This is a genomic window from Kitasatospora sp. NPDC032757 (assembly GCF_055579305.1).
In genome coordinates this window covers 57,672-142,709 of sequence record NZ_JBVINN010000020.1, presented here as the reverse complement: position 1 = coordinate 142,709, position 85,038 = coordinate 57,672, and the positions used below count along the sequence as shown (strand labels likewise).

Below are 85,038 nucleotides of genomic sequence, written 5' to 3'. Positions count from 1 at the left end.
GCGATGCCGCCCTGGCCGCCAGCGCCAGCACCGTGCACGTCGCCGCCGTCGAAGACTGGCTGGCCGCCGGCACCGACCCCTGGCGCTCGGCACCCCCCTCGCCTGACGGCGACCTGCCGGCTCCCGCACATCCGGTCCCATCTCCCTCGGTACGCACGACCCCACCACTCAGAACGGTCTGACACATGAAGAGCCGCACCACCCGGACCACCTGCGCCGGCTGCATCGCCGTGTTGCTCGCCGGCTGCCTCACCGCCTGCGGGGGCACGGATGACCCCGGCGAGTCCCGCCCGCAGATCGCCATCGACATCCCCCGCGCCGACTCCGACTTCTGGAAGGCGTACGCGAAGTACCTCCAGCAGGAGATCAACGACCAGCAGCTGAGTGTCCTGCCCCCGACCCATTCGGACGGCGACGAGGCGACGTTCGCCGCCAACGTCCACTCACTGGCCGGCCGGCATCCCAAGTCCATCGTCATGGCGCCGCAGAACACCATGACCACCGATACGACACTCTCCGAGCTGTTCCGTGCCAACATCCACGCGATCAGCGTGGACACCGAACCGGAGCACGGCACCGTCTACATGGTGGTCCGCACCGACAACCGCTCGTACGGCGCCAAGGCCTGCGAGTTCCTCGGAAAGCAGCTCGGCGGCAAGGGCAAGGTGGCCGAACTCCAGGGCGCGCTGACCTCCATCAACGGATACGAACGCTCCGAGGGGTTCGCCGCCTGCATGAAGCGCAACTTCCCCGGCATCCAGGTGATCGCGCTGGCCACCGACTGGAAGGGCGACGTCGCCTCCGAGAAGCTCCAGGCCACCCTCGCCGCCAACCGGGACCTCAACGGCATCTACATGCAGGCCGGCGGCGTCTTCCTGCAGCCCACCCTCGCCCTGCTCCAGCAGAAGGGCCTGCTGAAGCCCGCCGGCCAGCCCGGCCACATCGCCATCGTCTCCAACGACGGCATCCCCGCCGAGCTGAACGCGATCCGCAAGGGCGACATCGACGCGACCGTCTCCCAGCCCGCCGACCTCTACGCCAAATACGCCCTCTACTACGCCAAGGCCGCCGCCGAAGGCAAGTCCTTCCAGCCCGGGCCCACCGACCACCGGTCGACCATCATCCAGCTGCCCAACGGGCTGGAGGACCAGCTCCCCTCGGCCCTGGTCACCAAGGAGAACGTGGACGACCCGTCGCTCTGGGCCAACCACGCCACGGGCTGACCGGGGCGGGCCCCGTGACCGGGTCTCCCGGACGGTCGTCGGCCCGCAGGAGGCCGCGGGCGCCGCGTCGGTGCCGGCCGGCTCCCGCGGCCTCGTCGGCGCCGACCGACCGCTCGGCGGCAGCCGCCGCGGCCACCCCGGGAAGTGCCGGCGGGGTTGCCCGGAACGAGGCGGCTGCCGAGTCCCGTCCGCACGGCTCCGCCCCGAGCCGCGCCTCGAGCAGCGATCTAGCATGAAGTGCAAGGTGCATCTCCGGGCCCGCGCCGCAGCGGCAGGGAGGCCGACATGGCGTTCCACACGACCGGTTTCGAGCAGGCGGACGGCTGCCGCTACCTGCCGATCTCCGAACACGGCCTGATCGGCGATCTTCGTACGACCGCCCTGGTCGGCACGAACGGCACCATCGACTGGTACTGCTGCCCGCGCTTCGATGCGCCCAGCGTCTTCGGGTCCATCCTCGACGCCGACCGGGGCGGGTCGTTCGAGTTGGCCGCCGAGGTCCCGACCCGCACCCGGCAGTTCTACTTCCCTGACACGAACGTGCTGATCACCCGGTTCTTCGCCGCCGACGGGGTGGCGGAGATCCAGGACTTCATGCCGGTGGTCGACGACTCGCGCGAGGCGGCCCGGCACCGGCTGATCCGGCGGGTGCTCTGCGTCCGCGGAGCCCTCCCGTTCAGGGCGCGCATCGCCCCGCGCTTCGGCTACGGCGCCGAAGCGCACACCACGCACCTCGAAGGTCACGCGGCGGTGTTCCGCTCCCCGTCACTGACGCTCGCGCTCACCGCCACCGCACCGCTGGAGAGCGACGGCCCGGACGTCCGGTCGGACTTCAAGCTCGTCGAGGGCGAGTCCCACGTGTTCGCCCTCGACCAGATCGGCGACGGCGTCCCGGCCCGGTCGTGTCCGCGGGCCGAGGCGCAGGAGCAGGCCGAGGCGACCGTCCGGTACTGGCGCCGCTGGCTGGCCGGGTCGCGCTACCACGGGCGCTGGCGGGAGATGGTGAACCGCTCCGCGCTGGTGCTGAAGCTGCTCACCTACGCGCCGACCGGTGCGATCGTCGCCGCACCGACCACCAGCCTGCCCGAGCAGATCGGCGGCGAGCGCAACTGGGACTACCGGTACGTCTGGGTCCGGGACGCCGCCTTCTGCGTCTACGCCATGCTGCGCCTGGGGTTCACCTCGGAGGCCGAGGCGTTCATGGGATTCCTCGACAAGCGCGGCATCCTGCGCGGCACCGGTGCGACCGGCCCGTTGCAGATCATGTACGGCATCGACGGGCGCAGTGAGCTGCCCGAGTACGAGCTGTCGCACCTGGAGGGCTACCTCGGCTCCGCACCGGTCCGGGTCGGCAACGCCGCCACCGGCCAGCTCCAGCTGGACATCTACGGAGCCCTGATCGACTCCGTCTACCTGTACGACAAGTGGGGGCAGCCGATCAGCAGCGACCGCTGGGACGAGGTCGGCGCGGTGGCGGACTGGCTCTGCGAGCACTGGGACCAGCCCGACGAGGGCATCTGGGAGACCCGCGCGGGCCGCAGGGACTTCGTGTACTCGCGGCTGATGTGCTGGGTGGCGCTGGAGCGGGCGATGCGGATGGCGAACCGCCGCGGCCTGCCGGCCGACCTGCCCCGCTGGCGGCAGGCCCGGGACGCGATCTACCGGCAGATCATGCAACGCGGCTGGTCGACCCGGCGGAGCGCGTTCGTCCAGGCGCTGGACGACGGTGAGCTGGACGCCTCGCTGCTGATGATGCCGATGGCCAAGTTCGTCTCGCCCACCGACCCCAAGTGGCTCTCCACCCTGGACGCCCTCACCACGGACCTGGTCTCCGATTCGCTGGTCTACCGCTACAACCCGGCCACCAGCCCGGACGGCCTGCACGGCCCCGAGGGCACCTTCTCGATCTGCTCCTTCTGGTACGTGGAGTCGCTGGCCCGCGCCGGCCGGCTGGAGGAGGCCCGGCTCGCCTTCGAGAAGATGCTCACCTACGCCAACCACCTCGGTCTGTTCGCGGAGGAGATCGGCCCGACCGGCGAACAGCTCGGCAACTTCCCCCAGGCCTTCACCCACCTCTCACTGATCAGCGCCGCCTTCAACCTCGACCGCGCGCTGGGCTGACGCGGCGCCGCTGTGATGCTGCGGTCGCCGCCCGGACGGCGGTGCCCGGCGCGCTACGGCTCGGTCGACGGCCGGGGACGGCGGCCGGGGGCGGCGGTATCGCCGGACCCGCCCGGCCGGCGAGCTGGGACGGCCCCGGCCCCGCCAAGCCCCTCGGGCGGACTGCCGAATATGGCCTGATCAGGGGGAATACCGATCGGTATCATGCCGATGGGGGCGTGTCGTCGGGTGAAGGGGGAGTCGGTTGGCTGGCGAGGGCGGGACATCGGGCGGACTGAGGTTCGCGGTGCTGGGGCCGGTACGCGGGTGGCGGGGCGAGGTGGAGCTGTCGCTCGGTTCGCCGCAGCAGCAGAGCCTGCTGCTCGCCCTGCTGTTCCGGTCGGGCCGGCACGTCTCGGCGGCCCAGCTGATCGACGACCTGTGGGGCGACGAGCCGCCCGCCAGGGCCACCGGAGTCATCCGGACGTACGTGCACCGGTTGCGGCGGGTGATCGGGGCGGAGGCGCTGACCTCCGTCGGCGGCGGGTACCTGCTCGCGGTCGGCGACGGCCTCGACACCGGGCGGTGCGAGGCGCTGCTGGCCGAGGCCCGGACCCTGCGCGCGGACGGACGCCACTCCGAGGCCGCCGCCACGCTGCGGGCGGCACTGGCGCTGTGGCGCGGCGAGCCGATGTCCGGGCTGCCCGGCCCCTACGCTCAGCGCCAGCGCCGGGAGTGGGACGAACGGTGGCTCGCCGTCACGGAGTCGTGCCTGGAGGCGGAGGTCGACGGCGGCCGGTGGGCGGAGTCGGTCGCCGAGCTGAGCGCGGCCGTCGAGGAACACCCGCTGCGCGAGCGGCTCTCGGAGCTGCTGATGCTCGCGCTCTTCCGCTCCGGCCGGCAGGCCGAGGCGCTCGCGGTGTACCGGGCGGCGGACCGCCGGCTCCGCACCGAGCTGGGCGTCGGCGCCGGGCCTGGCCTGCGCGACCTGCACGGCCGCATCCTCGCGGCGGACGAGACCCTGGCGGCGCCTGCCGCCCGGACGCTCCTTCCGCCGCCCCAGGAGCCCGCCGAACCGCCGGCCGGGCCGGACCCGGCGTCCACTCTCATCCCGGCCCAGCTCCCCGCCAACACCGCCGACTTCACCGGAAGGCAGGCGGAGGCCGAGATGCTGCGCGCCGCCCTGCTGGAGCCGGGCAGTGTGCCCGTGGCGGCCGTCGCGGGCATGGGCGGGGTCGGCAAGACCGCGCTCGCCGTCCACGTCGCGCACGGCCTCGCCGCCGAGTTCCCGGACGGCCAGCTCTACCTCGATCTGCACGGCGCGGACGGCCGCCCGACCCGGCCCGAGGAGGCACTGGCGGCCTTCCTGCGCTCCTTCGGCGTCGTCGGGGAGGCGATCCCGGCGGGCCTCGCCGAACGGTCGGCCCGCTACCGCTCGCTGCTCTCCGGCCGCCGTGTCCTCGTCCTGCTCGACAACGCGCGCGACGCCGAGCAGATCCGGCCACTGCTGCCGGGCAGCGCGGGCTGCTCCGTCCTGGTCACCAGCCGGACCCGGCTCGGCGCGCTGCCCAACGCCCGCTTCGCCGAACTCCCGGTCCTCCCGGCCGAGGAGGCGGTCACCCTGCTCACCCGGGTGGTCGGGGCCGAGCGGGTGGCGGCCGAGGAGGAGGCCGCCCGCGAACTCGTCCGGCTCTGCGGCCAGCTGCCGCTGGCGGTGCGGATCCTCGCCGCCCGGCTGGCCTGCCGCCCGGGCTGGACCATCGCCCGGCTGCTGGCGAAGCTCACCGGCGACCGGTACCGGCTGGACGCGCTGCGCAGCGGGGACCTCGCCGTCGAGTCCTCCTTCCGGTTCGGCTACGACCAGCTGGACTCCGAACAGGCCCGCGCGTTCCGGCTGCTGGCCGTCCCGGAGGTGCCCGACCTGTCGCCGGCGGCGGTCGCCGCCGTGCTCGACCTGCCCGAACCGGCTGCCGTGGAACTCGCCGAGTGCCTGGTGGACTGCTCGATGCTGGAGATCTCGGCGCACCCCGACCACTACCGCTACCACGACCTGCTGCGGGCCTTCGCCCAGCGGGTCGGCCCGCACGGCGGCCGGGAGGGCGGCCGGGACGGCGGCCCGCCGGCGGGCGCCGACGAGGCAGCCGGCGCCGACGAGGCGGCGGGCGCCCTGACCCGGCTGGCGGACCACTACCACGCGCGGGTGTCGGCCGCGCTCGGGGCCTCGGCGGCGCGGTCCGGACTCGCCGTCGGGGAGTACCTGGGCGTCGGTGCGCTGGTGAGCCAGTGCGCCAAGCTCCCCGGCCGCGCCGGCCGCCCCGCCGGCACCGCCGGGGCCCTCGACCGGCTCGCCGAACTGCTGCTGGGCTGCTGCCTGCTGGCCGACTCCGGTCACGCCACCCGCCCGCTCGGCCACGCCGCCAACGCCCTGCTGCGCGCCGCCCTGGACCAGGGCGACCGGACGGCGGAGGCCCGGGCCCGCCTGGTGCTCGGCCGGCTGCTGACCGAGGTCGGCTCCGCGCCCTCGGCGCTCGCCGAGCTGCTCCGGGCCCGAGACCTGTGCACCACGCACGGGCTGCCGCAGCCGCTGCTCGCGCTCGCACACGGCTCACTGGCCGACTGCTTCGTCCAGATCGGCCGCCCCGACGAGGCGGTGACCGGGTTCTCCGCCGCCGTCTCGGTCTGGGAGCGGATCGGCGACCGGCGCGCGCTGGCCGCCGAACTCCTCGACCTGGCGGGGGCGTTCGCCCGGCAGGGCCGCTTCGACGCGGCGAACCGGGTGGTCGACCAGTCGTTGCTGGTCAGCCATGAACTGGCCGACCGCGAGCTGGAGGCACGCGCCCGGGACGCGCTCGGGACGATCGCCCACGACCGCGGCGACCACGACCAGGCGGTCGCCCACCAGTGGGCCGCGCTCGCGCTGACCGACCCGTACGACCACCGCCGGACCGGCCGCATCCTGCTGCGGCTCGGCGAGTCGCTGCGCGCCGCCGGGCGCGGTACGGAGGCGGTCGACGCGGCGGGCCGCGCGGTCGACGCGCTGACCCTGGACGGCGACCACCGGGGGCGCGGCCTGGCCCTGGCCACGCTCGGCGACGCGCTCGCGGACCGCCGCTTCGGCGGCCCGGGCCCGGCCGGCGACCTCGCCCGGGCCCGCTCCTGCTGGGCGGAGGCCCACGGCATCCTGGCGCCGATCGGCTCGCCCGAGGCCGAACGCCTGCTGCCCCTCCTCGGCGGCGACCACCCCGCCGGCCCGCCCCGGCAGCGCTGGCCCTCCTGGCTCCCGGCCTGAGCAGACGGCCGACCCCCGGTCACGGGACCGGGGGTCGGCGATCAGGGGTCGGCGATCAGGCGGCGGTGACCGTCCAGGTCTGCCCGGGCGAGCCGTCGCAGGGGCGGACCACGGCGGGTGTGGAGGGGCCCGCGGCGGACAGGCAGCGCAGCGAGTCCTTGGTGATGACGATCATGTAGCCCCCGGCCACCGGGACGAACGACCAGATCTGGTTCGAGCTGTAGGGCGGCGAGCGCCGCAGCTGCGCCCGGGAATACGTCTCCTCCAGGTCCAGCACCCTCGTGTACTGGGTGGCGCCGTTGGCCAGGAAGTACCCGCCGCCCTGGTACGGGTTCAGCGTCCAGACGGCGGCGGGGCCGCCGTCGTCGCGGGTCGTGACGACGGGGTTGCCGTCCTGGTCGAGGGACTCCTGGTCGTACAGGACGGACCCGCCGGTGCTCAGCCTGGCGCGCGGAGGCAGCGGGCCGACGGGCCCCGTCGGCGGCTTGATGGGCGGAGTGGAGTAGTTCGGCGGAGCGGTGTAGACCGGCGGGGGAGCCGCCGTGTAGGCCGGGGCCGGCGACAGCGAGGGCGGCGGTGTCGTGCGGTAGGCGGGCGGGGGCGGGGGAGCCGCCGTGTAGGCCGGTGCGGGGGCCGCGGCGCCGGGCGCAGGCGAGGCCGCCCCGGGGGGTGGCGACGGCGCGCCGGTCGACGGTCGCGCGGGAGCGTTCGGTGTGCTGCCCTGGGCGTCTGGGGTGCCGGGCGCCCCGCCCCCGGTGACGACCCCTGGTCCGCCTCCGGCCACCGGGCCCGGGCCCGGTGCCACCGGGGCGCCCGGCGTGGTCGGCGCGGGCGACCCGGCGGCCGTGGAGGCGCCGGGCGAGGACGGCGCGCCCGACTCGGGGGCCTGTCCGTCGGGAGCGGAGAGCGGGATGGCCAGACCGGGCGAGGACATCGGCGCCCCGCCGGCGGCCGGCCCGCCGTCGGCGGCCGGCCCGCCGTCGGCGGCGGTGCGGTCGCCGTGGAGGCGCAGCGCGGTGACCGCGCCGGCGGCGATCGTGCAGCAGAGCAGGACCGCCCCCGCCGCGATCAGGGGCCGCCGGCGGCGGCCGCCGAGGGCCGCCCGCCACCGGGCCAGGGGGCGGCGCGCGGCCGCGGCCGCCCCGGTCACGACCACCGGGCACGGCGCGGCCACGACCACCGCACGCCCCGCGGTACCCGACGCCAGGCCCTCGACCGGTTCGCCGTCGACGGCGGCCCGGGCGGCCGCCGCCATGGTGGCGGCGTCCGGCCAGCGCTCGGCCGGGTCCTTCGCCATCGCCCGTTCGACCAGGGCCCGGACCGGGGCCGGGACGTCCGCCGGCAGTGGTGGCGCGGGCTCGGTCAGGTGCTTGAGGATCACCTCCAGCGCGGTCTCCCCGTGGAACGGCAGCCGCCCGGACAGGCACTCGTAGAGGACGACGCCGAGCGCGTAGAGGTCGGCCGGGGCGCCGACGGTGCCGGTGGAGGCCTGCTCCGGCGCCTGGTACGCGGCGGTGCCGAGCACCATCCCGGGAACGGTGAGCCGGGTGTCGCAGCCGGGGCGGGCGATGCCGAAGTCGGCGATGACCACCCGCTCCTCGCGGACCATCAGGTTGGCCGGCTTGATGTCCCGGTGGACGACGCCGGCCTCGTGCGCCGCCTGGAGCGCCGCCAGGACCTGGAGGGCCATCCCGAGCGTCTCCGGGGTGGTGAGCCGACCTCGCCGTGTCAGGATCTCGCTCAGCGGCTCGCCGTCGATCAGCTCCATGACCAGGTAGGCGATCGGGCGGCCGGTGCTCCCCCAGGCCGTGGTCCAGGACTGGCCGCCGTCCGTGCGGCCGGAGCCGAAGTCGTGCACGCCGACGATGCCCGGGTGCCGCAGCCGGGCCATCACCCGGGCCTCCTCGTGGAACCGCTCCGCGAAGCCGGGTTCGTCCAGCAGCGCGGGTTTCAGGACCTTGACGGCCACCCGGCGGCCGAGCACCTCGTCCTCGGCGAGCCAGACGTCGCCCATCGAGCCACCGCCGAGCCACTCGTCCAGCCGATAGCGGTCCCCGAGCGTGGTGCCACGCATGATCCTCCCCGACCCGTTCTCCGTCGCGCCCGCCGCCATGGCCCGGGCCGGGCCCTCGGTCGCGCCCATGACCCTCCCACCTGCGAATAAACGCTGACTTGCCGAACGCCCCGCCGAACGCCCCGCCGAACGCCGCCCGGCCGCCCAGCCGCCCCGCCGCCTGCCGAACGCAGCCCGACCACTGCCCCGGGGGCCGAGCCGCAGCGGTCACGGTGCGGTGGTCCGGCCCGGCGGAGCCGATGGTCCGTCAACGGATCCGTTGACGGACCGTCGACACCGTGTACACCGCCGCCCGGTGACATGGGCCGCGGGCCGGTTCCAGGGGGGAGCCGCCCGGGAGGAGAAACCAGAGATGATCACCCGTCGTACGGCCGCCGCCGTCGCCCTGTCCGCCGCGACCGTCGTGTCCGGGATGGCCTTCGGCGCCGGGACCGCGAGTGCGGCCGAACCGCTGCCGTCCAGCGGCTCCGACTACCGGATCTCCAGCTACGCGGGCGGCGCCCTCCAGTGGGACAGCCGGAATGCCGGCTCCAACGTGGTGGTCCGCGACTGGAACGAGTCCACCGCCCAGCAGGTCTGGTCGGTCAAGGACGAGGGCAACGGCACCTGGTCGGTCAAGGTGCCCGGCACCAACAACGCGGTCGACCGCGACCGGGGCAGGAACACCGTCGGCGCCTGGAACTACGTCGGCGCGGACAACCAGAGGTGGTGGCTGGAGAACACCGCGATGGGCAACGGCCGGGCCTGGCTGCTGCACAGCGTCTCGGACAACAACCTCTGCCTCACCCGCGGTGCGGACCTGAACGCCAAGGTCGCCTCCTGCAACGCCGGGGACCCGGCGCAGTCCTGGAACCTCGACCGCACCACCGGCACCACCCCGCCGACCACCGACCGCCCGGCCATCGACCTGGACTACTCGCAGGCCCCGGACCTCGGCCAGTGGCTGGAGCAGCAGAAGCAGACCGTCGCGGACTACTACCCGACGATCTCCGCGCTGATCACCAAGGGGGCCTTCGGCGCCCCCACCCACTTCAGGATCATCTTCGATCCGACCCTGAAGGACTACCCCGCCTACACCACGGTCCGCAACGGGGTGAAGGAGGTCCACGTCAACATCGACTACACCCGGGGCAACAGGAACGACACCGGCTTCCTGGTGCACGAGGCCGTGCACGTCGCGGTCTGGGACAACCCGACCTCCCGCCCGTCCTGGCTGGGCGAGGGCCTGGCGGACTGGGTGCGCGACTACAACTTCCAGCCGGGCACCGGCGCCCAGCACTTCGGCCCGAACACCAACTACGACAGCGGGTACCAGGCGACCGCCCGGTTCATCGACCACGTCTCGAGGACCTACGGCAAGCCCGGCCTGGCACACCTGCTGAACACCACGAACTACAACGACCAGATCTGGGTCCAGCTCACCGGCAAGAGCGCCCAGCAGCTGTGGAACGAGATGCCCAAGTAGGTCCACCCTCCCGACGGCCCGGCACCCACGTGGTGCCGGGCCGTCGGCGTTGACGGGCCGGCGGCGGTGACGGGCCGGCGGCGGTGCCCGGACTCCGCGGCCGTCAACGTCATGCTGATCGATCGTCAACACCCGGTTGGTGTCCTGTCGTTGCCCGCCGCCGCAGACGCGCCGCGGTCCACCGACAGCAGGAGAGCCCCGTGTCCCACCCCTCCACCCACAACCTCCGCCCCCGCCCGCGCACCCAGCGGGCGGGGCTGGCGCTCGCCGTCTCCGCGATATCGGTGAGCAGCCTCACGCTGCTCGCCACACCGGCGAACGCCGCGCCGGCGGACGTGGTCGAGCAGATGATCACGATCCAGGACCACCAGAACCACCACGCGCTGGCCAGCTCCGACGGAGAGGCCTCCCGGATCATCGCCCGCAACTACCGGGACGCCTCCACCTCGTTCTGGATCTCCAACAAGCCGGGCGGCCGGGTGGACTTCGCCCGCAACGTCAACGGCACCGAGCGCGTCCTGGAGATGGACCTCAACGACGGCCGGTCCACCCAGTTCATCCACTGGTGGGCGGGCGACAACCAGCAGTGGACCCTGGAGTCCGCCGCCGAGGGCGGCACCTACATCCACAACGCCCGCGACAACCGCTGCCTGACCTACCACGGCCTCGACCGGGAGGTCACCGTCGAGAACTGTGACGGCAGCATGTCCCAGCGGTTCGACCTGAGCGGGCCGGGAACGGGCACGGGCACCTCCGTGGAGCAGCGCTTCCTCGATCGGCTCAACGCCGTGCGCGCCCAGTACGGCAAGCCGGCGGTACGTCTCAACCAGACGCTCGCCCAGGCCGCCAAGTGCAACGCCGACCAGATGGACCAGCGCCACGTCTCGGGCCACTTCTGCGACTCGGGGAACATCGCGCGGGGCCTCGGTTACGGCTGGAGGGCGTTCGGTGAGATCGCCTTCTACGGCCCCACCGGCATCGACGCCGCCGTCGACGGCTGGATCAGGTCGCCGGGCCACCTGGAGATCATGCTCGACAACTACGCCGAGGTCGGTCTGGCCCGGACGGGCGCGGCCTCCTGGAACGCCGACTTCGGCTCCCGCTGACCGTCGTGACCGCCCCGCCGGCCCGGCGGGGCGGTCCGCTCCGCCCGAACCGCTCGCCACCGTCCACCGTCAGCGTCCGGGGCCTCTCGGCCTCGGGCACGGTGATGTCCGTTCGGACTCAGGCGGACGCCGTTCCGGCCGGCTGTGCGGCGCTGCCCGCCTCCGCCGGGGCGGCGGAGGCGTCCGGTCCCTCGTGGCGCGCGGTCGGCTCGAAGCGCACGGTCGGCTCGAAGTTGGCGCGGCGGGCCGCGCGGCGGAAGACGGTGAGGACGGCCGGGCCGACGACGAGGACGGCGACGCCGGTGGTGACCGCCCGGCCGGTGTCCCAGCCGAGCGAGGTGGCCAGGTCGAACAGCAGGTAGCGGTGCCACTGCTCGGTGAACGGCAGGCCGGGCAGGTAGGCGATCGAGCTGTTCGGGTCGGTCGAGAACGGCCAGAAGGACAGGTTGAGCAGGAAGCCGAAGAGGTACCCGGAGCCCGCCCCGTACAGGGCCAGCGTCGGCACCTCCCACCGGCGCGGGAGCCTGGGCAGCAGCCCGGCGAGCATGCCGACGAAGGCGCAGCCGAACATCTGGTAGGGCATCCAGGGGCCGACGCCGCCGGTGAGGAGGGCGGAGGCGAACAGGGAGGTGCAGCCGAGGGTGAAGCCGAAGCCCGGGCCGAAGACCCGGCCGGCGAGGACCAGGATGAAGAAGACCGTCTCCACGCCGGCCGTGCCGGCGCCGAGGGGGCGCAGGCCGGCGTTGACGGCCGAGAGCACGCCGAGCATGGCGAGGGCCTTGGCGTCGATGCCGCCGGCCGAGATCTCGGCGATCACCACGGCGAGGACCAGGATCAGCAGGGCACCGAAGATCAGCGGCGGGGCGTAGGAGGAGCCGAACCTGCCCGGAGCGACGACGAACGGCCAGGTGAAGGCGACCAGCCCGATGAACGCGGCCAGCGCCACGACGATGCGGGCCCGGCCGGGGATGCGGACGGCGGTCATCGGGCGGCCTCCACGGGTTCGAGGGCCGTGGCGACCTGCCGGGTGGTCAGGTAGGGCAGCGGTGCGAGGATCTTGGCGGTCTGGGGCGCGAACGTGGGCGAGGAGACGATGACCTCGGCGGTGGGGCCGTCGGCGACGATCTCGCCCTCGGCCATCACCACCACCCGGTCGGCGGCGGAGGCGACGAACTCGACGTCGTGGGTGGAGACCACGACGGTGCGGCCCTCGGCGGCGAGGGCGTCCACGATGCCGGTCAGCGACTCCTTCGCGTGGTAGTCGAGCCCCCGGGTGGGCTCGTCCAGCAGGACCACCCGGGGTGCGGCGGCCAGCTGGATCGCCAGGACCAGCGCCAGCTTCTGGCCTTCGGAGAGGTCGCGGGGGTGGGCCTCGTCGGGGATGCCGGGGGCCAGCCGGTCCAGGATCTGCCGTGCGGTCGGCCCGGTGGCGTGGTCGGCCGCCTCCAGGTCGCTCTGGGCGAGTTCCTGGGCGACGGACTCCAGGTAGAGGAGGTCCGTCGGGGTCTGCGGGACGAGCCCGACCAGCTGCCGGGCCTGCGACGCGGAGAGGCGCTTGGGGTCCTTCGCCGGCCCGCCGTCGGCCCGGGCGACCTTCACGCTGCCGCCCTGGCGGGGGCCGGAGCCCTGGAGGGCCCAGAGCAGCGAGGACTTGCCGGAGCCGTTGCGGCCCATCAGGGCGGTGACCTGCCCGGCGCGCAGCTCCAGGCCGACCTCCCGGACGGCGGGTACCTCGCCGTAGCGCACCACGATCCGTTCGGCGGTCAGCACGGCCTCTCCCGCGGCCGGTTCGCGGCGCGGCGCCGGCGCGGGGCGTCCGGCCAGCCGCTCCCGGAGCGGGCCCGCGGCGCGGCGGGCGTCGCGGACGGACAGCGGCAGCGGCGTCCAGCCGGCGAGCCGGCCGAGGTCGACGACGGGCGGCGCGATCGCGGTGTCCCGGAAGACCTCGGCGGGCGGCCCGTGCTCGACGGTGCCGTCGCCGGGCAGGTGGACGACGCGGTCGGCGTACTGGACGACCCGCTCCAGGCGGTGTTCGGCGAGCAGGACGGTCACCCCGAGGTCGTGCACCAGGCGGGTGACGGCGGCGAGCACCTCCTCGGCGGCGGTCGGGTCGAGCGCGGAGGTCGGCTCGTCCAGGACCAGGACGCGGGGGTGGGCGGTCAGGACGGAGCCGATGGCGACGCGTTGCTGCTGGCCGCCGGAGAGTTCGTGCAGCGCGCGGTGGCGCAGGTCGGCCAGCCCGAGCAGGTCGAGGGTCTCCTCGACGCGCTTGCGCATCACGTCCGGCGGGACGGCCAACTGCTCCATCGCGTAAGCGAGTTCCTCCTCCACCGTGTCGGTGACGAAGCCGGCCAGCGGATCCTGTCCCACCACGCCGACCACGTCGGCCAGTTCGCGCGGCGGGTGGTGAGCGGTGTCCCGGCCGTCGACGGTCACCCGGCCGCGCAGGGTGCCGCCGGTGAAGTGCGGGACGAGGCCGTTGACGGCGCCGAGCAGGGTCGACTTGCCGACGCCGGTCCGGCCGACCACCAGGCAGAGCTCACCCTCGGGGATGTGCAGGTCGACGTCGCGCAGCACGGGGTTGGTCTCGCCGTCGTACACCACGGCGACCTGGTCGAATCGGATCACTTGGTCACCTCGGTCTGCGGGCGGTTGTTCCTGGTCGCGCCGGCGCCACCCGCCACCCGGGTGGTGCCGACCGGCCCGGACGAGCGGCCGGGCGGGGGCGCAATGGCCCCGGCGGCGCCGGCCAGCAGCAGCGCGAGCACCGGGACGACCGGCAGCGCCGGCCAACTCAACGGATAGAGAGAGGGGTTGAGGTCCGTCGCGTCGTAGCCGACCGTGCCGAACAACAGGACGGCGGCGGCCACCCCGCAGCCGGCGACGCCCCACTCGGCGGCCCGCCAGCGGTCCGGCCGGTAGGTGGTGCGGCGCACGCGCCGGCCGCCGAGCGCCAGCCCGGCGGTGCACAGCAGGGCACCCGCGAGCAGCGCGGGCAGTCCCAGGGCCGCGGGGGCGGTGCCGTCCAGGAGCCCGTACACCCCGGCACAGAGGCCGCACATGCCGAGCAGCATCAGGGCTCCGGTGATCCGGCGGGAGCGGCGGGTGGCGGTCCCCGACCGTCCGTAGCCGCGCGAGTCCATCGCGGCGGCCAGGTGCAGCGAACGCTCCAGCGCGTCCTCCAGGACCGGGACGACGATGCTGCGCAGGGCCCGGATTCCCTTGCTCTGCCCGGCGCGCAACCGCCTTGCCCGGGCGACGCGTTGGACGCTCTGCACCAGCTGCGGGGCGACGCTGAGCGACACCGTCACGGCGACGCCCAGCTCGTACAGGGCCCCGGGCAGGACGCGCAGGGCGCGCTTGGGGTTGGCCAGGGTGTTGGCCGCGCCGATGCAGCAGATCAGGCAGGCCAGGCGCAGTCCGTCGAAGGCCGCGGAGAGGGTGGCCTCCAGGGAGACCGGGCCGCCGATCTGGATGCCCGCGTACCAGGCGGGCGTGGGGATGTGCGGGAGCGAGAAGAGCAGGTGGTCGTGCGGGGTGATGCCGGTGGCGAAGACGCACCGGAAGACCACCCGGATCGCCACCACGGTCAGTGCCACCCACAGGTAGTAGGTGAATCCGCGCGCCCACGGGGCCTCGGTGCGCCGGGCGGTGACCACGTACCCGAGCACGGCGAGAACGAGCAGGAGCAGCAGCGGGTTGGTGGTGCGGCTGGCCGCGGTCGCCAGGGCGAGTGCCCAGGTCCACCAGGCCAGCGGGTGGAGGTTGCGGGGGCTGCGCCGGCTCCCCGCGGCCCGCCCGGGAGCGGACTGCGGGGAGCCGGTGCCCGGCTTGTCGAGCACGGTCACCGGATCACTCGGCCTGTCGACGGCGCCGTCGTGCGGCGATCACGGTGGCCACGCCCAGCGCCACCACGAGGGCGGCGCCGACCGCGGCGGGGACCATCGACCCGGCGTCGTGCGGCGCGTCGGCGGCCGGGGCCGCGTCCACCACCACCGGGCCGCCGGCGTTCACGGGGGTGGACGGGCTCTCGATGACGGTGGGCGCCGCACTGGCGGGGTCGGTGGCCGCCGGGGTGTCGGACGGCTGCTCGGAGGGCGTCTCTGCCGAGGTGGTGGGTGTCCCGGCGGCCTCGGGCTCGGGGGTGTCCGGTGCCGGATCCCCGGGCGACGGGCTCACCGGTGTGGTGCGGCCGCCTGTGGTGCCGGACGATCCGCCCGTGGTGCCGGACGCGGGCGGGCGCTTGGTCCCCCCGGCCGTGCCGGCGGAGCTGCCGCCGCCGGTGCCGCCGCCCGTCGAGCCGGTGCCACCGCTCTTCGAGCCGGAGCCGGAGCCGGAACCGGACCCCGAACCGGAACCACCCGTGGAGCCGGAGCCACCCGCGGAGCCGCTGCCGCCGCTCGTGCCGCCGGTGCCGCCGGCGGAAGCACCGCCGCTCGTACCGCCCGAACCGCCGCTCGCGGACACCGACCCGCTGCCGCCCGCCGTACCGCCGTCGGCCGGCGGCGGGGTGACGGCGGTACCGCCGCCCGGCGCGGTGTTGTGAGCGCGGACGGTGTCGGGCGAGAAGGTGGGTCGTCCTTCCGTCCCTTCGATGTTGGTCCCGCCGAAGATCCACAGGTCGACGCTGCCGGGCTTCGGCTGGTAACTCATCGCACCGAGCTGGCTGTACGACCAGATGTTCTCCCCCGGATCGGCGTGCCAGTACGACCAGTAGGCCGTGGCGGGCGGGGTGAGGACGCACTTGTCCTGGTCCGGCGTGGGGTACTGCTTGCCGCCCTGGAAGCCGCTGTAGCCGATCCGGCAGATGAACGCCGGACCGTCGTGCCCCGTCCCGGTGGTCTTCCAACCGCCCTGGTTGAGCAGGGTGTAACCGCTGGTCGGGGTGGTGCCGCAGGAACGCAGCAGCGGGCCGCCCCACTTGCCGAAGTCCACCGCGAGCACCACGCCGGAGGTGGTGGTGCACTGTTCGATCGGCAGCGGCGCCGCCACCGCCGGGGCCGCACCGACGCCGACCCCGCCGAGGGCCAGGGCGAGGGTCAGGCCGGTGGCTCCCAGCAGCCGGCCGAGTCGCCGGATCACCGGTGACGCCCCGGGGCGGAGGCCGTGCGGCGGCGGGCGGCCAGGACGGCTGCGGCGCCGGCGGCGGTGAGCATCCCGGCGGCGGCCGTCAGCGCCAGCGCCTCGGTCCCCGTGCCGGCCAGGCCTCCGCCACCGGTCTGTACGGGGGCGGCCTCGACCGGCCTGCCGCCGACGGGGGCGGCGTCGACGGGGGCGGCGTCGACGGGGGCGGCGTCGACGGGGGCACCGCCGCGCACCGGGTCGACGGTGTCACCGGGGGCGGGAGCGCCGGCGGGCGGCGTGGTCGCACCGCCGGTGGGCTGGGGAACGACCGTGGAGGTGCCGGTGGGCGCGGGCGAGCCGGTGGCCGTCGGCGTACCCGTCACGGTGGCCGTGGCGGTGGCAGTCGCCGTGGCGGTGGCGGTAGGCGTCAGCGTACCGGTCGGGGTGACCGTGGCGGTGCCGGTCGGCGTCGGCGTGCCGGTCGGGGTGGGCGTGCCGGTGCCGGTCGGGGTGGGCGTCGGCGTGCTGCCGAGGTCACGGTGGAGCGCGCCGAAGGAGATCCCGGTGGCACCGCCGAGCACCTGGGTGGAGGCCCGGACGTCCGAGCCCTGCTGACCGGCGGAGGCGACGTTGAAGCCGCCGTCACCGTTCTGCTGGCCCGCGAGGAAGTCGAGCGCCCTGGCGATCTGCGCCTGGTAGGCGGACTGACGGAGCGTCATCCCCTGGACGGCCAGGGCCGCCGAGTTGGTGGAGTCACCGGCCGCGCCGGGGAAGCCCCCGTCGGCCAGCTGGCGCCCGGCCAGCCAGGTCAGCCCCTTGTCGACCGCCTGGGCGGCCTCGTCCCCGGGGACGAGCGCGAGCGCCATGACGGCCATCGCGGTGCTGTCCACGTCGGAGTCGCCGGTGGCGGGGATCAGGCTCGGCCAGGAGCCGTCGGCGTGCTGGAGGCCCCTGAGGTAGGCGATCGGCGCGGCGGCGTTCGCGGTGTCGCCGGCGCGCAGCTGGGCCATGATGCCGAGCGACTGGGAGAACACCGAGGTGGCCCAGGTGTAGTTGCCGGCAGCCGCGCAGCCGGTGTCCGGGGCCGCCTGGGCGCAGACCGCCTGGGCCAGGGCCGCGATCAGGTCGTGGCCGCCGAAGGCCCGGGGGTTGCGGCCGACGACCTCGGCGAGCAGCGCCTCCTTGCCGATGGAGCCGCCGCCGGCGTACTCGGTGCCGATGCCGGTCCAGTCGTTGACGGTGCGCTCGCCCGCGTCCTTGCCCTGCTGGTCGAGGAAGTCGACGATCCTGCGCAGCGCGGCGTCGTCGGTGCCGGTGGCGGCGAGGGCGTAGGCCCCGTCGATGGTGAGGCCGAAGTCGGCGAAGCTCGGGAAGGCCTCGTAGTAGTGACCGTCGATCAGGTGCGCCGGGGCGGTCAGGTAGGCGCTGCCCCTGGCCAGGTCGGGGGTCTTCCCCGCGGGCGGGGTCGGCGTCGTGGTGGCGCCGTCGGGGTTGTGCCGGACGCTGGTCAGGTCGGTGCCGGTCAGGGCCAGGACGGCCTGCTCGGTCGCGGCCGGGTCCGCGTCGGCGGTCGACTCGTCGGGCGCGAAGCCGCCGTCCTTGCCCTGGCGGGCGGCCAGCCACGCCTTGGCGGCGGCCTCCTTCACCGCCTGGCCGGTGGCCCGGAGCGCCTGGGCCGCGCCGGCGGTGCTGCCGGTGTCGCCGGTGGCACCGACGTAGGGGGCGTAGGAGCCGTCGGCCTGCTGGCTCGCGGCGAGCTGGTCCGCGGCCTTCCTGGCCATCGGCTCGAAGTCGGCGGCCCGGCGCAGGGCCAGGACGGCGAGGCCGGTGACGCCCGGGTCGGACTCGCAGTAGCCGCCCGCCACGATCATGGAGCCGGAGATCCCGCCGTCGGCGCACTGGAGCACCGCGAAGCGGGCCAGCGTCGGGGCGGGCGGGGTGACGCCGGCGCGCTGCAGCGCGATGACGCCCAGCGACTGGACCCAGGGCGAGGCCGCGGCGTGGAAGTCCCCGGCGGCGGTGCAGTTCCCGTTCTCGCCGGCCGCGGCACACACGTGGTCGGTGAGCGCCGCGATGAGGTCCCGGCCGCCGAAGGACCGGGGGTTGCCGTCGGTGCTCTCGGCGACCAGGGCCAGCAGTGCGGCGGCCCTGGAGTCGGGCTTCCCGGTGGGCCCGTCCGGGTGGAGGAACGCGTCGGTGTGGGCGGAGAGGTAGGCGACGACCTTGCGCAGCGCCGGGTCCTGTGTCCCGGCGGCGGCGAGTGCGATCGCGGTGAGGGACGTCCGGGGGAAGTCCGGGCCCTCGAAGGCCGAGTTTCCCATGTACTCGCCGTTGACGAGCCGGCCGGCCAGCCAGGCCGCCGCCGCAGCGGGATCGCCGGCGGCCGGCGGCGGCCCGGTCGGGCTCGGGGACGACGAGGACGAGGGGGACGAGGGGGACGACGATGCGGAGGGCGACGGGCCGGTGTTCTTGGCGCGGACGGAGTCCGGGGTGAAGGTCGGTGCCCCGTTGGTGCCGCCGATGTCGGTGCCGCCGTAGACCCAGGCCTCGACCTCGCCGGGCTTGGGCTTCTGCGTGGCGGCACCGAACTGGCTGTAGGACCAGGCCTGTTGGCCGGGTTCGGCGATCCAGTACGACCAGTACGCGGTGGCCTGCGGGGTGTTGACGCAGGGCTCCTCGGCGGCGGTCGGGTACTGGGTGCCGTTGCCGAAGGTGCCGTTGCCCAGTCGGCAGATGAAGGCCGGGCCGTCGTGCTCGGTGCCGGTGGTGGTGAAGCCCGCGTTGTGCAGCAGATTCATCCCGGTGGTGGGGCGGGCGTCACAGCCGCGGACGACACCGCCGCCCCAGTGGCCGAAGTCGACGGCGACGATCGCGCCGGTCGTGGCGGTGCACTCCTCGATCGGATCGGCGGCCGCCGCGCCGGGATGCCCGAGCACGACGGTGCCGCCCGCGGCGACCGCGACGGTCCCGGTGACCAGCAGGGATGCCAGGCTCCGGCCTCTGTGACGCGTACGACTGCTGTTGACCCTCACCGGCGACTCCCTGGTCGGTCGACGCGGGGTACGACGGCGTAGCCGACGGCTCCCCGGGCAGGGGACCGTCCTGACCACGTCGTAGTCCGCGACGACGCAAGTGCTCTCCGAACAGACCCTCGGCGCAGGCATTCCGGCTCACCCACCCGTCGAGGGTGGATCTACGGTTGCGGGTCAGCGCCGGAGTTGGACCGGCTTCCCCTGACTGCCGAGGATGAAAAACCGGTTCATCAGACCATGTGCACGGAATCGGCGTCAACGAAGCGTCATGTCGCCTTCGCCACCTCGTGAGTCCGCCGCGGCCGACCGGCGCCGGGGCGCTTCAGGGCCCCGGCGGCTCGGCGTGGACGGGGTAGGGGGCGAAGGTGCTGGTGTGCTCGTCCACCTCCAGGGGGAGGCCGACGGCGGGCGCCGCGCGCTGCGGGCAGGCGGGGCGTTCGCAGACCTTGCAGCCGAGGCCGATCGGGGTGGCGGCGGCCTCGTCGGCGAGGTCGAGGCCGGTGGAGTACACCAGCCGTGGGGCGTGGCGCAGTTCGCAGCCGAGGCCGATGGCGAAGGTCTTGCCGGGGCGCCCCCAGCCGCCGGGCGAGCGGGTGACGGCCCGGGCGGTCCACAGGTAGCGCCGGCCGTCGGGCATCGCCGCGACCTGGACGTGGACGCGGCCGGGGGCGGCGAAGGCCTCGTAGACGTTCCAGAGCGGGCAGGTGCCGCCGGTGCGGGAGAAGTGGAAGTCCGTCGCGGACTGCCGCTTGGAGACGTTGCCGGCCCGGTCGACCCGGACGAAGGAGAACGGCACCCCGCGCAGGCGCGGCCGCTGGAGGGTGCTGAGGCGGTGGCAGACGGTCTCGTAGCCCAGGCCGAAGTGGTCGGCCAGGTGCTCGATGTCGTAACGCGCCGTCTCCGCCTCGGCGTGGAAGACGCCGTAGGGCAGGACGAGTGCGGCGGCGAAGTAGTTGGCCAGGCCGATCCGGGTCAGGGACCAGGCGGTCGACCCCGGCGGACTGTCCTGGGCGGCCAGTTCACCGAGCAGGCCGTCGTGTTCCAGGTAGGCCAGCTGGGTCGCCATCCGGAACGCCTGCTGGCCCGGGCGCAGCCGGTCCGACAGGCGCAGCACGCGGGTGTCCGGGTCGTACGCGTGGAGGCGCTCTCCCCCGGTGGCCAGCTGGACCTGGTGCCCGGCCGTGAGCCGCTCGGCGAGCACCGCCCTGACCCCGCCCCGCCTCAGGCCGATGGAGAGTGCCAACTCCTCTGCGGCGACGTCGAGTTCATGGACGTAGTTCTGGCGGCGGTAGAAGAACTCGCGGACCTCCTCGTGCGGGGTGCGGGCCGTGCCGACGGCCGGGCCGCGGTCCCCGGCGAGGATGGCGAGCTGCTCGGCGACGGCGCGACGGCTGCGGCCGAGGTCCATCAGCACCCGGGCCACGGCGGGGAGCCGGGTGGCGAGGTCGTCGAGGTCACCCGGGGTGAGGCGCCCGGCGGCGAGCTCCTCGCCGAGCGAGTCGCGCAGTTCGGCGGTGAGCCGGGCGGTGTCCGGCGGGGCGAAGTACCCGGCGTCGACGCCGAAGGCCTCGGTCAGGCGCAGCAGCACCGGGACGGTCAACGGCCGGGCGTCGTGCTCCAGTTGGTTGAGGTAGCTGGGAGAGAGTTCGAGCAGCCGGGCGAGCGCGGCCTGGCTGAGCCCCCGGTCCTCGCGCAGGCGGCGCAGCCTCGCACCGGCGAACGTCCTCCCCATCCGGCCGTCTCCCGTCGTCCTCGACCCTGTCCGGTGCCCGCAGCATAGCCAGAGGCACGGCACGGACGTCTTCGCAGGCTTCGCAGATTCGCAGGATCCGCTTCGCAGAAGTTGGCCGCCGTCCAGCGGTGACGGCAGTGGCCGGGGGTGCCAGAGTCGGTGCTGCGGCCGGAAGGCGCACCACGAACAGCCTCTCCCCGCCAGGCACTCAGGGCTTGGCGGCGGGGGCTCGGGGGCACCCGACGTCTCGGCGGTCCAGACCGCCTGCCCGGCGCCCCGGCCGCACCTCCACCTCGCGACGTGAGCATCCTCACATCCTTCGCAACGAGTACCTCCCGGGAGCGGATTCATGACCCAGTCGGTTCGGCAGCAGCAGGAGCAGCAGGCGGCGGAGCTGGCCGCCCGGTGGGCGTCCGACCCCCGGTGGGCCGGCATCGAGCGGACGTACACGGCGGCGGACGTGGTCCGCCTCGCCGGCACCGTGCGGGAGGAGCACACGCTGGCCCGGCGCGGGGCCGAGCGGCTCTGGCGCCGGTTGCACGAGCAGGACTACGTCCACGCGCTGGGCGCACTGACGGGCGGCCAGGCCGTGCAGATGGTGAAGGCCGGGCTGCAGGCGATCTACCTCTCCGGCTGGCAGGTCGCCGCCGACGCCAACCAGGCCGGCCAGACCTACCCCGACCAGAGCCTCTACCCGGCCAACTCCGTGCCCCAGGTGGTGCGGCGGATCAACAACGCGCTGCTGCGGGCGGACGAGATCGACGCGGCGGAGGGCAACGACGGACCGGACTGGCTGGTCCCGATCGTGGCCGACGCCGAGGCCGGGTTCGGCGGCCCGCTGAACGCCTTCGAGCTCACCAAGGGCATGATCGCGGCCGGCGCGGCCGGCATCCACTACGAGGACCAGCTCGCCTCCGAGAAGAAGTGCGGCCACCTCGGCGGCAAGGTGCTCGTCCCCACCGCCCAGCACATCCGCACGCTCAACTCCGCCCGTCTCGCGGCCGACATCGCCGACGTGCCGACGGTCATCGTGGCCCGCACCGACGCGCTCGCCGCCAACCTGCTGACCACCGACGTCGACGAGCGCGACGCCCGTTTCTGCACCGGCGAGCGCACCGCCGAGGGCTTCTACCGGGTCGAGCCCGGCATGGCCCCGGTCATCTCCCGCGGCCTGGCCTTCGCCCCGTACGCGGACCTCATCTGGGTCGAGACCGGCACCCCGGACCTCGCCCAGGCCCGCGAGTTCGCCGAGGCGATCAAGGCCGAGCACCCGGACAAGATGCTCGCCTACAACTGCTCGCCGTCCTTCAACTGGAAGGCCGCGCTCGACGACGACCAGATCGCCAAGTTCCAGCGCGAGCTGGGCGCGATGGGCTACCGCTTCCAGTTCATCACCCTGGCCGGCTTCCACGCCCTCAACCACTCGATGTTCCAGCTGGCCCGCGGCTACGCCGAGCACGGCATGACCGCCTACGTCGACCTCCAGGAGGCCGAGTTCGCCGCCGTGCCGGACGGCTACACCGCGGTGAAGCACCAGCGCGAGGTCGGCACCGGCTACTTCGACCTGGTCTCCACCGCGCTCAACCCCAACGCCGAGACGCTCGCCCTGACCGGCTCCACCGAGGCCGAGCAGTTCCACTGAGCCACCCCCGGCGGCCGTCCCTCCGTTCCCGGAGGCTCCTCCTCGGCCGCCGCCCACCCCGGCCCGCGGGTCCCGTTGAGGGACGCGACCCGCCCGGGCCGCCCCGCGCCCGGGGCCGCGTCACGAGGCGCGGCCCCGGGCCCCACCAGCCTGGAGAGCCGGATGACCCTGACCAGCCGTATCGAGATCCTCGGCGAGCACGAAGAGCGGTTCGAGGAGATCCTCACCCCCGAGGCCCTGAGCTTCCTGGTCCGTCTGCACGACGCCTTCGACGAACGCCGTGCCGGCCTGCTCGCCGAGCGCGGCCGCCGGGCCGCCGCCCTGGCCGCGGGCGGCACCCTGGACTTCCTCCCGGAGACCCGCGCCGTCCGCGAGGACCCCGGCTGGCGGGTGGCCGGGGCCGGGCCCGGCCTGCACGACCGCCGGGTGGAGATCACCGGCCCGCCCGAGCGCCGGATGACCGTCAACGCCCTCAACTCCGGGGCGAGGGTGTGGCTGGCGGACTTCGAGGACGCCACCTCCCCCACCTGGCACAACCTCGTCTCCGGCCAGCTCAACCTGCTCGATGCCGTCCTGCTCCGGATCGACGACACCGCGCCGGGGGGCCGCCGCTACCGCATCGGCCCCACCCCGGCCACGATCGTGGTCCGCCCGCGCGGCTGGCACCTGGACGAGCAGCACCTGCGGATCGGCGGCCGCCCGATGGCCGCCGCCCTGGTCGACTTCGGCCTCTACCTGTTCCACTGCGGCCGCCGGCAGATCGCGAACGGCAGCGGCCCGTACTTCTACCTCCCGAAGCTGGAGAACCACCTCGAAGCCCGGCTCTGGAACGACGTCTTCACCTTCGCCCAGGCCGAACTGGGCATCCCGCACGGCACGATCCGGGCCACCGTCCTGATCGAGACCATCACGGCCGCGTTCGAGATGGAGGAGATCCTCCACGAGCTGCGCGAGCACGCCGCCGGCCTCAACGCCGGCCGCTGGGACTACCTGTTCAGCCTGATCAAGAACTTCGCCCACCACGGGCCGCGGTTCGTCCTGCCCGACCGCGCGACCATCACGATGACCCAGCCGTTCATGCGCGCCTACACCGACCTGCTGGTCCGCACCTGCCACCGGCGCGGCGCCCACGCCATCGGCGGCATGGCCGCCGCCATCCCGCAGCGGGACCCGGACGCCAACGAGGCGGCCCTCACCCGCGTCCGGCTCGACAAGGAGCGGGAGGCCGGCGACGGCTTCGACGGCTCCTGGGTCGCCCACCCCGCCCTGGTCGGCACCTGCCGCACCGCCTTCGGCGCCGTCCTCGGCGACCGGCCGAACCAGCTGGAGCGCACCCGCGAGGACGTCGAGGTCACCGCCGCCGACCTGCTGGCCGTCCAGCGGCTCTCCGCGGGCCTGCCGACCGAGCAGGGCCTGCGCTCCAACGTCGCCGTCGCGCTGCGCTACCTCACCGCCTGGCTCGGCGGCGCGGGCGCGGTCGCCGTCTTCGGCCTGATGGAGGACGTCGCCACCGCCGAGATCGCCCGCTGCCAGATCTGGCAGTGGCAGCACCACTGCACCCGGCTCACCGGCGGCACGCTCGCCACCGCCGGCACGGTGCGCCGGCTGATCGACCGGGAGCGGGCCACCCTGCTCGCCGAGGGCGGTGACCCGGCGCTGGTCGACGACGCGGTGCGGATCCTGGAGGAGACCGCCCTGGGCCCGGACCTGCCCGCCTTCCTCACCACCGAGGCCTACGCCCGTCACCTGGTCCGCGTCCGCACCGCGGCCTGAGCCGCCCAGCAAGGAGACACGCCATGACCGAGATCCGCCGCGTCGCCGTGGTAGGCGCCGGGCAGATGGGCTCCGGCATCGCCGAGGTCTTCGCCCGCGCCGGACTGGACACCGTGGTCTGCGAGCACGGACGGGAGGCGCTGCGCGCAGCCCGGGCCCGGATCGACCGCTCCCTGCACCGCGCGGTCGACCGTGGCCGGCTCACCCGTGAACAGCACGAGGACGCCTGGGCGCACCTGCTCTTCGCCGACGACCCGGAGGCGCTGGCCGACCGTCAGCTCGTCGTCGAGGCCGTCGTGGAGGACGAGCGCGTCAAGACGGACGTGCTCACCACCCTGGACAAGGTCCTCGCCGACGAGCAGGCCGTCCTCGCCACCAACACCTCCGCCATCCCCGTGACCCGGCTCGGCATCGCCACCACCCGCGCCTCCCACGTCCTTGGCCTGCACTTCTTCAACCCCGCGCCGGTCATGCCGCTGGTCGAGCTGGTGTCGTCCCTGCACACCGACCCCACCGTCCTCGACCGGGTGGAGACCTTCGCCGTCGACGTCCTCGGCAAGCACGTCATCCGCTCGCGCGACCGGGCCGGCTTCGTCGTCAACGCCCTGCTGGTGCCCTACCTGCTGTCCGCGATCCGGATGGCCGAGGCCGGGCACGCCACCGTCCAGGACATCGACGCCGGCATGGTCCACGGCTGCGCCCACCCCATGGGCCCGCTGCAACTCGCCGACCTGATCGGCCTGGACACCGTCCAGGCCATCGCCCAGTCGCTGTACGACGAGTACAAGGAGCCGCTGTACGCGCCGCCGCCGCTGCTCTCCCGGATGGTCGAGGCCGGGCTGCTCGGCCGCAAGACCGGCCGCGGCTTCCATCCCCACCGGGCCGCCTGAGCCCACCCGAGCACACCGGTGCCCCGGTCTCCGTCGCGGAGGACCGGGGCACCGGTGTACGGACGGCTGTCAGGGGGCGGTGATGCCCGGCTGCGAGCCCGCGCCGAAGGCCCAGCCCTCGACATCGCCCGGGGCCGGGTTGTAGCTGCCCGCGCCCAGGTTGCTGTACGACCAGGCGCCGCCGTGCTGCGCGTGCCAGTACGACCAGTAGGCGCTGCCGGTCGGGTTGGTGCAGGTCGTCGGCAGGGCGTTGATGGTGCAGACGAAGCCGGGGAAGCGCGGGTGGAAGGCGTAGGAGAAGCCGGCGCCGGTCAGCGCGGCCAGGCCGCTGGCCGGGTCGCCGAGGGCGCAGCCGGTCTGGATGCCGCCGCCGACCGCGGTGAAGTCGACCACCACGGTGACGCCGGTGGTGCCGGTGCAGGCGGCGGCCTGTGCCTGCGGGGCCTGGACGGCGGAGGCACCGAGCAGGCCGGCGGTCAGGGCCGCGGCGGCGGCGATCGAGCCGAGGGTGCGGCGGGCCGGGCGGGCCGGGGTGAGGGTGTCGGTCATCGGAGTGCTCCTCGTGTGGTCAGGGGTCGGGCGTTCAGCGGGCGGCCGGTGCCGGGCAGGCCAGGGCGGGCGCGTCGGGCCGCGCACCCGTGGCGGAGAGGGCGGCCAGCGGAGCGCCGCCGAGCCCCAGGACGGCCTGGGCGGTGGCCCGGGCACCGTTGCCGGCGTTGAAGCCGCTCGCGTCGTAGGCGACGGCGCCACGCACGGCCGCCTCGGCCGAGCAGCCCTGCTGGAGCTTGACCAGGCTGCTCCAGCCCTTGAGGCCGGCGCCGAAGCGGCCGCCGGAGAGCAGCGCCTGCGTGGCGAGGCCGGTGGTGTTGGCGTTGGAGACGGTCGCCCCGGCGGCCGCGAAGCCGCCGTCGGTGTTCTGGTGGGCCGTCAGCCAGCCGAGCCCCGCGTTCGCCTTGGCGGTGCGGCCGGTCGCGGCCAGGGCCTGGACGGCCAGCGCGGTGGCGTCGGCGTCGCTGGTGCAGGTGGCCTGGCCGAAGGCGACCGGGAAGCCGCCGTCCGCGCACTGGCTGCCGGCGAGGAAGTCGACGGCGCCGGCCGGGGCGCCGCCGGGCGTGCGCTTGAGGGCGATCACGGCGAGCGACTGGCCGAAGGCGTTGCTGTAGTCCCCCCACTGCGAGCGGTCGGAGAAGCGGCCGCTCGGGCTCTGGAGCGAGCGGAGCCGGGCCGGCAGGTCGACGCCGCCGAAGGCGGTCGGGTTCTCGCCGCGGACCTCGGCGGCCAGCAGCAGCTTGGCGGTCGCGCCCGCGTAGGCCTCGGTGGTGCCGTCGCCGAGGTAGCCGGCCAGGATCTCGGGCTTCGCCAGCCAGGCGGTGGCCTTCGCGGCCGCCTCGTCGGAGCTGCGGGAGGCGGCGAAGGCGAGCACGGCGTCGATCGTCAGCCCCTGGTCGGGGTAGGCCGTCCCGTTGAACGCCGACTCGAAGTGGTCCCCGTCGACGAGCTGGCGGGCCAGCCAGCCGGCCGCGGCGGCGTCCGGCCGGATCGTCGGGGACGACGCCGGGGCGGCGGGTGCGGCGTGCGCGGCGGTGGCCGCCGGGAGCGCGGTGGCGAGGGCGAGCGCGGGTATCGCGAGCAGACCGAGGGTGCGGCGGAGCGCGGGCATGGGGGCCTTTCCGGGCCTGGACGCAGGGGCCCGGAGAGCGTCGGCACAGCGCCGGGCAGCCCTCGGAGCTCCGGCCCGCAGACCACGACGGGAGGAGTGGACACACCTCCGCCGACGGGTACTCGGGCTCGCCGCCGACAGCCGTCGGCGGCCTACCGTTGCGGGTCAGCGCCGGAATTCGACCGGACTTCCCCCAGCGGCGGAGTCAGAACATGACGGCCCATCATGGCGAGGCGCGGAAGACCGGGTCAAGGGATCGCGGGTCACATCACGGCATCCCCCGGCCCGGGCCGGGTCACCGGTGCGACCGACATCACGCAGCCGGTCACCCGGCCTCCCCCTGTCCCCTGACTGCCTTTCACGACCACGGACTTCTCCGCGGTCACGACGGAGATCCACCAGAATCTCGGACTGCCCGAATCAGGCTGAGGCCGTCCGGTCGGCGGCCCCGTGCGGACCGGCCGCCGGCCGACCGCCTGGTGGGACAGGGCGCCCGGCCCTGTCCCACCCCCGGCCCCGCGCGGAGCGTCAGCCGGCCAGCTCGCCCCGCAGGCGGCGGGCGGCGCCCACCAGGCTCTCCAGCGAGGCGCGGGTCTCGGCCCAGCCGCGGGTCTTCAGGCCGCAGTCGGGGTTGACCCAGAGCCGCTCGGCCGGGATCGCAGCGAGCCCGGCCCACAGCAGGGAGACGGCCTCGTCCGTGCTCGGCACCCGCGGCGAGTGGATGTCCCACACACCCGGGCCGACCTCGCGCGGGTAGCCGGCGCCCGCCAGCTCACCGGCGACCTGCATGTGCGAGCGGGCCGCCTCCAGCGAGATCACGTCGGCGTCCAACTCGTCGATGGCGCGCAGGATGTCACCGAACTCGGCGTAGCACATGTGGGTGTGGATCTGGGTGTCGGCGCGCACCCCGGAGGTGGCGAGCCGGAAGGCGACGGTGGCCCAGTCCAGGTAGGCCGGGCGGTCGGCGGCCCGCAGCGGCAGGGTCTCGCGCAGGGCCGGCTCGTCGACCTGGACGACGGCCGCGCCGGCGGCCTCCAGGTCGGTGACCTCGTCGCGCAGGGCGAGGGCGACCTGGAAGGCGGTCTCGGCGAGCGGCTGGTCGTCGCGGACGAAGGACCAGGCGAGCATGGTGACCGGGCCGGTCAGCATGCCCTTGACCGGACGGTCCGTCAGGTCCTGGGCGTAGCGGAACCAGTCGACGGTCATCGGGTGCGGGCGCGAGATGTCCCCGGCGAGGACCGGCGGGCGCACGTACCGGGTGCCGTAGGACTGCACCCAGCCGTGCCGGGTGGCCAGGTAGCCGGTGAGCTGCTCGGCGAAGTACTGGACCATGTCGTTGCGTTCGGGCTCGCCGTGGACGAGGACGTCCAGCCCGGCCTTCTCCTGGAACGCGATCACCTCGCGCACCTCGGCCTCGATGCGCTCCCGGTACGCGGCCGCGTCGATCCGTCCCGCCGTCAGGTCGGCCCGGGCGAGGCGCAGTTCGGCCGTCTGCGGGAAGGAGCCGATGGTGGTGGTCGGCAGCAGCGGCAGGCCGAGCCGGGCGCGCTGGGCCTCGGCGCGCTCGGGGTAGGCCTGGGCCCGGCGGCCGTCGGCCTCGGTGACGGCGGCGGTGCGGGCGCGGACGGCCGGGTCGCGGGTGATCGGCGAGCCGGCACGGGAGGCGAGGTCGGCGCGGTTGGCGGCGAGGTCGGCGGTGATCGCGTCGGTGCCCTCGCGCAGGCCGCGGGCGAGCAGCGCGGTCTCGCCGGCCTTCTGGCGGGCGAAGGCGAGCCAGCGGGCGATCTGCGGGTCCAGGTCGTGTTCGGCGGCGGCGTCCAGCGGGACGTGCAGCAGGGAGCAGGACGGCGCGACGTCGACGGTGCCGGCCAGGCCGAGCAGGGTCGCCAGGGTGGTCAGCGACTTCTGCAGGTCATTGATCCAGACGTTGCGCCCGTCGACCACACCGGCGACCAGGCGCTTGCCGGGCAGTCCGCCGACGGCGGCGAGGTCGTCGAGGTTGGCCGCGGCCGGACCGGTGAAGTCCAGTGCGAGGCCGTCGACCGGCGCCTTGGCGATCACGGGCAGGGCCTCGCCGAGGCGGTCGAAGTAGCTCGCGACGAGCAGCTTGGGCCGGTCGGTGAGGGCGCCGAGGTCGCGGTAGGCGCGGGCGGCGGCGTTCAGCTCGGCCGGGGTCCGGTCCTGGACGAGCGCGGGTTCGTCCAGCTGCACCCACGCGGCGCCGGCGGCGCGCAGGTCGGCGAGGAGCGCGGCGTAGACGGGCAGCAGCCGGTCGAGCAGGGTGAGCGGCCGGAAGTCCTCCGCCACCCCGGGCGCCGGCTTGGCGAGCAGCAGGTAGGTGACCGGGCCGACCAGCACCGGGCGGGCGTCGTGGCCGAGCGCGACGGCCTCGCGCAGCTCGGCCACCTGCTTGGCCGGGTTCGCGGTGAAGACGGTGTCGGGGCCGAGTTCGGGCACCAGGTAGTGGTAGTTGGTGTCGAACCACTTGGTCATCTCCAGCGGCGCGACGTCCTGGGTGCCGCGCGCCATGGCGAAGTAGCCGTCCAGCGCGTCGGCGTCGACCGCCGCGCGGTGGCGGGCGGGGATCGCTCCGACGGCGACGGTGGCGTCCAGCACGTGGTCGTAGAGCGAGAAGTCGCCGGTGGGGACTTCCCGGATGCCGGCCTCGGCGAGCTGCTGCCAGTTCTCCCGGCGCAGGTCGGCGGCGGTGGTCAGGAGGGCGTCGGCCGTGACCGCACCCTTCCAGTACCCCTCGATCGCCTTCTTGAGCTCCCGGTTCCGGCCCTGCCGGGGGTAGCCGTGGACGGTGGCCCGGGTTGCCGCGGCTGCGGACTTCGCTGTCAAGGGACTCTCCTTCGCGAGCCTGTCTCCTGTGGTCCCCGGTGACGGGACGAAGGCGCGAAGGGGTGACGAACCGGGCGGGGCCACGAGCGCACGAACGGCGCCGAACCCGCCTGGTATGTACGCCGACCCGCCCACGAGGTCACCGGGATGGCCGCGCGCGATCGGTCGCGTGCGGGCAACGGGCAGGTCTTCGGACTCGCGGGCACGGCCGCCCGTGAAGGGCGGACACCTACTGGCCGTCGCTTCCCAGACCCGGCCGGGCCCAGTGCGTATGACGGCGTTCGTTCCCACTCACCGCTGCGGGGCAGTCCCGGATTCCCACCGGGTTCCCTCTTGCGACGCGCCTGCCTGGCGGGCAGGGCGAACCAGCTGCCCGGCCAGCCTATAGGGAATCCGGCGGGCGGCGGACACGGATTCACTCGACTCATCCACATTCCGGGACGCCGCCGGCCGGCGCCGGCCGGATCACGGGCCTGCTGCCGTCGGCACCGAGGGCGGCCGGACCCGCTCGGCGCCGGGCCCGGGACCGCCGTCCGCGAGCGGGAACCCCGGCCGCCCCACCGGCGGCCGTCTCACCAGGCGGAACGGCGCGAGGTGCGCCGGGGCAGGGGCCGACCGGCCGGCAGCTCACAAGATGATGACGATTGAACAAGCGGTGCCACCCAGGTGAATAAGGGCGCCCTTATTTAGGCTAGCCTCACCTCATGCATCACGTCCTGTCGGCCGCGACCACGGCCGGATACACCATGCCCCAGCTCTGGCGGATCCTCACCAAGGCCGGCTACTTCATCGGCCTCAGCGGAGCCATCGGCGCCACCGTCACGTACGCGACCACCGTGCGCCCCGCGCTGCGCGCCCCGGAAACCGGCGGCCAGGACGCCGAGGTCCTGCGAAGAAGATCGGCGACCTACCTCGCCTGGGCAGGGGTGGTGCTGCTGGCCGCCGGCTACTTCCAGCTCGCCGCCCGTCTCGCCCGCGCCGGCAAGGGCATGCCGTTCGGCGACGCGCTCGCCCCGGACCGGATCTGGGACTACCTCCACGCCCCGGCCGCCAAGGGCGCCTGGATCGCCCAGGGCACCGTCTACCTCGTCCAGAACGCCGTCCTGGCCGTGACGGCCGCCACCCTCATCGCCCTGTTCGTCCCGGCCGTCCGCCGCCACACGGACACCATCGCCCTCACCGCGCTGCCGCTCTCCCTGGCCGTCACCCTGATCGCCGCCGTGCCCGCCACCAAGCCCGCCGACCTGGACAGGTGGCTCGACCTCGCCTTCGACCAGACCCACATCGTCTCCGGCGTCGTCTGGCTCGGCGGCCTCGCCCTCCTGGTCGCGCTCGCCGGCACCCGGGGCCGCCTCGGCGACGGCGCCGGCCTTCTCTGGGCCGACATGTGGCGCCGGTTCAGCCTCGTGGCCATGGTCTGCGTCGGCGCCGTGACCATCTCGGGCCTCTGGCTCAGCTGGAAGCACGTCGGTGCGATCTCCCAGCTGTGGACCACCGGTTACGGCATCGCCCTGCTCGTCAAGATCCTCCTGGTCGCCGGCCTCGTCGCCGCGGGCGCCTTCAACCAGTTCTGGCTGATGCCCCGCATCACCCGGGCCCGCCTCGCCGACGACTCCTCCTCCCTCCTCCACCTGACCCTGCGGCACTTCCCGAAGGTCGTCTGGGGCGAGGTCGCCCTCGGCGTCGCCGTCCTCGTGGTCATGCCGTTCATCGCCGGCTCGGCCCGTACCGAGTCCGGCAGTGCCAAGGCCGTCTCCTCCGGCAGCGTCTTCGCCGCCGGCGCCGTCCTCGTCCTCGCGCTGGCCGTCTCGCTCTACGCCACGGCCAAGGCCTCCGACGCCCTGTCCCGCCGCCCGGCCGTGGCCTCCGCCTGACCCCGCTGCGCACCGCGCGGGCGGCGTTGCCGGCCCGGGCGATCCGCCGGCCGTGTCCACCGGGACCCGGCCGGCGGATCGCCGGTCGCGCCCCCCAGGGACACGCCGCTCGCAGGGACACCGCAGGGAGCGGAAATGCCCCATCGGACTGAACTACCAGGCATATAGTCTGATCACTAATTTTGTGAACACGTTCAGCATTGGGGGGCCGGTGCACCGTCACCGCATCATGATCTCCGCCGCCGTCGTCGCGGCAGCCGTCGGCTTCGTACCCGCCACGGCGCAGGCCGCGGGTCCGTCCGTCAACCCCGGCGGGGCAGCGACCGCCACCACCCCGGTCCCTTGGGCCGGCTCCGCCCAGGACGCCGAGACGCAGGAGGCGGCCGGGCGGAAGGCGGCCGAGAGCGCCGCCGCGAAGGACGCCACGGCGCGGGGCGCCAGGGCCAATACCGCCGATGCCCCGAGCGCGCCGGACGGACCGGGCTTGTCGGCACGCGCACAGAGCTCGCACTTCGACGTCGGCGTGGGCACCTACAACACCTACGCGCACAGCCTCATCCTGGCGACCACCGTCAACACCGACCTGGAGCCGGCCGGTCGAAGCGTCCAGTACGACGTCGACTGGGGTGACGGCACCACCGACCAGGACCTCGGCCCCGCCAGCGACTTCGCGCACTTCAAGCACAGGTACGCCAAGGCCGGCGCCCACAAGATCACGGTCACGGCGACCGACCTGCTCACCAAGACGACCTCCGTCACCACCAAGGACATCACGGTGGACGGCTCCGAGTTCACCCCGCACGCGCCCACCCGGCTGCTGGACACCCGCGACGGCACCGGCACCTCGGCCGGCGGCCCCGTCGCCCCGCTCACCACGACCCGGGTGAAGATCGCCGGCAACGCCGGCATCCCGGCCGGGGTGACCGCCGTGGCCCTGAACATCACCGCCACCAACACCTCCGCGGCCGGGCACGTCATCGCGTACGCCTCCGGCAAGGCGCAGCCGGCCACCTCGAACGTCAACTTCGCGGCGGGACAGACGGTGCCGAACCTGGCGATCGTGCCGGTCGGCGAGGACGGGTACGTCGAGCTGGCCAACCGCAGCGCGGGCCCGGTGGACCTGATCGCCGACGTGACGGGCTACTTCACCCGCTCCGCCGCCGACGGCTACACCTCCGTCAAGCCGTCCCGGCTGGTCGACACCCGGGAGGGGCTGGGCTCGGCCAAGGGCCAGGCCGCCGCCCAGACCACCTTCGGCGTCCAGATCGCCGGCCAGGGCGGGCTGCCGGCCCAGGGCGTCACGGCCGTGGCCCTCAACGTCACGGTGACCGACCCGCAGGGCGCCGGGAACCTGACGGTCTTCCCGAGCGGTCAGCAGGCGCCGTCCACGTCGAGCGTGAACTTCACCGCCGGACAGACGGTCGCCAACGCGGTGATCGTGCCGGTCGGACCGGACGGCAGGATCAACGTCCGCAACAACGCCGGGGACCCGGCCGACGTGATCGTGGACGTCACCGGCTACTACAGCGCCGACGGCAAGGCCGCCTACCTGCCGGTCGAGCCCCAGCGTCTCAGCGACTCGCGGACGCCGTACCCCTGGCCGCTCGCCGGCCAGGACTACCGCAACATGCTCATCGGGGCGTCCGGCATGGCGCTCGAAGCAGTCGTCCTGAACACGACCGTCACCAACCCGCAGGGCAGCGGACACCTCTCGGTCGCCCCGGACCCGAACACGATCAACGACTACATGCACGGTACGGCGGTCCGGCCGACCCCGCCGGACTCCTCCGTCCTGAACTGGACGAAGGACGCCACCGTCGCGAACCTCGTCCAGGCGAGCACCGGCACCACCTCGATGGTCGACGTGTGGAACCGGGGCTGGCAGCCGACCGACCTGATCGTCGACCTGTTCGGCATGTACGACAAGAACTGACGCCCCACCCGCACCGTACGGCGCCGCGTTCCGGCCGCCCGCCCCTCCGGAGTCGGGCGGCCGGTGCGGTCCGGCTCCCGGCCGGCGCCGCTCAGTGGCCCGGGCCGCCCGGGTCGCCCGGGTCGCCCGGGTCGGGAGGGGCGAGGGGGAGACGCACGGAGAACACCGACCCCGCGCCCGGAGTGCTGACCACGCCGGCGGTGCCGCCGTGGAGCTCGGCGAGCTTGCGGACGATGGCGAGGCCGAGGCCGCTGCCGCCGGTCTGCCGGTTGCGGGACTTCTCGGCTCGCCAGAAGCGCTCGAAGACCAGGGGCAGATCCGCCGCGGCGATGCCGCTGCCGGTGTCGGCGACCTCGATGAGCAGGGCGTCCGCCTCGGTGCGGGTCCGCAGGGTGACGGCGCCGCCCGCCGGGGTGTGCCGGACGGCGTTGGCGACCAGGTTGCCGACGGCCTGGCGCAGGCGCACCGGGTCGGCGAAGACCTCGGGGGCGGCGCCCGCCCCGGCCGCCTCGACGGTCAGGGCCACGCCGGCCGCCTGTGCCCGGGCGCCGTGCGCGGTGGCGACCTGGGCCAGCAGGTCGTCGGCGTCCACGGGTTCGCGGTGCAGGGCCAGTTCGCCGGCGTCGGCGGCGGCGAGGTCCCGCAGGTCGTCGATGAGGTGCTGGAGCAGCAGGGCCTCTTCGAGCAGTGACCCCGTCAGGGCCCGGTCGGCGGTGGCGACGCCGTCCTCGACGGCCTCCAGCCAGCCGCGGATGTTGCTGAGCGGGGCGCGCAACTCGTGCGCGATGTCACCCACCATCGCCTTGCGCAGCTCCTCCAGTTGGCCGCGCCGCTCGGCCATCGCGTTGAAGGCGGCGGCGAGTCCGGCGATCTCGTTCCGGCCCGTCACGTCCACCCGCGCCGTGAGGTCCCCGTCGGCCATCCGCCGGGCGGCGTGGGTGAGCGCGTGCAGTGGCCGGGAGAGGCGCCGGCCGACCGCCGCGGTGATCGCCACGGTGACGACCAGCACCAGGGCGGCGACCTCGGTGACGCGGCCGCGGTGGGTGGCGGGCAGGGCGGGGGCCGCGTCCCCCGCGCCGGGTGCCCCGACGAACAGCAGCATGGGCGGCGCCACGTACTGGACGAGTTGCTGGCGGCGGGAGTTGGTGAGGCAGGCGGCGACCACCTGGTCCTGCTGCGGGTCGCGGGACGGGGTCCAGTCCAGCCCCCGGGAGAGGGTGACGGGTCGGACCTGCCGGCGTTCCAGGCAGGCGTTGACCAGCGCGGTGAGGTCGGCGAGTGCGGCGGTCTCGGTGCGGGTCGGGGCGTCCAGCACCACGGGGGACGAGCAGCGCACGCCGAGGGCGCGGTCGTCGGCGACCCGCAGGTGCGGTCGTCCGGCGAGGTCGTCGGTGACGGTGGCCTCGATGCCGAGCACCGACCGCAGACAGTCGGCCTGCTTCAGCAGGGCGTCCTCGAGTGTCGTGCGCTCGGCGGGGGTCAGCCGGAACGGGCCCACGGCGCGGGCGTCGATGCGGTCGCTGGGGGCTCCGGGCAGCATGGCGAGGTCGACGGAGAGCGGGTCGACGATGCTGGTGGGCGTCCGGGACAGGGCCGTCCGGTCGGCGGTGGCGGCGGCGGTGGCTGCGCCGGCTGTGGCTTCAGCGGCTGCCTTGGCAGAAGTGGCGGGAGTGGTCGGAGTGGTCGGAGTGGCTTGTGCCGGCGACGGGCCCGGGGCGGCTCCGGAGTCGATGACCGGCTCGAACTGCGGCGTGGCCAGCACGATCCGCTGTCCGGTGGCGGCCGCGAGCCGCCGTACGGTCTCCTCCGCGCCGCTCCAGTCCGGGTGGGTCGCTGCGTAGCCGAGCAGCTCGTGGTAGATCCGGGTGTGGTCCGCGATGGCCTGGGTCTGCTCCTGCTTGATCGCGCCCGTGGTGGTGCGGGCGGCCAGCCAGGCCGTCGCGGCGATGGAGCAGAGGGAGACCAGGGCGGAGAGGGCGAGCAGCCGGACCAGGAGGCTGCGGCGGAGCGGGGCATCACGACGCACCGCGTGGCCCCTCCGCGAGCTTGTAGCCGATGCCGTACACCGTCAGGAGGCTGGCGGGGCGGCTGGGTTGCGGTTCGATCTTGCGACGCAGGTTCATCACATGGGTGTCGACGGTGCGGGTGGTGATGTAGCGGTCGATGCCGTGCAGGTGCTCCAGCAGCTGGGCGCGGGTGAAGACACGGCCCGGCTGGGCGGCCAGCACCTCCAGCAGCCGGAACTCGGCCGGCGTGCAGCTGACGGGCCGTCCGTCCGCGGTGACCTCGTGGCGCAGCGGATCGACCGTGAGCGGCCCGACGGTCAACGCGGCCGGGGGCGCGGGGGGTTGTTCCTGCGGCAGGGGCGGGGAGCCGCGGCGCAGCAGGGCGCGGACCCGGGCGACGAGTTCGCGGGGGCTGTAGGGCTTGGTGAGGTAGTCGTCGGCGCCGAGGTCGAGCCCGAGCAGGAGGTCCTCCTCGGTGGAGCGGGCGGTCAGCATGAGCACCGGCAGGGCGGACTCGGTGCGGAGGGCCCGGCAGACGTCGAGCCCGTCCATGACGGGCATCATCACGTCGAGGACCAGCAGGTCCGCCGGGCCGCGGCGGGCCTGTTCCAGCGCGGCGCGGCCGTCGTGGACGACGACGACCCGGTGCCCCTCGCGTTCCAGGTACAGGCGGATGAGGTCGGCCTGCTTGGGATCGTCCTCGGCGACCACGACATGTGCGCACATGAGGATGATCGTAAGTCGCACCGGGGAGCCGCTCAGCCCGGCGGCCGGGCCCGGGCGCTCGCGGACGGGATCCGGATCGGACCCCCACCACTTCACGACGGCCTCCCGACAACTTCCTGACATCGACGGGCCAGTGTGACGGAGTCCGCCGGGGCCGGTGCCCCGGGTCCTCAGCGGAAGGTCCCCGTGTGATGCCGTCCCCTCGCCTGCTGTCCCTCACCACCCGTGTCCTCGGGGTGGCCCTGCTGCTCTCCGCGCTGCCCGCCGCCGCCACGACGGCGGCGGCCGTCCAGAGCCCGCAGACGCCCGTCACCGTGCAGGCCCCCGTCGGCGCGCAGACCTCCGTCGACGGGCAGAGCGCCGTCGACGTACGGTCCCCCGTCACGCCGACCGTCACGGAGAAGGACGTGATGCCGCATCTGCAGGCCCTGCAGCGGATCGCCGACCGCAACGGCGGCAACCGCGCGCACGGCACCCGGGGGTACACGGAGTCGGTGGCCTACATGCGGCACGCGCTGAACCGGGCCGGCTTCCACACGGAGCTCCGCAGCTTCTCGCACGGCGGTGCGACCGGCTACAACCTGATCGCCGACTGGCCGGGCGGCGACCCGAACCACGTGCTGCTCTCCGGCGCCCACCTGGACAGCGTCGCCGCGGGCCCGGGGATCAACGACAACGGCTCCGGCGCGGCAGCGGTCCTGACCGCCGCCCTGCAGGTGGCCGAGGCCCGTCTGAAGCCCGCGCGGCACCTGCGTTTCGCCTGGTGGGGGGCGGAGGAGGTGGGGCTGGTCGGTTCGGCGGACTACGTCCGGAGCCTCTCCCCCGGTGACCGGAAGGCGATCGACGTGTATCTCAACCTCGACCAGGCGGGCAGCAAGAACACCCGGCAGTGGCTCGTGGTGCACGACGACAAGCACGGTGAGACCGCGGCCCGGCAGGCGTTCGAGGCCTGGTTCGCCGCCCGGGGCCTCGCCACCTTCGACATCGGGGTGGGCGGTTCGGACCACGAGTCGTTCGGGAACGCCGGAATACCGTCCTCGGGCTTCAGCACCGGCATCTCGGACTGCATCCACAACGCGTGCGACACCCTCGCCAATGTCGATCCCGCGACGGAGACCACCAGCACCAACGCCCTGATCGGCGTGGTCTGGCAGCTCGCCGCCACCGCCCCCGCGGCCGCCGCTCCCGCCGCTGCCCGGCCCTGACCACCCGCACCCAGGAGGCAGAGATGCGCACACCACCGAGCCCCCGCCGCCGGACCACCGCCGTGCTGGCAACCACCGCCGCCCTCGGCGTCGTCCTGACCGCCGTCCCCGCCGCGGGCGCGACCGGCATCGGCGACCCGTACTTCCCCGACGACGGCAACTCCGGCTACGACGTGGCACATTACGACGTCCGGATCGCCTACGACCCGGCACGCACCGGCCACCTGGACGGCGACACCACCGTCACCGCCCGGGCCGTCCGGGCACTGGACCGCTTCGAGCTGGACCTCAAGGGCTTCCAGGTCGCCTCGGTCACCGTGAACGGCGCCCCGGCACGGTCGTTCTCGCGCTCCGGCGCACACAAGCTGGTCGTCGAACCGGCCCGCCGGGTCGCCCGGGGCAGCACGTTCGCCGTCCGGGTGCAGTACGCCGGCGCACCCGACGCCGAGGGCTGGCACCCCCTGGCGGGCGGCGGCGCGCACGCGGCCGGCGAACCGCACTCCGCGACGTCCTGGTACCCGTCCAACGACCACCCGTCCGACAAGGCCACCTTCTCGCTCACCGCGACCGTCCCCGACGGCTGGACCGCCGTCGGCAACGGACTGCCCGGGCCGACCACCGCCGAGAACGGCAGGACGACCTTCCGCTGGAACGAGGACCGGCCGATGGCAACGTACGTCAGCACGGTCGCCATCGACAGGTTCACCGTCCACCGGGCGGCGCTGCCCGACGGCACACCGGTCATCACGGCGTACAGCCCCGGCGTCCCGGTCGACGCGGCGGCGGAGGCCGAGCAACAGGACATCCTGGCCTTCCTCGCCTCGAAGTTCGGCCCGTACCCGTTCTCCTCGGCGGGCGCCGTCGTCGTCGGCTGGCCCGCCCCGCCCGCCAACCGCGCGCTGGCCCTGGAGACGCAGAGCCGGCCCACGTACGCCGGCGGCCTCTACGACGCCGACGTGGTCCACGAGAACGCCCACCAGTGGTTCGGCGACAGCGTCTCGTTCACCGACTGGCGCGACGGCTGCATCGCCGAGTGCTTCGCCCAGTACGCCAACCAGCTGTGGGAGGAGCACAAGGGCGCCGACCTCGACGCCGGCTTCTACGCCCGCGTGGTCGCCGCCAACAAGGACAACCCGGCCTACTGGTCGACGAGGCTCTACGACCCGGGACAGGGGAAGGAACTCGACGCCGGCCTGTACTTCAAGGGCTCCCTGATGCTCCACGCCCTGCGGCGTACCGTCGGGGACGACGCGTTCTTCAGCACCCTCCGGCGCTGGACCCGGGACCACGCGTACGGCAACGCCTCGTTCCCGCAGTTCGAGGCGCTGGCGGCGAAGGTGTCGGGCAAGGACCTCAAGGGCTTCTTCGACGCGTGGGTCCACGGGACGACCGTCCCGCCGCAGGAGTACCTCTACCCGGGCAGTCTGGCCGCACGGGCCGGCCGGTAGCCCTCCGGCGGGAGCGGCGCCGGGGCGGGGCGGCCGGCGCCGCTGCGCTCAGCGGTCGAGCGAGGCCGGGGCGGGAGCGGAGGCGGGAGCCGGGGCGGGAGCAGCCGGAGCGGGGGACCCCGGTGCCGCCGCGGCCCCGGCGCCCGTCACCGGGGCCGCCGGCCGGCCCGCGCGGCCTCGGGAGGACCGCGACAGCAGCACGTAGAGAGCCGCCGCGAGCGCGCCCGAGAGGACGAAGCTGAGGTCGATGCCGCCGGTCAGCGGCAGCAGCGGGCCCCGGTGGACGGGCGTGTCGACGGCGCAGAGTCCGACCGCGCTCGCGGCGGCCCAGGCGACGGCGGCCGGGCCGCTCCAGCCCGCGCGGTACCACCGCTCCCGTTGGCGAGGTTGGCGCGCGTCGCCAAGCTCAGCGAGGACCAGGTCGAGCGGCTGACCCTCCGTCCCCTCCTCGAGCGCTAGCTGTCGCTCGCGGGCGCTCCAGTCCCAGATCCAGCGCTGGCACGGCGGCGCCTGGAGTCTTCTCTGGCATCTGCCGGTCGTCTTCGCCTGTCCGCGGCACCAGGTCTTCCTGCGCGAGACCTGTCCGGGCTGCCGGCAGCCGATCCACGGCGGCTTCCCCGACGGCCCCCGCCAGCTGGTCCCCGCCGCGGCCAGCAGCGGGCTGCATCCCGCCCAGTGCCGCAACAACCCGGGCCGCCACCGGCGCGAGCTCTGCGGTCTCCGCCTGGACCACCACGGCCACTGCCCGGCGCAACCCGCGCTCACCGCCGAGACCGCGGACCTGCAAGACGATGCCACTGGCCCGGAAGGCAAGGCGATGGCACAGCATGGGCACCACGCCAGGGGCTTCGTACCCTCAGTGTGCCCTCTCGCAATTGCAAGTGCCCACTGTCCTGTTGCCGGACGGCTGCCTGACCCCCTGCCAGCGGGATGACAGCGGTCTGCCACCGAGGTGCGGAACCGTCTGACATGTCGGGCGGTACACCGCGACCGAGGAGCGCGGATGACCGCCCGGCCCGTTGACGAAAGGGCTCTCGCGTGACTCGTACCTCCCCTCCCACTGGCCCGGTCGCAGGACGGCGCCGGCCCAGGGCCTTCCGCACCACAAACCGACGGGAGGCAGGCTCCTGGCGGCTCGTCGCCAGTGCCGCCGCGACCGCGCTGCTGGCCGCGGTGTGCCCGGCAACTGCGGTGGCTGCGCCGGACACCGTCCCGGTGCCGCGACTCGCCTGGGCGGCGTGCGCGGACGGCTTCGAGTGCGCGACGGCCCGCGTCCCGCTGGATCACCACGACCCGCACGGCGCCGGGATAGACCTCGCCGTCATCCGGCACCCGGCGCAGGACCGGGCCCACCGGATCGGCTCACTGTTCTACAACCCCGGCGGCCCGGCCGCGGCCGGCACCACGGCCCTGCCCATGATGCTCGGGCAGTTCCCCGAAGAGGTGCGCCGGCGCTTCGACATCGTCAGCTTCGACCCGCGCGGCACCGGTGGCAGCGCTCCCGTCCGGTGCTTCGACGACCCGGCGGACGAGCAGGCCCTGCTGACGGGCACGGCCGCCGGCTACCCCGAGGGCGCGGACCAGCAGCACGCCTGGGCCGACGCCTACCAGCGCCTGGCCCGGCAGTGCGCGGCCCGCAACCCCGATCTGCTGGCGCACATCTCCACCGCGAACGTGGCCCGGGACATGGACCTGCTCCACCGGGCGGTCGGCGACCGGCAGCTCAGCTACCTGGCCACCTCGTACGGCAGCTACCTCGGCGCCACCTACGCCAACCTGTTTCCCGGCCGGGTCCGCGCGATGGTCCTCGACAGTGCCCCGGACCCGGTCGCCTGGTCGACCGGCCGCGGAGACCAGGCCGCCACCACGGGCGCCCTGCTGCGCAACGGCAGCGACGTGGCCACCGCCCGCGTCCTGGACGCCTTCCTCGACCAGTGCGGCCAGGCCGGCCCCCAGACCTGCGCCTTCTCCGCCGGAACGGCCGCCGCGACCCGGGCCAGGTACGGCGAGCTGCTGCAGCGGCTGCGCACCCGGCCGGTCGCGTTCAATGGGGGGACCTTCACCGCCGGCTCGGCCGTGGAGGCGACGATCATCGCGCTGTACGCCACCAATCCCGTCGCGAAGCTGCCCATCGGCTGGACCGGGCTCGGCGCCACGCTCCAGGGGCTCTGGACCGCCACCGATGCGTCCGCCACGCAGACCGCACCGCTGCCGCCCGTCCTGCGCCAGTCTCCGGACCAGGCGCTCGCGGTGGTCTGCTCGGACAGCGCCAACCCGCCCGCCGCCGCCGACTGGCCCGCCTTGGCCGAGCACGCCCGAACCCGCTCCGGCGAGACCGGCCCGTACTTCGCCTGGGCCGACGAGCGCTGCGCCGACTGGCCCGCCCGCGACCGCGACCGCTACGACGGCCCGTGGGACCGCCGCACCTCCGCGCCGATCCTCGTCGTCGCCAACACCGGCGACCCGGCCATGCCGTATGAAGGCTCCCGCGCGATGGCCCGCTCGCTCGCCCGCGCGCGGCTGCTGACCGTCGACGGCTACGGCCACACCGTGCTGGCCAACCCCAGCGACTGCGCCGCCGAGCACGAGACCCGCTACCTGACCGACGGCGTCCTGCCCGCCCCCGGTACGGTCTGCGCCCCCACCAAGCCGCCGTTCAGCGGCTGATCGCACGATCAGCCCGGCCGCGCCACCCACCCCGGGGCGCGGCCGATGTGCTCCTGGGGGTCGGTCAGCCCGCCTCCAGGGCCAGCGACTCCGGTCGCGACAGCGCCCGGCCGCGCTCCCAGGCGGCCCGGAAGCCGGCCTCCCCGAGGCCCTGCGCGCAGCCGTCGAGGACGGCCCGCAGCTCCGGATCGCCCGCGTCGTGGGCCCCGCGCAGGCCGTACGCGGCGCCCAGTGCCGCCGCACCGCGTGCCGCCTCCCCGAGGTCGAGGCAGTACTCGGCGAACCCCTCCAGCACGTCCGCCCGCACCGGCTGGTCGCCGCTCCCGGCGGCCAGTTCCAGGGCCCGGCGGTGCAGCGGCCCGGCCGCGTCCGGGGCGCCGCGCCGCTGCTGGGTGCGGGCCAGGCTGGTGTGCAGCAGGGCGAGCAGGTGCAGTCGCGCGGGGGCGCCGGGGCCGGTCGCCGGCAGCTGCTCCAGGCGCCGCAACACTTCATGCTGGCCGTGCATCGCCGCCTCCAAGTCCCTCTCGCGCCGGGCGAGTTCGCCGAGCGCGTAGCGGGCGGCGGCCTGCAGGTGCAGGTCCCGGGCACGTTCGGCTCCGGCCAGCGCGCGCTCCAGGTCGGCCCGGGCCGCGGCCGGTTCGCCGCAGCGCGCCCGCAGCCGGCCCGACAGCAACAGTGCCAACGGTGCCTCCCCGGGACCGCCCATCTCGGCGTCCCGTTCACCGGCCTCCGTCAGCGCCGCGAGGGCCTCGTCGGCCGCGCCGGTGACGGACAGCAGCGCGGCGAGCGTGACCAGCGCCATGGCCAGCCCCCAGCGGTCGCCCAGGGCGCGGAAGCCGTCCACCGCGGTCCGCAGGCAGTGCTCGGCGTGCCCGATCCGGCCCGCTCCCAACTCGATCCGGCCGAGCACCAAGCGGGCTGCGGCCCGCATCCACCGATCGGGGTGCTCGGCGTACCGCTGAGCCGTCGCGCCCACTGCTTCCGCCGGCCCCGCCATGGCGAGCAGCAGCGCGGCGGCCAGGGCGACCGGGTGGTCGGCCTGCTGTGCCGTGACCAGCGCCGTGCCCATCGCCTCCGGCGGGATCGGGGCCTCGCCGCTCTCCAGGAGCGGGGCGGTGAGATGGGCCAGGATCACGCACAGGGCGTGTGCCTGCTCCAGACCGGGCGGCGGGGTGCAGCCGTGGGCAGCGAGAACGGCCACCGTCCGCTCACCGGCCTCACGGCCCTGACCGCGCATCAACCAGGGCCAGGCCCGGGCGGCCGCCAGCCGCAGCGCGTGCTCCGGCGGACCGACGGCGACCGGGCGGCCCAGTGCCGCGTTCAGGTTGCCCTGCTCCGCGTCCAGCCGGGCCAGCCAGCCGATCTGGCCGTCCGTCCGCAGCCGGGGCTCGGCGTTCTCAGCGAGCTCGACGAAACAGCGCAGGTGGGTGGCGCCGGTTCGACCGTCCTCGCCGGCCTCGACAAGCCGTTCGGCAGCGTAGGCGCGAACCGTGTCCAGCAGCTGGTAGCGCACCGTGCCGGTCTCCCGGCCGGCGGCCACCACCAGGGACTTGTCGACCAGTGAGGCCAGCAGGTCCTCCATGGCCGTCGGGTCGGGCGCCGGCCCGCTCGGCCAGTTGTCGGCGCAGACCAGGTGGGTGTCGGGGAGGGTCGCTCCGCCGGCGAACACGGAGAGCCGTCGCAGCAGGATGCGCTCGTCCTCGTCGAGCAGCTCCCAGCTCCAGTTGATGACGGCGCGCAGCGTGCGGTGCCGGTCGGGAGCGGTGCGTGAGCCGCGGTCCAGCAGCCGGAGCCGGTCGTGCAGTCGCGCCGCGACCTGTCCGGGGCTCAGGGCCCGCAGCCGGGCCGCCGCCAGTTCGAGGGCCAGCGGCAGGCCGTCCAGCTCGCGGCAGATCCGGACGACCGGCTCGACGGTGTCGTGGTCCAGCGTGAAGCCAGGGCAGGCTGCGACAGCCCGTTCCGTGAAGAGGGCGACGGCCGGGTGCGCGAGCGCTTCCTGGGCGGTGGAGCCGGGTTCCGGCACAGCGAGCGGTGTCACGGGCCAGAGCGCCTCGCCGGTGATTCCGAGCGGTTCACGGCTGGTTGCCAGCACGGTGAGCCGGGGCGCGGCGGCCAGCAGGCCCTGGGTCAACCGGGCCGCATCCTCGATCAGATGCTCGCAGTTGTCCAGGACGAGCAGGACCTCACGGCCCTCCAGGGCCCGGACTATCCGGTCGACGGGATCCCCGGCCTGATCGCCGGCAGGCAGGCCGCCGGCCAGCACGCCGGCCTCCCCCGGACGGCACACGGCGCTCAGCACGGCCCGGGTCACCGCGTCCGGCCCGTCGACGCCCGCGAGTTCGGCCAGCCGTACGTCCGTCGCAGGCGGGGCGGCCCTCGCGGCCGCAATCGCCAGCCGGGTCTTTCCGACACCGCCCGGCCCGGTCAGCGTCACCAGACGGGAACGGTGCAGGCGCTCTTGAACCGCTACCAGCGCCTCAGCGCGGCCGACCAGAGCGGTGAGCCAGAGGGGCAGTGCCGCCCGCCCGGCCGGATTGCCGGCGGGAGCGGGGGCCGGCCTGGGCACCGGCGACTTCGCGCCCGACAGGACTCGCAGGTGGGCGTCCCGCAGTTCGGCCGACGGGTCCGCACCCAGTTCCTCGGCCAGCGCCCGCCGGGTACGTTCGAACACCTCCAGCGCCGCCGCCTGCTGCCCGTTAGCGTGGAGCGCGCGCATCAGCCTGACGGCGGCTCGTTCGCGCAGTGGGTGGGTGACACAGAGTCCGGTGAGCTCGGCGACCAGCCGGGGCAGCGCTTCGGTGCCGCCGAGGGCGAGCAGGGCGTCCGCCCGGTCCTCGACCGCCGCCAGCCGCAGTTCCGTCAGCCGGGCCGCCGGCCCGGAGGTGAACCCGGCGCTCGCGGCGTCCGTGAACGGTGCCCCGCGCCAGAGTTCCAGTGCCCCGTCCAGCAGCGCTACCGCCTCGGTGGACCGGCCCGCCGTCAGCGCCGCCCGCCCCGCGGCCACCCGCTGTTCGAAGTCCCAGGCGTCCACGCTCGCCCGGGGCAGATCCAGCAGATACCCGGCGGGGTGCGAACCGACCGCCGTCCGGTCGCCCCCCAGCGCCCGGCGGAGCCGGGAAACCAGGGACTGCAGGGCACCGGCTGGCTCCTCCGGCGGCGTGTCCGCCCACAGGTCGTCCACCAGACGTTCACGGGTGACCACGCGCCCAGGGTCGAGAGCCAACCGGACCAGCAGCAGCCGAAGCCGAGCCCCGCCGACCTCGAAGGCCGCCCCATCCCCACCCCGCACGACCTGAAGCGGCCCCAGAACGTTGATCCGCACCCCGCCCCCTTGCCCCGCATCAGCCAGCATCCAAGATCATTATCCCGATGCCCTACAAGGCCCGAGCGGCAGGGTGCGATCCGACGCGAGATTTCACGGCCGCACTGCGCAGTGGTACGGCGGCGCTGAGCACGGGGCACTCGAACAACCAGTCAAGGCTATTTGGCAAACGATCAAGTTCTAGCGTCACAGCGCGCACGGTGGTTTGCGAGCGGCCAGGAAGGCCCGTCTGACCTGTGCCTTTCCCGCCCCTGGGCCGTTCGGTTATGGCACTCGCAAGGTGCCGCGCTCCGCCATCGCAAACTGCGGTGCACCATCACGGCCATGGCCAGCGAGTTCTAAACGATCACTCGCAAACTACGGCGCTCCGTCACACCGGGGCGGGTCACGCAGGCGTGACGGTGACCGTGCAGAGCCGCTTGGTGGGCCGGGTCAGGGCGACGTAGAGATCCCGTTCGCCGCCCGGGCGGGCCGCGGTGATCTCCACGGGATCGACGACCAGGACGGTGTCGAACTCCAGGCCGCGCGCCTGGGAGGCCGGGACCAGACGCGCCCGGTCGGCGATCCCCGCGGCGGCCAGCTCCGGGATCCTGGCGTCCGCACAGATCACGCCGGCCAGTTCGCCGGGGTGCGCCAGCGCCTGGGCGTCCAGCTCCGCGGCGAGCGCGGCGGTGAGGGCGTCCGGAGCGGTGGTGAGGGTGCGGGGCGCCTCGCCGTGGCGGATCGAGCGGCTCGGGGTCTGGCCGGGGGCGATCCCGGCGAGCAGCTCCCGGGTGGCGGCCAGGATCTCCTCGGTGGTGCGGTAGCTGACGGTCAGGGTGTGCAGGGCGAACCGCGTGCCGAACTGCGGGGCCAGCGCCTCCTCCCAGCCGCGCGCGGTCGTCGCCGGGCCGGCCTGGGCGAAGTCGCCGACCAGCGTCATCGACCTGGCCGGGCACCGGCGGCCGACCATCCGCCACTGCATGGCGGTGTACTCCTGCGCCTCGTCGACGACCACGTGCCCGTACACCCGCTCCGGCGCGCCGTGGACCAGGGCGGCCGCCTCATCCAGGAGCGGCACGTCGGCGTCGGTCCACGGGGCGTCCGGGGCGCGCAGCAGACCGGCCCGCTCCTCGTCGGTCAGCTGCGGCAGGTACCGGGCGAGCAGGTCGGCACTGCCCAGCAGGTCGCGGACGACGTCCTCGGGCAGCAGGTGCGGCCAGAGCTCCTCCACCGCCCGCTCGACACCGAGATCGTCCAGCAGGCCGGCCCGGACGGCGTCCGCGTCGAACTCGTCCTGGGGGTCCGGGGCGGGCGCGCCCTCCAGGCCGAGGCGGCGCAGGTCCGAGGCGGCGACGCGGTCGAGGTCGATGCCGGTGAGCTGGGCCACCTGGGCGTCGATGAGTTCCAGCGCCTCCAGGGCGCCGCGCTCCATCGCGTCCGTGACGGCGTCGGCCAGGAGCTCCTTGAACACCTGGCGGGCGCGGTTGTGGCCCAGGTCGAGGCGGGCGGCCGCGTCCCTGGCCCTGGCCACCTCGTCGTCGTCCAGCTGCACCCACTCCTGGCCCGCCCGCACGGCGAACCCGCCCTCCGGTGCCTGCCGCGCGCGCACCAGGCCCGCCAGGGCCTCGGCCAGCACCGCGCCGCCCTTCAGGCGCGCCGCACCGGCCGGCTCCACGGCGCCGGGCTCGACGCCGGCCAGTTCCGCGCAGGTCGCCAGCACCACGTCGTTCTCGCCGAGCGAGGGCAGCACCTGGGAGATGTAGTCGAGGAACCGCGCGTTCGGCCCGAGCACCAGCACGCCGCGCTCGGCGGCCTTCGGGAACGCGTACAGCACGTAGGCGGCCCGGTGCAGCGCGACCACCGTCTTTCCGGTGCCGGGCCCGCCCTGAACCACCGTCACCCCCCGGTGCCGGGACCGCACGATGGCGTCCTGCTCGGCCTGAAGGGTGGCGACCGCCGCGCCCATCCGGCCGGTGCGCCGCGCCTGGAGGGCCTCGGCCAACGGGCTGTCGCCGACGACGTCCTCGTCGGTGGGGGCGGAGCCGTCCAACAGCTCGTCGCTCACGCCGACGACCGAGCCCTGCGCCATCCGCAGGTGACGCCGGCGCCGCAGGCCCATCGGGTGGACGGCGGTCGCCTCGTAGAACGGGCGGGCGGCGTCCGCGCGCCAGTCCACCAGCAGCGGCAGGTCGGTCTCGTCCACGTGCAGGCCGATCCGGCCGATCCGCAGGGAGAAGCCGTCCCCGGCGTCGATCCGGCCGAAGACCAGCCCCTCCCGCGCCCCCTCCAGCCGGCGCACCTCGCTCGTCAGCCGCCCGGCGGCGAGCTCCCGCTCGTACGACTCGCTCGCACCTTCGGCCGGCGCCGCCAGCACCTGGACCAGCTCCGCCCGCGCACCGGCGAGCCGCTCCTCGAGCAGCCCGTACACGGCGGACACCTCGGCCCGCTCCGCTTCCACGACACCCGCGGCACCATCGTTGACCTGCGACAAAACAGGGCCCCTCTCAAGTTCGAGCCACCACTATGCGGCCAAACCTCTTCGAAAGTAAGGCTTGACTTACGTCTCGCACCCTGGCCTCGAGAGCTACTGCCGCCGCAGGTCGGCAAAGTGAAGGTCGGTCAGACCGGTCGGCCGGGGTCTGCACACCTCGCCGGTCAGCCGCCCACCGGCGGTCCGTCCGCCCCGCCGCGGCACCGGACAGCCACGGCCCGCCGACCACGACCGGAGGAGTGCAGACCTCGGGAAAAGAATTGACGCATGATCACTTGACTTTTCCAGAAAACCGGTTGAGTGAATTCCTGCGCCTCTGTCACCCATTCGGGGCTGTTGTATCCACGCCTCGGCTCCGCGGCGCGGGGTGTTCACGAGTGGGAGTGACCTGTGGTGTCGGGAGAGGGCTGAAGATCGCTTCGCATCCGCAGTGTGATCGTTTCCCGCAGCGCGAAGAGGCCGCTGGTCAGGAATCCTCTCCGTCAGCCCTGGTGTGGCCGTTCCTCCATCGGGAACAAGATCGGGCTCAGCAGATGAAGGCTGCGATCCGGCGCGGGTTTGTTTTCCACCCTGGACATGATGGCGCTGCGCATCTCGTCGACGAGTTCGGCGAGTTCGTCCTTGCTGAGCCAGAGCGGGACCTGGATGTAGCCCACCGAGTCGGCTGTCGGGTCGGCATGATCCCGGTTGAGGTAGGCGTTGAATTCGGCGTGCAGCGCGGCCAGGGCCGCAGTGAATCCGTGACGGTGGTCTTCCAGTGACATCGACGCCGCGGCATCGGCATCGATCGTTGCCCGCTCGCGGCGCAGGCGGTAGTGGCGTTCGACGGCGCCATGGACCCGCTGCTCGCTGACGACTTCGAGCACTCCGGCCTCGGCCAGCAGGCCGACGTGCCGGTACAGGGTGGTCTTGGGGACATCGGGAAGGCTCGCGCACAGGTCGGCGGTGGTGCGCGTACGCCCGCCGGACATGGCGTGCACGATGCGCACCCTGACCGGGTGCAAGAGAAGCTCCAAAGTGTCCACGGGTCGACGATCCCACATCTGGTACCGTTCCCAAAACTGGGAACACACGTCGATGGCAGGGGAAGCAACGATGGCAGACCATCCTTCCGGAGCCCGATCCGTCGAGACAGCCGAGATGGCGCCTCCGCTCGGGCAGTACCACGAGGTAGAAGGCCGCAGGCTTTACCTGCACCGTTCTGGCAGTGGGGGCCCGTCGGTGGTGTTCCTCGCCGGCGGCGGCGCGGTCGGCCTCGACTACTGGAACGTCCATGAGCGAGCTGCCCAGCTCACCACGAGCGTGGTCTACGACCGGGCCGGAACGGGCTGGAGCAGCAGAGTCGAACTGCCCCGCAGCTCCGCCGAGGTGACTGACGAGCTGCGCCAACTGCTTCGGGCCGCCGCTATTCCGGCGCCCTATCTGCTGGTCGGCCACTCCCTCGGTGGTCTGTACGCCCGCCACTACGCGACACGCTTTCCGGGCCAGGTGGCCGCCCTGGTCCTGCTCGATCCCGCGCACGAGGACTACAACGCCTACATGCCGCGGCAACTGGTTGATCAGTGGGAGGCTTGGGATCCCGACCAGGCAATGCCCGACGAGTTGCCCGACGAAGTCATTCAGCTCTACCGCGGTCTGTTCGCCCAGGAGCTGGCCGACTGGCCGCAGCAGCTTCGCGACCTCCTCATTGACCGGCACGTCAGCCCGGGCTGGCTGCGGGTCGGCTTCCAGGAGGCCAAGAATGTGAAGGAGCTCTATGCCGAGATGCGGGATGCCGGGCCCCTGCCCGATGTTCCGTTGATCGTTCTGTCCTCCATGGCGGTCGATTCTTTCAAAGCGGCCGTCTCCCAGGACACCCCCGAATCGCTGATGCGTGAGGAGATCGACGGCAAGCGGAAGCTCTACACGGCGATGGCCGCGTCCGTTCCACGCGGCGAGATCCGCCTCGTGGACGGCGCTGGGCACGCCACGTTCCACTTCCGCCGTCCAGATGCCGTGCTTCAGGCGATCGAGGATCTCCTCGGCAAGTGACGGGCTGTTCAGTGCGCCCCGGGCCTGGAGGCCATCTCCAGATTGCGTTGGAGCACGGTGACGGCAGTGGAGACCGGGGCGGTGACCACCCAGGGGTCGGTTCGCTGTTCCCCTTCGGCGCGAGAGGCGCCGTCGGGGTGGCGGACGCCTTTCCAGTGTTTGCCGCGCAGCAGGATCAGGCCGGTGACCGGGTCGTGTTCGATGCAGCCGCGTTCGAGATTGAGCCTTACTGGCGGGAGGGGGTTATTCCGACTGTGCACTATTCCCACCTCTCCCACATGATCCTCGCCAGAGCTCGTCCGGCTCAGCCCGGTTCCAGCGAGTCGGCCCGCCGCTTCAGGTCTGCTGCGATGTCGTCCCAGTCCGGTCCATGCAGCCAGAGGTTTTCGGCGGCCTCTCGCAGCAGCGTCGGCTCGTCCGGCCGCTGCAGGAGCACCAGACGGTAGGCGAGGTTGCGGACCCAGACCGGCAGATGGCCGTCGACGACGTGCGGGCTCAGCTCACGCAGCATGGCGAGGATCGAATCTGCGTCAGCGAAGGTCAGCTCTTCGACGAAGTAGTACTCCTGGTGGTCGCCGTCGCACTTCGGCGCAGGTCGATACTCGTCCCCGTAGAGACATCGGGCGTGCTCCGTCAGGGTGCTGTGCATGCCCTGGAGCCTATGCCGCCTTGATCCGCCGGACAGAGCCTGCCCGGACCGGTCCGCGACGATGATCCGTTGGGCGGTGACCGCAACGGTGCCCCGAAGCACCCGTCTGCGAAAGTCGCACAATGCTGCGAACTATTGAGATCACCGCCGAACTGACAGTGCCTCTCCGAGGTGAGGTCCTCCACAACCTCCACTGGCAGAAGAAGCTGGACCTGAGCTTGGACTGCTTCATCTGTAAGCGCACCGGGCGCACTACTCACCTCCGATTTGGCGAGGAATGCGCGGTATGTTCAGGTAGTCAGAGAGCGGAGCATCCGGCTGCGGGTCGCGTTGCCGCCTTCGACGTCACCGACGAGCGGGAGCGGACGGCACTCCGGGCCGTCGTCGACTACTGGTGGGCGCCGTTCCATGACACCAAGCGGGACGAGCCAGCAACCGCGCTGACGCGCGCGCCATGGGTCCGGCTGTACCTGGGATACCGCTGTCCAGAATCGCAGCAGACCGAAGCGTTCAGTATCCAGAGCAATATGGTTCGCCCCGTGAGCCAAACCTGTACCCACTGTGCTCACCCCCTCGCCACCAGCGCGCAGTCCCCCAACATCCGCCTGATGTCTTGATCCTCACCGCCATACACACCGGTCGGTGTGTTGCTGGCGAGCGCGTGAGTGTCGTTCCCGGCCGCTATGGTGCGGCGCATGCAATCGCTGATCACCGCCATCCTCGAGCACGCAGACGCTGCCCGCTTCCTCGCCTAACCTGGCGACTTTGACCTCGACCGGGGAGACCACGGCGAGGACGTCCACCTCGCGTCGGGCGCGGCTCTGGAGGGCTTCGCGGGTGATGGAGCAGGGGGCACGTACTTCTTCTGCGGCGACGGCGGGGAGGAACGTCCGGTCCTGTACGCGGATTCCGAAGGTGGCGCGGCTCTGGTCGCGATCGGCCTGCCGGAACTCCTGCGGCTCCTCCTGGTCGTGCCCTGGTGGCGCGACTGCCGAGCGTTCACCGCGGAGGAGAGCGGTGAGCTGGCCGCCGAGTACGTGGAGGACATGCCCGACCTGGCAGTTCGGCGGGCCCGAGCGGCCGCTACTCTCGGCCTTGACCTTCCCGCTGAGGCCGACGTCAGCGCACTCCTCCAGGCGGGCGGGGTCCTTGTGGTAGCAGGCCGAGCAGATTCCGCCTTCGGGGCGGCGGGCGGTGATCCGCATGCCCTCGCGGTGGCAGCGTGCGCAGGTAGCGCGGCGGCTCTTGGCGTCGCAGGTCGCGCAGAGTCGTCCCTCGGGCCGTAGCTGGCGAAGGTCGGTCCGGACCGTGCCGCAGTGCGCGCAGCCGGGGCGGACCACCGGATGGCCGCCCTCGTGCAGCACCTGGGTCAGCCGCAGCAGGACCGGCGGACAGAGCGAACTTTCGGAGATCAGGGCCTGGGGATGGTCGGCCAGGTGCTCGGCGAGCTCTTCCAGGTAGCGGGCCGCCCCGCGCACGGGGATCGGCACCGCGACCACCAGTGCGGCCGCAGCCTCCTCGGAGTCGAGGCCAGGCAGAGCCGCGGTGAGCCTGGTGGTGACAGCGGAGGTTGCGGCATCCAGCCGCGCGGCCTGGGCTGCCAGGCGGGCGACGACCGACGGCGCGGTCGGTGAGGGCTCGGTCACAGGCCCTCCGGGCGCCGGATGGAGGTCCGGCGCACGGCCGGAAGCGGTCCGGGTGTCTCTCCGCCGGCGGTCTTGCGGACTTCCTCGTTGACGACCTGAACCTCGATCAGATCGTTCGGCTGGCAGGCGAGGATGTCGCACAGGGCCGCCAGGACGTCCATCGACAGCCGCTGCGGGGGCTGGGTGACCAGCCGGAAGACCTGCTCGCGGGAGAGGGTGATGCCCCGCTCGGCCAGTAGCGGCACCACAGCTGCAGGACCTGCTTGGACAGGCCCTTTTGCCGCCACCCCTCCCAGCCCGACGCGGGCTACCCGCTCGTTGGCGGTGTCGAAGGTGTGCTGCCAGCCGCGCGGGGCCCGGGGCAGCCCGTCCTCGTTCAGCCACACCCCGCCGGAGCCAGCCCCGCCGGGGTGTCCAGGAAGATCCGCCTGCAGACCTGCGGCGTCAGCGCGTCCAGCGGCACCTGCATCAGCGTTCCCGTGGCGTCGACCAGCTGCAGGCGCCGCCGGCCCAGCACCCGGTGCAGCATCAGGACCTCGGCCAGCCGCTCGTAGCGGCCGGCCCGCTGGGCGCGGCGTACCGCTGCGGCTCGCTCGCCCTCGCAATAGCCGAGCGCGTCGGCCAGCACCGTGCGGCATCCAAAAACGCCGCCCCCGGCCGCCCTTCGCGCAGGCCGACGCCAGCCGGCACGTGGAGTAGTTGCGGCTGACACTCTCGCCGGGCACTTCGAGCATCAAGGTGCTGGCCCACTCCGTCAGCCGCAACCCGGAGCCGTACAGGCCGTCCGCGAACGCGCAGTCCCGCTGGCTGTTACGGCCCCGCCACCCCGATACCTCCCGTCCCTCACGGTCCAGGCCCCGCAGCCCCACGTCCCGCCACAAGGCGTAGCCGCCCGGATCGAGCCACTTCACATCCCGGTCACGCACCACCTGCGGTGCGGCCTCAAAACCGGCAGCACCCGTATAGGACGAACTCCGCTGGCGCACCAGCCGGATCACCGGATTGCACACTCCGAAACGGGGAGCGGCCCAGTCGTAGAAGGCGTTGACCGCGTCCAGGTTGTCCGACACGGTCCCACCAGCCACCCGCTCCGGACTCGACTCGTCCGTCATCCGCCAGAACTTGAAGCCCTCAACGTCCTCCGCGCTGGCGGAGTCCCAGCGGCCCCCCACCGCATCGAGGAAGCCCAGCCACGTGCACAACACGTACCCGTACTTCTCCCGGGTCCCCGCCGACCGGTTCCGCATCCGCAACGACCCGAAGAACGAATTGACCTCGGAAATGACGCGCCCGTCGGAATTGATCAGGAATTCCTGGCCCGTGCGAGTCCCGTGGCCGTCCGCGAATTCCCGCAAGCTCGGCAGACCGGCCAGCACCGGGTCAAAGGCGTACAACGGCACCACCCGGTCGGGCTCACAGCGGCGCAGATACCAGACTCCGAAGCGGGACGTGCGCCCCCGCAGTTGATCGCTCATGGCCCGGAACAGAACCACGCCGTACCGCCGCAGACCGATGCAACACGCTGAACTCGGCACAGAGCCAGACCCTACCCGGGAACCGCCCCACGGACGGGAGGGCCTCGCGACTATGGCGCACGTCACGGCGAAGGGCGGTCACGCTTCACCGGTGCGGGTCGTCTCCCTGCCGCGCCCGGAAGAGGACCCGGCGCCCCGCCCGCCCGGCCGAGGAGGACAGCCACCATGGAAACCATGACCGTCGAACGCGTCATCCACGCCCCCGTCGACGACGTGTTCACCTGGCTCACCACGACCACCAACTACACGGCCTCACCGCTGGTGCTGCGCTGCCGCCTGGCACGGCGCGGCCAGGACGCGCCCTACGGCGTCGGCGCCGTCCGCAGCCACCTCTGGCTCATCGGCTGGTTCAGCGAGCGCATCACCCACTACGACCCGCCGTACGCCACCGAGTACGTCGTCGAACGGAGCCTGCCGCCGTCCCGCCACGAACTCGGCCGCATGACCTTCACCGAGGTCGCCGGCGGCACCCACGTCCGGTGGACCACCCGCGCCGAGATCCCCCTCCCCCTGCTCGGCGCCCCGCTGACCCGCCTGCTCGCCCGGCCGCTCATCACCCGCGCCTTCCGCACCATCCTCGACGCCGCGGACGCCGCGCTCTCCCCCGGCCACCTCCGGGCCTGAGCACTCAGCCGGACTGCCGCCACCGCACCCGCAGTTGCTTGAGACCGTTCTGGAAGTTCGACACCATCCGGTCGGGCGCCGCGCCCGGGACCAACGCCAGCCCCGGCAGTCCGGTGACGACGTGCCGCAGCATCGCCGTCATCTGCAGGCGCGCCAGCTGCGCGCCGACGCAGAAGTGCGGGCCGTGGCCGAAGCTGACGTGGTCGTTCGGGGTGCGGGTGAGGTCGAAGCGGTCCGGGTCGGCGAAGACGCTCTCGTCCCGGTTCGCGGAGGCGTGGTAGATCACCACCTTCTCCCCGCGCCGGATCCGCCGGCCTCCCAGCTCTACGTCCAGGGTGGCGGTGCGCCGGAAGTCCAGCACGGGCGGCCAGTAGCGCAGCATCTCCTCGACGGCCGGGGCGGTCAGCTCCGGTCGCTTCAGCAGCAGCCAGTACTGCTCAGGGTGGGTCAGCAGCGAATGCAGGCCCCCCGGCAGGGCGTTGCGGACCGTCTCATTACCTGCGACCGCGAACAGGAAGAACATCGTCTCGAACTCCGCGGCGCTCAGCCCGCTCTCCCGCATCCGGGCCAACAGGCTGCCGGGGCGGGGCCGTTCGGCGAGGGCGTGGGCGTAGGCGAACATGTCGGCGAGGGCGGCGCGGGAGCGGGGGTTGACGGGGCGGCCGTCCGGGGTGGTCCAGGTGGTGGGGCGGTGGGCGAGCGCGGCCCGGCCGAGGTCGGTGAGGCGGGCCGGGTCGGTGGTGCTGGAGTCGGCGTAGTCGGCGTCCTGGTAGCCGATCACCCGGTTCGCCCAGTCCTGCAGCAGCTGCCGGTCCTGCTCCGGCACCCCCATGATCCAGGCGAGCGTCCGCACGGGCAGGTCGGCGACGAGCCGGACGGCGTCCGTCTCACCCTGCGCACGCACCTGCCGGACGGCGTCCGCCGCGTGCTGCTCGATGCCGGCGGCCAACTCGCGCAGGGCGCGCGGAGTGAACGCCCCCGCGACGATGCGGCGCAGCCGGGAGTGGTCGGGCGGGTCCTGGTTGAGCATCATCGTCCGGGCGAAGTCGAGGTCCGTGGCGGAGTCCGGGTCCCGGATCTGGGTCGCGCCCAGGTGCGAGGAGAACAGTTCGGGGCTGCGCAGCACGTGCTTCACGTCCGCGTGCCGCAGCACCGCCCAGTAGCCGGGCCCGGCGGGCCAGTTGCCCACCACCGGCTCCTCGACCCACCACACCGGGGCGGCCGTTCGCAGCTCCCGGAAGAGCCCGTACGGCACCCCGTCGGCATAGGTCCCGGGGAGGAAGATCCGGTTCACGTTCGCTTGGTCGAGCGTCACGCCGACCGACCGTACGGCGGCACGACACCGCGCACCAGATGGCGCACCGAGAAGGCGGCGGCGCGACAGTTGCGCCCAGTGACTCCCCTGTCAACGGCCACGGCCGCCACGACAGCCCAGGGCTCCCAGAAAACGCCCTGACCTCCTGCAGCAGGCCTCAGGCCTCATCGAGCAGCCAGGACGTCAGCCGCTCCGACAGGTCGAGGTCCCCATCGACCACATCGCGCGGCCGGCCGGTCAGGGTGTTCCGGATCTCCATGCTTTCGGCAAGCGCTGAAAGAGCCTCTTCCCGACAGCCCGAGCGGCCCAGGTTCACAGCCAGGTTGCCGAGGCTCGTGGCAAAGTGCGACAACATGGCCTCGGGATCCCTCAGGACCGCTTCCCGATACAAAACGACGGCCTCCCTGATGGCGCCGAGGGCTTCCTCACCCCGGCCCAGTTCACCCAGGCGGTTCGAGAGATTGTTCAGACTCCTGGCGAGGGCGGGAACGAAATGCTCGCGATCCTCCCGGACCAGCATGCGGTAAAGGTTCACGGCCTCTGAGATCGCGGCAAGAGCATCGGCCTCACGGCCCAGCTCACCCAGGCGGTTCGAGAGATTGTTCAAGGTCAGCGCGAGGCCGGCCCGATAGTCGTCAGGGTGAAGTCGGTGCAGCGTCCGGTAAAGGGCCACGGCTTCGCTGATCGCGGCGAGTGCCTCGTCCGGCCGGTTCACCTCTCCGAGATAGACGGCGAGATTGTTCAAACCCTGTGCCAGCGTACTGTGATACGTGTGAAGCGGCTGGCTTGCCAACTGCCGGTACAGCTCAACGGCCTCTTCGGCAGCGGCGAGCGCTTCGTCCCATTGGCCCACGGTGCTCAGATGGTTGGCGATGACAGTCAGGTTCCTGGCCAGCTCGGACCGATGGGCGTCCGGTTGCCGTGCCGCCGACTCTCGCAGCCGACGGACGGCCTCCTGCGCGGTGGCGAGGTCTTCCGCCGTACGCTCGGGTCCGGCCGGATCATCGGGATCCCAGGCGAAGGCGTCGGCCAGGTCGTCAGCGGTCGGCCGACTGGCCGGGTCCTGATCCAGGCACCTCCACAGCAGCTCGGCGATCAGCGTGTCAGCCACCGACCCGGCCAACGCCTCACGCAGCTCGACGTCGGCCTGGAGATCCCTCCACCGGCCCGTCGCGAAGGCGATGAGCACGGCGCCCATGGCGTACACGTCGCTCTCCTTCGTCGGATCGTTAAGGTCGTCCGCTGATTCACGAAAGACCTGGCTCCGCGTGAACTCGAACCGATAGGGGCTGTGAACACCGTCCCGCGACGAGGTCATCCACCCGATCAGCTGGACGTCTTGTCCGGTCACCAGGATGGTCTTGGGTGCGATGGATCCGTGTACCAGGCCCAGTCCGTGCGCACGGCCGACCGCACGGGCCACGTTCAGCCCGATGCGATGGAAGAGATAGGGATCGACGAGTCCTCCGTTCTCCTCGAAGACATCCCGCAGGTTCGGCGCCGGCTCCGTGTGCGGACCCTCACGGCGACGGGTGAAGGAGGAGGCCAGCCATGGCGGGCCTTCCTGGTCGCCCACGTTCGAGCCGAGCAGCCGTGGGGCGTAGGTACCCTGCATGCGCTCGAGGCAGTCCGCCTCCGTGCGCATGAGGTCCCAGGCCATGGCCTGGTCCTGGTCGAACAACGGGGCGGACGTTCGTACCAGGACCACATCCCCGTACTCGTCCTGCGCCAGGTACAGCCGGACTGCGTTCCAGCCCTGGTTGTTGCGTGCGTGGAGACGGTACCGTCCGAAGTGACGAGGGTCGTCGGGCCGGACCGGTGACCAGCCCTCCGGAACGGCCGGCGCCGACGCGCCCTGTGGAGCGGCTGCCGTGGTGCTGGGCCGGACCGTCGGATCCGTGTCATCCGAGGCCGCGGTCCGTCCCGGGTCGATGCTGATCGGTCCCGTACCTCCCGGTAGTACACCGAGTCGGCTCAGCAGCCGGTCCGTCAGCCAGCCGAAGGGCCGGCCAGTGTTCCCGATCATGACCGTGCCGTCCGGGTGGCCGACCCAGGCGGGGAAGCCCCGGGAACGACCGATGGAAGCCTCCAGCCGCTCCGCGACGACGCGCGTGGTCCGGAGCAGTTCCTTCGACGGGAGCGCGCCCAGGAGGATCCGGCGGGTCTCCGGCGAGAAGTCGAACGGCTGCTGGTGGGGCAGCGGCTCCGGCCCGTCGGTGCGGACCCGCCGCATCAGGCCGCCGAGGAACACCTCCACGATGTGCCCACTGTCGGTCGGTGGCCCGAGGGCGCTCTGGACCAGGCGCATCACCGGCGGGGTGACCGGAGCCACGGCCGCCAGGTGCGCCGCGAGCAGGTAGGCCTCGGGGGACGCCGCAGCTCGGAAGCGCAGGACGGCCTCCGCATCGTCGGGCTGCCGGGTGTCGGCGGCGCGACGGGCGGTAGCAGACCGGTCCGCGCTCCACAGCGGGAGCAGAGCAGAGGCTCCGGGCGACGCGATCAGTCGCGCCCAATCCGCGATGGCCGCGGGCGAGGGTTCGAGGACCGGCACGGGAACCGGCTCGAACTCGACCAGATCCGGCGGCAGCACCGGGTCCGTGACACGCCAAGTTGCGGCCGGACCGCCACGGCGGTGCGACGTGACGTGCCAGCCTCGCGCGGAGATGCCCGAGCTCGGCCAGAGGCGGGCCGGCAATGCATGGACGATCGCGGTCGGGCCGCACCTCGCCCACAGGTCGATCGCCCGGCGCATCCGGCCGTCCCGCCACGCCCTCCCGACGCCGTCGCTGATCACCAGGACGAGGGTGCCGCCGGTGGGGTCGGTCACGCTCTCCGGTGACAGGCGGTGCCCCCCGCTCCGGTAGGGGCGAGCGCTGAGCAGCGGGGCACGGGTGCTGCGGCTGTCGAGACCGTAGACGCGCACGTCGCGGAAGGCGCCCGCACGTTCCATCAGCCGACGCACCTCGGAGGCGAGACGCTGCCAGAGGATCATGGAGACACCGTCGTCGACGACGAGGGCCAGGGACAGCCAACGCGTCCGGACCGGCCGGGTGGCGGTCTCGGGCAGCCCGGTGTCAGCCATCGCCGCGACGGTCCGCGCGATGTCGAGCTCGTGCCGCCGGTCGTCGGGGAAGCGCTGCCGAAGCGGGCGGAGTGCCTTGCCCAGCCGGAGCTCCCCGGCATCGAGGAGCCGGCTGTCCGGAACCCGGACGCTGTGCGCCCGAGACGGCGTCGAAACCGGCGCAGGTTGTCGGTCTCCTTGCGCCGTCGCCTGCAGCGGACGTTCACGCGTCGCGTCCTGCGGTGGCTCCTGATCGGGCCGTTCGGCAGCCGCGGCAGGGATCGGTGGCTCGGCGCAGGCCTGCTCGGGACGGGGGTCGCAGTGGTCCCGGGGCGTGGCGCACACCGCTGCCCGGGCCAGCGGCCCGGCGTCCGGGGGAACCCTTCCGGCGAGCCAGAGCACGTCGAGGAGTTCCTCGTCGGAGAGCTCCACTCCGCTCCTGGCCAGTACGTCCCTCATCCGCCCGAGCATGCCGTCACACCGCTCCGCCGAGTTGGTGCAGGACGGCTTCGAGGAGACGGCCGGCGTCGAGGCGCACGCCGCCCTTGCGCAGGAACACGGCGTTCAGGAGTTGGTCGGTGGCGAGTTCGCCGGGGGCGCGACGGTGGAGGAACTCCTCCAGCAGGTCGTCAATGCCGTCCAGGGCGTCGCGGCCCAGGTGGGCGGAGACGATGTTCCGTAGCTGCTGCGCGTCGGGTTCGGGCAGGTCGAGCCGGACGCAGCGCCGCAGGAACGCCGGAGGGAAGTCGCGCTCACCGTTGCTGGTGATCACCACGATGGGGAACTCGCGGCAGCGGATCCGGCCGCGCGTGACGGGTGCGGGCTGGTCCAGGTCGTCCGTCTGGACGAGGACCGGGGACCGGCTCTCGCTCAGGCGGGCGAGCTCCGGGATCGCGAACTCGCCCTCCTCGAAGACCGTGAGCAGGTCATTGGGCAGGTCGACGTCGCCCTTGTCCAACTCATCGATGAGCAGCACCCTGGGCCGGTCCTGCGGAACGAGGGCGTTGCCCAGGGGCCCCAGGCGCACGTACTGGCCGATGTCGGGTTCCTGGCCACCCGCGTCGCGGCGCAGGCCGACCTCGCGCAGCCGGCCGACGGCGTCGTACCGGTACAGGGCGTCCTGCAGAGTGGAGCGGCTGTTCACGGGCCAGTGGAGGGCACGGCCGAGGACCAACTCATGGGCGAGGGCGTGGGCGAGGGAGGACTTTCCGGTGCCGGGGTGCCCGGTCACCAGGAGGGGCCTGCGCAGGTGCAGGGCGGCATTGACGACGTCGGCCTCGTCAGGGCCGATGAGGTAGGGCCGAGGGCCGGCCGCGCCCTGTTCCTGCGACTCCTTCTCGGGGGAGAACCGGCGCCACGGCGGGGCCGGAGGGAAGGCCACCTCGCGGGGCTCGCCGTCGCCGTGGAACAGCCTCCAGCCACTATCCGGCCCAGGGGTCCCACTGCCGGCGCGGGGCTCTGTGGTTGTCATAAGAGGGGGTCTCCTATTCGGGGTCCATCAGGTGCAACGACTCGGGCACCGGGTGCGGGTGCTCGTCCTCCCACACCAGGGAAGGGCGGGCCGGGCCTGTCTCGGGACTCACGAAGGCCCTGCTCCGGTAGGACCGGACCCGCTCGGGGAGACCGGGCAGGAGGCCACCCGGATCGACGCCTTGCAGCCTTTGGGCGTCCTCGACGCCGTCGGCCTCGCGGTCCCACAGGATCACGGGGACCCCGAGGGCCAGACAGGTCAAGAGCATCTCCGACCGCTTGTCCCGGGCGGCGTGCAGGACGACCTGGGCAGCGTTGCGATGGCTGGTCGTCAGCAGGTGCTGGAGCTTCGCCCGGGTGGCACTGCTGCCGTCCGTAGTCAGTGACATCGTGGACCCGCTCCTCCAACGGCGTCGCTGATCACTGCGCCGAGCCGATCGGAGCCTACTGATCTCCGGACAGGTCAGGGTCAAGCGGAACTCGGCCCCGATCGGTTCCTCGGCCAGGATGGTGTCGGACTCACCCGGACTCCACTCGTCGACGGCCAGGTGCAGTCCCTGCCGGTCGACCAGCACGGTCACCCAGGGCACCTGGTCGTCCTGACCGGGCTCACCAACGACGGACTCGACGGCCTCCCGCAGCGACATGGCGACCTCCTCCGGTGTCCTCGACACCGTCCGTGACTCGTGAAGCACGGTGACCGTGCCGTCCTGGCGGGCGAGGAGGATCCGGCAGGTGTACCGCTCATCGGTGGCCCCGGGATCGCTGGTCAGCTCCAGCACCACTCGCGACACCGGCGACAACTGCCCTTCCGCCCACTGGGCAGCGTCCGCCCGGCGCTCGTTGAGGGCGGAGCGGTGGATGCCCACGCGGTCGGCCACACGCCCGGACCACCTACGCAGGTCGGCGCCGCGCTCGGCACCCACAGCCGCTGCCACGTACTCGACCACCCGCAACAGCGCCGGCACCGCCGGCGTTCCCTCCTGCACACGTTCGCTGTCGGACATCGACTCCAGCTCCTCGACGATCTCGTCAATATGATCGACCGACAAGCGCGGGTGGGAGAGCGTCTCCGGAAGACGCGCATAGCGCAGGGCCTCGCGCGCCGAGCGGGGAAGCAGCGCGGGATCCTCTTTGCAGACACCGCGCAGCAGGTCCAGGAGATCCTCGTACTCGTCCACGGAGAGCAGCGAGCAGACACCCGCGGCCCGAACCCAGGTGAGCAGAGCGGTCAGATCGGCGCGTTCCGCCGAGTCGGTGCGTGACGTGGCGGCCAGCGTGCTGCTGAGCGATGCGAGGGCACGGGGATTCTCCGCCAGTAGGCCGACGACGTCACCGATGGAAGGCTCGTACTGCGCCGGAATCCGCTGGTATCCCAACTGCTCGGCAAGCGCACGGGCATGGACGGCCCGGTCGTCCGATTTCGCGATCCAGGGCCACAGCCGATGCTTGAGGTCCTTCTCGAACGGCGTGAACTCAGCCGCCGGTCTGGCCTCCGGCAGCAGTGCGCCGATCTCGGCCAGGCGGGGAGGCCCTCCGACGTACGTCCGGAAGGCTTCGTCGAAGGCATCGTTCCCCGTGAACGCGTGGGCAGGACACGCACGCAACCGGCGGCCCGCGTAGGACCGGTCCTCCTGGATCACCACGCCGATGAGATGGTCCTCACAGAATACCGCCGCCCCGGAGGCCCCGCCCCAGGGATTCCTGCCCTCCTCGCGAGGAGCAGGGGCCGGTCCCTGGTCGAGCACGTAGAGACCGCGGGATCCGGAGGACAACAGGGGCAGCGCACCCCGCAGGTGCTCGACCTCACGTTCCTTGCCGGCGCTGGCAAGGGGAAACCCCAGCCCCTCGTACCGCAGCGGAGCCCTACCGACGGGGTACCCCCAGAGGACGGTCCCGGGGACCTCCACTGCCTCGGCCAGGCGCAGGAGGGCGACATCCAGATCCTGTGGGGGCAGCCATACACGGTCTACCTCGACGCTCACGGTGTCGCCGTGGCCGGGGTGCCCCACGTTCACCCGGATCGTCGCCCAGCACCTGCCGGTCTTCTTGTCGGCCACCACATGACGGGCAGTCAGAACCATGCGTGGGGCTATCAGGTAACCTGAGCCGACTCGATGAGCGTCCTGTGCAATCCGGCTGCGAATCAGCGCCAGTCTGCGCGGATCCATCTCACTCCTCGTCCAAGGACCCGAATTCGTCGTCGCTGATCTCGGGGCTGGTCCCGTTGGCCGCACGGTCCTTGACCGAGAGCTTCAAGGTCAGCTTGTGGGTGCGGACCGTGGTGGACTCCCCGCCCACACCAACGGCAGCCACCCCGAAGTTGAGTTTGCCGTCGCCCTTGCCACTGTCCCGCAGTTCGAGGAGCAGCTCCAGCTGAGCCTCCACGATTCCGAACGCGAACTGCTGGTCGGATCCCTGATCCTGCGCCCGGTACAGCTCCTGCCGCAGTCCCTCGATCGCCGCGGCCAGCCCGATACTTGTCATCCCCACTCCCCTTGCAGCCCCGTACCCCTCCGATGACCGCCGCTCCGCCGCGTCACCCGCCTCACCGTAACGCACCGCCGAGGGACAATGTGCTCCGCTCGACCGTTCGGACCACCACCGACGGTGCACTGTGCCGTACGGCCCGGCTGCACTCACCCACGGCTCAAGGAGACGGCTCGCCCGATGCCACCGCGTCAGAGGAACTCCGCCGAAGGACCAGCGCTGCCCGATGCACGCACCGGCCCGGTTGGTGACGCCCTCTGGGCGGCGATGGACAAGCTCCGCGGCTTCGTGGACATGGCACCCGCCAAGGAAGTCCTCCTCGGTCTGATCTTCCTGAAGTACCAGTCCGATGCCTTCGAAGGGCTTCGTAGCCGTGTGGCCCGGGAAGCCCGCGCCATGGGCATCGATGAGGATCGCCTCAACGAGCGCTTGGACGACCGGAACACGTACGCCGACGCCAACACGATGTGGATCCCGGATGCCGCCCGTTGGTCCTACATCTCCGACCGGGCCAGGACACGGCCGGTCAGCGGGCTTCTCCAGGAGGCGATGGCCGCCGTCAGGAACGAGAATCCCTTCATGGCAGGAGGCCTGCCGACGCTCTTCTTCCATCCCGGCTTCGACCAGGCTCGCATGAGGGAGGTCATGGATCTCATCGACGCAATCCCGTTCGGCCGCGCTGAGGACGATCCGGGGCAGAAGGGCCTGGCCAAGGCCTACGAGCAGGCCCTCGACTACTTCATGGCTGCTGACGGCAAACGAGGTGGCGAGTTCTACACGCCTCCATCGGTCTCTCGACTGGTCGCCGCGGTCATCGAACCGCTTCAGGGATCGGTGTACGACCCGGCGTGCGGCGTGGGAGGCATGCTGATCGAGGCCGGCAGGTTCGTGGAGTCCCACCGTGGCCGCACGGTCGACATCGAGTTCTACGGCCAGGAGTCCAATGCCCAGTCCTGGCGCCTGGCCAAGATGAACCTCGCCGCCCACGGCCTCCGGGCCGACCTTGCCGACACCCATCGCGACACTCTCGCTCACGACAAGCATCCCGGTCTCAAGGCTGACTTCGTCGTGGCTCACCCACCCTTCGGCATCCGCGACTGGGCACGGGACAAGACCGACCCCAGGTGGACGTACGGCGTCCCGCCGGGCAACAACGCCAACTACGCATGGCTGCAGCACGTCCTCTCCAAGCTGAGCGATCACGGCACGGCCGGTGTCGTCCTGCCAAGCGGATCCATGCCGCCCTTCGAGAAAGGTGAAGGTCGAATCCGACAGGCACTGATCGAGGCCGACCTGGTCGGTGCCATCGTGGCGCTGCCTGCAGGGCTGTTCCGGAACACGTCGATCCCCACCTGCCTGTGGGTCCTGTCGAAGAGCAAGTCCCCACGGAGGTCGGTTCAGAACGAGGACCGCAGGCGTCAGATCCTCTTCGTCGACGCCCATCGCCTGGGCCGGGAGGCTGACCGCAGCGCGGTCGAGCTGAGCGATGAGGACATCGCGATGATCGCCGGCACCTATCACGCCTGGCGCGGCTCGACCTCCGCCCGTCGGGATCGTCGAACGTACCAGGACGAACCCGGCCTTTGCTTCTCGGCCGACCTGGAAACCGTGCGCGACTACAACTATGCGCTGACACCTGGGCACTACGTGGATCTCGCCCCACCGAACCAGGGGAACCCCAAGGCCGCCACCGTGCGGGGAGTTCGTCTGACGCGGGACCTCTACGGCCTGTTCCCGTAGCTCGTCATGGGTGACCGGCGATGCGGCCTGTGTCGAAGACTCGGTCCTGCGTGCCCCGTTGGCGCGTCCGCGGCCTGCCCGAGGTGAAGTCCCTTCCGTGAGGCGACGGACCGCGGCGCCCACGCCCGCGCCGCGGTCCCCCCGGCCGGTCCCGGGGTTGACGCCGCTCGACGGCGGGCGGAAGACTCCGGGGCGGGTCCGTCCGTGACAACGAGGAGACCGCGGAAGCGTCGTGATCGAGGAACTGATACCCCCGCCCGCCGGTACGGCGCACGCGTTCACCGACCACGAGGCGGCCCTCGCCGCGCTGTACCCGCAGGAGGCCGCCGCCGTCGCGCTCGCCGTGCCGAAGCGGCGGCGGGAGTACGCCACCGTCCGGATGTGCGCGCGGCGGGCCCTGAACGGGCTGGGGGTCGCGGCGGCGCCGCTGGTGGCGGGTCGGCGGGGGGCGCCGCAGTGGCCGGCGGGCGTCGTCGGCAGCATGACCCACTGCGCCGGGTACCGGGCCGCCGCCGTGGGCCGCGCCTCGGACTACCTGGGGCTGGGCATCGACGCCGAGCCCAACGAGCCGCTGCCGGACGACCTGTTGGAGTTCGTCTCGCTGCCCGCGGAACGCGCCCGGCTGCGCGAACTGGCGGCCGCAGCGCCGGACGTCTGCTGGGACCGGCTGCTGTTCAGCGCCAAGGAGGCGGTGTTCAAGACCTGGTATCCGCTGGCGGCGCGCGAACTCGACTTCTCGGAGGCGGAGTTGGGCTTCGATCCGGAGGCGGGTACGTTCTCGGCGCGACTGCTCGTCCCGGGGGTGAGCGCCGGGGGCAGGCACCTGGAGGGGTTCAGCGGCCGGTGGCTCTGCCGCGGCGGTCTCGTCGTCACCGCGATCGCACTGGAGCGACCCGCCGGGCAGTGACGGGTCGGGGCGGTGACGGCTCCGGCGGTGACTCGGCGCGGAGACGGCTCCGGGCCGCTGCCCGTCGGCAGCGGCCCGGAGGATCGGCCGGCGATCGGCCTGCGATCGGCCGGGAGGATCAGCCCCGGGCCCGGGCCGGGTCGGCGGGCAGGGTCCGCGGGTAGCGCCGGCCGTTGAGCATCTTCCCGATCCAGGTCGAGCGGACCAGGTAGTGGTAGCTCAGGAAGAGGATCGGCAGCGCGACGGCCAGGATGAGCGGGTACTTGAGCGCCCAGTGCACCGGCCAGTCCCGCACCACGACCTGGAGGGCCATCACCAGCGGCATGTGGATGATGTAGATCCAGTACGAGGCGTCCGCGATGTAGCGCCGGACCGGGCTGAAGTCCGCGAAGAAGTGCAGCGCGGCACCGACGAGCCCGAGCGTCCAGAGCCAGCCCGCCAGCCCGTAGCCCAGCGCGCAGAGCAGCTTGGTCGTACCGGTGAGCGGCTCCAGCGCGGCGTGGCCGTCGACGGTGACCAGCGAGGACTGCGGGTCGAAGCCGCCGAGGGCGGCCGTGGCGACGGTCACGACGGCCGCGGCGGCGACGTACGCGACCCAGCGGCGGCGCCAGCCCTGGAGGGTCCCGGGGTTCTTCTGCAGGTACCAGCCGAACGAGAACGCGACCGCGTAGCCGACGATGGTCGGCAGCTGCGGCACCAGGTCGGTGTTGGGCGTGGGCAGGCCCTCCCACAGGTGCCACTGGTCGAAGAAGTAGAGGCAGACCGCGACGGGCAGCGCCAGCACGACCGGTTCGAGGCCGCGGGCGCAGACCCGGCCGACTGCCCGCTCCACGGCGCCGGCCTCCGGGGAGGACGCCCCGCCCTTGCGGAACAGGCCGAGCAGCTTGTGCCCGACGAGCACCGCCACGTAGAGCCAGTACAGCACCCAGAGGAACCAGAGGTGCGCCAGGGGGATGGGCACGATCGCCCGGGCCGGGACGAGACTGGTCACCGGGTCCTTGATCCCGAGCACCACGGCGATCAGGATCACGTTCATCGGCAGCACCAGCAGGGTGCCGAAGAGCAGCGGCAGCAGGATGCGCTTGCTGCGCTCCTTGAAGAACCCGCGCGCCTTCAGCCGCCGGTACTGCATCCGGCCGAAGAAGCCGGCCAGCAGGAAGAAGACCGGCATCCGGAAGAGGTGGATGACGAAGTAGGCGAAGGCGAGCGGCGAACTCGGGGAGTTGTCGACGATCGGCCAGCCGGTGTAGGTGAACCCGGGGATGAAGGCGAGCGTCGCGTGCAGCAGCACACCGAGCAGCAGCGCGAAGCCGCGGAGCGCGTCCAGGCCGTGGTACCGCTCGGAGGGCGCTTTCGGGGGAGCCGCAGCCTGCGCAGGAATGGCCACCGACGGGCTACTACTCTGTTGTTTCATGATTTCCTCGCGGAAGAATCGGTCGCGTCGGACGGTGGAAAGGCGGTACGTGCCGAAGAGAACCCGGCGTTACTTTTCCGGTGCGGCCGATGCGGCGCTCTCCGGACGGCGAGGACCGCCGGAGGCGGTGCTCCGTCCGAGGTCCTTGAAGTTCTTCGTCGCGATGTTGAGGCAGAACGACGGGGAAATGCGGAAGAGCCACCAGAACAGCTTCCAGAATCCGGGCACGATGATGACGCCCTGGTTCTTGGCGACCGCGTCGAGCGCCTTCTTGGCGAACTCCTCGGGGGAGATGGGCTTCTTCTCCTCCCACATCTCCTTGGTCTGCTCGCCGGTCACGCCCTCGACCTCGCGGCCGTAGGCGCCGCCCTCGATGAACGGGGTCCGGATGACGCCCGGGCAGAGCACGCTGACCCGCACGCCGAGCTGCGCGGCCTCGGCGCGCAGGTTGTGCGAGAGGCCGACGACGGCGTGCTTGGTGGTCACGTAGGACGTGGTGCCGGGGCTCGGGACCAGGCCCGCCATGGAGGCGGTGTTCACGATGTGGCCGAAGCCCTGGTCGATCATCACGTTGTACGCGGCCTGGACGCCGTTGACGGTGCCGCCGAGGTTGACGTCGATGACGCGGCGCCAGTCCTCGATCCGGTAGTGCCGGGCACCCGCGCCCATGCCGTGGCTGATGCCGGCGTTGTTGAACAGGTAGTCCAGGCGCCCGGTCCGCGCGACCGTGTCCTTGACCAGCTGGGCGAACTCGGCGTGGTCGGTCACGTCCAGCCGGGCCGCGGTGGCCTTCCCGCCGGCGGCCCTGATCCGGGCGGCCGCCTCCTCGGCCTGCTCCAGCTGGAGGTCTGCCAGGACCACCTCGCAGCCGCGGGCGGCGAGGTCCTCCGCCAGTGCGCGGCCGATTCCCGACGCGCCGCCCGTGATGATCGCGGTGGCGTCCTTGTAGATTCTGATTGCGCTGCTCTGCGCTGCCATGACCGGGTTCTCCTCCAGGACTCCGATGATCGGCCTCGGTCCGAGGCCGTCAGCCTCTTATCGAGGCCGTCTGCTCCTGAAAATCGCTCATCGATTTCAGGTTGTTTCCGAAACGGTTGATGGTGCTGGTCTGCACAGAGCCGCTGCCCGGCGGAAGGAGGTACTTCACAAAGGTCGCGAGCGTGGCGCTGGGTCCGAGGTCGATGAAGGTCGCATCGGTCTCGGCGGTCATTTTCCCGATGGTCCGCGCGAATTCCACCGGATTTCTCATGGCGGCCCAGATCCCGTCGGCCGTCACGGCGTCGACCGGCCCGGCGGCCGTGGAGGAGACGATCGGGATCTGCGGCGGCGCGAAGTCCAGGCCGCCGAGGAGGCCGCGGACCTCCGCCTCGACGGGGTCGATGAGCTCCGTGTGCACGCCCCAGTTCACGGGCAGCCGCTCACAGAGCACGCCCTCGCGCTTGAGGGCGGCCTGGAGTCCGTCGATCTGCGCGGCGTGCCCGCTGACCACGAAGTTGCCGTCGAAGTTGCGGCCCGTCACCCAGCAGCCGGCGAACAGGGCGGCGTGGGTGTCCAGGAGTTCCGGCGGCCCGACGATCGCCAGCATGCCGGCGCGCGGCGTCCGCTCGGCGAGCAGGTGCGCGAAGTCCACCGCGAAGGAGATGCCGAGCTCCAGTGGGAAGACCTCCGCGACCACGGCCGCGGTGATCTCCCCCAGGCTGTAGCCGAGCAGGAAGTCCGCCCGGTAGCCGAGCTCCTGCACGACCCGCGTCAGGCTGTACTCGACGCAGAGCAGCGCGGCGTTGGAGTCCGCGAGCGAGTCGAAGGGGTCGCTCTTCCGGCGGCCGGGGTCGAAGACGGTGTCCAGCAGCGACTTGCCGAGGATCGGCGAGGCGATCTCGTCGCAGTGGTCCAGCCAGAGCCGGTAGCGCGGGTGCTGCTCGTACAGTTCGCGGGTCATGTGGAAGTACTGGGAGCCCTGGCCCGAGTACATGAACACAGTGGGTTTGGTCATCGCCGGTGCTTCCAAGGGGTGTCGGTCGTGGGCGGGACTGCGGCGTTCCGGGGCGCCGCCGCGGTCAGCATTTCCGCAGGCAGATCGCCGAACTGATCCCGCCGAAGCCCATGCTGAGGCTGACGGCCGTCTCGAACGACCAGGGTTCCGCCTGCTCGCGCACCCAGTGGAACGACGGGTCCACCGGGTCGGCCAGGTTGCGGGTGGGGTGCAGCTTCTGCTCGCGCATCTGCAGGAGCGTGGCGACGACCTCCACGGCGCCGGCCGCGCTCAGCCCGTGCCCGGTGATCGACTTGGTGGCGTTGATCCGCGCCCCGGTGAGGCCGCACTCGCGCAGCGCCCGCAGCTCGGTGTCGTCCCCGGTGGGCGATCCGGTGCCGTGCGGATTGACGTAGTCCACCGCGGACGCCGGGAGGCCGGCCTCCGCCAACGCCGCCCGGACGACGCCGACTTCACCGTCGAACGAGGGGTTGGGGTTGCGGTTGCCGTCCATCGCGGTGGCGCCGCCGAGGAACCGCGCGTACGGCGCGGGGTGCCGGCGGGCACCCTCCCGCTCGACCACGACCGCGCCGCAGGCCTCGCCGAAGACGAAGCCGTCCCGGCCCCGGTCGAACGGGCGGCAGGCGGCGGCCGGGTCGTCGGCCCAGCGGCTCGACCCCATCGCGCCCATCGCCCGGAACGCCAGGCACTCCCAGTACGAGAGGTCCATCAGCGCGCCCATGGCGATGCAGACGTCCACCTGGCCCGACTGCACCGCCCGCACCGCCTGGAGCACGGCGAGCAGCCCGCTGGCCGAGGCCCCGCCCAGCGTCTGGGCGAAGCCCCGGATCGGGAAGGCCTCGGTGCAGAACCCGCACAGGTCGGTGTCCATGAAGGCCATGCCGTACGTGGGACGCAGGAACTCGGGGCGGTCCGCGTGGCGGGCGTGCAGCTGCGTCAGCTCCCGCTGCTGGACGTTGGACCCGCCGATCACCAGACCGATGCGACGCGGGTCGGCGTCGTCCAGTCCGGCCTCGTGCCACGCCTCGTCGAGGGTGGCCAGGGCCACCTGCGAGGACAGCGAGGCCGTCCGCAGCACCCGCGCCGGGATGGCCGCGGGCGTGGTCAGCGTGGCGATCTCGGCGCCCAGGAAGGCCTGTTCGGCACCGTCCCGGCCGGCCGGGGCAGGCGGCACCTGCCGGCCGGGACGCCGCATCGTGCCGAAGGCGTGGCGGCCGCCGAGGAGTGCGGCGACAAAGTCGTCCTTGCCCTGCCCCACCGCACTGGTGACGCCGAGGCCGGTGACGACGATATCGCGGGTGTCAGGAGTTCGACTTGCCATGGATGAGCCCCGCCAGGTCACCGATGTTCTTCGCGTTCGCCAGCTCGGACAGCGGGATGCTGACCTCCAGCGACTCCAGCGTCATCATGATGATCTCGGCCCGGTCGATGGAGTTGGCGCCGAGGTCCTTCAGCGAGTCCGCCGGGTCGAAGGTGTGCTCCTCCAGCTCCGGGATGACCTCGCGGGTGTGCTCGACGATCAGGTTGAAGACGTCCTGGTTCGACATGGTTGTCGGCTCTCCTAGTACTGGGAGGTGATGAGGTCGCGGACCTCGGGCTGGTGGAAGGTCTTGTCGTGCATGGCCACCTCGCGCTCGATGTAGCGCGGAAGCTCCGCGCGCAGCTCGGCCACCAGGTGGTCCTTGAGCGTGATCAGCGAGAGCCTCGGCTTCTCGGCCAGGGTCTCGGCCAACTCGACGGCGTAGGGCAGCACTTCGGCACGCGGGAGGACGGGGAAGGGAATCCCCCGCTCCTTGAGGTCACGGCCGTAGTAGGTCTTCGCGGAGAGCAGCATCTCCTCGCCGAGGCTGAAGCCGAGCTTCTTGGGGAGGATCAGCGTCGCCCCCATGCCCGGCGTGAAGCCGTACCGCATGAAGTTGGTGGTGTAGATGCTCTCCTGACTGAGGATCACGAAGTCGGAGAAGAGCCCCATCGCGAAGCCGCCGCCGATGCCGTGGCCCTGCATCGCGGAGATGACGGGAACGGGGCAGTCCAGCGCCAGGCCGTAGATGTCGGAGTCGGTGAAGCTGATCTGCCGGTCCTGGATCTGCAGCAGGCTCTCCTTCCGGCCGCCGCTGGCGAAGTAGGTGCCGTAGCCGGTGAGGATGACCGCCTTGCACCGCTCGTCGGCCTTGACCCTCCCGAAGGCGTCGCTCAGGCCGATGATGAGCTCGTCGGAGAAGGTGTTCTTGTGCTCCTTGTCCTGCATGGTGATCCGGACCACGGAGGGTCCGAGCTGGGTGTAGTCGACGGCTGCGCCCGGCATGTCCTACTCCCCTTCCCAGGGAAACTTCCCTGTGTTCACGTAGCGCGCGATCTTCTGCAGGTTCTCCTGGTCGGAGAACACCTCCCGGTTGGCCTCGACGGCCTTCTCCCGGGAGGGGAGCAGGATGTCGTCGAGGTTGCGCAGGTACTTCTTGTAGCGGGTGATGCCGGTCTTGGGCAGGTAGCGCAGGCGCAGGATGTGCTTGCGCAGCAGGTTGCCGCTGTTCTCCTCGCCGGCGTCCACCAGCTGCCATTCCACCGCCTGCCGGGCGGTGAACGGCTGGGTGGTCAGCGTGATGTAGTTGGCCCTGGCCGGGCCGACCTTCCTGATCAGGAACGGCAGGACGCACGCCGGCATGAGGCCGAAGAGCAGCTCCGAGAGGCTGAACACCGACCGTTCCTCGCACACGACGATGTCGCAGGCGGCCACGAAGCCCAGGCCTCCGGCGTTGACCTTGCCGCGGACGTGCGCGATGGAGACGAACGAGCCGAGGGCCAGCGCGAGCCAGAGGTCGTACAGGGCCTCTGCGTGCGACTTCTCGTGGCCGCCGCTCTCCTGGGAGCCCAGCTCCCGGAAGTCGGCGCCCCAGCAGAACACCTCGGGCAGGCCTTCCAGGACGAGGATCTTGGCGTGCTCCTCGCAGTGGCGCACCACGGCGGTGCACTCCTCGACCAGCCGGCGGTTGATCGCGTTGTCGGCGTCGGGCCGGTGGAGCTGGAGGAAGCAGATCTCGTCCTGGAACCTGACCTTGACGGTCTCGAACTCCGCGGTGTTCAGGAGAGCCACTCGTACTCCCGGTGGAACTCGTTGATCCGCTTGAGGAAGAGGAGTTCCTTGCCGAGCGTCTTCCGGGCCTCGGGCACGATGCCGGTGTCGAGCACGGCGTTGCGGGTGCCGAACTTCACGGCGTGGTTGGTCCGGAGCAGCATGTCGTACTCGGGCATGCTCAGCTCGTAGCGCTTGTCCAGGTGCTTCTCGATGTCGAAGCGGCGCACGTGGTCCTGGCTCTCCTGGCGGACGACGCCGCTGAAGAACTCCGAGCAGCAGCCGGATCCGTAGGAGAAGACGCCGACGCGCTGGGGGCTGGAGAGGTCCGCGTTGTCGATGGTGCTGGCGAGCGAGAGCATCGTGGTCGCGCCCATGACGTTGCCGACGCGCTGGCAGTACGTCAGGCCCGGGTGCATCCGGCGCTGGAAGTCCTCCTCGATCGCCGCCGGGCGCGCCTTGACGAACTTGCGCATCAGGTTGCGGTGCGCGCCCTTGATCATCCCGCCGAAGGGGGTGTGGAAGGCCAGGTAGCCGAAGCTGTTCACGAAGTCGACGTCGCCGACGCGCCGCTGGTACTCCAGGAAGGCGTTCTCGCAGCAGTCGAGGTAGGAGAGGAGCGACAGCTCCGCGTTGCCCGCCTCGCTGTCGGCGAGCGGACGGCAGGTGTCCATCACCTCGTGGCCGTAGTAGCCGCTGGCGCCGACGTCGATCTGGAAGACGTTCGGGATGTCGCTGATGAGCATCGCCACGGCGCCGGCGCCGCCGCTCGGCTCGGCGAAGGACCAGTCCTCGGACAGCGCGTCACCGCCCTCGGCCACCATGAAGCGCGTGATGTCGGTGGCGATGACCAGGGCCTTCGCGCCCGGGGAGGTCTGCGCGAGGATGAAGTTGGCCGCCATCTGCAGGGCCGCCACGCCCGAGTAGCAGGCGTTCTTGATCTCGAAGAGACGACAGTTGCGGTTGAGTCCGAGCAGGCTGTGGAAGTACGTGCTCATGGACTTGCCGAAGTCGAAGGCCGACTCGGTCGCGGTGATGACGAGTTCGATGCGGTCCCGGTCCTCGGGGGACATCGCGTCGATGATGGGCTTCGCCGCGTTGACACCGAACGTCACCGGGTCCTCGTACGGCAGCGCGACGGTCTTCTCCTTCATGAGGAGGTTGTCGAACCTCGCGGTGTCGAGTCCGCGGTGGATCGCCAGCTTCTCCACGTTGACCTGGCAGGTGCCGGCGAAGACGTTCATCGCTTCGATTCCGACGGTCGTCATCTTTTCTCTCCCTGGGGCTTGCTGGACTGCTCGGGCCGGTTCGCTGCGCAGGACCTAGTGGACGGGCTCGATTTCGGTGAGATCGAAGTAGCCCCGGTAGCCGTTCATGTAGACGGCCGGCCGGTGACCGAAGAGGACGGTCGCCTCGGTCGCGGTCCGGAGGTCTCCGTAGTCGCCGGCGGTGGACTTCACGAGGGTCCCGACCGGGTGCGCCTCGTTCCACTGCCGGACCAGGTCCGCCGCCGTCGGGCGCGGCCTCGCCGCCGCCGGCAGCGGCTTGGCGGCGGGCGCCGCGTGCCGGGCCGGGTTCGGGATCTCGCGGCGGATCTTCTTCACTAGCTTGGTGAGGACGTCGCCGTGCCCGATCTCCTCGAACTCCATTCCCTCGTAACCGAGGAGGTGTTCCACGGTGTCGGTCCACCGCACCGAGCTGACGATCTGCTTCGCCAGGTTCTCCTTGACGAGGTCGTTCTCGTACGGCCTACCGGTCACGTTCGAGATGACCGGAATCCGGAGCTCGGAGAAGGGGATGCCGGCGAGGAATTCCGTGAACTCGGCCCGGGCCGGCTCCATGTAGCGGGAGTGGAAGGCGCCGCTGGTGTTCAGCGCGACAAAGAGGTGATTGCCCGTCTGGAAGTACGGCTGCGCGGCCCTGATGTCCTCGACCAGGCCCGAAATCACGATCTGCGACGGCGTGTTGTAGTTCGCCAGGTCGACGGAGGTGAGGCCGTTCTGCTCCAGGACGGTTCTGATCTCCTTCTCGGAGGCGTTCAGGACGGCCGCCATGCCGCCGCCCGTGGCCTGGGCCATCAGCTCGCCGCGCTTCTTCACCAGCCGCAGGCCGGTCTCGAAGTCGAAGCACTCGGCGGCCAGCAGCGCGTTGAACTCGCCGAGGCTGTGACCGGCCACGAAGTCCGGGACCAGGCCGGTCTCCCGGAGCTTGCGGTAGTAGGAGAGGGCGTTGACCACGTAGAGCGCGGGCTGGGTGTACTCGGTCTGCTTGAGCAGGCCTTCGGGGTCCTCCAGGCAGAGGGCCTTGACCGAGTAGCCCAGGATCGAGTCGGCGGCCCGGGTGAGGTCCTCGAACTCGTCGAACAGCGCGCCGCCCATTCCCTTCCGCTGCGATCCCTGCCCGGGGAAGACGTACGTCCGCATGGAGAACCCTTTCTCGTCTTTCGGTGTGTTGGCGATGCTTGCTCGACCGCTCGACTGCTCGTGCTGCGATGAATGTGGTGCGCCGGGGCGCCGAGCGCGCTGCCCCTTACCGGCCCGTCCCGGAAATGCCCGCGGCTCCCCGTGCTTCTCGCCGGCCGGCACCTCGTCCCGCCCCGCCCGACCGTGTACCACCGGTCGCCGGATGACGTGACATCAGCCTTTGTGGCCCCCCTTGGTCACCGACCGTGACGGATAATCAGATCATAGTGCCTGGCTGCACGGGGTGACCAGTGTGACAATCCCCATCGACCGTCGCACGGGGGCCGACGGTCCACCACCCCGGCCCTCAGGCCAGAGCGTTCAGACGCTGCGTCAGAATCTCGGCGGCCTCCCGCATGAGCCCGGCCGCCATCCGGTCCACGTGCCGGTTGCGCCAGCTCTCCTGCGGCGTCCCCTTCACCCACTGGTTGAAGGAGCCGAGCGCCGGGCCGGTGTGCACCTGGACGTTCGCCGGGTCGCGCTCCGGGTCCGAGAAGGACAGCCGGCTGGTGTAGCCGTAGTACCAGCGGAAGATCAGCGCCATCTTCCGCTTCGGGCTGCGCTCGGCCCGCCCGATCTCCGCCACCCGGCCCGTCCGCTCCAGATGCTCCCTGGTCTCCCGCCAGACCTCGTCCACGCTCCGTTTGAAGTACGTGTCCTGGATCTGCCGCCGGGTGCCCTCCGGGATCGCGTCCCAGGAGTCGTACGTCCGGTAGAGCGCGAAGAGCTTGTTGGCCCGGGCCGGAAAGAGCACGCCCTTCCTCAGCACCTGGACCAGGGCGCCGATCTCGAACATGTCACCGGCCGGACAGTAGTCGGTGTCCTGGACGTCGATTCCCTGCAACCGGTCCTTCACCGCGTCGGTGATCCCGGCCTCCACCGTGCACTGGTTGATCGAACCGGTCATCACGAAGTCCGCACCCATGGTGAAGGCCGCGGCCACCGCCTGCGGGGTGCCGATCCCGCCCGCGGACCCGAGGCGGATCGCCTCGGCATAGCCGAACTCCCGCGTCAGGTCGCGGCGGAGGCCCTGCATCGACGGCAGCAGCACGGTGGGCACGCCGCGGTCGGTGTGGCCGCCCGAATCCGCCTCGATGCAGAGGTCCTGGGCCACCGGGATGCCCCGGGCCAGCTCCGCCTGCTCGGGCGTGACCCGGCCCTCGGCCAGCAGCCCCGCGACGATCTCCGCGGGCGCGGGCCGCATGAACTCCCGGGCCACCTCCGGCCGGGAGACCTTCGCCAGGATCCGGTTGCCGCGCACGACGGTGCCGTCGGGCGCCCGGCGCAGCCCGCTCAGGTGGTACCGGACCAGGGCCGGCGTCACCTTGACGAAGGCCGAGGCCTCGACGAAGCGGACGCCCTCGCCGATCAGCAGCTCGACGTTGGCCGTCTCCCGTGCCGGGTCCTGAAGGTTGCAGAGCAGGTTGACGCCGAACGGCCGGTCCGGCGCCAGCTCCCGGCGGATGTGGGCGATGTCGCCCCGCACCCGGTCGTGGCTCAGGCCCGCCGCACCGAGGAAGCCCATGAAGCCGCTGCGCCCCATGGCGACCACCAGCTCCTTCGAGGCGATTCCCCGGTACATCGATCCCGACAGATACGCGTAGTCGACTCCGAAGTCCCTGCGGAAGGGCTCGCTCCCGAGCCTCCGTGCCACCCTGTCCATGCAGCCCCCTGCTCGACGGCCGGGAGCCGGCCGCCTCCCACTTCCGGGAGGCGGCCGCCCCGCCCACTGTTCCTACCGTTCCTACGGGCACCGCGCCCCGGTCACTTCTTGCTGCGCGACCCCCGCCTGCGCCGGCCGACCCAGGTCTTCGCGGCCGCGATCCGCTTCTCCTCCCGGCTGCCGGAGTAGAACAGCTCGCAGAAGGAGCGGATGGCCGCCAGCGACTTCGGGTCGCTGAGGATCACGAAGTGGTTGGAGGAGTCCACGTCGGTCTGGTGGAAGTTCGGCAGCTGCTTCTGCCACTCCTCCCAGTAGTTGACCTGGTCCAGCGCCGTGCCGTCCTCCTGGGTGGAGAAGACGGCTTCGAGCTCCCCGTAGAAGAGGCCGCTCTTGTTGCGGAAGTAGAAGCAGGTGACGGACTCCGGCCGGGCGAGCGGCCGCACGTCGTACTCCAGGACCCCGTAGGCCTCCTGGACGCGCACGTTCTGCTCCACGCGTGCGCGCAGCGCCTGCGCGGAGCCGCCCAGGCCGCGCTCCTGCGCGACGGCGATCAGCCGGTCCAGCAGCTCGTCGTCGCCCTGGCTCCAGTCCACCTCGGCGGCGGCGATGAACGCCTCAGCGAAGCGCTCCGGCGCCGGCCTGACGGCCGCGAACAGCAGGGCGTTGACCTGCTGGAGCACCATGTCCCTGCGCGACATGGTCATCTCCTTGACCCGGTCACCGTACATCGCGTCGACCATCACGACGGTCTCCACCGTCTCGCCCTGCTCCTGCAGTTGACGGGTGACCTCGTACGCCAGCAGACCGCCGAGCGAGTAGCCGCCCAGATCGTAGGGCCCCTCGGGCTGGACGGTGCGGATGATGTGCGCGTAGTGGGCCGCCATCGCCGTGATGCCGTTGAGCGGAGCGGCGTCGGACATCCAGCCGCGAGCCTGGATCCCGTAGAAGGGCCGCCCGAAGCTGTCGGCGATCGCGCCGTAGACCTCAAGACCGCCGAGCCCGCCGTGGAACCAGAAGACCGGCCGGCCCTCGGCGCCGGCGTTGAGGCGGATCACCTCGGGGAAGCGCGCCGACGCCGCGGGGACGGCGGCCATGGCGGCCGTGACACCGGACGGGGCGGCGGAGCCGAAGCGGCGCACGAGGTCGCGGGTGGACCGGCAGTCGGCGAGGGCCTGGAGGTCGGCCGCGGGGTCGACCTCCGTCTGGACGCCCTTCACGAGCTGCATGGCCAGGATCGAGCTGAACCCGAGGTCCTCGAGCGGGGCGTCGAGGTCGAGCGCGTCCACCGGCACGCCCAGCAGGTCGGCGACGAGGGCCGCGATCCGCTCCGCGGCGCCGGTGTGCGCCGGGGCGGCCTCGCCGCTCACGGGCAGGGCCGACGGCGCCACGGGAGCCTGCGGCCGACCCTCGGTCACCTCCGGCAGCCAGTGCCGCTTCCGGTCGAACGGGTAGGTCGGCAGCGTCCGCAGCATCCGCGGCGCCCGGCCCTCGCGCGGGACGGCGTCCCAGGGCACGCTCCCGCCCCGGGCCCAGAACAGGGCCACGTTCTCGGGCCGGTTCTCCGCGAGCAGCTCGCGGACCACCGCGTCCCCGACCCGCCCGCTCAGCAGGGCGCCGAGGTCCGAGTCGTCGCGCCGGGCGTCGCCCGTGAAGAGCGGCACCGGGGCCTGCCCGGCGGCGCCGTCCAGGTAGTGGCCGAGGCCTGCGAGGAGCTCGCCGGTGCTGCCCGCCACCAGGGCCAGACGGGCGTCCATGGCCTCGCGCCCGCTCTGCAGCGTGTGGGCGAGGTCCGCGAGGGAGAGCTCCGGCTGTGCGGTCACGAAGTCAAGCAGGCGCCCGGCCACGGCCCTGAGGCGGTCCTCGTTGCGCGCGGAGAGGACCACGACCTGCGGTGCGCCGTCGTCCCCGTACTCCTCGGCTGCGTGCCGGACGGGGATGTACTCCTCGACGACCAGGTGGGCGTTGGAGCCGCCGGCGCCGACGGCGCTGATGGTCGCGCGCCTCGGGTACTCGCGCTCCCGGCCGTCGACGTCCACCACCGGCCGGTGCCAGGGCTGCGCCTCCCGCGGGAGGTAGAACGCCGTCCCGTCCAGCGCCACCCCGGGGTTGAGCCTGTGCTGCCCGTCCTGGCTGTTCTGCCGGTTCTGGCCGTCCTGCCCGTCCTGGCCGTTGAGTCCGCCCTGGCCGACGAACGGGACGAGCCGGCGGTGCTTCAGCTGGAGGGCGACCTTGCTGAGCTGGGCGATGCCGGAGGCCGCCTCGGCGTTGCCGAAGGTGGACTTGACCGTGCCCAGGGCGCAGAACCCCTCGTCCCGCGTGTGCTTGCCGAACACCTTGCGCAGCGCCGCGAACTCGATGGCGTCGCCCAGCTGGGAGCCGTTCGCCGACGCCTCGACGTAGCCGACCGTGCGCGGGTGGACGCCGGCCCGCTCCAGGTTCTCCTCGATCAGCTCGGCCTGCCGGTCGGGGCTGGGCACCATCGGGCCGTTGGTGCGGCCCTTGTGGTTGGTGGCGCTGGACCGGATGACGGCGAGGATCTCGTCCCCGTCCGCGACGGCCCGGGAGAGCGGCTTCAGCAGGACGGCGCCGACACCCTCGGCGGGCAGGAAGCCGTCCCCGTCGAGGAAGGCCCGGCTGCCCGGGTCACTGCCGGTGAGGCCGGTCAGGCTCAGCCCGAGGAACTTCTTCGGGTGCAGGGTGAGGTTGACGCCGCCGGCGATCATCATCTCGCAGTTGCCCCGGCGCAGTTCCTCGCAGGCCATGTGGATGGCGACCAGCGAGGAGGAGCACGTCGTGTCGACGGCGAGGCTCGGCCCCTGGAGGTCGAAGAAGTGCGACACCCGGTTGGCGATGGCGCTGTAGGACATCACCGAGGTGATGGACTCGTGGACGATGTCGGAGGAGAGCAGCTGGTACTGCTGGTACATCGCGCCGACGTAGACCCCGACCCGGCTGCCGTACGCGGTGCGCAGGCGGTCCCGGGTGTAGCCGGAGCCCTCCAGGAGGTTCCAGACGCACTCCAGGAACAGACGTGTCTGCGGGTCCGTGATCGCCGCCTCGCGGGGCGAGACGTTGAAGAACAGCGAGTCGAAGTCCGCGACGCCGTCGATGAACCCGCCCCACCTGGTGGGGGTCCGGCCGGGCCGGTTCGGCTCCGGGTCGTAGTAGAGGCTGTGGTCCCAGCGGTCCTCGGGGACCTCGGTGACGCAGTCGCGGCCCGCGAGCAGGTTCTCCCAGAGCTCGTCGAGGTCGTCGGCGCCGGGGTAGCGGCCGGCGAGGCCGACGACCGCGACGGCGTCCTCCTGCGGCCCGGCCGGCTCGGACCGCCGCTGCGGTGCGACGGCCGCCACGGGTACCGGGGCCGCCACGGGCGCGGCGGGTGCCGCGGGCACGACGGGCGCGGCGGGGAGCACGGGCGCGGCGGGCGCGCCGGCGGGCTCCGGTGACGAGGCGGGGAGGCCCAGCACCGTCTCCAGCGCACCCGCGTGGGCGTCAAGGAAGTAGCCGCTGAGTGCGTCGATGCTCTGGTGCTCGAAGAAGAGCGTCTTCGACAGCGAGCCGAAGTCGGTCTCCAGGCGGTTGGTGACGGCGAGCGCCAGCACCGAGTCGATGCCGAACCGCTCGAACGGAGCGCCCGGGTCGATCCGGTGCGCCGGTACCCGGATCACCTCGGCGAGCGTGTTCCTGAGGTACGTGACCAGCTCGGCGCGCACGGCCTTCCGGCCGGCACCCGCGGCGCCCGCGGCGGGCCGGTCCCCGACCGGCCGGACGGCGGCCGGCTGTACGGCGGCCGCCTCGGGCTGCGGGGCCCGGTGCAGCACGGTCTCCCGGATCTTCGCGGCGTCCCCGGCGATCACCAGGACCTGGGTCCGCGGCGCGTCGAGCGCGGCGTACAGCGCCGCGAGCCCCGTGGCGGTCGGCATGGGCACCATGCCCAGCCGCTCGCGCATCACCGTCTCGGTGGCGCCGTCCACCCGCATCCCGCCCTCGGCCCAGAGGGGCCAGTCGACGGAGACGGAGGCACCGGAGCGCTGCCCGCGGGCCACCAGCTCCTGGCGGTGGTGCGTGTAGGCGTCCTGGAAGGCGTTGGCGGCGGCGTAGTCGGCCTGCCCGGCGTTGCCGAACACCCCGGCCGCGCCGGCACAGACGGCCAGGAAGTCCAGCGGGACGTCCTTGCTGGCCTCGTCCAGGTTGACCAGGCCCGCGACCTTCGGCGCGAGGACCTCGCGGCACTCCCCGGCGGTCTTGCGCCGCAGGAGGCCGTCCCGCAGGACGCCGGCGCTGTGGATGATGCCGTGCAGGGCGCCGTGGTCCCGCAGGATCCCGTCGACCAGCTCCCGCACCTCGTCCGCCCGGGCGACGTCCACCCGCTCGTAGCGGACGTCCGCCCCCTGCGCGCGCCACCCGTCCAGGACGGCCTCCTGCGCGGGGCGCAGCGGCGAACGGCCGGCCAGCACGAGGGTGATGTCGCGCACCGCGGCCATGTCCCGGGCGAACAGGGTGGCGACGCCGCCGAGCCCGCCGGTGACGAGGTAGACCCCGCCGGTCCGCCAGGGCACCCGGGGCTCGGGGCGGTTGTCGCCCTCGGCCCAGGTCAGCGCCTCGGTGCGGCCGCCGCGGAAGCGCAGGCAGGACTCGCCGGGGTGGCGCCGCCCGGCGGCGACCCGGGCGACCAGCTGCCCGGCGGGCTCCGCCGGGTCGACGAGGACGGCTTGGGCCAGCAGCCGCGGGTCCTCTGCCTGGGCCGACTTCAGGAGGCCGAGCAGGCCCTGAACGGTCGCCAGGCCCTCCCGGTCGGGGACGACCAGCTGCACCAGCACCCGCTCCTGCGCCCGGTCGTCCAGGAGGTCCCGGACGTGGGCGAGGGCCTGCTCGGTGTACTCGGTGAACCGCTCGGCGATCCCCGTCGCGGCGGAGGTCAGCGGCAGCACCCGGACCGCCGGATCCTGCCCGGCCAGCGCGCCGGCGAGGGCGGGCAGGTCGGGCAGCAGCACGACGTGCTGCCGCGGCTCGATGGCCGCGGCGCCCGGCGCGGGCTCCCGCCAGGCGGGCAGGAAGGCGACCGACGACACCTCGGCGGCCCCTGCCGCGGGCATCTCGGCGGCCGCGCCGACCTCGCCGTCCAGGACGCGGTAGGACATGCCCCTGATCCGGGCGCGCACCCCGCCCTGCTCGTCGCAGAGGTCGATGTCGAGCTTGAAGACCTTGCCGCCCCGCTCGACGCCCGCGCTGTAACGGATCCAGGCCCACATGGCGTTGGTGCAGGAGCCGAGGACCTCCAGCTCGTCCAGGGCGAACGGCAGCGAGGGCTTCATGCCGGACACGTCGAGGGTGTCCGCGTCGCCGGCCGCCAGCCCCATGCCGAGCGAGGCCTGGAGCGTCGCGTCGAGGAGGGCGGGGTGCAGCACGTAGTCGTCCCGGGTGGCGCGCACCGAGGCGGGCAGCGTGAGCTGCACCAGGACCTGGTCACGGCCGATGTGCAGCCGCTCGATGCCGCGGTGCGCGTCGCCGTAGCTGAAGCCGATGGCCTCGTACGCCGGGTAGAGCCGGTCGGCGGCGACCTCGGTCCGGCCGCAGGCGGCCCGGATGCCCGGGAGGTCGAGCACGGCCGGGGCGACGTCCTTGAGGACCACCTGCCCCTGGCTGTGCACCACCGGGGCGGCGCCGGGGGTGTCGCCGGAGGTGCCGGAGATCTCGTACTCGGCCTCGTCGTGGCCCCTGGGCACCAGTGAGGTGGTGAGGGTGACAGGCTCCGCGCCGGCGGTCACCGGGCGCGCCCAGACGACGTTGCGCAGGGCCAGGCCGGGGCCGTCCTGGGCCGGCCCGCCGAGGGTGAGGGCGGCGGCGGCCCGGGCCATCTCCAGGCAGGCCACGCCGGGGAGGACCTTCCGGCCCTTCACCACGTGGTCCCGGAGGAAGAACTCCTCGCCGGTGAACTCCGACCGGTAGCGCCGGGAGCGGAAGTCCGAGGCCTCGGAGTGCAGCAGCGGGTGCGTGCCGGCCCGGGTACCGCCGTGCGGGCCGGCCGGGAGCGCCGGGCGCTGCTCCGGCGCCTGCGGCACCCAGTACCGCTCGCGGGCGAACGGGTAGGTCGGCAGCGGGACGCGGGTGTACTGCCCGTCGGCGAAGAGCGCGGCGTAGTCCAGGCCGTAGCCCTGGACGTAGAGGTCCGCGACGGTGGCGAGCAGCTCGGCGAGCGAGCCGGGGTCGGTGCCCGCCGCGGCCTGCCGGATGCACTCGTTGCCGAAGTTGCGCAGCGCGGCGCGCTCCTGGTGGCCCTGCGCGGGGACCTCGCCGACGCAGACGCGCGGGCTCTGCCCCTGGGCGGTCCACTGGCGCAGGCTCTCCACCAGCTCGGCCTGGTCGCGCACGACGCAGGCCAGCCGGTGCGGCAGGTGCTTGCGGCCGACGAGCAGGGTGAAGCCGATGTCGCCCGGGTCGAGGCCGGGCTGCTGCTCGCAGTGGGCGAGGAGCCGTTCGGCCTGCTCCGCCAGCTGCTCGGCGGTGCCGGCGGAGAGTGTGACGAGGTGGGCGGACGGCCCGCCGGTGCGGTGGGCCCGGTACGGGGCCTCCTCGATCACCAGGTGGGCGTTGGTCCCGCTGACGCCGAAGGAGCTGACGGCGGCTCGGCGGGTGCCGTCTCCCCCGGCCTCCCAGGGGCGGTCCTCGGTGTTCACGTAGAACGGGCTGTCGGTGAAGTCGATGTGCGCGTTGCCCCGCTCGAAGTTGATCGAGGGCGGGATGCGCCGGTGCCGGAGCGAGAGCAGCACCTTGATGACGCCGGCGACGCCGGCGGCGGTGATGGTGTGTCCGAGGTTGGACTTGATCGAGCCCAGCGCGCAGTAGTCCCGCTGCTGGGTGTAGCGGCGGAAGGCCCGCTTGAGCGCGTGGTACTCGATCGGGTCGCCGAGCTTGGTGCCGGTGCCGTGGGCCTCCATCAGCTGGATGTGCTCGGGGTTGATCCCGAACGCGTCGTAGACGGAAGTCTCCAGCCGTTCCTGGGACTTGGCGCTCGGCGCGGTGATCCCGTTCGACGCGCCGTCCTGGTTGATGCCGGAGCCGCTGATCACGCCGTGGATGTGGTCCCCGTCGGCGAGCGCGTCGGCGAGCCGCTTGAGGACGACGACGCCCGCACCCTCGCCGGGGACGAAGCCGTCGGCCCGGTCGTCGAAGGTGTGGCAGCGGCCGCTCGGCGAGAGCATGCCGGCCTGACCGGCGATCACCCAGAACTTGGGCGTGGTCTGGATGGCGACGCCGCCGGCGATGGCCATCTCGGTCTCACCGCCCCACAGGCCCTGGCAGGCGAGGTGGATCGCCACCAGCGAGCTGGAGCAGGCCGTGTCGACGGAGATCGCCGGGCCCTGGAGGTCGAGGTGGTAGGAGATGCGCGCCGGCATCGCCGACAGCGCGTTGCCCCACATGGACTGCGGCGGCGCCTCGCCGCCGAACAGCTGCGCGTAGCCGCTCTCCTGGCAGCCGACGTAGACGCCGACCTTGCGGCCCTGGGTGCCGGAGCCGGCGTACCCGGCGTCCTCCAGCGCCTTCCAGGACTCCTCCAGGAACACCCGCTGCTGGGGGTCCATGTAGGTCGCCTCGATGCCCGAGATGTTGAAGAACGTCGGGTCGAAGCGGTCGATGTCGTCGATGAAGCTGCCGTGGTCGCAGCGCGGCGCGCCCTCGGGGTGGTAGCCCGACATGTCCCAGCGCGAGATCTTCTCGATCAGGTCGTGCCCCTGCGCCAGGTGGTCCCAGAGCTGCTCGACGCCGGGCGAGCCGCCGAACCGGCCGCTCATGCCGACGATGGCGATCGGCTCCTTGCGCAGCACGCCGGCCGGCTCGTGCGGTGCCCGCGCCGGGGCCTGCCGGGCCTGCGACGCGGCGGCCTGGTCCGGGGCCGCCGTCTGCGCCGCCGGGAGCGGCGCGGGCCCGGCGGCCGGGGCCCGCAGCTCGGCGGGCAGCGAGGCGGTGGCCTCCGCCCGGTGGGCGCCGGCGATGTACCGGGCCAGCCGGTTCACCGAACCGTGGTCGAACAGGTCGGTGGTGGCCAGGTCGATGCCGATCTTCCGGTTGATCTCCTGGATCAGCTGCACGCCGATGATCGAGTCGATGCCGTAGTCCATGAAGGCGTCGTCGGCGGCGATCTGCGTCCGGTCGACCTTCAGGGAGAGCTTCAGCTGCTCGAAGATGACGTCCTTGACGTGCTGTTCCAGCATCTCGTCGGTGACCGACGGCGTCCGCGCCCCGGCCCGCGCGGGGCGGTGCCCCTGGGCCTCGGGCCGGGCCGGCGTCTCCTGCGCGCCGGCGGCCTGCGCGGGGGCGGCGCCCCCGGCGGCGGGGGCGCCCGCGAGCTCCTGCCGGATCAGCCCGTCGCTGTCGGCCGCGATCACCTGGTGGCCCAGCTCGTGCAGCCGCTGCGCGGGGAACGAGACCGCGCCGAAGCCCTCCTCGTCGAGCACCTCCTCCCAGGAGTCGGGGGTCAGGCCCGGGCAGCCGGGGATGCGCAGCTCGGTGTCCTCGTACAGCCACCAGCCTTCGAGCAGACCGAACGTCAGGTGCGTGAAGAGCGAGTGCGCGGAGAGCTCGTTGGCGAGCAGGACGCCGTTCTCCTTCAGCGCCCCCTTGGCGTTGCGCAGCGTCCGGCGGATGTCCTTGGTGGCGTGCAGCACGTTGGTGGCGAGCACGATGTCGTACGAGCCCGGCTCCACGTCCTGGCCGGCGAGCGGCTCCTCGACGTTGAAGATCCGGTAGTCGAGGTACGGGTACCTGGGGCCGTACTCCTTCTCCGCGTACATCAGGAAGGACTTGGACAGGTCGGTGTAGCAGTACGTCTCGACGTGGGCGGCGAAGGGTTCGAGCTTCTCGAAGACCTTCACGCTCCCGCCGCCGGTGCCCGCGCCGATCTCCAGGAGGCGGATCCGCGCCGACGGGTCGCTGCGCAGGATCTCGCGCACGATGCCGGCCACCGCGTCGGCCATGACGCCGTTGAAGGTGTCGGTGACGGGGTTGTTCTTGTAGATCCCCTCGACCAGCTCCATCGAGGAGTTGGGGAACATGACGTCGGTGGCGAGCACCTCGCCGGTCAGGATCCGCGGCAGGGCGCGCAGCATGGCGTCCAGGAGCAGGACCTGCGCGCGCAGGTCGGCGTTGCGCGACCACTGCGCGCTGCGCTCCTCCCACTCCGCCCAGACGTCGCGGCTGCTCACCGCGTGCACCGGGCGGGGGTGCGCGGCGTCGCCGTGCAGGTAGCCGCGGTCCAGCAGCTGGCGGACGGACTCGTCCAGCCAGCGCCGCAGCTCGTCGCCGAGCGGCAGACGGGGTGCGGCGTCCGAGAACAGGCCCACGCTCTGCAGCTGGCTGAGCAGCAGGCGGCTCAGCAGGTCGTCGTCGACCAGGGCGTCCGCGTCGCGGTCGGTGCCGTCG

General features: G+C 72.8%; 54 protein-coding genes and 2 riboswitches (1 of these 56 cut by a window edge). Of the genes, 18 read left to right on the top strand and 36 right to left on the bottom strand.

What is annotated here, in order from left to right; all coding sequences use genetic code 11:
• Positions 1-185: 185 nt before the first annotated feature.
• The 3 genes from ACZ5WK_RS22435 (at position 186) to ACZ5WK_RS22425 (ending at position 6,612) form a co-directional block, all read left to right on the top strand.
• Complete coding sequence (locus ACZ5WK_RS22435; RefSeq protein ID WP_465549324.1) at positions 186-1,223, top strand: sugar ABC transporter substrate-binding protein; 1,038 nt, start codon at positions 186-188, stop codon at positions 1,221-1,223.
• 285 nt (positions 1,224-1,508) lie between these two features.
• Complete coding sequence (locus tag ACZ5WK_RS22430; protein WP_465549322.1) at positions 1,509-3,344, top strand: glycoside hydrolase family 15 protein; 1,836 nt, start codon at positions 1,509-1,511, stop codon at positions 3,342-3,344.
• Positions 3,345-3,588: 244 nt separating this feature from the next.
• Positions 3,589-6,612, top strand: coding sequence for an AfsR/SARP family transcriptional regulator (locus ACZ5WK_RS22425; RefSeq protein ID WP_465549320.1), 3,024 nt, complete (start codon positions 3,589-3,591; stop codon positions 6,610-6,612).
• A 55-nt stretch (positions 6,613-6,667) separates the two neighbouring features.
• Here ACZ5WK_RS22425 and ACZ5WK_RS22420 read toward each other — a convergent pair whose 3' ends face one another.
• Entirely contained in the window at positions 6,668-8,755 is a 2,088-nt protein-coding gene (locus tag ACZ5WK_RS22420; protein WP_465549318.1) for a serine/threonine protein kinase, read from the bottom strand.
• 283 nt (positions 8,756-9,038) lie between these two features.
• Here ACZ5WK_RS22420 and ACZ5WK_RS22415 point away from each other — a divergent pair, with 283 nt between their 5' ends.
• Positions 9,039-10,151 carry a basic secretory protein-like protein gene (locus ACZ5WK_RS22415; protein WP_465549316.1) on the top strand — a complete coding sequence of 371 codons (1,113 nt, stop codon included), beginning with the start codon at positions 9,039-9,041 and terminating at the stop codon, positions 10,149-10,151.
• Between the two features lie 200 nt (positions 10,152-10,351).
• Complete coding sequence (locus ACZ5WK_RS22410; protein WP_465549314.1) at positions 10,352-11,257, top strand: CAP domain-containing protein; 906 nt, start codon at positions 10,352-10,354, stop codon at positions 11,255-11,257.
• A 118-nt stretch (positions 11,258-11,375) separates the two neighbouring features.
• Here the strand turns inward: ACZ5WK_RS22410 and ACZ5WK_RS22405 are convergent, their stop codons facing one another.
• The 6 genes from ACZ5WK_RS22405 to ACZ5WK_RS22380 all read right to left on the bottom strand — a co-directional run bounded on the left by ACZ5WK_RS22405 (position 11,376) and on the right by ACZ5WK_RS22380 (position 21,085).
• On the bottom strand, positions 11,376-12,242 hold the full coding sequence (locus ACZ5WK_RS22405; protein WP_465549312.1) for an ECF transporter S component: 867 nt from the start codon (positions 12,240-12,242) through the stop codon (positions 11,376-11,378).
• Positions 12,239-13,885: an ABC transporter ATP-binding protein gene (locus ACZ5WK_RS22400; RefSeq protein WP_465549310.1), complete on the bottom strand. Its 1,647-nt coding sequence runs from the start codon at positions 13,883-13,885 to the stop codon at positions 12,239-12,241. The genes ACZ5WK_RS22405 and ACZ5WK_RS22400 overlap by 4 nt, the downstream gene beginning before the upstream one ends.
• Positions 13,882-15,099 carry an energy-coupling factor transporter transmembrane component T gene (locus ACZ5WK_RS22395; protein ID WP_465549328.1) on the bottom strand — a complete coding sequence of 406 codons (1,218 nt, stop codon included), beginning with the start codon at positions 15,097-15,099 and terminating at the stop codon, positions 13,882-13,884. Before ACZ5WK_RS22395 ends, ACZ5WK_RS22400 begins: the two co-directional genes overlap by 4 nt.
• A 10-nt stretch (positions 15,100-15,109) precedes the next feature.
• A complete protein-coding gene (locus ACZ5WK_RS22390; protein WP_465549308.1) occupies positions 15,110-16,339 on the bottom strand; it encodes a hypothetical protein in 1,230 nt (409 codons plus the stop codon).
• Positions 16,336-19,353, bottom strand: coding sequence for a prenyltransferase/squalene oxidase repeat-containing protein (locus ACZ5WK_RS22385; protein WP_465549306.1), 3,018 nt, complete (start codon positions 19,351-19,353; stop codon positions 16,336-16,338). The genes ACZ5WK_RS22390 and ACZ5WK_RS22385 overlap by 4 nt, the downstream gene beginning before the upstream one ends.
• Before the next feature lie 322 nt (positions 19,354-19,675).
• Positions 19,676-21,085 (bottom strand): short-chain fatty acyl-CoA regulator family protein, encoded by a 1,410-nt coding sequence (locus ACZ5WK_RS22380; RefSeq protein WP_465549304.1) that lies wholly within the window; start codon positions 21,083-21,085, stop codon positions 19,676-19,678.
• 349 nt (positions 21,086-21,434) lie between these two features.
• Here ACZ5WK_RS22380 and aceA point away from each other — a divergent pair, with 349 nt between their 5' ends.
• From aceA to ACZ5WK_RS22365, 3 genes are all read left to right on the top strand, one after another.
• Entirely contained in the window at positions 21,435-22,727 is a 1,293-nt protein-coding gene (gene aceA / locus ACZ5WK_RS22375) for an isocitrate lyase (protein WP_465549302.1), read from the top strand.
• Between the two features lie 162 nt (positions 22,728-22,889).
• Positions 22,890-24,500 (top strand): malate synthase A, encoded by a 1,611-nt coding sequence (aceB, locus tag ACZ5WK_RS22370; protein WP_465549300.1) that lies wholly within the window; start codon positions 22,890-22,892, stop codon positions 24,498-24,500.
• 23 nt (positions 24,501-24,523) lie between these two features.
• Positions 24,524-25,390 carry a 3-hydroxybutyryl-CoA dehydrogenase gene (locus ACZ5WK_RS22365; protein WP_465549298.1) on the top strand — a complete coding sequence of 289 codons (867 nt, stop codon included), beginning with the start codon at positions 24,524-24,526 and terminating at the stop codon, positions 25,388-25,390.
• A 69-nt stretch (positions 25,391-25,459) separates the two neighbouring features.
• Here the strand turns inward: ACZ5WK_RS22365 and ACZ5WK_RS22360 are convergent, their stop codons facing one another.
• The 3 genes from ACZ5WK_RS22360 to metE form a co-directional block, all read right to left on the bottom strand.
• The gene (locus ACZ5WK_RS22360; RefSeq protein ID WP_465549296.1) at positions 25,460-25,939 is read right to left on the bottom strand and encodes a flagellar hook-length control protein FliK; all 480 of its coding nucleotides are present in this window, start codon (positions 25,937-25,939) and stop codon (positions 25,460-25,462) included.
• Between the two features lie 34 nt (positions 25,940-25,973).
• Positions 25,974-27,050, bottom strand: coding sequence for a peptidase (locus ACZ5WK_RS22355; protein WP_465549294.1), 1,077 nt, complete (start codon positions 27,048-27,050; stop codon positions 25,974-25,976).
• Between the two features lie 96 nt (positions 27,051-27,146).
• Positions 27,147-27,266, bottom strand: a riboswitch (cobalamin riboswitch).
• A gap of 312 nt (positions 27,267-27,578) precedes the next feature.
• Positions 27,579-29,894 carry a 5-methyltetrahydropteroyltriglutamate--homocysteine S-methyltransferase gene (gene metE / locus ACZ5WK_RS22350; RefSeq protein ID WP_465549292.1) on the bottom strand — a complete coding sequence of 772 codons (2,316 nt, stop codon included), beginning with the start codon at positions 29,892-29,894 and terminating at the stop codon, positions 27,579-27,581.
• Between the two features lie 164 nt (positions 29,895-30,058).
• A riboswitch (cobalamin riboswitch) is annotated at positions 30,059-30,279 on the bottom strand.
• A 319-nt stretch (positions 30,280-30,598) separates the two neighbouring features.
• On the opposite strand from metE, the gene ACZ5WK_RS22345 reads away from it, so the two are divergent.
• The gene (locus ACZ5WK_RS22345) at positions 30,599-31,768 is read left to right on the top strand and encodes a CopD family protein (protein WP_465549290.1); all 1,170 of its coding nucleotides are present in this window, start codon (positions 30,599-30,601) and stop codon (positions 31,766-31,768) included.
• A 211-nt stretch (positions 31,769-31,979) separates the two neighbouring features.
• Positions 31,980-33,701 (top strand): PKD domain-containing protein, encoded by a 1,722-nt coding sequence (locus ACZ5WK_RS22340; protein WP_465549287.1) that lies wholly within the window; start codon positions 31,980-31,982, stop codon positions 33,699-33,701.
• 91 nt (positions 33,702-33,792) lie between these two features.
• On the opposite strand, the gene ACZ5WK_RS22335 is transcribed toward ACZ5WK_RS22340, so the two are convergent.
• Complete coding sequence (locus ACZ5WK_RS22335; protein WP_465549285.1) at positions 33,793-35,727, bottom strand: sensor histidine kinase; 1,935 nt, start codon at positions 35,725-35,727, stop codon at positions 33,793-33,795.
• Complete coding sequence (locus ACZ5WK_RS22330) at positions 35,717-36,433, bottom strand: response regulator transcription factor (protein ID WP_465549283.1); 717 nt, start codon at positions 36,431-36,433, stop codon at positions 35,717-35,719. The genes ACZ5WK_RS22335 and ACZ5WK_RS22330 overlap by 11 nt, the downstream gene beginning before the upstream one ends.
• A gap of 191 nt (positions 36,434-36,624) precedes the next feature.
• On the opposite strand from ACZ5WK_RS22330, the gene ACZ5WK_RS22325 reads away from it, so the two are divergent.
• Positions 36,625-37,638 carry a M20/M25/M40 family metallo-hydrolase gene (locus ACZ5WK_RS22325; protein ID WP_465549281.1) on the top strand — a complete coding sequence of 338 codons (1,014 nt, stop codon included), beginning with the start codon at positions 36,625-36,627 and terminating at the stop codon, positions 37,636-37,638.
• A gap of 23 nt (positions 37,639-37,661) precedes the next feature.
• A complete protein-coding gene (locus tag ACZ5WK_RS22320; RefSeq protein ID WP_465549279.1) occupies positions 37,662-39,086 on the top strand; it encodes a M1 family metallopeptidase in 1,425 nt (474 codons plus the stop codon).
• Positions 39,087-39,134: 48 nt separating this feature from the next.
• On the opposite strand, the gene ACZ5WK_RS22315 is transcribed toward ACZ5WK_RS22320, so the two are convergent.
• Positions 39,135-39,773: a hypothetical protein gene (locus tag ACZ5WK_RS22315; protein ID WP_465549277.1), complete on the bottom strand. Its 639-nt coding sequence runs from the start codon at positions 39,771-39,773 to the stop codon at positions 39,135-39,137.
• A gap of 528 nt (positions 39,774-40,301) precedes the next feature.
• Here ACZ5WK_RS22315 and ACZ5WK_RS22310 point away from each other — a divergent pair.
• A complete protein-coding gene (locus ACZ5WK_RS22310) occupies positions 40,302-41,753 on the top strand; it encodes an alpha/beta hydrolase (protein WP_465549275.1) in 1,452 nt (483 codons plus the stop codon).
• 64 nt (positions 41,754-41,817) lie between these two features.
• Here the strand turns inward: ACZ5WK_RS22310 and ACZ5WK_RS22305 are convergent, their stop codons facing one another.
• From ACZ5WK_RS22305 to ACZ5WK_RS22295, 3 genes are all read right to left on the bottom strand, one after another.
• Positions 41,818-45,105, bottom strand: a complete 3,288-nt coding sequence (locus ACZ5WK_RS22305) for an AfsR/SARP family transcriptional regulator (protein ID WP_465549273.1) — start codon at positions 45,103-45,105, stop codon at positions 41,818-41,820.
• Positions 45,106-45,460: 355 nt separating this feature from the next.
• A complete protein-coding gene (locus tag ACZ5WK_RS22300) occupies positions 45,461-47,548 on the bottom strand; it encodes a HelD family protein (RefSeq protein ID WP_465549271.1) in 2,088 nt (695 codons plus the stop codon).
• A 482-nt stretch (positions 47,549-48,030) separates the two neighbouring features.
• The gene (locus ACZ5WK_RS22295) at positions 48,031-48,573 is read right to left on the bottom strand and encodes a helix-turn-helix domain-containing protein (protein WP_465549270.1); all 543 of its coding nucleotides are present in this window, start codon (positions 48,571-48,573) and stop codon (positions 48,031-48,033) included.
• A 196-nt stretch (positions 48,574-48,769) separates the two neighbouring features.
• On the opposite strand from ACZ5WK_RS22295, the gene ACZ5WK_RS22290 reads away from it, so the two are divergent.
• Positions 48,770-49,579 carry an alpha/beta fold hydrolase gene (locus ACZ5WK_RS22290; protein WP_465549268.1) on the top strand — a complete coding sequence of 270 codons (810 nt, stop codon included), beginning with the start codon at positions 48,770-48,772 and terminating at the stop codon, positions 49,577-49,579.
• An 8-nt stretch (positions 49,580-49,587) separates the two neighbouring features.
• Here the strand turns inward: ACZ5WK_RS22290 and ACZ5WK_RS22285 are convergent, their stop codons facing one another.
• Positions 49,588-49,839 carry a hypothetical protein gene (locus tag ACZ5WK_RS22285; protein ID WP_465549265.1) on the bottom strand — a complete coding sequence of 84 codons (252 nt, stop codon included), beginning with the start codon at positions 49,837-49,839 and terminating at the stop codon, positions 49,588-49,590.
• 44 nt (positions 49,840-49,883) lie between these two features.
• Positions 49,884-50,228, bottom strand: a complete 345-nt coding sequence (locus tag ACZ5WK_RS22280; RefSeq protein WP_465549263.1) for a hypothetical protein — start codon at positions 50,226-50,228, stop codon at positions 49,884-49,886.
• A 122-nt stretch (positions 50,229-50,350) separates the two neighbouring features.
• Here ACZ5WK_RS22280 and ACZ5WK_RS22275 point away from each other — a divergent pair, with 122 nt between their 5' ends.
• Positions 50,351-50,845, top strand: a complete 495-nt coding sequence (locus ACZ5WK_RS22275) for a hypothetical protein (RefSeq protein WP_465549261.1) — start codon at positions 50,351-50,353, stop codon at positions 50,843-50,845.
• Positions 50,846-50,848: 3 nt separating this feature from the next.
• Here ACZ5WK_RS22275 and ACZ5WK_RS22270 read toward each other — a convergent pair whose 3' ends face one another.
• Together ACZ5WK_RS22270 and ACZ5WK_RS22265 are read right to left on the bottom strand one after the other, a co-directional pair.
• A complete protein-coding gene (locus tag ACZ5WK_RS22270; protein ID WP_465549259.1) occupies positions 50,849-51,874 on the bottom strand; it encodes a hypothetical protein in 1,026 nt (341 codons plus the stop codon).
• Positions 51,871-52,170, bottom strand: coding sequence for a helix-turn-helix domain-containing protein (locus ACZ5WK_RS22265; RefSeq protein WP_465549326.1), 300 nt, complete (start codon positions 52,168-52,170; stop codon positions 51,871-51,873). Before ACZ5WK_RS22265 ends, ACZ5WK_RS22270 begins: the two co-directional genes overlap by 4 nt.
• 1,404 nt (positions 52,171-53,574) lie before the next feature.
• On the opposite strand from ACZ5WK_RS22265, the gene ACZ5WK_RS22260 reads away from it, so the two are divergent.
• Entirely contained in the window at positions 53,575-54,033 is a 459-nt protein-coding gene (locus ACZ5WK_RS22260) for an SRPBCC family protein (protein WP_465549257.1), read from the top strand.
• Positions 54,034-54,037: 4 nt separating this feature from the next.
• Here the strand turns inward: ACZ5WK_RS22260 and ACZ5WK_RS22255 are convergent, their stop codons facing one another.
• The 5 genes from ACZ5WK_RS22255 to ACZ5WK_RS22235 all read right to left on the bottom strand — a co-directional run bounded on the left by ACZ5WK_RS22255 (position 54,038) and on the right by ACZ5WK_RS22235 (position 62,366).
• A complete protein-coding gene (locus ACZ5WK_RS22255; protein WP_465549255.1) occupies positions 54,038-55,348 on the bottom strand; it encodes a cytochrome P450 in 1,311 nt (436 codons plus the stop codon).
• Positions 55,349-55,505: 157 nt separating this feature from the next.
• Entirely contained in the window at positions 55,506-58,841 is a 3,336-nt protein-coding gene (locus ACZ5WK_RS22250) for an SAV_2336 N-terminal domain-related protein (RefSeq protein ID WP_465549252.1), read from the bottom strand.
• A 43-nt stretch (positions 58,842-58,884) separates the two neighbouring features.
• Positions 58,885-59,880, bottom strand: a complete 996-nt coding sequence (locus ACZ5WK_RS22245; RefSeq protein WP_465549250.1) for an AAA family ATPase — start codon at positions 59,878-59,880, stop codon at positions 58,885-58,887.
• Between the two features lie 13 nt (positions 59,881-59,893).
• Entirely contained in the window at positions 59,894-62,050 is a 2,157-nt protein-coding gene (locus ACZ5WK_RS22240; protein WP_465549248.1) for a VMAP-C domain-containing protein, read from the bottom strand.
• Position 62,051: 1 nt separating this feature from the next.
• A complete protein-coding gene (locus tag ACZ5WK_RS22235) occupies positions 62,052-62,366 on the bottom strand; it encodes a trypco2 family protein (RefSeq protein WP_465549246.1) in 315 nt (104 codons plus the stop codon).
• A gap of 183 nt (positions 62,367-62,549) precedes the next feature.
• Here ACZ5WK_RS22235 and ACZ5WK_RS22230 point away from each other — a divergent pair, with 183 nt between their 5' ends.
• Both ACZ5WK_RS22230 and ACZ5WK_RS22225 read left to right on the top strand, forming a co-directional pair.
• Positions 62,550-64,109: a type I restriction-modification system subunit M gene (locus ACZ5WK_RS22230; RefSeq protein WP_465549244.1), complete on the top strand. Its 1,560-nt coding sequence runs from the start codon at positions 62,550-62,552 to the stop codon at positions 64,107-64,109.
• 232 nt (positions 64,110-64,341) lie between these two features.
• Positions 64,342-65,016 (top strand): 4'-phosphopantetheinyl transferase family protein, encoded by a 675-nt coding sequence (locus ACZ5WK_RS22225; RefSeq protein ID WP_465549242.1) that lies wholly within the window; start codon positions 64,342-64,344, stop codon positions 65,014-65,016.
• A gap of 118 nt (positions 65,017-65,134) precedes the next feature.
• On the opposite strand, the gene ACZ5WK_RS22220 is transcribed toward ACZ5WK_RS22225, so the two are convergent.
• The 11 genes from ACZ5WK_RS22220 to ACZ5WK_RS22170 all read right to left on the bottom strand — a co-directional run.
• Positions 65,135-66,403: an acyltransferase family protein gene (locus tag ACZ5WK_RS22220; protein ID WP_465549240.1), complete on the bottom strand. Its 1,269-nt coding sequence runs from the start codon at positions 66,401-66,403 to the stop codon at positions 65,135-65,137.
• Between the two features lie 96 nt (positions 66,404-66,499).
• Positions 66,500-67,408, bottom strand: a complete 909-nt coding sequence (locus tag ACZ5WK_RS22215; RefSeq protein ID WP_465549238.1) for an SDR family NAD(P)-dependent oxidoreductase — start codon at positions 67,406-67,408, stop codon at positions 66,500-66,502.
• Between the two features lie 49 nt (positions 67,409-67,457).
• Positions 67,458-68,423, bottom strand: a complete 966-nt coding sequence (locus ACZ5WK_RS22210; protein WP_465549236.1) for an acyltransferase domain-containing protein — start codon at positions 68,421-68,423, stop codon at positions 67,458-67,460.
• Positions 68,424-68,487: 64 nt separating this feature from the next.
• Positions 68,488-69,744: a beta-ketoacyl synthase N-terminal-like domain-containing protein gene (locus ACZ5WK_RS22205; protein WP_396323108.1), complete on the bottom strand. Its 1,257-nt coding sequence runs from the start codon at positions 69,742-69,744 to the stop codon at positions 68,488-68,490.
• Positions 69,725-69,970 carry an acyl carrier protein gene (locus ACZ5WK_RS22200; RefSeq protein WP_396323109.1) on the bottom strand — a complete coding sequence of 82 codons (246 nt, stop codon included), beginning with the start codon at positions 69,968-69,970 and terminating at the stop codon, positions 69,725-69,727. The genes ACZ5WK_RS22205 and ACZ5WK_RS22200 overlap by 20 nt, the downstream gene beginning before the upstream one ends.
• Before the next feature lie 14 nt (positions 69,971-69,984).
• Complete coding sequence (locus ACZ5WK_RS22195; protein WP_396323110.1) at positions 69,985-70,728, bottom strand: polyketide synthase; 744 nt, start codon at positions 70,726-70,728, stop codon at positions 69,985-69,987.
• A gap of 3 nt (positions 70,729-70,731) precedes the next feature.
• Complete coding sequence (locus tag ACZ5WK_RS22190; RefSeq protein WP_396323111.1) at positions 70,732-71,514, bottom strand: enoyl-CoA hydratase/isomerase; 783 nt, start codon at positions 71,512-71,514, stop codon at positions 70,732-70,734.
• Entirely contained in the window at positions 71,502-72,761 is a 1,260-nt protein-coding gene (locus ACZ5WK_RS22185) for a hydroxymethylglutaryl-CoA synthase family protein (RefSeq protein ID WP_465549232.1), read from the bottom strand. Before ACZ5WK_RS22185 ends, ACZ5WK_RS22190 begins: the two co-directional genes overlap by 13 nt.
• Before the next feature lie 54 nt (positions 72,762-72,815).
• Positions 72,816-73,916 carry an ACP S-malonyltransferase gene (gene fabD / locus ACZ5WK_RS22180; protein WP_465549230.1) on the bottom strand — a complete coding sequence of 367 codons (1,101 nt, stop codon included), beginning with the start codon at positions 73,914-73,916 and terminating at the stop codon, positions 72,816-72,818.
• Positions 73,917-74,262: 346 nt separating this feature from the next.
• Positions 74,263-75,618, bottom strand: a complete 1,356-nt coding sequence (locus tag ACZ5WK_RS22175; RefSeq protein ID WP_465549228.1) for a PfaD family polyunsaturated fatty acid/polyketide biosynthesis protein — start codon at positions 75,616-75,618, stop codon at positions 74,263-74,265.
• Positions 75,619-75,719: 101 nt separating this feature from the next.
• A protein-coding gene (locus ACZ5WK_RS22170; protein ID WP_465549226.1) for an SDR family NAD(P)-dependent oxidoreductase crosses the window boundary here: on the bottom strand, positions 75,720-85,038 show its 3' portion. 110 nt of this gene lie beyond the right edge of the window; the window shows 9,319 of its 9,429 coding nt (coding positions 111-9,429); its start codon lies beyond the right edge, outside the window; its stop codon occupies positions 75,720-75,722.

Coding starts and splice junctions, on each gene's coding strand:
- ACZ5WK_RS22435 (WP_465549324.1), top strand. CDS start 186: ATGAAGAGCCGCACCACCCGGACCACCTGCGCCGGCTGCATCGCCGTG.
- ACZ5WK_RS22430 (WP_465549322.1), top strand. CDS start 1,509: ATGGCGTTCCACACGACCGGTTTCGAGCAGGCGGACGGCTGCCGCTAC.
- ACZ5WK_RS22420 (WP_465549318.1), bottom strand. CDS start 8,755: ATGGGCGCGACCGAGGGCCCGGCCCGGGCCATGGCGGCGGGCGCGACG.
- ACZ5WK_RS22415 (WP_465549316.1), top strand. CDS start 9,039: ATGATCACCCGTCGTACGGCCGCCGCCGTCGCCCTGTCCGCCGCGACC.
- ACZ5WK_RS22405 (WP_465549312.1), bottom strand. CDS start 12,242: ATGACCGCCGTCCGCATCCCCGGCCGGGCCCGCATCGTCGTGGCGCTG.
- ACZ5WK_RS22380 (WP_465549304.1), bottom strand. CDS start 21,085: ATGGGGAGGACGTTCGCCGGTGCGAGGCTGCGCCGCCTGCGCGAGGAC.
- aceA (WP_465549302.1), top strand. CDS start 21,435: ATGACCCAGTCGGTTCGGCAGCAGCAGGAGCAGCAGGCGGCGGAGCTG.
- aceB (WP_465549300.1), top strand. CDS start 22,890: ATGACCCTGACCAGCCGTATCGAGATCCTCGGCGAGCACGAAGAGCGG.
- ACZ5WK_RS22365 (WP_465549298.1), top strand. CDS start 24,524: ATGACCGAGATCCGCCGCGTCGCCGTGGTAGGCGCCGGGCAGATGGGC.
- ACZ5WK_RS22360 (WP_465549296.1), bottom strand. CDS start 25,939: ATGACCGACACCCTCACCCCGGCCCGCCCGGCCCGCCGCACCCTCGGC.
- ACZ5WK_RS22355 (WP_465549294.1), bottom strand. CDS start 27,050: ATGCCCGCGCTCCGCCGCACCCTCGGTCTGCTCGCGATACCCGCGCTC.
- ACZ5WK_RS22345 (WP_465549290.1), top strand. CDS start 30,599: ATGCATCACGTCCTGTCGGCCGCGACCACGGCCGGATACACCATGCCC.
- ACZ5WK_RS22330 (WP_465549283.1), bottom strand. CDS start 36,433: ATGTGCGCACATGTCGTGGTCGCCGAGGACGATCCCAAGCAGGCCGAC.
- ACZ5WK_RS22325 (WP_465549281.1), top strand. CDS start 36,625: ATGCCGTCCCCTCGCCTGCTGTCCCTCACCACCCGTGTCCTCGGGGTG.
- ACZ5WK_RS22320 (WP_465549279.1), top strand. CDS start 37,662: ATGCGCACACCACCGAGCCCCCGCCGCCGGACCACCGCCGTGCTGGCA.
- ACZ5WK_RS22305 (WP_465549273.1), bottom strand. CDS start 45,105: ATGCTGGCTGATGCGGGGCAAGGGGGCGGGGTGCGGATCAACGTTCTG.
- ACZ5WK_RS22280 (WP_465549263.1), bottom strand. CDS start 50,228: ATGCACAGCACCCTGACGGAGCACGCCCGATGTCTCTACGGGGACGAG.
- ACZ5WK_RS22275 (WP_465549261.1), top strand. CDS start 50,351: ATGCTGCGAACTATTGAGATCACCGCCGAACTGACAGTGCCTCTCCGA.
- ACZ5WK_RS22260 (WP_465549257.1), top strand. CDS start 53,575: ATGGAAACCATGACCGTCGAACGCGTCATCCACGCCCCCGTCGACGAC.
- ACZ5WK_RS22245 (WP_465549250.1), bottom strand. CDS start 59,880: ATGACAACCACAGAGCCCCGCGCCGGCAGTGGGACCCCTGGGCCGGAT.
- ACZ5WK_RS22240 (WP_465549248.1), bottom strand. CDS start 62,050: ATGGATCCGCGCAGACTGGCGCTGATTCGCAGCCGGATTGCACAGGAC.
- ACZ5WK_RS22235 (WP_465549246.1), bottom strand. CDS start 62,366: ATGACAAGTATCGGGCTGGCCGCGGCGATCGAGGGACTGCGGCAGGAG.
- ACZ5WK_RS22230 (WP_465549244.1), top strand. CDS start 62,550: ATGCCACCGCGTCAGAGGAACTCCGCCGAAGGACCAGCGCTGCCCGAT.
- ACZ5WK_RS22215 (WP_465549238.1), bottom strand. CDS start 67,408: ATGGCAGCGCAGAGCAGCGCAATCAGAATCTACAAGGACGCCACCGCG.
- ACZ5WK_RS22210 (WP_465549236.1), bottom strand. CDS start 68,423: ATGACCAAACCCACTGTGTTCATGTACTCGGGCCAGGGCTCCCAGTAC.
- ACZ5WK_RS22205 (WP_396323108.1), bottom strand. CDS start 69,744: ATGGCAAGTCGAACTCCTGACACCCGCGATATCGTCGTCACCGGCCTC.
- ACZ5WK_RS22200 (WP_396323109.1), bottom strand. CDS start 69,970: ATGTCGAACCAGGACGTCTTCAACCTGATCGTCGAGCACACCCGCGAG.
- ACZ5WK_RS22195 (WP_396323110.1), bottom strand. CDS start 70,728: ATGCCGGGCGCAGCCGTCGACTACACCCAGCTCGGACCCTCCGTGGTC.
- ACZ5WK_RS22185 (WP_465549232.1), bottom strand. CDS start 72,761: ATGACGACCGTCGGAATCGAAGCGATGAACGTCTTCGCCGGCACCTGC.
- fabD (WP_465549230.1), bottom strand. CDS start 73,916: ATGCGGACGTACGTCTTCCCCGGGCAGGGATCGCAGCGGAAGGGAATG.
- ACZ5WK_RS22175 (WP_465549228.1), bottom strand. CDS start 75,618: ATGGACAGGGTGGCACGGAGGCTCGGGAGCGAGCCCTTCCGCAGGGAC.